Consider the following 102,389-nt stretch of genomic DNA (forward strand, 5'->3'; position numbering starts at 1 on the left):
CGGGGCGCGACTGACCGCACCGCCCGCGACTGACCGCACCGCCCGCGTCCGGCCTCGTCGCCCGGGAGGCCCGGCCGGCCCGCTGCCGGAGCCTGCTGCGCCGCCCCCGTGTCCTGCCGCCACCCGCGCCCCGTCGCTCCCCGGCCCCCCGATACCCCGGGTCCTCAGCGCTCCGGGCCGGTCGTGCCCGGCAGCAACTGCCGTACGAGGGAGAACAGGCGCTCCTCGTTGCCCCGGAGACCGGCGCCGCGCAGGGCGTCGTCCGCCTCAGCGAGGGGGGAGGCCAGCAACGGCAGGTGGAGCGGGGCCCCCGCGGGATCGTCCAGCACGGCGCGTGTGGTCTCCAGCAACCGCACATACGCCTGGGCCGCGGTGACTTCGTCGTCGTGGGACATGTCGTCGTCTCCTGTCCGAAGGGGTCGGACCGTCAAGGATTCCCCATGGGTCCGACAACGCGGGGCACGGCACGGGCGGGCCCCCACCGCGCCGCCGCGCGGATCCCCACCGCGCCGCCGCGCGGACCGGCTCACCGCGCTGCCGCGCGGACCGGCTCACCGCGCCGCCCCGCGGACCGGCCGCTTCGGAGGCTCGACCTCCAGATACCGGCGGCGGCGCGGCCCCCGGTACAGGAGAGCCGTCCAGCCCGACCGCCGCAGCACCTGAAGGCATTCCCCCAGCGCCTCCTCCTCGTCGTGCACCGCACCGCTCCCCGGCGGACCCGACCACTCGACCCGCACCGCTCCGGGGACCCCGCCCCCGGACACGCGGTACCCCGTGGCGACGCGCTCCCCCGATTCCCCCGTCGCCGACGGAGGGATCCCCGCCGACTCCAGGACGAGGGACACCGCCCTCACCGGCCGGTGCAGCTCCCACTCGGCGGGCACGCCCTCGGGGTCCGCGTGGTCCGGACGGGTCAGCCGCCGGATCTGCAACAGCCCCTCGAAAGCGGTCCGTACCGCTCCGGCACGCTCCTGAGGGCTGCCGGCGGACGGCGGCCCGTCCCCCGTGGCGGGTTCGAACGCGGTGCCGTGAGAATCCCGCATACCCCTCTCCCCTCCCACCCGTACGGTGTCCTGCCCCCAGTGTGCGGCCCGCCACCGACAACGGGCGGGCCGCTGCGGAGAACACGCCCGATATGCTCGGCTCCCACCGACGCGCCTGGAGGAACGAGCACGTGCCCGGCAACGACCCGATATCCGTACCCACCCCCCGGCGGGCGGACCTGCGCGCCGACTGCGCGAACTGCTTCGGGCTGTGCTGCGTGGCACTCACACTGACCGCGTCCGCGGACTTCGCCCTGGACAAGGAGGCCGGCACGCCCTGCCCCAACCTGGACGAGGACTTCCGCTGCGGCATCCACACCCGGCTGAGACCGGAAGGCTTTTCCGGGTGCACGGTGTACGACTGTTTCGGCGCGGGCCAGAAGGTCTCCCGGCAGACCTACGGAGGAAGGGACTGGCGGCAGCGGCCGGAGACCGCGCAGCAGATGTTCCAGGTGTTCCCCGTGATGAGGCAGCTCCACGAACTGCTGTGGTACCTCACCGAGGCCCTGGCCCTGCGTGCCGCCGCGCCCCTGCACGCCCAACTGCGCACCGCTCTGCACACCACCGAGCGGTTCACCCGTGCCTCCGCCGGGGAACTCGCGGAACTGGACGTGGCGGGACACCGGGACCACGTCGCCGCCCTCCTGCTCCGCACCGGCGAACTCGTCCGGTCCGCCGAGCGGCCGGGCGGGAGACGGAGCCACCGGGGCGCCGACCTCATCGGAGCCCGGCTCAAGGGGGCCGATCTGCGCGCCGCCGACCTCCGCGGGGCCCTCCTCGTCGCGGCGGACCTGCGCGGGGCCGACCTGCGTACGGCCGACGTCATCGGCGCGGACTTCCGCGACGCCGATCTGAGCGGCGCCGATCTCACCGGCGCGCTGTTCCTCACACAGGCTCAGCTGAACGCGGCGAAGGGCAGCACCGCCACCCGGCTGCCGGGGACCCTGGCCAGGCCCGCCCACTGGACCGCCGGAAGGCCGGCCGGCCGGGCGTGAACGGATCGCCCCGCCGGTTCGTTGTACTGGAGGCGTACAGGCGACGCCCCCCGTACACCGGACCCTAGGAGCACCCCACATGGCACGTCCCGCCGAGAGCACCCGCACCGCCCCCGCCGGCGCGGGCGACCGCACACGACTGGTCGAACAGCTCATGGAGAGATTCCCCCACGTCCCGAGGGAAGCCGTGATCAAGGAGGACCTGCTGCGCGGGGGCATGGCCTTCGACGAATCCGCGCTCAGCGACAACGAACACGGTGACGTCAAGCCGAAGTCCTACTTCATCTTCTCCTTCGACCACGGCACCCTCCCGGAGCTGGGGGCCGCCGCCCTGCGCCGGCCGCCTGAGGAGATCGTCCTCACCGGCGGCCCCTACGGCCTGCGCCGCACCGTGGTGTCCGTGCGGGTCAACCCGGCGTCCCCGTACCGGGTGGCGGCCGGCCCCGACGGGGTGCTCGGGCTGTACCTCGACGGAACCCGGATCTCGGACGTCGGGCTGCCCCCGATGCCGGACTACTACCGGCACACCCTGGAGAACGGGAAGTCCGTGATGGAGGTGGCCCCCACCATCCAGTGGGGCTACCTGATCTACCTCACGGTCTTCCGGGTCTGCCAGTACTTCGGCGCGAAGGAGGAGTGCCAGTACTGCGACATCAACCACAACTGGCGCCAGCACAAGGCGGCGGGGCGCCCCTACACGGGGGTGAAGGACGTCGACGAGGTCCTCGAGGCCCTGGAGATCATCGACCGGCACGACACCGCGCGGACCACCACGGCCTACACCCTCACCGGCGGCGCCATCACCTCACGCGTCCAGGGACGGGACGAGGCCGACTTCTACGGGCGCTACGCCAAGGCCATCGAGGAACGCTTCCCCGGCCGCTGGATCGGCAAGGTGGTCGCCCAGGCACTTCCCAAGGACGACGTCCAGCGCTTTCACGACTACGGGGTGAAGATCTACCACCCCAACTACGAGGTGTGGGACCGCCGGCTGTTCGAGCTGTACTGCCCCGGCAAGGAGCGCTACGTGGGCCGTGACGAATGGCACCGGCGCATCCTCGACTCGGCCGGCGTCTTCGGGGCCCGCAACGTCATCCCCAACTTCGTGGCCGGCGTGGAGATGGCCGAGCCGTTCGGTTTCACCACGGTCGACGAGGCCATCGCCTCCACCACCGAGGGCCTGCGGTTCTTCATGTCGCACGGCATCACCCCGCGCTTCACCACCTGGTGCCCGGAGCCCACCACACCGCTGGGCAGGACCAACCCCGACGGCGCACCGCTCGAGTACCACATCCGGCTGCTGGAGGCGTACCGCGCCACCATGGAGGAGTACGGACTGTCCTCGCCGCCCGGATACGGCCCGGCGGGCCCGGGGCGCGCCGTGTTCTCCGTGAGCTCGTTCATGGACAGCCTCCCGCCCGAGGCGGCGACCGGAGCGTGAGCACCGGCGGCTGAGGGCCGCCGGCATGCGCGCCGGCCGGGGCGGGTACCACCACCGGGTGGGACCCGCCCCGGCCGGCACCGTCGGCCTCCGCGCCCTCCGCCCGACGCGTACGGCCCCCACGTCCTCCACCCGGCCCCGGGCCCCGCGTCAACGTACCGGTGTGTGCCATCCGCCAGTGGAGTGTCCTTTTCCAACCACGGGTGCGGAGTCCCCCGAGATATCAGGCGGTGCCGCCGCGGGAAGTCCATTCTGGTCGCCGAGTCCGTAACGGCCGTCGACCGAAGGAGTGCCGCAGTGACGACGAGGGGCCCATCGGAATCGGTGGAGACCGATACCGCCGCCTACGAGGACGAACTGCCCGTCCGCGCGAGGCAGCCGGGGAACGTGGTCATCAGGTGGCTGACCACCACGGACCACAAGACGATCGGCACGCTCTACCTGGTCACCTCGTTCGCCTTCTTCCTCCTCGGCGGTGTGCTGGCGCTCGTGATGCGCGCCGAGCTGGCCCGCCCCGGTACGCAGATCGTGTCGAACGAGCAGTTCAACCAGGCGTTCACGATGCACGGCACGATCATGCTGCTGATGTTCGCGACGCCGCTGTTCTCCGGTTTCGCGAACTGGATCATGCCGCTGCAGATCGGCGCGCCCGACGTGGCGTTCCCGCGGCTGAACATGTTCGCCTACTGGCTGTACCTCTTCGGCTCGCTGATCGCGGTGTCCGGGTTCCTCACCCCGCAGGGCGCGGCCGACTTCGGCTGGTTCGCCTACACACCGCTCACCGACGCCGAGCACTCGCCCGGGGTGGGCGGCGACCTCTGGATCATGGGTCTGGCCTTCTCCGGGTTCGGCACGATCCTCGGTTCGGTCAACTTCATCACCACGATCATCTGCATGCGCGCGCCCGGCATGACGATGTTCCGTATGCCGATCTTCACGTGGAACGTCCTGCTGACCGGTGTTCTGGTCCTGCTCGCTTTCCCGGTTCTGGCCGCCGCGCTCTTCGCGCTGGAAGTCGACCGTAAATTCGGCGCGCACATCTTCGACGCGTCCAACGGCGGCGCATTGCTCTGGCAGCACCTCTTCTGGTTCTTCGGACACCCAGAGGTGTACATCATCGCCCTGCCGTTCTTCGGAATCGTCTCGGAGATCATTCCGGTGTTCAGCCGGAAGCCGATCTTCGGATACATCGGCCTCATCAGCGCGACGATCGCCATCGCCGGCCTTTCCGTGACGGTGTGGGCGCACCACATGTATGTGACGGGCGGGGTACTCCTCCCGTTCTTCTCCTTCATGACCTTCCTGATCGCCGTACCCACCGGGGTGAAATTCTTCAACTGGATCGGGACGATGTGGAAGGGGTCGCTGTCCTTCGAGACACCGATGCTCTGGTCCATCGGATTCCTCGTCACCTTCCTGTTCGGCGGTCTGACCGGCGTGATCCTGGCCTCGCCGCCGCTGGACTTCCAGGTGTCCGACTCGTACTTCGTGGTCGCGCACTTCCACTACGTCGTCTTCGGCACCGTGGTCTTCGCGATGTTCGCCGGGTTCCACTTCTGGTGGCCGAAGTTCACCGGCAAGATGCTGGACGAGCGCCTCGGCAAGATGACCTTCTGGACGCTTTTCTTCGGCTTCCACGGCACCTTCCTCGTACAGCACTGGCTCGGCGCCGAAGGCATGCCGCGCCGCTACGCGGACTACCTGGCCGCCGACGGATTCACCGCGCTCAACACCGTGTCGACGATCTCCTCGTTCCTGCTGGGCCTGTCGATGCTGCCCTTCCTGTACAACGTCTGGAAGACGTCCAAGTACGGCAAGCAGGTCCAGGTGGACGACCCGTGGGGCTACGGCCGTTCGCTGGAATGGGCGACGTCCTGCCCGCCGCCGCGGCACAACTTCGTCAGCCTGCCGCGCATCCGCTCGGAATCCCCGGCGTTCGACCTGCACTACCCCGCCGTCCGTGCCACGGACGAGATGACGAACCGGCCCGAGGAATCCGTGGCGGTGGCGCCGGGGGACAAGCACGAGTGACCGGTGAGCCGCCCGGGACGACGGGGCAGACGAGAGGAATGCTGTGAAGCCCGATGAGGACAGCGCGCGCGGCCTGGCCCAGGTGGAGGGCTACCTGCTGTGGAACGCCGAGGTCGAGGAGGCCCGCCGCAGGGCCGGCCGGTTCACCGAGCAGCTGCCCTGGCTCACCACCGCCCAGCGCGAGGACGTCGAACGCGTCTACGTCGGGGACCGGGTGGAACTCTGCCGGGAATCCCTCACCAGGATCGCGGACCGGGCCGTCGAACTGCGCGGCGAATACACCGAACGCTACGAACGGCTCAGGGCGCGCTGCGTGGCGGTGTCGGCCCTGACCGTCGGAGCGGTGAGCGGCACCTGCACCGCCCTCACACTGATCAGCCGCTGACCGCCCGCCCCGGGCCCCGGAGAAGGCGTCCGGGCCCCGGGGCGGACGCGTCCGGTGACGTACGGCAAGGACGGCGTACCGGCACGGGACGGTGACACACCGGGCGGAAGGGGGCGGCCGGCCGGGTCAGTGGCGCAACAGACAGAAGGGATGGCCTGCCGGGTCCGCGAAAACCCGCCGGCCCTCGCCGCCCCGACCCGGAGCACCGTCCAGCAGGGTCGCACCCAGAGCGAGCACCCGCTCCTGGGCCCTGTCCAGGTCCCGGACCGTGAAGTCCGGATGCGCCTGCTGCGGGGCGCGGGGGTCCGGCCACCGGGGCGGCCGGTGGCCGTCGACCCGCTGGAACGCCCGGACGAGGCCGCTCCCGGTGTGGACGGTCGCCCAGTCCGCTCCGACGGCCCACCGCTTGTCAGGACGGTTGACCTCTCCGTCCAGCAGAGCGGCGTAGAACTCCGCCAGAAGCAGAGGATCAGGGCAGTCGAGGACCATGCACTGCAGTTCGGCGATCATGGGCGGCATGATACGGACGGGCGGGATCGCGGCCGCCCGGCGTCAGACCACGGACGCCGGTGCCGCGGCACCGGCCGCCGTCCGGGCCCGGTCGAGCTCGGACAGCCGCGCGGCGAGCAGTTCTGCGTGCGGGGCGGGCAGAGGGGCGGGGCGGTGCACCAGCTGCACGGCACAGGCGGTCGTCGTGTCCACGAGCCGCTCGACCGCGCGGGCCACCCCCTCGGAACCGGCGGTGTGACGTGCCACGGCGGGCAGTTCCGCCGCCGACAGATCGATCGCCGCCCGCGCCGCGGCCAGCGACCGGTAGGCGTCCCGCCGCAGCGCGCCCCGCGCCGCCTGGTCCCCCGGGACGTCCAGGACGTGTCCCAGATAGCGTTGCGCGGCGGCGACCGCCGTGTCGAGGGCGGCCCGTACGGTGTGCCCCCGCCGGCCGGGCAGCGGAAGATGCCCCACCAGCAGCACGGTGGCGCAGGCGAGCAGCGACTCCACGACCCGCGCCCAGGTGGCGGGCGGCTCGCCGGCCAGCCGTACCAGGCCCAGCACGAGCACGGTCACGACCGCCGTCTGCACCGCGAAATGACGTGTCGCCACCGGGAGCAGAGCACCGCAGAGCGCGATCAGCCCGACCCACCCGGCCTGTCCGGCGGGCAGCAGGCACAGTACGGCGAAGACCGCGGCGCCCGCCACCGTTCCCGCGGCCCGGCACAGCACCCGGGAGAGCAGCGGCCCCAGGTCCGGCTTGACGAGGAACACCGCGGTCGCCGGCAACCAGTACCAGTGCGCGTGGTGCAGCCACTGCGACACGAGCGTGCTCGCCACGCAGCACACCGCGACCCGCAGCCCGTACTCACGGCCCGCGGCACCCAGAGCCCGCCTCGCGGCCGGGACGTGACGCGGTGTCCGGTGCGCTTCCAGCGGCATCCCGGGCGGGCGGTCGAAGAGCGCCGCGGCCCCCAGCAGCGCCTCGTCCAGCGCGCGCAGCCCCGCACCGGTACGCGCGGGAGCGGGAAGCGCACCGCAGGCGCCGTCGGCGCGCACCGCGCGGGCCATCCGGCGAGGGCCGTCCGCCACCCGCGGCGGCGGAGGCACACCGGCCCAGGCGAGCGCGGTCGCCGCCTCGGCCAGCGGGAACGCCGCCGCGAACCGGGCGTGCAGCCGGCGTTCGGCCGAGGAACTCGCGCGACGCCGCAGCCGCGGACCGTTCAGCGCGTCCTGAGCCCGGTCCAGGGCGCCGCTCAGCGCCGTGCGCGCCGCACCGGCACCGGGCCCGCCCGTCGCCGCCAGAAGCCGGGCGACCGCCTCGTACACCGCCGCCACCGCCTCCCTCTCGCCGTCCAGGCGGTACGGCCCCGTGCCGCGGCGCCGGCCCGGGGACGGCAGCACCGACCGCAGCAGAAGCAGCCAGCCCGCACCCGCGAGGAACAGGGCCGAACGCACCGGACCCGGCTCCGGCAACGGCATCCCGGCCCCGATCACGGCGGCCACCAGGACCTGGGTGCCGCACGCCGAGGCGACCGGCCCCGTGGAGCTCACCGCCCCCGCGACCAGGCCCAGCACCCCGAACACCAGGGGGACCAGTACCAGCGAGCGGCCCGGTCCGGCCACATCCGCAAGGCAGGAACCGGACAGCATCCCCGAGGCCCCGGCCAGCGCCGGAACCCCCAGCCGGGACACCGACGAACGCCGGCTGCCCGGCCGGTCGTTGATACCGGCCAGCATCGCTCCCAGCGCGGCGGGCACCCCCGCGCCCGGCCGCTCGGCGAGCACCGCCACGAGCAGCGGCGCCGAGGCGAGCGCCCCACGCAGCACCGCGTTCCACGGGACCGGGCCGCCCTGCGCCCGGAACACATGGGCGAGCCACGGGGGAGCGGAGGGAACGACGAAGGGAGGGGGCAATGCCGGGCTCCTGTCCGCGGGGCGGTCGGTCTCGTCGCCGGCGGACGCCTTCGGCCTGTGGGCGTGGTGCCAGCGTAGGCCGCGGACGTGGAGAGGGTGCTACCCGCTCGTTTCGCGGACGTGAAGCGCCGGCGGTCCGGACGGGCGGACGAAGGGCGCTCCGGGGCCGGGCGGTGTCACAGGGCGGTGCCGAAGTTCTGCGTCCAGACCGGGCCCTCGGGCGAGTCCTCGACGCCGACACCTATTTCCTCGAAGGCGCAGTCGAGGATGTTGGCACGGTGGCCGGGACTGTTCATCCACGCCTCCATCACCGCGGCGGCCGTGCTCTGCCCTTTCGCTATGTTCTCCCCGTAGGTGCTCCAGCGGTAACCGGCCGTGGTGATACGGGCTCCGGGGTCCGTCCCGTCCGGCGACGTGTGCGAGAAGTAGTCACGCGCCGCCATGTCCGCCGAATGCCGCGAAGCGGCCTTCGCCAGCAGGCTGTTGCCGCTCACCGCTCCGCAACCCGCCTCGGCCCGCTCGGCGTTGACCAGCCGTACGACCTGGTCCGCCACCGAGGGGGACTCTGTCCTCTCCTCCGTCCGTCCGGGAGCGGGAGTGGCGGGGGGCGCCGAGGACGGCGGCCGGGGCCCCGGCGCCGACGGCGGGGCCGAGGACGTGCTCCGCGACCTGGACGCCTTCGGGGACGGCGAGGGGGAGGACGGCGAGGCCGGTGCCGGAGAGACGGACGGGGAGGGGGACGGAGGAGGCGCCGGCGCGTCCGGGGCGCCGTCCGGCGGACCGGGCAGCGTACCGGCGGCGGTCGCGGCCCCCTGGCCGGGACCGTCCGTGCAGAGGTGCACCGCGGCCCCCCCGCCGCCCAGCGTGCCGACCGCGGCCAGCGCCGCCACCACGGTGTTCCGGCGCCGCCGGCGTATCCGGTTCCGGCGCCGTTCGGCACGTCCGGCCCCCGGCGCGTGCACGGGGCCGGGCACCGGCAGGTCCCCGGTCACCCCGGCTCCGCCGCCCGCGTACGCCGCCGGCTCCGGACCGCCCGCGTGTCCCGCCGGAGTGAGGGCCGAACCGCCCGCGTACGCCGCCCGCCCGGCCCCGGAAGCACCCGCGTACGCCGTCGGTACGACCAGCGCGAGACCCGCCAGCAGCCCCTCGACGGGAACCAGTCCCGACCGGTGCCCCGAGCAGACCGTGCAGTCCCGGGCATGGCGGGCCAGCCGCTTGCGCCAGAGTGCGGAAGGCGCACCGTCCCACCCCGCGGTGAGATCCTCCAGCAGCACACAGGGCGGATCGGCCTTCAGCGCCCGCACCACCACCCGCGCGGCCTCCAGCTGGGCCTTCATCCGCTGCACCCGTACCGCGGTGTGCCGCGCGGACAGTCCGAGGGCCTCGGCCACCTCGCTCCGGGTGAGCTGCCCGGCCGCCTCCAGCCACCACAGCGCGAGCAGATCGCGGTCGTCCTCCTCCAGCCACCGCGTGGCCTGCGCCGTCTCCCGGCGCTGCCCCGTCAGACCGAGACGGATGATGGTCAGCCCGACGAAGTCCGCCGAAGGGTCGACGACCTCGTGGGCCTCCCGCAGCCCGTCGGCGGACAGGCCGGAAGGACCCCGCTCACGCCAGTGGCGGCGTATCTGGTTCATCGTGATCGCGACGGCCCAGGAACGGAAACTGCCGGGGTCGCGCAGTCCGGGCAGCCCGCGGAGCAGGTGCAGCACGCTCTCCTGCACCACGTCGTCGACGTCCGCGTGACCGTTCAGGGCTCTGCCGACGATGTTGTGGATCAGCGGCAGGCAGGAGGCGACGAGCCGTTCTCTGGCCTGTTCGTCTCCCGCCTGAGCCGCCTCGACCCACGCCGTCCCGGGTCCCTCGCCCACGCTGTGCCCACCCTTCCGGGGTCCTGTTCCGTCACTTCCCACACAGGGGAGACGCTGTGCGGCGGGGACGATAACAGGAATCGGGCGACGGCCCCGGAGACCGTGACCGGCCCCGGCCGTGCCGGAGCCCGTGGCGGGAGAACCGCCACGGGCTCCGGCACGGGAACGGCCGCGGTGGGCCGGCGCCCGCTCAAAGCTCCGGACGAGAGACGAAAGGGGAGTCCGGAGCTCTCAGGGCGCTGTGGACGCGGTGCCCTCAGCCGCGCGGGGAGCCGTCCTGCCCCTGGTCCGGGCCGAACCGCTGCTTGAGCTTGTCCTGCGCGGTGTCCACGTGCTTGCCGTACTTGCCCTGCGTCCGCTCGTCGATCTTGTCGCCGGCTCTGTCGATGCCCTTCCCGGCCTGGTCCTCGTGGCCCTTGAGCATCTTCTTGATCTTGTCCATCGCGGACATACTGCTCCTCCTCGGCTCGGCGTCCCCCTCCTGTCCAGGGTCTCCGTACACGGCCGGGTCCGCATCCGCGCCCGCCCGTTTCCGCCCGGTCCGGGACCGGGCCGGAGCCACCCGGCCCGGGAAAGAGGTGTGAAGAGCGTCTGTCCGGGCAGATACCGGGTGACCAGGAGGGGGTGGTGGCCGTGGGCCGCATCCGGATCGTCCGTCGTCCGCAACAGCCGGCGAAGCCTCGCCCGCTGGACCTGCGCACCCCGTCCGGCAGGCCCCTGCCGTACTGACCGAAGCCGCTCCCGGCCCGCGGGCGGGCAGGCGTAAGCTCGGTGGGCATGATCGGTCACTCGGCGCGTGAGGCGTCCGCACAGCGGCAGAACTGGGCCCGCAACATCACCTTCGCGGCGCGGCGGCTGCACACGCCGGCCTCGGTGGCGGAGCTCCGGACCGTCGTGGCGGCCGGAACCGCGCTGAGGGCCCTGGGCACCGGACACAGCTTCAACACGGTCGCCGACACCCACGGCGACCTGGTGTCCGTCGCCGGACTGCCCCGCAGGATCGAGGTGGACCGGGCGGCGGCCACCGCGACGGTCAGCGGCGGGCTGAGGTTCGGTGAACTGACCGGCGAACTGCACCGCAGCGGCTTCGCCCTGCACAACCTCGGCTCGCTGCCGCACATCTCGGTGGCCGGTGCCTGCGCCACGGGGACCCACGGCTCCGGGGTGACCAACCGCTCCCTGGCCGGAGCGGTCCGTGCCCTGGAGTTCGTCACCGCCGACGGCGGACTCGCCACCCTCGAGCGCGGGGACGCCGGCTTCCAGGGGGCCGTCGTCTCCCTGGGGGCGCTGGGCGTGGTGACGAGTGTGACCCTGGACCTCGTGCCCGCCTTCGAGATCCGGCAGTGGGTGTACGAAGGGCTCCCGCAGGAGCGGCTCCTCGCCGACTTCGACGGGGTGATGTCGCAGGCGTACAGCGTCAGCCTGTTCACCAGCTGGCGCGACGGCCCCCTCGACCAGGTCTGGCTCAAGCAGCGGACCGAGGGGACGGACACCGCCACGGCACCCCGCACCTGGTACGGGGCGACGCTCGCCGGGGGCCCCAGGCACCCGGTCCCGGGGATGCCCGCCCGGCACTGCACCGAGCAGGAGGGCGTCAGCGGTCCGTGGCACACCCGGCTGCCGCACTTCCGGCTCGAGTTCACCCCGAGCAACGGCGAGGAACTGCAGTCCGAGTACTTCGTCGCCCGGACCGACGCCGTGGCCGCGTACGAGGCACTGGACCGCATCCGTGACCGCATCGCCCCCCTCCTGCAGATCAGCGAGATCCGTACCGTCGCCTCGGACGATCTGTGGCTGAGCCCCGCCCAGGGCCGTGACTCCGTCGCCTTCCACTTCACCTGGGTGCCCGACACGGAGGCCGTCACCCCCGTCGTCACGGCGATCGAAGAGGCGCTGGCGCCGTTCGGAGCGCGGCCGCACTGGGGCAAGGTGTTCACCACGCCTCCCGCCGCCCTGCGCGGGCTCTACCCCCACTACGCCGACTTCGAGCGGCTGATGGCCCGTACGGACCCGGCCGGGACCTTCCGCAACGCGTTCCTGGAGCAGCACTTCCCCCGCACCGCCGCCGGTGCGCAGGACGCGGCCCGCTGAGGCGGGCGGCGGTGAGCGCGGCCACGGCCCTCCCCGGTGCGAGGGTCAGCCACGGGCGGGCGGAGGGCCCTCCGGTCCGTCCGGGAGGCCCCTCGTGTCCGGCCGCGGAGCGAGCTCCTCGACCAGCGCCGCCAGTTCCTCGCAGGCCAGTTCGGTCTCCCGGCGGATGTTGTGCTGCTCGGTGGTGACCGCTGCGAGCAGGAGCCCGGTCAGGGCGATGCAGCCGTTGAGGACGCTCAGGTTGAGCATCACCTCCAGCACACTGTGCCCGGCGAACGGTCCCACGCCGTCGGCTCCGGCGACGATCGCCATCACGGACATCAGAAGCGCGCAGGGCGCACTGCCCGCCAGCTGGAAGCGCAGGGCCGCGCAGACGAGGACGGGGAAGACCAGATAGAGCATGGACAGGGTGCCCCTGGTGGCCAGCAACGTGATCCCCGTCGCGACGACCGCCAGCGCCGACGCCTCCAGCCACCGGTCGCCCAGCCGGGGCCACCGGGCCCGGCGCATGACGAGCAGCAGCGGGGTGACCGTCAGCACCCCCATCGCGTCCCCCGCCCACCAGGCCGACCAGACCGGCCAGAAGTGGCTCCGGTCGAGGTCGCCGGTGAGCAGGAGGGTGACCGCGCCGACGGCGGAACTGATCAGCATGCCCCCCATGGCCCCCAGGAAGACCAGGGCGACGCCGTCGCGCAGCCGGTCCAGCTCCTGACGGAACCCCACCGCCCGCAGGGCGAGACAGGCGCAGACCGGGGCCAGCGTGTTGCCCAGGGCGATGGCGGCCCCGGGCGGAGCGAGGCTTCCGCTCAGGGTCGCGACGCTGAGCAGGGCACCGGCGGCGATCGCCGGCCAGGCCCTGAGCCCCAGCCACAGCAGGGCGGCCAGGGCGATGCCCGTGGGCGGCCAGAGCGGTGTGACGACCGACCCCTCCACGCTGACCGGCCTGAGCAGTCCGATCCGCCCCGCCGCGTAGTACGCACCGGTGATGCCCAGCATCCACAGCACGGACACGGCCCGGCGTCTGGTTTCCTCGCTGCGGATCACGTGTCTCATCAGACACCGCCGGCGGGAGCGGGCGGGCGTGACACGCGCTGAGGCCCCCGCGTCAGGGGGCGCCGGGCCCCGGGGGCCTGTCGTGGCACAGGACGAGGACCGCCGCGTCGTCCTCGTGGCCGGTCAGCGCCGCCGCCCGCAGCACGGTGTCGGCCAGTTCCTCGGCGGAGGCGCCGACATGCGCGCTCACCAGGCGCCGTACCTCCTCCAGCCCGTCACCGATCGGCATCGAGGGCCCTTCGATCACCCCGTCGGTGAGCAGTACCAGAGCGCCTTCGGTGTCCAGGGTCCGCCGGGTGACCGGATAGTCCTGTCCGGCGTCGATGCCCAGGGGCAGCCCGCCGGCGTCCGTGGTGACCCCGGACCGCCCGTCGGCGGTCGCCCAGACGCCGGCGACATGGCCGGCGCGCGCACTGGACAGCTCGCGGGTCGCCGGATCGAGCCGGAAGAACGAGGAGGTGGCGAAGAGACTGGAGTCCATCGAGAGGACCAGATCGTTGGTGCGGGCCATCACCTCGCCCGGATCCGCAGCCGTGCCGGCGACGGCGCGCATCGCGATCCTGACCTGCCCCATGAACGCGGCGGCCTCCACGTCATGCCCCTGGACGTCACCGATGGCCAGGCCGAGCGCCCCGTCCGGCAGCAGGAAGACGTCGTACCAGTCGCCCCCGATGTCCAGCCCGTCCCGCGCGGGCGCGTACCGGGCGGCTGTCCGGATGCCGGGGAGGGAGGGCAGCGTGGCCGGCAGCATCTTGCGCTGGAGGGCCTGGGCGAGCTCGACGCGGGCCTGATGGGGACCCACCTCCTGCCGGGCGCGGGCCGTCAGGTGCTGCAAGGTGCTGAGCAGATCCTCGGCGCTCGCCGACCGGGGTGTCCGACGCCGGTTCATGGGCCGCTCCACGATGCGTTCGTACTCGGATCCTCCGTGCGGTCCCGGGGCCCGGACGAGCGCCGCGGAACCGTCACGGGCCCGGCGGGATCAGCCCGCCCGGCCCAGGGAGGCGGTGAGGCGGCCCAGGGTCTCCTGCAGGGAGAGGACCTCCTGGACCGACAGACCGGTGGCTCGCAGGATCGTACGGGGTACCGGCAGGGCCCGCTCCCGCAGACGGACCCCTGAGTCCGTGAGGTGGACGTCGACCGACCGTTCGTCCTCACTGCTGCGTTCGCGCCGGACGAGTCCCGCCGCTTCGAGCCGCTTGAGCAGGGGGGACAGCGTCCCCGAATCCAGGTGAAGACGCTCGCCGATCGTCTTCACCGGCAAAGGGCCCTCCTCCCAGAGGACCATCATCGCGAGGTACTGCGGGTAGGTGAGACCGAGCTCCTTGAGCGCCTGCCGGTAGACGCCGCCGAAGGCCCGGGACGCGGCCTGCAACGAGAAGCAGACCTGGTGGTCCAGCCGCAGGAGCTCGGTGTCGGGCAGTTCCGCGGGGTCGGGGGAGCGGGGTGGCGGTGACGTCATGTCCACCAGCGTAATCCCTCGCCCATATTCAGTTGCACACAATTCAGTTGTGCACAACTGAAAACTGTGGGACTCTGTCGGTGGTGGCCGGGCCGGTCACCACCGGTACGAGAGAGAAGGTCACCCACATGGACGCGCTGTACACCGCTGCCGCCACCGCGAACGGCCGTGAGGGCCGGGCGGTGAGCTCGGACGGCCGGCTCGACCTGACGCTCGCCCTGCCGCCCGCCCTCGGGGGCGACGGGGAGGGGACCAACCCCGAACAGCTCTTCGCCGCCGGGTACGCGGCCTGCTTCGCCAGCGCGATGAGCGCGGTCGGCCGGGAGATGAAGCTCGACACCAAGGACGTCGCCGTGACGGCCGAGGTGTCCATCGGCAAGGACGGCGACGGCTTCGGCCTGGCGGTCGTCATGCGCGTCGAGCTGCCGGAGGCGCTCGAGGGCGGGACGGGCCGCAAGCTGGTCGAGGCGACCCACGCCTACTGCCCCTACTCCAAGGCCACCCGCGGCAACATCGACGTGGAACTCGTGATCGAGTAACCGGCACGCGTGTGTGTCGTCGGCCACTTTTCCCTGGCGTGAGGCCCGGGGCAGTGGCCGGCCGCCTTCCGGGGGCGGCCCCGCCCCCGGAAGGCGGCCGGCGGGCCCGGCCGAGGAGGCCGTACAGCAGGGGAGGCAGGAGTCGAACCTGCGGCATCCGGTTTTGGAGACCGGCGCTCTGGCCTCTGAGCTACACCCCTTCGGTGTGATCACCGTGACAGCCGGGCCGCCCGCGGGCAAGCGGTTTTCACGCATGATCCGAAAGCGTTCCGCCGGACCGCGCCACGGGACGCGACGGACACCGCGTACACTCGGCTCCCGTTTCCGCCGACCGGCGGACATGGACCGACTCGATGGGCAATCCGACGTGAGCTTCGCAGACAAAACCGACGCACCTATCTACGCGGGCCTGGTGGAGGAGCAGGGCGATGTTCCGGCCGAGGTGCGGCGAGTGGCCGAGGAGACCTTGCGGGAGGTGGACCGCGCGCTCGACTTCAGCAGCGTGCGCTCTCCCGCGGCCCTCCGGTAGGACGGCCCTACGGCACGCGGCGGCCCACGGCACGCGGTATGCGCCGGGCTGTGGCACGCGCGCCGGTCCACGGCCCACGGCATGCGCCGGGGCCCACGGTATGCGCCGGGCCGCTGACACACGGCGGGCCACCGCTCACGGCGTGCGGGCCGTGTCCTCCGGGCCGCACGGCGGGGTGCCGTCCGAAGCCCGCCCCGGCTCGCGCGCCCCTGGGCCACGGCTCGGGGCCGGCTCCGCACGTCCTGGCCGTGCAGGCCCCTCGCGCAGATGTGCGGCCCGTTCCGGGGGCCGGAGGGCGTCCCGGCGGACCACGGCCACTGCCTGCCGTGGGCGGGGCGCCCCGGGCCCTGGCGCCGGGCCGGGCACCCCGCCTCCGCGCGTGCCCCGTGCCGGCGCCGTCCCTGTCCCCGCCCCGGGACGGGTGGCGCGACACCGCAGATGAACGCCCCGCCCGTGTGAGGCCGGGTTCCGGCCCGCTCCCCGGGCCGTGGAAGGACCGGGGCCGGCGGCGCGTGCCCGGCCCCGGGTCCGGAACCCGCGCCGGCCCCCGGACCGGGCGCCCACGCCCTCCGCCCATACATCCGCCCATGCCCCGCCCTTTGGGGGCGCCCGCCTTTTTCGGCCAGATTCAAGGGAGCGGTCGTCGGCGGCCGATGGCGCGGGAACCCGGCCCGCGCGGAGGCGGCTGCCCCGCGGGAGACGGCGGGGCCCTCCCCGGCGGACCGCTTTTTTCGGCGAAGTGCCGTCCGTGAGTGGTGTGTTGGTGGTGCGTGAGAGGCGGGAGGGGCACTAGTATCCTCGCCGTCCGCGCATCGGTGCAATTGCACCTGGAATTGCACCGACGGTGTGAGCAGGAGAAATCCTCGGCGCCTCGGTGCGCGGGCTCCGGCGCCGAGTGCCGAAGACGCCACGACCAACTGCCGTAAAGGATGGACAGCATGCAGCGCATCGACAACGGTGTCCCGGCCGGTTCCCTGTCCGGGGTCGAGTGGGTCAAGAGCCACCACAGCAACCCGAGCGGGAACTGCGTGGAAATGGCCCTGCTCCCCGGCGGCGACGTCGCCGTACGCAACTCCAGGGACCCCGAGGGGCCCGCCCTGGTGTACACGCAGGCGGAGGTGCGCGCCTTCCTCGCCGGCGTGAGGGACGGGGACTTCGACCCGATGATCGGCTGAAACCGAACGGAATCGCCCTGCCGGGCAGGGCCACCCGGTGGCAGACTGGCGTCCTGACGTCAGCCATCAGGAGCCCGCCTTGCCCGGCATCGAACCGCTGCAGCCGTCGCGGAAACCGACGCTCGCCCCGGCCGCCGGGGCGAGCCCCACCGTCCTCAGGCTCATCCTGGGTGCGCAGCTCCGCAGGATGAGGGCCGAAGCGGGCATCACCCCCGATGTCGCGGCCGCCTGCATCCGCTGCTCCACGGCGAAGATCAGCCGGATGGAGACAGGGCACTCACCGTGCAAGGAACGCGACGCGGCCGACCTGCTCACGCTCTACGGAGTCACCGACCCGGCACGCACGGCCGAGTTCCTCGACCTGGTCAACAAGGCGGGGGAGCGCGGCTGGTGGCGTTCGTACGCCGACGTCCTGCCCGACTGGTTCGAACCCCTCGTGGGCCTGGAAGAGGCCGCCGCGTCCATCCGTACCTACGAGAGCCACTACATCCCCGGACTCCTGCAGACCTTCGACTACGCCTACGCGGTCGTCCGGTCGGGGCACGCGATCGAGCCGGAGGAGGTCACCCGGCGGCGCGTCGAACTCCGCCTCAAACGACAGGACCTGCTGTACCGCAGCGATCCGCCCAAGCTCTGGGTACTGCTGGACGAGGCGGTACTGATGAGGCCGACGGGCGGGCGCCAGGTGATGCGCGAGCAGCTCAGCCACCTGCTGGACATGACCGAACTGCCCCATGTGATCGTGCAGGTCGCGCCTTTCGAGGTCACGGCCCACACCTCACCGGGCAGCGGCATCACTTATCTGAGGTTCGCGATGGCCCAGCTGCCCGACGTCGCCTACCTCGAGCACCTGACCAACGCCACCTCCGTGACCAAGCGGGAGAGCACCGACGAGTACCGCTGGATCCTGGACTCCCTCAGCGCCCAGTCCCCGAGCCCCGTCGAGAGCAGGCGGCTGCTGCGCCAGGCGCTGGAACGCTACGGCTGAGGCCCGGCGCTAGCCGCCCGCACCCCCCGCTCACCGCTTGCGTCCGACGCCGCCGTACTCGATCCACTCCTGGGTCTCCTGCCGGGGCGCCAGGTCCGAGTCCGGCCGCCAGGTGGACACCTCCACCAGGCCCGGCTCCAGCACCTCCAGCCCTTCCAGGAAGACGCCCACGTCCTCGGGCCGGCGTACCCGCCCCCACTGGCCGCCGGTCGACTCCGCCATGAAGTCGGTGACGAAGTCCCGGGTGGCCGCGTCCTCGCTCACCAGCTGGCACACCACCAGGAAGCTGCCGGGCGCCAGCCGCCGGGCCACCCGGCGCACCAGCCCGGCAGGGTCGTCCTCGTCGGGGATGCAGTGCAGCACGGACACGAAGAGCGCCGCCACCGGCTCGTCGAAATCGATCAGGCGGACCACCTCGGGGTGACCGAGGATCCCGTCCGTGTCGCGCATATCGGCCTGGATGACCGCCGTACGGTCGTTCTCCTCGAGGATCGCCTTGCCGTGGGCCAGCACGATGGGGTCGTTGTCGATGTACACCACCCTCGCACCCGGGTCGACGAGTTGGGCGACCTGGTGGACGTTGTCCTGCGTGGGCAGCCCGGAACCGTGGTCGATGAACTGGCGGATCCCGTACTCGGACGCGAGACGGTGCACCACACGGCGGAGGAAATGACGGTTGTTCACCGCCAGGACCTTGGTACTCGGCACACGTTCCAGCAGATGCTCACAGGCGATCCGGTCGGCCGGATAGTTGTCCTTGCCACCCAGGTAGTAGTCGTACATGCGCGCGACGCTCGGCACGTTCACGTCGATGACGCTCGGAATGGAGGCTTCCCCGTGGCTCATCCGGCCCCTTGTCCGTTCAGAGATGTGCAACCGTGGGAGCACATGCTATGGACACCTCCGGAGGGCTGACAGCCCACCGGAGGCCGGGGCAAGGGCGCACAGCGGCGAATCGGCCAGCGGCCGCGGCACCGCGGGACCGGGTCCGGACCCGGCCGAAGGGGACCCCCGAGCCCGCAGGGGGCGCCACGGCCACCCCTTACGGCATAAGCACGCTGGTCAGGACGGCATCCCTCGTCCGGGGCCGGGCCGGCTCCGGAGCCGCATGCGCGACACCCCCGTGAACGGGGAACCGTTCAAAGGGGCCGGAAATCGCCGGAGGCAGGCAGGGATGCCCGCGCCGGTCCTGCGCGCCGGACGACCGGCGCACGAGCGCGGAGGTCTATCGTGAGCGCCATGTCCGTCCCTGAGCTGATCCGTATCGTCTCCCGCGACTCGCCCATGGCCCTGGCGCAGGTGGAGCGCGTCCGGTCCGAACTGGCGGCCCGGTACCCGGCCCTCGGCACCGAAGTGGTCCCCGTCAGGACCACCGGTGACAAGTGGATGGGCGACCTCTCACAGGTCGAAGGCAAAGGAGCCTTCACCAAGGAGGTGGACGCCGCGCTCCTCGCCGGCGAGGCGGACCTGGCGGTGCACTGCGTCAAGGACATCCCCGCCGACCGCCCGCTGCCGGCCGGGACGACGTTCGCCGCCTTCCTGGAACGTGACGACATCCGCGACGCCCTCGTCCACCCGGACGGGCTCACCCTGGACGAACTCCCCGCAGGCACCCGGATCGGTACCTCCTCCGTCCGCCGCGTCGCCCAACTCGCCGCCTCACACCCGGAACTGCGCTGCATCCCGTTCCGGGGCAACGCCAACCGGCGTCTCGCCCGGCTGGCCGGGGGCGAGGCGGACGCCCTGCTGCTGGCCGTGTCGGGCCTCAGGCGCATCGGCCGGGCCGACGCCATCAGCGACGTCCTGTCCACCGACGTGATGTGCCCGCCGATCGGCGCCGGTGTCCTCGCCCTGCAGTGCCGCGAGGACGACGAGACCACGATCGACGCCGTCGCCGCCCTCAACCACTCGGACACCTACCGGGAGATCACGGCGGAGCGCATGTTCCTCCACGTGCTCCAGGGTCACTGCAACTCCCCGATCGCCGGATACGCCACGGCCCACCGCAACGGTGACCTCTCGTTGCGCGCCTGTGTGTTCACCCCCGACGGCAAGACGGTCCTCAACGCACACGAGTGGGCGGGACCGCTGGATCCCGCGACTCTCGGCACCTCGGTGGCCGTGACCCTGCTCCGGCAGGGCGCGCGCGAACTCATCGACGGCATCGCCCACTGAGCCGGACACCGGGTCTCCCGCCGGACCGCACGGCTCCGCGGCGGTACGAGGGCCCCGCCGGGCGCCGCACCGCGCCGCCGGGACCGGACCCCGGACGTGTCCGCCCGCGCCCGGCGTCGTTGACCGGGGTATGAACCTGCGGACGACCTCCCTCGCGATCCTCGCCCTGCTGGGCACGGCGGGCTGCGTGTCCGTACCGGCGGGCCCGCCCGGGCCGGCTCCCACCGCCTCCGGGCACTCCCGGAACACACCCTCCGCGCACGCTTCCGCCCCTCCCGCCGCCCCGTCACCCCTCCACGACACCCTGGACGGGCCGGGCGGACACCGCGACGACGGGGACCGCGCGCGGCGGCGTACGGAAGAGGCGCGTACGGAAAGGGCGCCCTCGGCGGGCCGGAAGACGGGGGCCACTCCTCCCGCCGCCCCGCGGGAGCGGCGGGAGGCCCGCGGGCCCGCCCCCGCCCGCCCCGAACCGCGACGGACGGGCGCGGCCCGGGGACCGCAGCCGCGGCAGATGTACGACATGCGGGCCGTGTGCGCGACCGGGGACGGGATCGCCTCCGCCGAGGTCCTGGATCTCTGCCGCACGGCGTACGGGAGATGACGCCTCGTCACCGGATGCCCTGTCGCCGGGTGCCCTGTCGCCGGCCGGTCAGCGGGCATACGGCTCATGGGTGTCCGGTGAGGGGCGGGGGCGGCCCGGCGGAGGCCCCGGATCAGGAGAGGTCAGGAGAAGTTCTTCCGCATGACGTCCCATTCACCGGTGCACAGACCGCAGTCCGGGCCGACGAACTCGGCCTTCGCCGCCGTGTCACCCTTCAGCTGCCACTTCAGCCAGTTGACACCGACGCGACCGAACTCCCCTCCGTTCGGCTCGGCGTACGTGCCGTAGTGCCCGACGTCCAGATTGCCCATGAAGGCGGGCAGCCGGTCCCAGTCGTCCAGCGCGTTCTCGTACGCGATGTCCTTCGACCCGCCGGCGAAGTAGGCGATCGGTGCGTGGAGCCGGCGCAGCCGCGTCCACTTGTCGAACAGGCTCATCAGGCCGCTGTTCCACATCACGGTCGTGTCGATACGCGGGTCGTCGGCCACCTCCATGGTCTCCAGGCCACCGCACGACTGACCCATCGCCGCGATCTTCGTCGTGTCGATCCTGCCCCGGAACCTGCTGCCCGGAGCGCTGTTCTCCGCGACGGCCCAGTCGAGGGCGTTGGTCAGCATGTCCGACGAGGTCTGTCCCGAACCCCCCGGTACGCCGTTGGCGACGACCAGGAAGCCGTGGGAGGCGAACTCGGTGAGGATGTTCCGGAACCAGGTGCCGTCCGCCCGGCACGCCCCGTTGCCCCACGCGACGATCGGCAGCTTCCCGGAATCCGGCAGGACGTCCGGCCGGTACACGGTGTGGCCGGGCAGGCCGGGGACGGTCTCGTGACCGGCCGGGTGGGGCCCGGTTCCGCCGCCCGCCACGACGGCGGGTTCCGCGGCGGCCGTCTGGGCGGGAGCGAGGAGTACGGCGGCGAGCAAGAGCTCCGGCCGGAAAAAGCGCCCGGCTCGCGGTGTCCGGGGAGCTGAGCCCGTCGCGGCACCGGGGACACGGCGCATCAGGCCTTTCATGGTGACCTCCTGAGGTGGGGGAGCCGTCGGTCGGGCACGCTGGGGATCCGCCCCGGGGATGTCACCGGCCGCACCGGAAGACCGGCGAAAGTACCCGTACCGAGGGACTCGCGGGCAGCCCCGCACCGGCGGCCCCGCGGACGGGCGGCCGTTCCACGCCAGTGAAAACGGTCCCGGCCCGCATGGTGCGGCGCACCTGCGGTTACACGGTGTGTATGCCGAACGAACAGAGCAGCCACCGAAGCGGTCCGCCGAGCGGGAACGGCGGGGAACCAGGACCCGACCCCCAGGTGGAGCGCGACGTCCCCGACTCACCGACCCAGGTGGGCAGGCGCTCCTGGATGGCCGTCCTGAAACGCACCGCCAAGGAGTTCCAGCGGGACGAACTGACCGACCGCGCGGCCGCCCTGACCTACTACGGCGTCCTCGCGCTGTTCCCCGCCCTGCTCGTGCTGATCTCCCTGCTCGGTATCGCCGGGGAGTCGGCGACCCAGTCCGTCCTGGACAACATCAAGAAACTCGCCCCGGGTTCCGCCCGCGACGTACTCACCGGCGCGGTGACCCAGCTCCAGGGAAGCGCCGGTCTCGGCTCCGCCCTCGCGGTCGTCGGCCTGCTGGCCGCCCTGTGGTCGGCCTCCGGGTACATCGCGGCGTTCATCCGCGCCTCCAACGTCGTCTACGACATGCCCGAGGGGCGCCCGGTGTGGAAGGTACTGCCGGTGCGCGTCGGTCTGACCTTCGCCCTGATGGTCCTGGCCTGCGTCAGTGCGCTGATCGTCGTGTTCACCGGCGGACTGGCCCGCCAGATCGGGTCCGCGCTCGGAGTGGGTGACACCGCGCTGACCGTATGGTCGATCGCGAAATGGCCGGTACTGGTCGTCCTGGTGACCTTCATGCTGGCTCTGTTGTACTGGGCGGCTCCCAACGCCAAGGGCCGCGGCTTCACCTTCGTCTCGCTCGGAAGCCTGCTGGCCCTGTTCATCTGGATGGTCGCCTCGGCCGGATTCGCCCTCTACGTGGCGCACTTCGGGTCGTACAACAAGACCTACGGCACGCTGGCCGGTGTCATCATCTTCCTCGTCTGGCTGTGGATCACCAATCTCGCGATCCTGCTGGGGCTGGAGTTCGACGCGGAGACGGAGCGGGAGCGGGCCATCATCGCAGGCCATCCGCGCCGGGAGGAGCCTTACGTCGAACCGCGGGACACCAGCAAGTGGACCGACGAGGACCGGCGGGCCCTGGGCGACACGGGACCCGAGGACCCCCGGGACGGCTGACCCCACGCGGTGGCCCTGCCCGCCCTCACGCGGCGGACGGCCCGGTGCGGGGAAGCCGCCCGCGCCAGGCCCCCGCCCTCCGGGGCGGATCGGCCGTATACCAGCCCTCATCCCCGGCGTACGCGAATTTCAGACACCCCCCGGTTCCCAGCTCCATAAGGTTAGGCTAACCTTCGTCATGTGAGATCTGCTGAAGAGAGTCCCGGCAATCCGAGGCGCGGCCACACCCTGTCGGCCGCGGGCGTGACCGTCGCGTACGACGGAACGGACGTCGTGCACGACGCCGGCCTGACGCTGCGCCCCGGCCGGGTCACCGCGCTCGTCGGGCCCAACGGCAGCGGCAAATCGACCCTCCTGCGCACCCTGGCCCGACTGCAGCGGGCCAGGACGGCCACGCTCACCATCGACACCGACACCGACGGCCTGGCCCTGACCGCCCGTGAGTTCGCCGGCCGGGTGGCGCTGCTGACCCAGAGCCGCCCCACCCCCGGCGGGCTGACCGTACGGGACGTCGTGGAGTTCGGCCGCTACCCCTACCGCGGGCGCTGGGGCAGGCAGGACCCCGGCGGCCGGGCCGCCGTCGACCGCGCCCTGGCGATGACGGGTGTCGAGGACCTCGCCGACCGGGGCGCCGAGCACCTCTCCGGCGGGCAGCTCCAGCGCGTGTGGCTGGCGGGCTGCCTCGCACAGGAGACCGGCGTCCTCCTCCTCGACGAGCCGACGACCTACCTCGACCTCCGGTACCAGGTCGAACTCCTCGACCTCATCCGCGACCTGACGGACGACCACGGCATCGCCGTCGGCGTCGTCCTGCACGACCTCGACCAGGCGGCGGCCGTCGCCGACCGGATCGTCCTGCTCCACGCGGGACGTGTCATCGCCGACGGCACGCCGCAGGAGGTCCTCACCCCCGAACGCCTCACCGACACGTACGGCATCCGCATCGACGTCGATACGGACCCCCTCACCGGCCGGCTGCGCACCCGCGCCGTGGGCCGGCACCACACCCGGAGCGAAAGGCTCAGCACCACCCCATGAGACGCCTCCTTCTCGCCGCGGCGGCGACCGCCGCGGCCCTCACCCTCACGGCCTGCGGAACCACCGAACCCGCCGCCACCGACTCCGCCGCCGGTTCCGCGAAGGACGCCGGCCCGATCACCCTGACCGACGCGTCCGGCACCGAGGTGAAGCTCGACAAGCCCGCCACCAAGGTCGTCGGGACCGAGTGGAACGTCGTCGAGAGCCTGGTCTCCCTCGGCGTCGACCCCGCGGGCGTCGCCGACGTCAAGGGCTACACGACGTGGGTCAAGGCCGCCCCGCTGAAGAACGACCCCAAGGACATAGGCACCCGCGGCGAGCCGAGCATGGACACCGTCGCCTCGCTCTCGCCCGACCTGATCGTCACCACCGACGACCTGCCCGAGGCGGCCGTGAAGCAGTTGCGTGAGGTCGCCCCGGTCCTCCAGGTCACCTCCGCGGACTCCTCGGACCAGATCGGGCAGATGTTCGAGACTGTGGACCTCATCGCCGAGGCCACCGGCACCGAGGACCGGGCCGCGGAGCTCAGGAAGCAGTTCGACGCGAAGACGGCCGAAGGCAAGAAGGCCCTCGCCGACGCGGGCCTGGCCGGCGCGGACATCGCCTTCGCCGACGGCTACGTGACCTCCAACCAGGTCTCCGTCCGCCCCTACACCAGCGGTTCCCTCATCGGAGCCGTCAACGAGGAGCTGGGCCTGAAGAACGCCTGGACCCTCGAGGGCGACAAGGCGTACGGCCTCGCCGCGACCGACGTCGAGGGCCTCACCGCTCTCGGTGACGGTGTCCACTTCGCCTACATCGGCAACGACGGGGACAAGAACAGCAACCCCTTCAGCGGCGTGCTGACCGGGAACTCCGTATGGAAGTCCCTGCCGTTCGTCAAGGCCGGCGACGTCCACCGGCTGGACGACGGCATCTGGATGTTCGGCGGCCCCGCGTCGATGGAGGCGTACACCGACTCCCTCGTGGAAGCGCTGACGAAGTAACCCGATGGCCGTCACCGCAGACAGCACCACCGCCCCCCGTCCAGCGGCTCTCACGTCCCGGACGGGGGCGGCGGCGGTGACGACCGCGCTCCTGGTCCTGGTCGCCGCCCTCGCACTCCTCGACATCACCCAGGGCACCGCCTCCGTCGGGGCCGGAGAGGTGTGGAAGGCACTCACCGGCCGGGCCGACGCCGCCGACGCCTCCGTCGTCGTCGCCTCACGCCTGCCCCGCATGACCGCCGGACTCCTCGTCGGAGCCGTGCTCGGCATGGCCGGCGCCGCCCTCCAGACGGTCAGCCGCAACGTCCTCGCCTCGCCCGACACCCTCGCGGTCAACGCCGGTTCCTACCTCGCCCTCGGCGCGGTCGCCGTCACCGGCACCTCGCTCCCGATCCTGGCCTCCTCCGGCGTCGCCTTCGTGGGCGGGCTCGCCGCGGCGGCCGTCGTACTCGGACTCTCCGGGCTCGGGACCGGCACCGTCCGGCTCGTCCTCGCCGGCAGCGCGCTCGCCCTCGGACTCGGTTCCGTCACCGAGGGGATGCTCCTGCTGTTCCCCGAACAGACCGAGGGCCTCTACCGGTGGAACCAGGGCAGCATCGGCCAGAACGGCTTCGACGGCGTGGTGCAGATGGCCCCCGTCGCCCTCGCCGGCCTCGTCGGACTGCTGCTGGCCGGCCGTCGCGTCGACGCGCTCTCCCTCGGCGACGACGCCGCACGCGGACTCGGCGTCCCGGTACGCTCCACCCGCGTCACGGTCGTCGTCCTCGCGGCACTGCTCTCCGCCTCGGCCGTCACCCTCGCCGGCCCGATCGGCTTCGTCGGCCTGTGCGCCCCCGCGCTCGTACGCCCCCTCGCCCGCCGCTTCCGCGCCTTCGCCCGGAACCGCGCGCACGTACCCGTCGCCGGCCTCGCCGGAGCCGCGCTGGTCCTCGGATCCGACGTGGCCCTGAGGGCCCTGGTCAGCGCGGACTCGGCGGTCCGGGTGCCCACCGGTGTCGTCACCAGCCTCGTCGGCGCGGTGTTCCTGGTCGTGATGGCGGTCCGGGCCAAGGACACCTCCGAGGCCGCGGCACCGGACCGGCTGCGCATCCGCAGCCGGAAGGTCTTCGTCAGCACCCTGTCCGTCCTGGTCCTCGCCCTCGTCGGCGTGACGGTCGCCTCCGTCCTGCTGGGCGACAGCAAGCTGCTGCTCGGCGACGTCGCCAACTGGGCCCAGGGCACGGCCGGCCGGACCGTGACCTTCGTCCTGGACACCCGCGTCCCCCGGGTCCTCGCGGCACTCCTCGCGGGCGCCGCACTCGCCCTGGCGGGCACGCTCGTCCAGGCGGTGACCCGCAACCCGCTCGCGGAACCCGGCGTCCTCGGCGTCTCCGGAGGCGCCGCGCTCGGGGCGGTGCTCCTGGTGACCACGGTCCCGGCCGCCGGAGCCTGGGGAGTGGCGGGCGCGGCCTTCGCGGGCGCGGCCGTCACCGCCGTACTCGTCTTCGGACTCGCCGCGCGCGGAGGGTTCCCGCGAAACCGCCTGGTCCTCGTCGGCATTGGCTTCCAGGCCGGCACGACCGCCCTGATCAGCCTGCTCATCGTGCTGACCGACCCGTTCAACGCGACGAAGGCGCTCACCTGGCTGTCCGGCTCGACCTACGGCCGCACCATGCCCGATGTGCTCCCCCTCCTGGCCGTCCTCGTGGCCGGCTGCGCCGTGGCGGCCGTACGGCGCACGGAACTCGACCTGGTCGCACTCGACGAGGACACCCCGCGGCTCCTGGGCATGCGACTGGCCCCCGGACGGCTCGCCCTGCTGACGCTGAGCGTGCTGCTCAGCGCCACCGCCGTCGCCGCGGCCGGGACGATCGGCTTCGTCGGGCTCGTGGCACCCCACGCCGCCCGCGCCCTGGTGGGCCGGCGGCACGTACGTGTGGTCCCGGTCGCCGTCCTCCTGGGCGCGTTGCTCGTGTGCACCGCGGACCTGCTCGGCCGCACGGTGATCGCACCGGCCCAGCTCGGCGCCGGGCTGATGACGGCGGTGATCGGGACCCCGTACTTCCTCTACCTGCTGGTGCGCAGCCGCCGTTGACGCCCGGGGCGCACCGCCCGTACCCCGGTACGGCCCCGGACGGCAGCGCGCTCCCGCCTCCCCCGGGCAGGCGGAGCCTCCGGACGGCGGGGCCTTCCGCCCGTGCCGGGGCGGGGTGCCCGTGTCGGGACGGGAGCGCCCCGGTACGGGCACCCCGGCGCCCGAGCGCCGAACGCCGTTGCCCTCGCCGGGGCTTGCGTCCGGGGCGGGGGCCGGCCGGAGGACCCCGTACGGCGGGGGCGGGCCCCGGGCCGTGCCGCGCGCGCCATAAGGTGACCGCATGTCTGCCAGGTTGAGTTCCATCAAGACCCGCACAGCGCTCCGGTCGTCGGCGCGCGTCTCCGCCGATCTGCTGCTGGTCCTCGTGGCGGCCGCGGTGACCCTGTGGGTCCTGGGCCGCATGTGGTCGGTGGTCTGGCCCTTGATGGTCGGCCTGTTCCTCACCACTCTGACCTGGCCCCTGGCACGCTTCCTGCGCCGGCACGGCTGGGCCCCGGCGCTCGCCGCCTCGACCGTGACCGTACTGGCCCTGGCGGTCGGCGGAGGCATCGTGGCGCTGATCGCCGTTCCCGTGGCGTCACAGTCGGGTGAACTGACGGACGGTGTGGTCGAAGGCATCCAGCGACTCCGCGAATGGGCCGCGGGCCCCCCGCTGAACATCGGCGACGCCCAGATCACCGAAGCCCTCGACTCCGCGATCGCCCGCATCCAGGACAGCCTGGGCACCACGGTCTCCGCCGTGGCCACCGGCGTGGGCACGGTCGTCAACGGAGTGGTCACCGCGGTCCTGGCCGTCTTCCTGATGTTCTTCTTCCTCAAGGACGGCCCCCGGTTCCTCCCCTGGCTCCGCCGCCAACTGCCCGGCCGGCTCGCCACGGACATCCCCGTCGTCGCCGAGCGCAGCTGGGACACCCTGGGCGCGTTCGTGCGCTCGCAGGCCCTCGTCGGGCTGCTCGACGCGGTCTTCATCGGGCTCGGCCTGTGGGTCCTCGGGGTGCCGCTCGTGCTCCCGCTGGCCGTACTGACCTTCGTGTCCGCCTTCGTGCCGATCATCGGCGCCCTGTTCGCCGGGTTCGTCGCGGTGCTCATCGCACTGGTGTCGAACGGGCTGACCGACGCACTGCTCGTGCTGGCGATCATCGTCGTCGTCCAGCAGCTGGAGGGCAACGTCTTCCAGCCCATGATCCAGAGCCGCGGTCTCGGCCTGCATGCGGCGGTGATCCTGCTGGCCGTCACTCTGGGCGGCAGCCTGGCCGGCATCGTGGGGAGCCTGCTGGCCGTGCCGGTGGCCGCGCTGATCGCCGTCCTCTGGAACTACGTACGCGAACAGCTCGGCGAGCCGTCCCAGGAGCCCGGTGCCGGTGCGCAGCCGCCCGGCGGCACGGTCACCCCGGCCTGAGAGCTCCGGCCCCCCGCCCGCCGGCTGCCCGGCCGAGCCGTGGCGGACGGCAGTGACCTGCCAGGCCCCGGATCGTTGGACCGGTGAGCGGTACAGGACCGGAGGACGGGCGCCCCGATGACGACAGTTCGGCAGAAGCACACCCGCCGGGGTGCGCTGAGTGTCTGCGCCGCAGTGGTGCTCGCCGTCACCGCGGGCGGCTGCGGAAACGGCGGTGACGACGCGAAACCGTCCGCGGCCGTCCGCACGGCGCCCCCGGCCGTGGAGCCGGGGACGCCGCCCACGGCCTCGCGGTCTCCCGCGGACCCTGACCCGGACTCGGAGGCCGAGACGGAGGTGCTGAGGGTCTACTCCGCCATGTCGGCGGAGCGGATGAAGGCGTACCGGACGGCCTCGGCGCGCGGAACCGACCTCGCCGAGTACGCGGCCCCCGGTGTCCTGTCGGCCTTCTCGGCAGAGCTGGCCCGTATGCGGAAGGACCGCACGGTGATCCGCGGCGACCTCGGTCACCGGCCGCGGGTGACCCGCCTCGACACCGGCGCGCCGCTGCCCACCGCGAGGGTCGAGGACTGCGTGGACCAGTCGGAGCGGAGGGTCCTGGACACCCTGACCGGCTGGCCGATGCCGCTGCCCACGGACCAGCCGTCGCGGTACCGCGTCGAGGCGACGGTGGAACGCGGGGACAGCGGGCGATGGAAGGTGACCGGCTACGACCCGGACCTCTCACAACCGTGCTGACGTGGGCGCCCGCACCGTCCCTCGTTTCCCCGGGAAGCCGACACAACCATCCATGTCGCTCAAGGGTCACATCAAGTGGGAGCAAACAGCTCTCGGACACACAAGGGGGAAAAATGGGAAGCATGCGTAGCCTCGCGGCCGCCGGAGCGCTGACCGCGCTGGTGGTGGGGACCACGACCGCCTTCGGCGCAAGCGCCTCCGCCGCGCCCAACGTCACACCGCAGGGCGTCTGCGGCAGCTCCTACAAGACGGTGAACTCGGCGCCCATCGGCTCGCTGGGCACGGTCTACCTGACGTACAACTCCTCGAACGGCAGGAACTGCGTCGCGACCATCCGCACCAACCCGGGCACGGCCAAGGCCATGTCCGTGTACCTCTACGTCCCCGACACCGACGAGTGGGCCGGCGACTCCGGGAACTACACCTCCTACGCGGGCCCGGGATACGTCTACGGCAAGAACCACTGCGTGAGCTGGGGCGGCAGCATCGACAACGTGTACGTGTCGGTGGACAACTCCAACTGCGCCGCCTTCAAGGAGCGCCGGACCACCGAAGTCCGCTGACGCGGGCGGCTTCGCCGTGACCGTGGCGGGCGGCACTCCGCGGCCGTCCGCCACGGCACACCTCACGTCCCCGGGCCCGTGGCCTCCGGGCCAGGCCGTTCAGGGCGAGGCGGAGGGACGGGCCGGTGCCCCTGAAGAAGCGGCGGGCCCGCCCTTCGCCCCGGACACGCCCACATACCAGTCGTCGGCCTCGGTCATGCCGTCCATGCTCGGCTGGTACGCCTTGACGACATCGTCCGCATCCTTGAAATACACGGTGGCGCACAGGCGGTAGCGATGACCGTCCGGAGCCTGCACCACCGCCTCCGGCGCGATCCATACGAACTTCCCCCGCTCGTTCCACTTACGGCGGGCGAACGTCAAAGTGGGGTCCGCCGCACCGCGCGTCAGCACGTCGGACCAGCTCATGTCTGTCACGCCACCACCATAGGACTCCGTACTCCGCGTGAACCAGGGGTGGTTGACGAGGCAGGGCGCAACTGGTAACAGGGTGCACGGTCCTGGGGAACTCCCCGCAGCCCGCAGCCGGAAGGAACGGTCCGCCGGACGGGACAGGCGACCACCTCCGGAACAGGGGACGGCCCGCCGGCGGGGCGCCGGGTCAGGCTTCCCCCGCGTGGACCGCCACGAGCGCGGCCTCGACCCGGTTGCGGGCACCGGTGGTCCGCAGGATCGAGGAGATGTGCACCTTGACGGTGCCCTCCGCCAGCACGAGCCGCCCGGCGATCTCCGTGTTGGTCAGGCCCTGGCCGACAAGGCGCAGCACCTCCCGCTCGCGCGGGGTGAGGCGGTCGAACCGCGCGCGGGCGTCGTGAGCCCGGCCGGATTCGCCCACCCGGCGGCCGGTGAGGAGACGGCGGGCCACGGACGGGGAGAAGAAGGCCCCGCCACCGGCCACGGCGTGCACGCCCAGCAGCAGTTCGTGCGGGGAACCGGACTTCAGGACGAAACCGTCGGCCCCGAGCCGTAGCGCCTCGGCCACGTAGTCGTCCTCGCCGAACGTCGTGACGAACAGACAGGGGAGCGGCGGTCCGGCGCGGCGGAGTTCGCGCAGGACCTCCAGTCCGGAGAGACCCGGCATACGGATGTCGAGGACCACGGCGTCCGGACGGCACGCCCGTGCGGCGGCGAGCGCCTCATGGCCCGTGCCGGCCTCGCCGATGACGTCGATGGCGGGGTCGGTGCCCAGGATGCCGACGATCCCGGCCCGTACCAGGGGCTCGTCGTCGGCGACCAGCACACGTACCCGCGCGGGCAGGGGCTCTTTCAAGGGTTCTCCGGGGACACGTACCGGGCCGACACGACCAGGCCGGCGGTGTAGCAGATGCGGTAGGCGTCCCCGGAGGCGTCGTCGAAGGGGTCCGCGGTGACGGCGTAGTCATGGCAGTCCGTACCGGGGGCCGAGGCGGGCCGGGGCAGCACCTCGTGGGAGGGGAGCAGCCGGGCGGCCCGGGTCCGGGTGTCGCCGACGCGTATCAGGGCGAAGTCCTCGGAGGAGAGCAGCGCACGGCGGGTCTCGAAGGCGTCGAACGCCTCGACGGCGCCCAGGACGGCGACGGCCAGAACGGCGGTACCGGCGAGAATGGCACGGCCACGCCGCCGGGCGCCGGTCAGGACGGCGTCCTCGTGCCCTCCGTCGTCGGCCGGCGCCTCCCGTACGGCGGCGGCCGGGGGAGAGGCGGGGCCCTTGGGCGGGATACGGGCGCGCAGAGAGAACTCCCGGTCACCGGCCCGGGTCTCCAGCTCGCCCCCCTCGGCCCGCAGGCGGCGCGCGAGGGTGGACAGGCCCGTACCGGACAGTGTCCCGGCACGGTGACCGGTGACAGGGTTCCGCACGGTCACCTCCAGCGCCTCGCCGCAGGTGAACCCGATGCGCACAGCCTGCCCGGGGGCGTGCTTCACGGCGTTGGTCACCGCCTCCCGGAGCACACGCGTGAGGCTCTCCCGGTCGAAGGCCGACAGCTGCCCGGGAGACGGCATCCCGGTCACCTCGACCTCGACACCCGCCCGCCCGGCACGTTCCAGCAGGGCGTCCACGTCGTCGCAGTGCGGTACGCCGGGGGCGGCCCCGTCACGGAGGGAGGCGACGGAGGCGCCGAGGCGCTCGACGGCCTGCGACAGCTGACGCCGGGCGGTGGTCACCGTCTCGTGCGCGGTGGGCGGCAGCGCCGGATCGAGTTCGATCCTGCCGAGGTTCAGGGCGACCAGACTCAGCGCGTGACCCAGGTCGTCGTGCAGCGATTCCGCGAGTGCGAGCCGCTCACCGTCGCGCTCCTCCCGCAGAAGGGCGCTGCGTTCACGCCGCTTCTGGGCCAGTGCCTCGGTCGCCTGCCGTCGCACCTGGCGGCGCAGCCGCCAGGCGACCCCCGCCAGCCAGGGGATCCCCGTCCGCGCGAGGGCGAACACCATCTCGCGGACGGACTCCCGCCACTCCGGTCCTCCCGCCGCCACGAGGACCGTACTCAGCAGCACGGCCAGAAGAAGCGCCACGGCACCACGGCGTACCCCGGAGGGGCCGATCCCGACGGCGAACGCGACGACCGCGCCCAGCAGGGCCGCCCACGGCCCGGGCTCGCTCATCAGGAGCACCGAGGCGAGCGCGAGGACGGCCCCCGGTGCGACGAGGCGACGGCTCAGAGCCCGTCGGATGCGCTGGTCCATGCCGCCATTTTCGCAGGCGGCGGCGGTACGGGAGGCCGCCGGAAGTCGGAGATCTCCCGAGCGGCGCTACCACCGTGGTCATAGAGGACTCCGGACCACGGGCAGATCCGCACGGGCCCGCGCCTTTGTAGCGTCCGGTGCCATGACCATGAGAAACCCCCGGACGCCGGCCGCGCACGGCACCGTCCCTTCCCCGCGCCCCGGTGTCCTGCGTGCCACCACGGCAGTGATCGCCGTCCTCACGGCCCTGGCCCTGGCATCCTTCCCGGCGAGGGAAGCCCTCTACCTCGCGATCGCCCGGACCACCGAGGGGTCGCCCTTCGGTGAGGCGGCCGGCCTGGTCGCCGACAAGGGGCTGCTCCTCCTCGTCGCGGCCGCGGGCGGGACCGCCCTCCACACCTGGCTGCGTGACCGCCACGCGTTCCGGACCCTGGTCTGCGCCGGTGCCGGAGTCGTCGGCGCCTACCTGACCAGCGAACTGGTCAAGATCCTCGTCACCGAGCAGCGGCCGTGCCGGACCCTGTCCCTGGAGACCGTCCTCACGTGCCCCGCCCCCGGTGACTGGTCCTGGCCGTCCAACCACTCCGTCATCGCCGCGGCGTTCGCCACCGCGTGCCTCCTCGCCGTGCCCCGCACGGCATGGGCTGTCGTGCCCGTCGCCCTGATGATCGGGCTGTCGCGGGTGGCGGCGGGGGTGCACTACGTACACGACGTCGCCTCGGGCCTCGCTCTCGGCGCCCTGCTGGTGGCCCTCCTCACCCTCGTACTGAGGCCGCTCGCCGCCCGGCTGCCGTACCCCCTCGCCTCCTCAGCCGCGCCGGCCCACCGGAAAGGCTGAAGACGGGTCAGGGCCCCGGTGAAGCTCCCCGTTGACCTGGACACGTGGACACTGGGACGGATGGGTCTCGGGGGAAGTGGTTCACGCTGAGCAAGAGCAACCGCAGCAAGCGGGACACGGAGGAGTTCAAGTGTGACCCTGTCGGGTTGGCGCCGGCCTCCGACTTCCGCCTTGCGATGCACCGCGTCTGACGCCGCACGCCGATCCACCACGGATCACGGGACAGCCTTTAGCCGGCAGCGTAAGAAACGAGTGTCCGAGGTCAGGAGGAACTTCACGACGGCTGGATCAGCGACTCCGCGATCTCCCACAACCCGTCCGGAACAATCCGACTCCACGTACCGCCCCATGGCGAGCCCAGCGACCGAACTCCCCATAGGGCACGGTCTCAAGGTGTGGCGCCATCACCCGATCCGGTAAGAATTCAACAATGACGTGGTGCGTAACCCTTCATGCCTCGAAGCGTTCTACCAAGCAGACGTCATTGATGTGGTGCCGTGAAGGCCGGCCGGTGACTGTCACCCCAGCCTCACGGACTTCGAGGAGCACCGCTTGGCGGGGGTGACGGAGGGGCCCGAAGACAGGGGGAGGGCGGCGTGCGTGTCATCGGCATCAAGCTGGTCACCAACCGTCGGCGCCAGGACCAGGGGCAGCGCGCACGGCTGCCCAGTCTTTCAGGCGCCCTCTCGGTCGTCGGCGCCCTCCTGTTGCTTTCCTGTTCGGGGCGGAGCCCGGACGCAGGCTCGGGCCCTCCGCCGACATCGTCTTTGAAGGAGACCGGCGCGGCGGTCGAACAGGCCAAGGTCATGCACTGGTCAGGGTCGTGGCAATACGACGACTGGTTCCCGGAAGGGTCATCCGCCCTCGCGTCAGCGCACGTCACCGCCGACCTGCGTGCTATGGGCAGCGGTGATGTGTTCGGCACCGTGACCGCCGATGATCACAAGGCGCAGGTTGTGTCGGTCGCGGGCGCGGCAACGTTCGTCAAGGCCGATCGCGTGATGCTGCAGATGATGGGCGTCGAAGATCCCGAAGCGCATGCCGGCCGTTGGACCGAGATCCGTCGGCCGGCTGGTACCCGCCAGGTGCTCGGGCTGGATTTGGACTGGTTGGCCCCTTCTCCGCTCGCCTCGTCCCTAGCGTCCGCAGCTGAGGCCACCGGTGGGGCCGAGGGGGGCACCTCGCCGGTCCCCTCCTCCGCTGCGGAGCGATTCCCGCGGCCGGCCGGGGTACCCGCCGATGCCGCACCTGTCGCTGTGCTCGGGAGCGGGGGCACCCGGGCCGGCACCTACTGGGTCACGGCGTCCGCACCGCACCGGCTGCTCGGCTACTCCGGCTTCGACGTCCTGCACGACGGCGACGGCGAGCCCCACGAGTCCATGTTCGACCCTGTGGCGAAGCTGTCGGTGCGCACGGAGAACGCGGCCACGGCGCGCGGCACCTACGAGGCTATGCGCACGGCCGTCCGCTCCCTGCCGTCCGTCGTACCGATCAGCACCGAACCCGACCCGGAAGAGCTCTCGGAGACCGTCGACGAAGAGTGCGGGGCGCTGTGCCACACCGTCACCGTGACCGTCAGCCTGACGAATCGTATGCCGTACGAGTCCGTCACCGCCCGGTACGCACTCGCACTCAAGGCCCTCCTGCACAAGGACGAGGACGGTTACCGCTTGGGCAACCCCCGCTCCGTGGACATCGGTTCCTGCACCGTGCGGCTGCCCACCGCCAAGCCCGGTACCACCGTACGGGCTGTCTGCACGATGGGCGGCCCCGTGCTGCGGAAGGCGGTCCAGACGGCCAGTGACCAGCACGGATTCGTGCAGATGACCCTGCAGACCGAGGCGACCCGGCAGGTCGACGGCATCACCGGCCCCAGCCACGCGAAGGACCTCCTGCAGAAGCTCGACCTTCACGCCGGCCAGATCACCCGCACCGGCTGACCCGGCCGCACCAAGCAGTTCAGGGCGAACGAGAGCCGCGTGCCGGCTCCCGTTCGTCGATGCCGCCGGGAGAACCACCCATGAGCGGCGCCGTTCGAGGGAGGAATCATGGAATCCGCCGCACAGGAAGACGCGCCGGCCGCCGGCGCCGGAGGCCGGACAGCGGCGCATCGCACAGCACCCTGCGAGCCCGAACTCGGCCCCCGGCCCTATGCGCGTCTCATGACGGCCGTAGGGACGATCGGGGCCGCCGCCGCAGGCGTCGCCACCGTGCTCGGCCTGTCCGGCGTACCGGCGTTGCCGTTTCCCGTAGATGTGCCGATCCCGCCGGGGACGACGGATCTGCCGAACGGTCTGCCGAGCACGCTGCCCACCGGCTTCCCCACCCTCGCTCCCGAGGCACCGCCGGGGAACAGCCTGCCGACCTCCGTGCCGAGCTTTCCCCCCACGTTTCCCACCGTGCCCGATCTCCCCCGGACCGGCGGTGCGTCATGAGTGTGCCGTACGAAACCGTACCCCCGGTACCGGCCGAGCCTCCCGGCTACGCGTCCCGGCCCTGGCCTGCCGGCGTGATCACCGTGGTGCTCGTGCTGACTGGGATGTACCTGGTCGCCCAGGTGTTCGCCTGGGCAGCACCCGAGCCCGTCTCGCGCTCCGCCTTCGTGAAGCACTTCCTGCTGCCGGAGCCGGTGTCATTCCGGGTGACGCGGATCCTGCTCCCCGTCGGATGGGGCGTGGCAGCCCTCCTCGGCCTCGTGCTGCTGCGCACCCGCCGCAACGGCCCACGGGAAGCACAGCACGCAGCCGGCCCGCTGAAGGCGGGCGGTGCGCCGGGGGTGCCGAGCGCGCAGACCGTCCAGGCCTGCCTGTTGGGCATTCTCGGCGCACTGCTCGCGCCCTTCACGATCATGCCGCTGTCCGTCATGGCCGGCAATCTGCCGCAGATGCTGCTCTGCCTGCTCCCCACGCCGGCGGCGCTGCTCCTCGTCCACCGGGTCCAGCTCTACCGGCGGATGCCCGGATGGCTGCTGGTGTCCGGTTTCGGCTGGGGTGCGCTGATCGGCGGGGGTTTCGGTCTCGTCATGATCACGTGGATGCAGCGGTCCGTGCCGGGGTACTTCATGTCCGGCTCCTGGGAACGCCCCCTGGACGGAGCCCGCGAGCTCTACACCCTGTTTCCCCTGCACACAGCGGTCGTGACGGAGGTCGGCAAGGCCGCCGGCGTCGCCGTTCTCTTCCTGCTCTTCCGCCGCCACATCGACGGAATCGTCTCCGGGCTGGTCCTCGGCGCGGCCGTCGCACTGGGATACAACTTCACGGAAACCGCCTACTACCTGGACCTCGTCAACCCGGATCACCATTTCACCCAGCTCTGGGACCGGCAGGTGGTCGGCCTGTTCACCACGCACGTGGCGTTCACCGCCCTCGCGGGCGCCGGGATCGGCGCGGCACGCTGGCTGCCGTCGCGCCGGGACCGTCTGTTGACGTCCGGGGGCGGGCTGCTGGCGGCGGTGGGGGGCCACTTCGAGACAGATGTCGTGCTGATGCGTCTCGACGGGCACAGGGCCGACCGGTTCGCCGACGAGGCCCTCGGACTGCTGGTCGGCATCCCGGCGATGACGGTCATCGCTACGGGGGTGTTCGTCACGCTGTGTGTGCTGATCCTCCGCCGCGGTCTCAGGGCGCAGGCGGCCGGCCTGACCGACGCGCTGATCACCGAAGTCGCATCCGGCCGCGGCGCGGTCACTGAACCGGAGATCGGCCTGCTGCTCTCGCCGCGCCGGCGCCTTCTGCTGGAGTTGCGCGTGTGGCGCCGCGACGGCATGGCGGGGCGGCGCCACCTCGCGCGGCTCCAGCAGGCCCAGCTCGACCTTGCGACACAGCGCTGGCACCGCCGTCGTGCGGGCGCCGACTCCTTCATCCCGGAGGAGGAGCTCCTCCGGGGACGGGTCCTGGAGTTGAAGGGCACGTCAGGTTCCTCGCGTCCCCCCGCGCTACCCGAGCGGAAGGCTCTGTCATGACCGGCTCTCCTGCCGTGCGGCTGTTCACTCTGACCACCGCCACCACAGCGCTCGTCCTCGGCGCCACCTCACCTGCCTCGGCACAGTGCGCGGCCCCCACCTACCACGGCGGTATTCCCCTGTGGATCGGAGAGTGCCCCGAGACAGTGGCCGGTGGTGCGTCCGCTGTCGTATGGGCCGTGGTCATCGCGGTCGCAGTGCTCTGGATCGCCCGCGCGCTGAGCCGACCGGAGTCCCCCGAAGCCGGAGATCTCGAACTGATCGACCAGGTGTTCAGCCACGGGCAGCCGATCAAGTCCGAGGACGATCGGTGAACAGGCCCGCACCTCGCGCCGTGCTGCACGTCCTTACCGCCTTGCTCTCGGCGTTCGCGTGGGGCTTCGCCGCCCCCGGTCCGGCAGCCTCCACCGCAGCGATGGGACCGAAGCCTTCCGGCCCGCACGAAACGGAATTGGAACACCTGCACGACAACCCTGTCGGGCGGATGGCATACGTCGCGAGAAAGGCAATCCACATCGCCAGCCCGAACGAAGTGGGAAGGGTGCTGGCCATGGGATTCGTGGACATCACGGGCTTGGACGGCGTACGCACGCAGGGACATGAGGTCGTCGACGTCGCGGACATCACCGAGAACGCCCCCGAACTCCACCGGCAGCTTCGCCTCGACGAGCGGCCGCACATCGAACAAGTCATGATCATCAAGAAGGCCAACGACCGGTCCGTCTTCCGCGGGAAGAAGCTCGTCATGAGCCGTCTGCACGCCGAGGAACTGATCCTGGCCCTCATGGCCTACTACGGCGTGCCGGATCGCGAGCGTCTCTTCACTGTCTACAGCGACTTCTCGCCCTGCGAAGCCAGATGTGATCGCAAGCTGCCGGCCACGACCGACCGGATCTTCAGCGCGCGGCACGGAGTGGGGGACTACCACGGCAAGATGACGCGGCTGCTCACCGAGGCGAGTCAGGTACTGCCGAAGGACCCGGCTTTCCGCGAAGAGCTCGCGGCCGAGAAGGAACGGAAGGACGCGCTCAAGGAAGGCAACACCAAGCACAGGTACGAGACGGCGGCGAAGGCCAACAAGGTTATGAGAAGCGGCCGAGGAGGCCACTGCGGCCGGCACGACCACCGCGCCGGGCTGGTCCTCGTCCCCCAGGCGGGCGCCATGGGACCGGAGTGCGCCGAAAGCACCGCCACTGACACCGCCGACACCGGCCTCGGCAAGGCTTTGGCGGAGCCGCCGTCCGAGACGACCGGCGGCATCGACTTCTCCTCCCTGCAACTGCAGTACCTGGCGGACCCCGGTGACGGCAGTGGACTGCAGCATGCCTTCCGTGCCGCCGTGAACGTTTCCGGCAGAGACCTCCGCCCGTCCAGTGGCCTGGCGGCCGCCACCCAGACCTCCGACGCCTTCTTCGTCTGGCTGTCCCTGCACCCCCACAGCTTCTGGGTCAACCTCCACCCCGACGAACCCGACCGCATCGTCGACGACCAGCTCGGCCGCACAGATGCCGGACGCGTCCTGCTGGAGGCCGATCTGCAGATGAAGAAGACCGTGGGCAAGCTCATCCATCCGCACACCCCGCTCGGCAAGCGCTACTGGGACGGCATCCGGGGCGACTGCGTATCGTCCCGCAACTGGATCCTGCCCGCGCCCGCGACGGTCTACCAGGACGACGACAAGCTGTACATCCTCGACGCGCCCCTCGACGTGAAGACGGAGACGGACGACGGGGCGGCCGCCGGCGCCCCCTCCTGCCTGCGTCAGGACCAGGCGACCGAGGAACACAACGAACACCTGGAACGAACTCTGCTCCTGCCAAGGCTCAGGAAGGCCATCAACACCGCTCCCGAGTACGCCGCCCTACGCCGCGTCTACCTCGCCCGGGTGGCCGCCGAGTGGTACCGCGACCTGAGCCTCAGGAAGGACACCGCCTACGGCGAGCTCGTGAACTCGGGCGACATCACCGAATGGCGCATCACGGACGGCTGGAAGCCACGGGACACCTTCGACGCGCACGTCGACTCCTACATGAAGGGCGAGTTCAAGGTCACCGACCGGACAACTAGCGGCGGCACAACCTATGTAAGGAGGTACGTCTACGGCGGAGTGGACTTCACCAGCGTGCCCCTCCGCGAACTCTCGGAGGAAAGGTTCGGGACCGAGTTCGCCACGCTCCCCGCGAGCGTGGACCGGTCCCTCCGCGCCCCGTCCGTCACCGGCCGCGGCGACGCGGTCTGGCTCGGCGCTCCCACCCCCCGTCAGGCGGTTGCCGGCCTTGGACCGGCGGAGAAGCCCGTCTCGGCAGGTACCTGGGCGATCCGTCTGTTGCCGGCACTGCTTGTTCCCTTCGCCCTTCTCCTGTGGCGTCGCCGACGGCGCTTGAACACCCGCTCGGCCAGCCCTCTGCGCCGCGCGGCGACGGGCGGAGGACCGCGAAGACGCTCGTAAGCGCCGATCCGGAGGCTGTCCCGGCCGAGCCCGCCACCGCGCTTCCTCGGCGCGGTCCGAAGGGAGCTGTACCGTTAAGTGCCGGGTCAGGTCACGGGCAGGGCCGGCACGGCCCTACCCGACGTCTCGCCCACCGCAGCACCTCTGACCGTGGCTCGGTTCACCAAAGGCCAGTGCCGGCCCTGTCCGGACCGCCCCCGGTGCGCCAGCTCCCGTAACCGGCTTTCCCCCGCGAGAACTCCGTGACCTGCAGGTCCGCGTCCGCGCGGAGCAGCAGACACCCGAGCGGAAGGCCTGCTACGCGGTCCGTTCCGGAGTGGGGGGCACCATCGATGAGTCCGCCCACGGACACGGCATCCGCCGCTGCCGCTACCGAGAACAGGACAAGAGCCCCCTGCAACACGTACTTACAGCCATCGCCGTGAACATCGAACGGCTCAGCAGCCGGTCAGCGGCCGAGGAAGCATCGCCACCGAGACCGCCGACCGCTTTCACGACCTTCCTGGACCATAACGGCCTGCCCCGGTCGAATTCCTGGCGAACCCTCGGAACCTGAGCCCGGCCCACCAAGATCCCCGACAGGATCAAGTCAGTTGAAGACGTCCAGGAGGTCCGGCCAGGAGCCCGCGTCACCGGCGGAGCGGGGCCGCATCGGAAGCGGATCCGGGTAGGCCGCCGCTGCGGCCCTCGCGCGGACGACGTCGGGCCCGCCGCACGCCTCGACCGCGAAGGCGCCGAAGACCTCGGCGAAGGCGGCCGGGTCGCGGAACTCCACGCCGAACGCCCGGCCGTCCCGCAGCGGCACCCACACCACCCGGTCGAACCGCCTCCATTCCGGCACCGGCTGGTCGTCGGCGGTCGACCGGCCCTCCAGCCACAGCCGTGCCACATGCAGCAGGTTCACCTGCTCCATCGGCAGCCGCTTGCGCCGTACCCGTAGTCCACGCGCCGTCAGCTCGACACGCTGGTCCTTCTTCGGGTACCAGACGACGCCGATCCCGAACGGCACCCACAGCAGGACCCCGATCATCGGCCAGACCAGAGCGTCGCCCCACGACCGGAGCAGCCCGCCGTCCAACAGGTACAGGGCCCCGAAGACCAGAACCCACTTCGCCGTCATCCGCCAGAACCCCGTGCCCTGCCGGTACAGGACCCGCCGCTTCTCCGTCATCGCCATGCCCGCACGTTATCCGCCGCTCCACAGCCCACCGCGGGCACCCTCCGCCACCGCGGGGCGGACGGTGTCACCGGCCGCCTCCGTCCGCAGTCCAGACACCCGTACTCCCGGCAGGGCCACGATTCCAGCCCCGCGGAAGCCGTAGGCGCCGCCGCACACCCCGCACGCCTTCGCCACCGTCCCGGGGAGCACGGCGGACGTGCTGTTCGCCTCCACCCGGGCTCACCCGGGAACGGCGCACTTCGACCACCTGTGGCTCCTGAAGGCTGTCCCGTAATCCGTGGTGGAGCAGCGTGCGGCGTCAGACGGTGGGGGTCCCTCCCGCGCCGTTCAGGCTGTGGGGGAGCATCGCAAGGCGGAGGGGCGTTCGCGTACGTATGGGGGTACCCCCGGGCGAAGCCACTGGGGGAGTATGCGGACGTTCCGACAACGCCGCGAGGTGCCGTGGCTGTCGTCGCACGCCCGCCAGGGATTACGGGGCAGCCTTTGGGACGGGTGATGCGCGGTGAAGCCGGCCAGGGCGGCGTCGTGGTGATCAAATCGTTGCCGCACCGCATACAACCGCGTACAGCCTTCCGTTGTCCTCCAGTCAGCCGCGAGGACGAACCTCTGGCCGGTGCTCCTACGCGCTCGGTCCAGGCTGTACGGGAAAGGACGGGCCCGAAGATGGGGAAGACGGTGTGGAGAGCGGTGACGGCCGGTGGAGTGGCCGTCGCGTTCGCGGGGGCGGCGGCGGTGCCGGCCGGCGCGGCGGAGGGAGGGGTCTCCTTCACCGGGGTCGCGGTGAACGGCGGGAAGCCGATCGTGATCGGGGTCAAGGAGGAGGTCGAGGTGCATGCGGTCTTCCGGATGACGACCAAACTCAAATACGACTCCGGTCCGACGGTGTTCCCCTACCGGGGCAGGCCCGACGGCGGAGACACCCTGCACAGCTCCGTCATCGGCAGCGACTGCGAGATCGTGAACAAGGCGAAAGGGATCTGCGACTTCGAGGAATGGCTGTACATAGACCCGCGGCACCTCGACTTCGGGAACGAGGACGCCGGGACCTGGAGGACCGCCGCCCGTGTCTTCCTCGCCGGTGACGCCCACGACACCGACGACGAGAACCTCCCGTTGCAGGTCAAGCGGGCCACACGCGTCACCGTCAACGCCTCGCCGGAGCCGGTCGCGAGAGGGAAGACGATCACCGTGTCCGGGCGGGTCACACGGGCGAACTGGGACACCCACACGTACCAGGGGTACGCGGGCCGCACGGTGAGCCTGCAGTTCAAAGCGGCGGGCACCTCCTCGTACAGGACGGTCGGGAAAGCGACGTCGAACAGTACGGGCGCGCTCAAGGCCACGGTGAAAGCAACCGGGCCGGGGACATGGCGGTGGACGTACTACGGGAACTCCACCTCCGGAGCGAGGTCGTCGACCGGGGACTACGTCGCCGTGCGGTAGGCGACGCGCGCACCGGCTCACCGCCCAGGGGCCGGGACCCGTGCCCACGCGAGCCCGCCCCCTGAACCGGCCGGCCCGCCACCGCTCCCGGCCCGCTTCCCGGGAGCGATGTGCACGGCACCTGGCGCGGAACCCCGGGCGCACTGTTCCGCCGGGCCGGCCACCGCGCACCCGGGCACAGCCGGTGCGCGGTGGCCGGCCGGGGCGGGCCCCCCGGGTACGGGCGCCGAGGTCCTCCACAGGCCGAGCCGGAGTCATGCCGGGACGAAGTCCGGCCACCAGGGTGGGACGTTGCCCGGGCACAACGGGCTGGGGTAGGAGTCCGGCATGCCGAGCCATGTGACAAGGAACCAGGTGAACCACAGGGTGAAGACGAGCCCCGCGGCCAGGGCCGTCCCGCGATGACGTCTTCCGAGGGTGCTGTGCAGGACCACCCACGAAACCGCAGTGGTGACCCATACAAGAGGTGAAAGAAACAGCAGAGCCGTGCTGTTGGCCGCTGCGCCGACGCCGATGTCACACGCGGCCCATGCCCTCCCGATCGCGGTAACGGCCGCCACCGTGGTCAGCCCGCCGATGAGAAAGCCGGAACCGGCCCCTTTGATCCCACGGCGCGGAGGGGCCGGTGGTTCTGCTCCCACGATCTGTCCCCCGTCTCGCCGTAGACACGGAGAGTACCAACGAGGGCGAACAGCTTCGGAGATCCTCAGAGCCGGCCCCCGGGCCATCGGCGACGGGATCCCGCTCTTTCTCCCGTAACGAGTCGGTGCGTGACAGCGGGTGAGGCGTCGTTGCCGGCAGGTGGCATGACCCGGTTGCGGCGGTCATGGTCAATCGGCGGTCCTGGCGCATCGGCTGTCCACCGGAATCTCGCGGCATCGTCTGGCGTGCTTGACCGGGGAGCAGGCCGCGCCGTGGCGGGCCGGTGGCGAAGGCCGCCGCCATGCCGCACGAGGCGGGGCCAGGAAGCGGGGTGCGGGTGCCGGCGCCCGTCACCAGCTGGTGTCCGTCGACCGGTCGGTGGCCACGCTGATCCATTTGCGCCATGATCTGCCGCACTCGGTCCCGGGCCCGTTGTCCGGTGTCGACCGCTCCACCGTCACCCCGCGCGCTCGGGGAGACACGTCGCCTCCTGGCCGAGCGGGGGTGCGCGGTCCCCGACCGCCCCGGCCTGCGTCTGCGGACGCTGCCGGACGTGTTCGCCTGTGCCCGGGCCGAAGGCGTCGAGCCGCGGCTGGACGCCGCCGGGATCCAGGTCCGCAGACCACCGGCCAACCGCGGCGGTCGCCGTGCGTTCGTGCCGGGCAAGAAGAAGCGGAACACCATGAAGGCCACCGCGGTTGCCGGTCGGCGGGGCCGCACGTCATGGAACGATGCCCTGCGACCTGGACGTATGCACGATGCCGCAGCCACCCGCGACACCTGAGAACAGGCCACGACCAGGTGAAACACGTCTTACCCGCTATCAGGCACCAACTCGTGAGAGCCCGGACGCCATGAACAGCATTCGTCAGCTCACGCGTACGCATCTCCACCACCTCGGGGAGTACAGCGCCTGGACCGGCGACCCGGTCGCTGCTGCGGTGAACGCGTCCTGAAGGCGGCGCAGGCGTCCGGCGGTGGCATCGAGTGCTTCCCCGTCCGTGCGGGATTCCCACAGGACCCGCAGCACCGACGGGCCCGGGCCCTGACGGACCTCGCCGCCGGACCGTACACCGCCGTCGTGGAGGGCCTGAACGGGCTGCGCCCAGACGCACGTCGAAGGCCAGGGAGACAAAGCCGCGACGGGCTGCGCGGCCTCCGAGGCGCGTCCGCGTCACGCCCTCGGCGACGAAAGCAGCCGGGCGGGCTCCGGCCGTGGCGGCGGAAGCCGGAGCGTCACTTTTGGACAATCGCGCAACGCAGAGACACGTCCGGCAGCAACCCGCCCGATCCGAGCGGGACGGGGGCTGCTGCCCAATGCCCCAGGGACCCGCGGGCCGGGAGAGCGCAGGCATCGCGCACCACTTCCGTACGGGCCGTCCGGTCTGCCGGAGGGCACAGAGACCGCAGGTACGGGGTGCCGGCGGGCTCCGCCCCGGAAGATCCCGGGATCCGGCGTGCTGGGGTGCGGCATGGTCCGCCAGGGGCGCGGCGGCCGGCCTCCCGGGCTTCTTCGGCCGCGGCGCAGAGGCGCGTGAGCCCGGCGCTCATCCGCCTCGGAACACACAGTCACTGATCAGGTGCATGGCCGCCGTGGCCGAATCATCGCCCTGGTGCGGAAAGAGCCGCCTGGTGTCGGATGGACGCAGGACACCAAACGGCTCACCACGGAGGCGTATCGTGCTCAATCCCGGACAGCCGCCCTTGGCACCACCGGTCGCCCGGCCGGCCTGCTGCGGGCTTGCACCGTACGGCGGCTCGGGCCGCGTCGAGAACATACCGGCCCCGTGACGGCGTCGGCCGAACGCCCGCTGCCTCGCGTCCTGGGGCCTGAGGAATTCGCCGCCCTCGGCCCGGCCCAGCGCGAGGAGGCGGTGCGCGGCACCCCGGGCAGCGCGGGGTGGCCGGAGACCGCGCGCATCGCCTTCATGCTGGGCCGCCCACGCACCTGCGTGCCCGGCAATCTGGCGTTTGCACTCGGCTGGGCTGCTGCGGGAGGTACGGTCTCCCCGGCCTTCTTCCTTGGCATGATCATGGCATTCATCTACGGGCTGATGGCCAACCTCTACAACGCCTACACGGATCTGGCGGAGGACAGCCGGAATCTTCCCGGGCGGGTCTGGCTGGTACTGCGGGTCGGACACCGCCGGACCCTGTGGACCGGCCACGCGATATCCGGCCTGCTGATCGTCCTGACCATCCCCTACGGTGGCGTCTCACTGCTCCCGCTGATGCTGTTACTGCTGGTCGGGGCGCACCAGTACTCATTCCGTCCGCTACGGCTGAAGAACGGGCCCGTGGTAGGACTGCTGGCCTTCAGCCTCGCGGTCTTCGGCCCGTTCCTGCTCGGCGCCGCCGGAGGGCCTCAGGCGCCGGAGGGCACCACCTGGGCGCTGTTCGGCTTCCTGGTGGTGTGGTTCGCGGCCAAGGGCATGGTGAAGAACCTCCCGGACTTCGACGGAGACCGTGAGGCCGGGCTGCGTACGTCGGCGACGGTCTTCGCGACCCGCCCGGCCGCCGCGCGGGCAGCCACGGTGATGACGCTGATCGGGTACCTCTCGCCCGCGGTGTTCGTGGCCGCCGGACTGCTTCCCTCCCGCATCCTGTGGGCGCTCCTGTGGACGGTGGCGGCGCTGGTGCAGTGCCGAGCGATGGCCAGGGCCTTGCAGACCGCCCGGGCCAACGCCGTGCTCAAGGTCGACATGCTGCTGTCGACGGCCTTTCTCGCCTCGGTGCTGGTGCTCCACTCACCCGGGTGGGTCTCGGTCACGGGGGTGGCCCTGGGGGCCGCCCTGCTCTTCGGCAGTGACCTTCTGGCGCTGGACTCCCGGCGCCGGAGCGACGTCACGACTGCGACCTCTCCCTGACACAGCCGCCCGCCGCGGTGCCGCCCGAACTCACCCCCGGCCACCTGACCCCGCCCTCACCGGGCGGCCCCGAGGACCAGAAGGACACGACGCATGCCCGCCATTCCCAGCCCTCGGACTCCCGCACAGCTCTTCCGTGCCGGCCGGGCCTTCCAGCATTCGCTGCCGGAAGGCCTGGAGCACCTCCGGGACACCTACGGTCCGGTCAGTGCCTTCGGTATCGGCCCCACCCGCACCCACTTCCTCTTCGGACCGGACGCCAACGCCCTGGTCATGAAGAACGAGGACAACTTCCGCTTCAGCGGCGCCTACGACATGCTGCGGCCCATCGCCGGGAACACCGCCCTGGTCACCACCGACGGCGAACCGCACGCCCGCCGCAAGCGCAAAGCGAGGCCCTCGTTCCACCGCGGCGGGGCGGAAGAGAGCACCCGGCTGATCCTGGCGTCCATCGACGCGACAATCGACAGCTGGCGCCCCGGACAGCACGTGGACGTCCACGGCGCTCTGCGCTCAGCGATCCGCAGCGCGATGCTGCGCCAGTTCTGCGGCGAACGGTTGGCGGCCCGGGAGGATTACCTGGCCACCGAGCTGGAGCGGATCCACGAGCTGATGGACCGTCCGCTGCCGCAACAGCTGATCGCCTGGAAGCTGCCCAGCACCGCGCGCAGAAGGGCACTGGACGCGATCGCGGCCGTGGAGCGGCTCATCTACGAGGAGATCCGGCGCAGGCGGCGAGAGCGCGACCCCGGCGGGCGGGGCGCCGAGGGGCGGATGCCCGCTGGGGATCCGGGCGTCCAGGGACAGCCGCCCGCCGACGGTCCAGGTGATCTGATCTCAGTGATGCTCTCCGCGGACGGCCCCACGATGTCGGACCAGGAAGTACGCGACATGGTGGTCAGCGCGCTGATCGCCGGTTACGACCCGGTCGGCTCGGGCCTCGGCTGGGCCGTCTACAACTCCCTGAACACACCGGGCGTCTGGCAGCGGCTTCGCGAGGAGGCGTCGGCGGCGCCCGCGCCTGACGCGACCTCGGCGGCCGAAGTGCGCGAGTTGCGCTACACGCAGTGGGTGGTCCAGGAGAGCCTCCGCACGCACCCGCCCGTGGTGATGAGCCCTCGCCGGTGCGTCCGGAGCTTCCGCTTCCAGGGCCATCTGATCCCCGGGGGCAGCCTGGTGGCGGTGAGCGAGTACATCACGCACCGCTCGCTCGCGGTCTGGCGGGAGCCGGACCGCTTCCTGCCGGAACGCTGGGACACCTCCCGGGAGGGGCACCGCGCTCCCACCCCGTTCGAGTATCTGCCCTACGGATACGGAGGGCGCCGGTGCATCGGCGCGAACATCGCCTCGGTGGTCCTGCCCGCCGCGCTGTCGCGGCTCGCCCGGCGCACCACGCTCGAACTGCGGACGCGCCGTCCGCAGTTCGGCGGCATCCCGGCGCTGATTCCCCGTGACGGCCTGTTCGTCGAGGTGGGCGCGGCACCACGGGAGGAAAAGGCCGGCAGCGTCCTCACGAAGGATCCGCGGTGACGGCACCGAGCACGGGCCGCCCCGAGGCGGTCGCCGTGCCCGACGGCACGCGGGCGTCCCACGCCTGGCGGATGCGGGAAATGATCTACGGTCACGTGCGCTCACGGGCCGTCTGCGCCGCCGCCGAACTGGGTCTCGCGGACGCGATCGGCGACAGATCGCCGACCGCGGCGGAACTGGCCACAACCACGGGGGCCGACCCGGCGCTGCTCTCCCGTCTCCTGCGCGCGCTGGTCTCCTTCGGCGTGCTGCGCCGGGGACCGGGCGACGGAGCCGAGAGCTACGGCCTCACGCCGCTCGGCGAGACCCTGCGGTCCGACGCTCCGGCCTCGGCCCTGCCGACCGCCCTCCTGGTCGCCACGACGATGGCGCCCGCCTGGGAGCGGCTCACTGAAGTGGTCCGCAGCGGACGACCTGCCTTCGCGGATGTCTTCGGCACGGATTTCTTCTCGCACCTGGACGGCGACCCCTGGCTGCGGGGCATCTTCGACCGGTCCCAGGAAACCGGGCTCGCGTTGGAACTGCGGGGCCTTCTCCAGGGGGTGGACTTCTCCGGCCCACTGTCCGTCGTCGACGTCGGCGGCGGGGACGGCGCGCTGCTGACCGGCCTGCTGCAAGACCGCCCCGCAGTGCGCGGGGTGCTGGTCGACCTCCCAGCTGCGCTGCCCGCGGCGGCCCGCAGGGTGGCTGATGCCGGACTCGCCGACCGGTGCGAGCTGGTCGAAGGCGACTTCCTCGACAGCCTGCCCGCCGGCGGCGACCTCTACCTGCTGCGCCACATCCTGCATGACTGGGACGACACGTCCTGCCGCCTCGTCCTGCAAAACTGCCGGCGCGCCATGAGGCCTGGCGCCCGGGTGGTCGTCGTCGACCATCTGGCCGACGCGGAGGACGGGCACGGCACGGTCCCGGGACCCAGCGGCCAGTGGGGGGCGCTGATGGACCTCTACATGATGTCCCTGTTCACAGGGGGCCGGGAGAGGACCCAGGAGGAGATAGCCGGCTTGTTCCGCGAGGCGGGGCTGGCCCTCGTGCGAACCACCCTGCTGCCCGGCGGCACCGGGGTGCTGGAGGCGCGCGGCGACGACTTCACGGAGCGGGCGCGGGACGGCTTCTGGGGCGAGAAGGACGGTGACCGCTGATGCCGTCCGGCCACGGGGCCGCCACGACGAGCGCCTGCCCCCACATCGCCATGGGCGAAGCCCCCGCCACGGCGGAGACGGGCAACGTGGGCACCGGGTCCACGCGGGCCACGGCGGCTGCCCGGGCCACGGACCTCGCGGGCGGCGCCGACGGCGAAGCCCGCTCGGGCGCCACGCCGGCCGACGACGCCGCCCGGACGGAAGCCGTGGTGCGCGGATGGCTTGAGTCCTACATCGCCCAGCCGCACGAGGAACTGGGGCGAAACGGCCCGGTCTGTCCTTTCGTCGCGCCCGCACTGAAAGCCGGAACCCTGATCCTGCGCTCACGCCTGGGCATGGCGCACACTGACGCGCACGGGGTACGGGCCGTGGTGAGGGACATGGTGCACGACTTCCGTTCCCAGCGCTGGCCGCAGGCGAATCCGACGATGCGCACCCTCCTGCTGGTCCTGCCCGACCTGCCCCCGGCCGGTTGGCCCCTGCTCGATGCCGCCCAGGCGGAGTGCAAGAGGGAACTGGCACGTGCGGGACTGATGCTCGGCCAGTTCCATCCCGCCTGCCCCGAGCCCGCGGCACGCAATCCCCGCTTCCCGGTGTCGAGAAGCCCGGTCCCTGTGCTGGCCCTGCGGAACATGGCGGTCCACGATGTGCTCTTCCTCCACCAGGACAGCGCCTTCTTCGCCGAGTACCGCAGGCTCTTCGGCTCCCGCCATGAACGCGGCGTGGTGGCCGACCCGCTGCTGCGCAGCACCTATCGGAACGCGCTCGCGCGCCACGCGCCGAGCCCGTCCAGCACGGAATCCCGCCCGACGAACGGAGAGACGGCATGAGGCAGTTCGACCAGCGGTTTGAGGAGTACATGCGCGGCCACACCAGCGAGGCGAGCCGCTGGATGCACGTGGCGGGGATGGCCGCGGCGGTGGGCGCCGCGACCATGGCCGGGCGCCGCCGCCGTCCCGCCTTGCTGTGGGCCGTACCCGGCGCCTTCTTCAGCTTCGCCTGGAGTGGCCACTTCATCTTCGAGCGGAACCTTCCGGTCGGCTTCACCGATCCTGGGGCCGCGTTCTCCGGCGACCTGAAGATGATCTTCATGATGGCGACCGGACGCAACACCGAACTGAAGGAGCTGGTGGAACACCTTCAGCGCCAGGACGAAGCCCGCGCGGACGAACCGTCCACGTCGGCCCAGGACACCCCGGGCCTACGCGAAGCCGCCTGACGGGACGTCCCCCGTCCCCGGCCCGGCGCCCACCGCCTGAGCCGGGGACGCTTCCATGCCTTTCGTCAGCTGATCGTTCCAGAATGGCAGCTGCGCTGGTGGCGGCCTCATGCCAGGGGGTCTCCGGCAAGCAGTTCCGCGAGCTGCTGAGCGGCCTCATCCGGTGGCAGATCGGCCGGCCAGGGCAGTTGCTCAGTGTCGTCCCGGAGTAGGTTCTCATCACGATCCAGGGGGACGAGCCGCCAGCCCCGACCGTGGCGCCAGAACACGATCACCCCGTGGGGCCACGCAGGAAGGCTGTCGGTCCACCAGAAGGCCGTCCCAGCAGCTTCCTCATGGCACTCGTCGGGGCCGTGACCGACTGCAGTACAGGCTGCGGTGAAAGCGGCATCGGCCGTACGCCGATCCTGCCAAAACGAAACCACCGGGCGATCGTACCGAGGCTTCAGCAGTCCGGGGTTCTGTGTCTGACGATCTTGACCGGCAGTCTGTGCGGTGCATGCTGATCTTGTTCCGGATGCCCTGTGGGAGCGCGCCGCGCCGCTGCTACCGCCCGCTCCCGAGCGTCGTCGTCGCTACCCGGAAGGCTGCGTGTTCCGGATCGGGCGGCGCTCGCAGGTGCTCTGTACGTGCTGCGGACCGGTGTTGCTCGGTGTGACGTGCCGGCAGAGACCGTGGGCTGCTCCGGAGTGACGGCAGGGCGCAGACTGCGGGACTGGACCGAGGCCGGTGTGTGGCCTCGACTGCATGCAGTTCTGCTGGCCGAGCTCCGGCGAGCGGACCTCCTGGACGTGGACGACCGCGCCGTTGACGGCTCACACGTCCGAGCCCCGAAACCTGATCGTCGACCGCCACGGTGCCCCGTCGGCCGTCACGCTCACGGGCGCCAACCGCCACGACGTCACCCGGCTCCTACCCCTGCTGGACGCCGTCCCGCCCATCCGGGACCGGCCGACCAGGCCGCGGAACAGGCGGCGCTTGTGCGGGAGCCGGGTGCGCGGAGGCGCCCGGAGAGCCGCACAGGCGACGTCCTCGGACAGTTCCTCTTCGGTCACGGAGGCCATGCCGTGTTCATGTACGGCTACGGCGGCATCGGCCCACGCGACGCCGTGCGGCGGTCCGGGGCGATCCCGGCCGCGGACTCCACCGGAGGCCGGTCGGCGCCGGGAAGAGCACGGACCACGGCCGTGCCCGCCGGTGCGCAGGACCGCGCATCGCGTCCCTCCACCGGGCACGGGTCGGACATCCTTGAGAACACTTCACGCACCCAGTGCCCACGCCGCCGGTACCGGCGGCCCTCCGAGGAAGAACTGCGGATGACTGAGAACCCGTCTGTGCCCGGACCGCGCCGGGACATGGCGATCCACAACGGCTGGTGGCCTTCGGGCTGGGAACACGTGCTGCCCCGCCAGGGCTTCCCGCTGACGATGCTGATCGGCACCGCGAGCCAGTCCGGCTTCACCGGCTCCCTGGACGACCTCCTGCAGGAGATCTTCGACGGCGACTGGCACATGATCGGCGGTGATCTCGACGGTGAGCTCACGTTCTCGTGGCCCGACGGTGAATGGGACTACGAGGACGCGCCGGAGGGCCGTGAAGCATCCGAGGCGAAACGCTGGAAGAGCTTCGGCGCCATGCTCACGGCCGCCGGCTTCCCGGTGCCGGCGACCGTGAGGGACCTGTCCGAGCTCTATCTGGCCTGGGGACTGGCGTACCGCGAGGAGACGCCGGACGGCACCCGGTGGACGATGCCCGCCGTACTGCCGCTGCCCGATGACCTGCTGCCCCTGGACGCCGAACTCACCCGACGGCTCGACCGGGCCCGCCGGACGACGTACACCGGCCCGCTCGTCAACGCGCTCATCACGCACCTGGTAGACGATCTGGGTGAACCGCAGGAGGTGCTCACTTCCCTCGACCGCCTGGCGGTCGCCACCGGCCGCGACGCCGACGAGATCCGTCTCGCCCTCGCGGACCTCGTGGAGTCCGGTGACGCCCGGGTGCGGCGCGGACAGGAGCCGGCCGACCCGGAAAGACTGGAGGCACACCAACGCTTCCGCCTGGCCGTGGAATGGGAGCACTTCGACGGGCCCCGGACGCACCTGAGCGTCAGGACCGACGGCGTATGACCGGGACCGCGCCGGGCGCGGTGGGAACGCGGGACACGCGGCTGATCGTGGTCCGCGGCAACAGCGCTTCGGGGAAGTCGTCCGTCGCGGCCGGCCTGCGCGAGAGGTTCGGCCGCAACCTCGCGATCGTCGGCCAGGACAACCTGCGCCGGACCGTGCTGCGCGAACACGACCGGCCCGGGGCGGCGAACATCGGCCTGATCGGCCTCACCGCCCGCTACGCCCTGGACAACGGCTTCCACGTCGTCGTGGAGGGCATCCTGTACGCCGACCGCTACGGAACGATGCTCCAGGACCTGGTGCGCGCCCACCGCGGCGTCTCGCTCTGCTACTACCTGGACGTGCCCTACGCGGAGACGGTGCTGAGGCACAGGACGAAGCCCGATGCCGAGTACCTCGGACAGGTCACCGCCGACCACCTGAGCGACTGGTACCGGGAGAAGGACCTGCTGCCCGATGCCCTGGAGACCGTCATCGACGCCGCCGCCACCCTGGACGGCACCGTCCGGAGGATCCTGCGCGAGAGCGGCCTGGACCGGGTGCTCCCGACCGACCGCTGACGACACCCGCCGGCCGGGCCGGCGTGACACCCGTCGCCGGGATCCCGCCGGGGGAGCGGGGACCCGGCGGGGCTCCCGGGTTTCGCGGGCCGCCGGGCCGGGCCCACGCATGCTTCACGCCGGAGAGATCCCGCGAGGCCGGCCCGGCCACGGCGACCGGAGGCGGCCACGGTCTCGAAGGACTTCTCTCGGCGGAGCGGTCACCAACCGCCTCCGGAACGCATGCACGAGCGCCGCCGACGCACGTGGACGAAGCCGCCCACGGGACAGCGGTCACAGCTTCATGAGCCTGGGCCGCCCGCCCTTCAGAAGAGCGCCCCTGCCGCCCACGGCTCGGGAGGACGCGAACCTGTCCGTCCGGAAGCCGGGCGAAGAACGGGATCCTCCCCGGTCCTGGAGCCCTCCTCCCCGAGGGGAGGGCGTGCCCCGGCCCGGACGCGAGGACCGGCCGGGCCGGCGGCGGGCCACAAGGAGAGCACGGCAAGGAGAGCACGGTGGCGGCGACCGCGTGGATGGGACCCGGTGCCCTCACCGGGCCGGCCACGAGAGGCCGGCCACGGTTCGGTCTCACCGGTCGAACACCGACCAGCAGATGTCGTTGCGCAGCCGCTGGTCATCGAGCACGAGCTCGCGGACCGCCTCCGGGAGCCGATCGCGCTGCCACCGGCACTCCAGCCGTCCCGCGGTCCCGCCCTCACCCGCCGGCGCCGCTGCGCGTGCGGCCTTGATCGCGTAGGCGGCCGCACCGAGCTCGTGCGCGGCGACGTGGGCGACGGCCCCGGCCTGGCCGGCGGCGTACGCGGCGTACCGCGGCGCCCCACGCAGGTCCCTGGCCGCCCCCATCGCATGACCGCCCGCCGCACGGGCCCGCATCATCCCGACCTCGCCGCGCGCCCAGGCCCGGGCGTGCTCGACCGCCTGACGGGGCCGCGGATCCTCGGGCCGGGCCGACTCGAAGAGGCCCAGGACATGCTCCGCACAGGCGGCAGCCCACAGAGCGAGGAGGCGGTGATCCGTATCGGTGAGAGTCCCGCCACGGCGGACCGTCACGAAGCGGGGATCGCGGACCTTCGGGAGGATCACGGCGTGCGCTCCTTCCCGCGCGTCTCAGGGCCGCTCGCCGCGGTGGGCGCCGGCGGCCGGTCAGCCCCCCGGCGCAGGGAACGGTCCAGAGCGCTCATCAGCCGGGCGACGCGGCTGCCGCCGTCCGCCGCGGGCGGGTAGCGGCACAACACGTCGACGAGTACCGGTGTCGCACGCTGCCGCGACCGCTCCAGCAGAGCGGCCCCGACCGCGGGATCACCACCCGCCTCCATCTCCCCGATACGCGCGGCGCTCGCGCAGGCCCGCAGGATGTGGCCGACCTGACCGGCCTGGGCGAGGGGATGCGTGTACGCGGCCGAGGCGGCGTCACCGGCGGATCGCGCGGCCAGTCGCGCGGCTTCCGAAGGCGCGGCCCGGGCGGCCCGATGGGCGTCGAGGGAAGCGACGCGCTGCAGTTTCGTCCTGGCGGCACCGTTGACGAACACCCAGGCCGCGTCGATCGCCGCACGGGGGCGGGGATCACCGGGAACAGCCTGTTCGAAGACCGGCAGGACGTCCTCCGCGTGGCGGACCACGTAACGCGCAACGACGCGCAGTTCATCCATCGTCAGATCGAAGTCACCGGACACGGTGTGCGGGCTCTGCACCATGACCATGAATCGTATCCTTGAACACCTGGTGGAGACTCTGCGACGAACACTCCGCCCATCCGCGCCAGAACCCTCAACCGGAGGTCATATGCGGCCCGTGGACCTGGCCCGCCGTCACGGCCTCTCCACGCAGGCGGTCCGCAACTACGAGGACGCCGGCATCATCCCGCCGGCCCGCCGCAGCCGGACGGGATACCGGGACTACACCGCCACCCATGCCGCCGGCCTCGCGGCCTACCTGGCGCTCGTCCCAGCCTTCGGCCACTCGACGGGCCGGCGCATCATGCGTGCCGTCACCGGCGGCCGGCTCGACGAAGCACTGGAGCACATCGACGACGGACACGCCCTCCTGGCTCGCGACCGCAACACGCTGCGGACCGTGGAAGCGGCACTCCCGCACCTCGAAACCTCCGCCCCGGACACAGCGGCCGGCACCCGGACGCCGTACAGCATCGGTGAACTCGCCCGCCACCTCGCCCTCAGCCCGGCCACCCTGCGCGCGTGGGAACGCGCTGGAGTCCTCACCCCACGACGTGACCCGCTCGGGCACCGCCGGTACCTCGCGCAGGACGTACGCGACGCCGAACTGGCACACCTGCTGCGCCGGGGAGGCCGGCCCCTGGGCACCATCGCCACCGTTCTCGGAGAACTCCGCGACGCGGGCAGCCTCGACGCGCTGGCCGGGACCCTGGAAGGGTGGCGGCGCCACCTCGTGTCCCGTGGAACGGCCCAGCTGTACGCCGCCGGTCTGCTCTCCGCCTACCTCGACTCCATGGACGAACCGGCGAGAACGGCGCGCTCGGCGTCCAGCGCCACGAGGGCCGGGTGAGCGGTGCGAGCAGGCCTCCGGTGACAGGTCCGCCGGCGCGGTGCCCGAGGGCGGCGACGCCCGCCCCGGACACCGGCGGCCACTCGTACGCACCGCGGAAGGGCACGCAGGCCCGGACAGTCATGTCCTCGCCGCCGGGGCGGCGGTCCCGGCCGGCGCACCCGTACCGGACGTCCGGAGGCCACGGCCCGGCCGGCGGAGGACCAGCCGGGCGGAGGGCAGGTCGAGTACGTCGCCGGGAGGCAGCCGGCCGTCGGAGGTACGGGCGGGGCAGACGGTCATGGGCGGGTAGCCGCGGTCGCGCACATGCCGGTCCCAGGCCCGTACGCACGAGGCGAGCCGTTCGGCCAGGGCCGGGCCGTCCGGCCCGTAGGCGTGCACGTGGAACTCCCAGAGGCGGTCGGCCGGATCCGGCGCGTCGTGGACCCTGAGGTGGGTCAGGTAGGCGAGTGACCCGCCGGCTGCGATCGCGGCCGCGTCCCGCCCCGCCACCAGCGCCGAGTCCTTCGACCCGGTCAGGCGGCAGAACCCCTGCTGGGTGGTCGCGGTGTAGAGCCGCAAGGTCCCGAACGAGTACAGGCCGGGAACGACGACACCCGTGGCCAGCTCGTACCGCGGTCCGCGCAGGGCCTCCTCGAGCCGGGGACATCACCCGTCACACCGCTCTCCCACCGCAGGGTGACCGCGCCGCCGGCCAGGGGGTCGGCCGGCACGGCGCGCGCCGCGGCGCCCTGGTCCCGGACGAAACCGCAGTACGTCCAGTGCTCCGCGACCAGGGTGCCGTCGTGCTGCCTGACCAGGGCGACCGAGAGGGTGTGACCCCTCAGCCGCAGCGGCACGACCAAGCGCCCGCCCGGGGCCAGTTGGTCCCGCCAGGCCGGAGCGAGGTCCGACGCGGTGTAGGTGATGACCACACCGTCGAACCCGCCCGCCGGGACGTGGGCCGGCGCACCGGGACCGCCGTCACCGAGGACGGCGGTGACCCGGCCGCTCCCGGCCTCCGCGCACAGCCGCCTCGTACGGTGCACCACATGGGGATCGATGTCCACGGTCACCACCCGGCCACGCTCCCCGACGACATGAGCGATCAGCTCCGCGTTGTACCCGCCCGCCCCGACCTCCAGCATGCTCATGCCCGGCTCCAGCCGGAGCCGCTCGGCCATGTCGGCCTGCAGCCAGGCCGCCGAGATTGAACTGATGCCCTCCCCGGCGGCGTCCCGCACGGTGACCACGGCGAGGTCCTCGTGGTGGGCCGTCTCCAGCGGGACCTCGGGGACGAAGCGGTGCCGGGGCACTTCACGCAGCGCGGCCCGGACCCGCGGGGAGGGGGCCCAGCCGCCCCGGACGACGGACTCCGCCATCCGCGTGCGCAGCCGTACGGTCTGGCCGGGCTCGCCTGCCACCGGAGGCACGGCGGCGGCGCACGGGTAGGAGTGGACAGGCACCAGCCCGGGCAGCACTCCCGGCCATACCGCGTGCAACGTCTGGGCGGTGGGCGCGAAGAAGCCCCCCAGGGTGGCCAGGGTGTGCGGATCGTGCCATTCCCAGCGGGAGGAACCGGTGCGGCTCGGGCAGACCGAGCAAACCCTCCCAGGCGGTGATCCGGACCACGACGGTGATGCGGCGTACGTCCGCGCGGTCGTCGTGAAGGACCGCCAGGACGTGGGCGTCCTCCTCACGCGCGGCCAGCCCCGTCTCCTTCGCCGGCTCCCGCACGGCAGCGGCCTGCGCGGACTCACCGGTCTCGATCCGGCCGCCCGGCACCTCCCACATGTTCCGGACGGAACGGCCCAGCAGCACCCTGCCGGACGGATCGGTGACCACCGCTGCGGCGCCGGCCACCGCCTGGGGCCCGGGCCGGCCCTTCTCCAGAGAGGCGAACGAACCACCGGGCTTCCGCAGCACCAGCACCGCCATACCCGCCGCGTCGAAACGGACGGCCTCCTCGAAGCCCTCCGTCAGGAGGACGAGCTCGTCCTCGTCCAGGGCGATGTGCCGCCGCTCCTCGGGGGTGCGCTCCACGACAGGGGTGATGACGATGAGCGTGCCGTTCTCGCGCAGCCGTGCGCCCAGACCGCGCAGGACACGACAGCGGTCCCGGACGAAGGCGACCGCCATGCGCAGGGTCACCACGTCGTAGCCGTCCTCGTGCAGGTCCGCCGGGTCGTCCTCTTCGACGTCCAGACACAGCCAGCGCACCCCCTCCACCGTGGAGCGCTCCGCACGGGCCCGGGCCAGGGCACCCTCGGCGAAGTCGGTGGCGTCGACGGTGTATCCGAGCGTGGCCAGGAAGGCGGCCAGTTCACCGGTTCCACAGCAGGCGTCCAGCGCCCGGCCGCCCGCAGGCGGCGGAGCGTGCTCGGCGATCAGCCTCTTCTCGTCGTCCCCGAGCTGTCGGAAATCGCGGCCCTCGGAGAAGTGCGCGGACCAGTCGGCCCGGGTGTATCCCACAGTTCGCTCCCGGTGTGTGGAAGGGCAGGCGGTGCGCGACGACGCGGTCACGGCAGGCCGGCGGACCCGTCCAGGACGGCCGGCCGACGGGGCTGCGGTGTCCGGCGCCGGCCGTCGCGGGTCCGGTGCCGGTACTCGGCGCCGAGCAGGCGCCGTCGGACCGGTGCGACCCCCGGACCGCTGGTCGGCCACCGCCGGGGCGCTGCTCCCGGGGTGGCCCGAGGGCGCGGGGAGGGCCACGTCAGGGGGTCCTTCGCGCGGCCGGGATATCCCAGCCGAGTTCGGTGTACGCGGTTCCGGCGCGGATACCGTCGATCGCCGCACGGGCGTAGGCGACCATCGGTTCCGGCAGGCCGTCCAGCGGCCACCACGCCCATGCAGTGCACTTGCCGGGCTCCCGCACCTCCGGTTCGCCGGTCCACCGGGACGCGGCGAAGAACAACTGGACACGGGGTTCGGCCCCTTCCCGGTCGTCCAGCAGGTGCACGGTGTGGACGAGTTCGAGGTCGGCCGGGCCGATCACGAGCCCCGCCTCCTCGTACGCTTCACGGACCAGGCACGCACGGGCGCTCTCCTGCTCGACATGGCCAGCGAGGACATGCCAGATGTCACCGGCGAACGCCGCGTCCGGGTGCCGCAGACCGAGCAGGGTGGAGCCGTTCCGTTCGAGGAAGAGGTGTGCGCCGACCACGTTCTTCACCGCCCCCGCACCGCCGTGGCCGGTGGCCGGCCGTGGCCCGGCCACCGGCTGGAGGGGATGGGCGGCGTGATGGGACTTGATCGCTTCGTGGGCCCACGGGCACATGGAGAGCTGGTCCATGGTGGTGAGGTCGAACCAGGCGAACATGATTCCCTCGGACACCGGGAGGGAACGGGCGTCGCCGTCCCAACGGGCTGTGTAGAGGTGGATGTTCCCCTCGGTGACGTACGGGCCGTGGGCCGTCGTGGTGGTGTACGGGGTCACTTCGGGCAGGACGAGGCCGGTCTCTTCGAGGATCTCGCGGGCGATCGTCCCGTCCGGACTCTCGCCCTCCTCGGGGCCCCCTCCGACCAGCGACCACGTTCCCGCGTCGCAGATCGGCTTGTGCGCGTCGCGCAGATGCAGGAGGTACTGGCCGCGGTTGTTGACGATGATCACAGCGGTGCAGGCTGCGCCGGTGGCGTGTGCGGTGGACATGGGGCTCACCTTCGGCTGGTCGGAGCGGGTCGGTGACAGAGCGGGGCGGCGTGCGGCAGGCCGGACAGGAGGGGCGTGTTCACGCGGTGGCCGGTCCCCCCGCCGGCGTTTCCACCGTCTCCGGGCCCGGCTGCCCGGGAAGGGAGGGGGAACGGAACTGGCGCGCCTGCAGTTCGTAGGCGTCACGGAACGCGCCGGTCCCCGTGGCCGGATCCATGAGCTGGGCGAAGGTCCCGTGCTCGGCCACCTCACCCCGGTCCAGGACGTAGATGTAGTCGGCCTCGCGCACGCTGTGCAGACGATGGGTGATCAGGACGGTGGTCCGCCCGGCGCCGGCCAGACGGTGGATCCGGTCGAAGACCTGCTGCTCGGCGGCCGGGTCGAGAGCGCTGGTCGGCTCGTCGACGATCAGTACCTGGCCGTCCCGGTGCCGGGCGCGGCTCAGCCCCACCTTCTGCCACTGCCCGCCGGAGAGATCCTGCCCGCCCTGGTACCCGCGCGCGAGCAGTGTGTCCAGCCCCCGGGGCAGACCCTTGACGATGTCGTCGGTGCCCGCGTAGGCGGCAGCCGGTGCGATCGCCTCGTCGTCCATCGGCGCGGCGGGACGGCCGATGCCGATGTTCACCCGGGCGGTGAAGGGCCACCGGTAGAAGTCCTGGGCGACCATCGCGACACGGTCGAAGACTTGCGCGCGGTCTGCTTCGGCGGTGCTCACTTCACCCCACAGGACCTGCCCGCTGTCCGGGAGCCGTAGCCCGGACAGCAGTTTGACCAGAGTCGATTTCCCCGACCCGTTGGGGCCGACCAGGGCCACGGTGCGGCCGCGCGGGATGACCAGGTCCACCTCGTGCAGTGAAGGGGCGTCGGCACCGGGGTAGGTGAAGGTGACCTTCTCGAAGCGGATCTCCTCCACCCGCTCGGCAAGGGCCTGTCCGGTGGCCGGGATGGCGCGCCGTGCCGCCTCCTCGCACAGCTTCTCCAGGTCGGCGACGAACAGGGCTTCGCTCTGGACGTCGGTGACACGTACCACGAGGTCGGTGATACCCGCCGAGCCGGTGCGGATCGCCAGCACGGCGGTGCCGGCGACCGCGAGTTCCGTCTGCCCGTGCCACAGCAGCAGCCCCAGCGCCCCGTAGGTCGCCAGCGCCGCCAGGCCGGCGGCCGTGTCGGCGCCCAGCGTGATGCGCATGCCGGCCTTCGCCAGCCGGGTCTGCTCGCGTTCACTGGTCTCGGCCATGCCCCGGAAGTGCTTCAGCAGGAACGGTCCCACGCCGTGGACGCGGACCTCCCCGGCCGCCTGCTGGTCGATCAGCAGACGGCTGATCATCTGGGCGGCGCGCACATGCTGGACGAACCGGTGCCAGCTCACATAACGGTGCCGGGCCATCGCCAGGGCGCTCCACGCCCGGGGCGCCGCCATCGCGGCCAGCAGCGGCAGCAGCGTCCAGTGCAGGACGACCAGCACCCCGCCCGCGGCGATCAGCGAGATCGCCGCGGTGACCACCGCGGCGCAGGACACCACCATCCGCCGTGCCGAGTCCGCGCCGTACTGCGCGGAGTCCATCAGCCGGTGGAAGGCGTCGTCCTCGACCGCCTCCAACTCCACGCGTGCGACCAGGGCCAGGTACCGCTCGGTCGCCACCCTCTGCGTCTTCGGTTCCAGGATCCCGGTGGCCGCGGCCGACACCGAGGCCAGCACCGACCCGATCACCGCGAGCAGCCCCACCGCGGCCATCGACGGCAAGGCCGAGCGCAACCGCTCCTCGACGGCCCCCGGCGCCAGCAGTTCGGCCAGCAGCGCGTTGACCGTCACCAGGGCGGCCGCCTGCGCGAGACCACGTCCGGCCTCGCTGACGGCCACGGCGTACAGTGCGCGCCGGTCGGCCCGGTGCGCGAGGCGGATCGCGACACGCACCTGCCGGGGGAGGGAGAGGGCCATCGTCTTCGGACCGAGCTTCAGCCAGGAGTCATGATGCCGGTTCCAGCCCTGGTCGTAAGCGAGTTCGCCGCCGAACAGCAGCGTTTCGGAAGACGAGGGGCCCGTCTCGGACGATGTGCCGTCCTCGGGGGAGCCGGTCACGACCGCCACCGCCCATCCGGTCGCGCCGGGCTGCCCGTGGCGGCGGCCGGGCGAGGGCCGGCCGCGTCGCAGCACGGCTCCTCGGGCCGGGGGAGCAGGGCCGGCACGTCGTGCTCAGGTACGGGCGCAGGATGCATGGTGTCCTCCGGTGAACGGGCGGCAGGCGAGTCGCCAGGCTCAACGAGGGCCCTATGCTTTTCGAACACACGTATTTCGGACGGAGTCGAACTCAGGCGCCGGGCGGCAGCGCACGGATGCCGGATACACCGACCCCCGCCGCGCAAGGGCACTCAACCGTCCGGGAGTTGGCCGAATCGCAGCGATCCGCAGCCCGTGACCGCGTGCCCTCGCCGCCTGCGGTGCTTCGTGCCGCAGCCCTGAGGACGGGCCGCTCGGTGGAGTCCACCGCCGAGCCCGGCCGGGCCGCGGCACGGGCGGGCTGCGTACGGCTCGCGCCCGGCGTCCTTCAGCGGTTGACGGCGATGGCGGCGAACTGCGGTGCCTCGCTGCTGTAGGGGCTCCGGTGAGGTCGCCGAGGATCTCGACGTCTGCGAAACCGGCGTCGACCAGGTCACCGGTCAGTTCGTCCGGGGTGAAGTAGCGCACCCAGTTGAAGTAGGTTCTGGTCCTGTCGGTCTCGAAGATCTCGAACTTGTCCAGCGACACACGCTCGCTCTCGTAGCGGTAGGTGTTGTGGAAGCCGAAGTAGGGCCGGTCGGACCAGAACCCGTCCATGAGGGACGGCGCGTAGGCCGCCTGTTCGCGTACGCCGGCCATCGCGGCCGCCGAGTCGACGTCGAAGGCGAAGGAGCCGCCGCTGTCGAGATGGGCGCGGACCGTGCGCAGGAGTGCCCGCCGGCCGTCCGGGGTCAGCGCGCAGTAGTCGCGCATCACCATGATGACCAGGTCGTACCGTGCCTCGTCCCGGTAGGAGAGGTAGTCCTGCTCCAGGTAGCGGACGGACAGACCGTCCGCGCGGGCGAGCGACTCCGCGTGATCGAGCGAGCGGGAGGACAGGTCCAGCCCGGTCACGTCCGCCCCGGTGCGGGCGAGGCGCGTGGTGTACAGGCCCGGACCGCAGCCGAAATCGGCGACGCGCAGGCCCGGACGGACGTGGAAGCGGCTGATGATCCAGGCGGCGATCTTCTCGAGATGCTCTGCCCGGTAGGAGGAGAGGTCGACGTGCGGGTCCAGGTGCGCGGCGAGCATGCGCGCGGAGATGTGGGGATCGGTCCACAGGTCCGGGGTCGTGACCTGCGAGTAGACGGGGGGACGGGTGTTGAGGACTGACAGTTCTTCGAACATGGCTGTGCTTTCGTCGTTTCCGGTGGCATGGGTGCCGGCATCCCGGGCGCACAGGTGCGACGGCGCCCGTACCGGGACGGGAGCCGTTCGCCGGACGGTGCCCGCCAGCGACGTCCGCTCCCAAGGACGAGGAGAGCGCACCTGCCCGGCGACGGACACGCCGGTCCGCAGGCCGCCGGCACCGGGCATCGCGAAGGGGCCGTCGAGCGGCTGAGGCATGAGGGACCGCGGGCTTACCGGCGCATGACGAGAAGGGTAGGAACAACCCCGCCGCGGCGCAAACGACATTCCGGTTGCCGCGGCGCGTGCGCTCCCGGGGGCGGTTCCGGTGCCGGTGCGGCCGGCCCTGTTCATCTCGGCAGGTGTGGACTGGGCGGGCCGGTGTGGGTCACGGTGAGGCGGTGCAGCGCGCGGGTGCAGGCGATGTACAGCAGCGAACGGTCGGCGGCGGAGCTGTACTCCTGCGCCGACGCCCGGGCGACGATCACTTCGTCGAACTCGAGGCCCTTGGCGAGCGTCACGGGAATGACCGTGATGTCGTGCCCGAGCACGCCGCGTGAGTCGGCTGTCGCCAGGAGGATTTCCTCCAGCTTCTTCGACAGCTGTCGCCGCAGGAGCTGTGCTTGCGAGCGTGACCTGGTGATGACCGCGAGGCGGCCGCGTCCGGCGGCGCGGAACCGTCCGAGTTCCTCGGCCATCCACCCGGTCTCCGACTCGCTGGTGTCGAAGCCGAGCACCTGGGGCTCGTGGCCGTGGCGGTCGATCGTCGCGACCCGGTGTCCCCGGATCTTCGAGGCGAACTCCATGATCTCGGTCGTCGAACGGTAGCTGCGGTTCAGCTCCATCACCCGCGCGTCGTCGAACAGCCCCGCAAGGTCGTCCACGGTGTAGTTCTCGGTGTTCCCCAGCGCTTGGCCGACGTCGCCGAGAACGGTCATGTCGCATCGGAAGAGCTGCCGTAGCACCGCGTACTGGGTCGGTGAGTAGTCCTGCATCTCGTCGATCATGAGGTGCTGGATCCGCTCGTCGGCGTCGAGTCCGTCGAACCGGGCCGCCACGAAGAGGAAGGGGTAGACGTCCGCCCACTCCAGGGTCCCCGCCGCCGGCGTCCGGAACGCCGCCGGGGCGTCTTCGCGCCGGAACAGTTCGCGGTAGAGCGCCCGCGCGCTTCTGGCGGTCAGCATGGCGGTGAGCGCCTTCGCCACCTCGCCGGGCCGCGGGTAGGTGGTGGCGAAGGCCCGGTCCTGGCGGTCCCGCCTGCAGATGAACTCGGCCATCTCGCGAAGGCGCGTCCGCACCGGCAGCGAGGCCATGCGCCCGTAGAGCCCGCGCAGCTCCTCGGCCTCGACCCTGCACCCCTTGACGTGCAGGTCGCGGGGTTCGAAACAGAGCGGGACAGCCTCGTCCACGGCCCGCTCCAGCCACCGGTGGAACGACCACGTCGACTTGCCCGATGCGCGCTCCCGTGCCGCGTCGTCGCCGGGCTCGACCGGGTCGACCGGTTCGGTGAAGTCCAGACGGTGTCGCAGGAGCTGGGCACGGGCGAGACCGGCGAGGCCGAGTGAGGCGATCTGTTCCTCGCCCAGCTCGGGCAGCACGTCCGAGACGTACTCGGCGAAGAGGCCGTTGGGCGAGACGATGGCCATGTTCTCGGCCCGGAGCCGTCCACGCCGGCGGTACAGCAGATAGGCGATGCGGTGCAGTGCGATCGAGGTCTTCCCGGACCCGGCGACGCCCTGGATGACGAGGGTACGGTCCGATTCGTTACGGATGATCTCGTTCTGCTCACGCTGGATGGTGGCGATGATGGAACGCATATGGGCGTCGGTCGTCCGCCCGATCTCCTCCAGCAGGATCTCGTCACGGACCGCGTCCGCCGTGTCGACGGCGAACCGCAGCAGTCCGTCCTCGATCTTGATCTGGCGCTTGCGCTCGATCTGCCCGCCGATCCTCCCGGCGGGCGCCTCGTAGCTCGCCCGGCCGAGCTCGGCCTCGTAGTACACCCCGCCCAGCGGGGACCGCCAGTCCACCACCGCCGTGCCCTCGGCGTCCTGGAGCGCGTTACGCCCGATGTAGTGGGCCTCCCGGGCGCTGGTCGCGTCCGGGGTGAAGTCGAGCCGGGCGAAGTAGGGGGATTCCCGCATGGCCTTCAGCCGCTCGCGCAGGCGCGTGGCGTGAGCGCCCTCGGCGTCGATGTCCCGCAGGAGGAGTTCGTTCCGGTACATCTCGGCGGGGTCGAGCTCGCCTCGGTTCTCGGCCATGTATGCCTTGACACCGCGGTAGTTGCTGTCGTGGGTCTCGATGGTTCCGGTCACCGACTCGATCTTGCGTTCCAGGCGGCGCAGGGTGGCGGCGAGGTGGCCGGCTTCCGCCTGATGGGCGTCCGACGACTCGGGGGTCACAGAGATGCTCCTGACGGTTCGAACTCGAGAAGTTGTGTGGGGTAGCCGAATTCCACGCGTAGGGGCGCGGGCCGGAAACCGAGACGGAGCAGGGCCCGGCGGTGGCCGAGGTCGGCGCTGTCGCCGTCCCGGAAGGTGGTGATGGACAGCCGCGGACGGTCCTGGGCCGCGCGCAGCAGCGAGGACAGCACCGACGACGCGCGGACCAGCGGATGCACGGCGAGGTACTCGATATGACCGGTCGCCGAGTCGACGGTCATCGCTGCCGCGCCCTGTCCCTCGCGGTGGGCGAAGAACACCTGGCGGGTGTCGGCCTGCCGGCCGAGCGCCCCGGTGTGCTGCTCGACGTCGAGCGCGGGCAGCATGTCGACCGCCGCGAGCGACAGCGGAAGGAGGAGGCCGGCATCCGCCCGGTCGGTGACGTCCAAGCCGCTCCCGGCGCGGCTCAGCTGCCACTCGGATTCGTCGAACCGGTAGGGCAGGAGCAGCGGGAAGAACCGCTGCGCGCGTCGCCAGGCCGCCGGAGGTGTGCCGTAGTGCGCGGAGAAGACGTTGGTGAACGACTGCTGACCGCTGAATCCGTGGCGCATGGCGATGTCGATGATCGGCTCGGATGTGGCGACCAGCGCTCGCGCGGCCTCTGTGAGCCGCCTGCGGCGTATGTAGGCGTGGAGGGTCAGGCCGAACGTACGGCGAAAGGAACGATGGAAGTGATAGGGCGAGTAGCCCGCGCGTGCGGCGACACGGTCGAGGTGAAGATCGGTGTGCAGGGAACGTTCGATGAAATCGACCGTGGCGGCGTGCTCGGCCGACCGCATGCTCTCCTCCGGTGGTTTTGCCCTGATATCGGCTGTAACGCAGGTTTGTGCGCCCTCCAGGCTAACCGGCGGCCGTCCTTCCGGTTTGCTCGTTCTTGCGCGGAAAGGGCTGCTCGGGTCAGGGGGTGTCGGGGGCGGCTCCTCGCAGGAAGAGGTCGACGACGTCCTGGGCCAGGCGGTCGGCTGTGGCCGGGGTGCTGTCGTCTTGTGGGGGGCGGACGGTGGCGGCGAGTTCCATGAAGGCGGTGGCGAGGAATCCGGGGTCGGCTTCCCGTAGTTCGCCGGTGGCCACGGCCTGGGTCATGAGGTCGGTGACGGGCTGGATGAGGCCGCGGACGTAGGCGTGGGAGACCTCGGCGCGCCGGTCGTCGTCGAGGGCGAGGAGTTTGTCGCGCAGGGTGCCGGGGGTGGCGAGGGCTCCCTGGAGGAGGGCTGCGGCTTCCTCGGTGTAGTGGTGGGCCACTTCCATGAACAGGGCGGGCTTTCCGCCGGGGAAGTGGTGGTAGAGGCTGGCCTTCTTCACGTCGACGGCTCTGGCGATGTCGTCGAGGGAGACGCCGGGGTAGCCGTGGTCGGCGAGGCGGCGGGCGAACTCGTCGCGGGCACGGGCGCGGGTGTCGGTCTGGCGGGGCATGGTGGTCAGACTCCTGTACGGGTGCGGCGGGTCAGGGCGAGGTGGGCCGCGGCGGCGCCCGCCGCCAGGACGGCGAGAGCGACGAGGACGCCCGGCAGCGGGCAGCTGCCCTGGCGGTGAGGGGTCCGGCGCGGCGTGTGCGGGCCCGCCGGACGGTGAGCGGCCGGAGCCGTCCTTGCGGGCGCAGCGGTTCGAGGGTGGACATGAGGGGGTCGAGGGCGGCGCCCTGGGAGGCGGCCCCGGTGCGGTGGCGGACCGGTCCGGAGCCGCGGGTGGTGTCGGGCCCCGGCGGCCTGGGCGGGACCCCGGGAGGGGTGGAGCGTCGTGGTGAGCGTCCGGGCGGCGGTGTTCTTGCCCGAACCATGGGGGCCGGGCGGTCCGTAGCCCTCTCCCGGGTTCGCTGCCGGGCCGGGCCTGTCCGCGGCCGTGCGATCGGGGAGGCCCCGGCCCGGCCCCGTGGCGAGGATGGCTGGAGTGGTGGCGTTGCCCATGCCTAAAACCTACCTATTGATAGGTAGGTTTGCAAGTGCGCTCCTTGGTGCGCCCGCTGTGATGTGCCGGCTTCGTCCCGTCGGGAGCGTGTCAGGCGTGTTGAGCGGGAGAGCGCTGTTCTTGCCGTTCACGGGTTCGCGGCTGTGGCGTGCTACGGACACGGCGATGGCGCTTGGCGGCCTCGCGACTGCCATGGGGTGGCACGCCCCCGGCTGACTCGCTGCCACGAAGACGGCGTGTCGTACGAGAGGCCGGGGGCGCGGACACGTACTCGGCGGCCCCATGGCCCCATGGCCCCATGGCCCCATGGCCCCATGGGGCCACGGGTGCGCTTGTGAGACCGTCCGAGGCCGCCTTGTTCCGGTTCGCCGCCCGGGCCGCCGGCCTCCGCGGCCCCATCGGGACCGAAGCGGTTCGACACCTCGGCGAAGCCCCCGACCGTGCGTGGCCCACGGATTACCCAGCGCTTTCCGGGGCGGCGCTGACGAGAACCGCTGTCAGAGCTTCCCGCGCAAAGGCGCTGCCCGCTCACGCGGTGATTCGGTACCGGCCGGCACCAAGGGGCCGGCGCGTCTCCTCGGGGACGCTGATGCTGAGCACCGTGCGGGCGGCGGCTCGCACTCCGGGAGGCGTCACGGGTATGGACATGAGCCGGGCGATGACGACTCTGGAATCACCCGGCGCGTCCGAGGCCGTAGAAAACCGAGGGGAGGAGGTGGAGGCGGCCGGAGCCGGCGAGCCGAACGAAAGGGCCGGGGCGAAGACGGGGGCGGCCACGGTGACCGCCGTACGGATGTCTTCACGAGGAGCCCGCCGCGTGCGGGTCCGGACAGGACGGCCTGACAGCAGATCGGTTCAGGTGTCCGGTCGTCATGAGCTCTTCTTCCTCCGGGAAGCGCGACGGGCGAGAGGAGGCCGGGTGCCGATGCCTGCGCGAGGAGCCCCGCAGGCCCTCCCCGCCCGGCCGTGGGCGGCAGTCCGGGGCGCGGCTCGTCCGGCAGGGCGGCTTTGCCGATGAGTTCACCGTCCGCGAACGGTCTGCCCAGCGACACGACCGTTCTCGACAGGAGTGCCATGTCCACCATTCAGCCAGTGATCCTGACCACCGACCAGGACGTCCTGCTGGACTTCTACACGAAGCTGTTCGGCGCCGAGGAGATCTTCCGGGTACCGAAGGAAGGGCCCGCCTTCTACCGAGGCTTGCGCATCGGCGACACCGACCTCGGGCTGGTCGCCAAGACGGACCTGGGGGCCGGGGCGGCGCCACGGATCCTGCTCAGCATCGGTGTCGACGACATCGACGAGACGCTCGGCCGTGTGGAGGCTCTGGGCGGCTCGGTCCGCAGCGGCCCCGACGACATGCCGTGGGGACAGCGCGTCGCCCACATCCAGGACCCTGACGGCAACCCGGTGAACCTGACCCAGCCGATCCCGGCCCAGTGACCCTGTTCCAGGTGCTTGTGCTGGTCGTGGGCTGCCCGCGGCAGAGATCATTTGCCGGTGGTGGCCTCATGCGCGGCCGGCTGCGGAAACAGCCCGACGGCCGGTTCACCACCAGGCTGTGACCACGGAAGCCACCCCCCGTGGGCAATGCTGAACGGGCGTAACCTCGGTGCTCCCGGCGGCTGTTGGAAATGCGGGACCGCAACCGAAGAACGCTCCGAGGACGCCTGTCCGCTTGTCCACCAGTCTTGTCCATCAGCGCCGTCTGCTGCCGTCCACGCGCACCGTCGACCACCGCGCCGATCTGCTGTGGCGCCATCTCAAGGCGATCCGGTCCCGGCGGCGGGTCCTGCCGGCCGGGCTCGGGCCCCCGGATACGACGTGGACACCGGCCGCCCGGACGTCGTCTCCGGCACTCCGGAGGGCGCCCGCTCCAGCCGCCGCGGTGGAACGTGCGGCGGCCAGTTCGTGCGGCGGCGCGGCCGGGTGGTTCGCCGTGCGGCGACGGTCGTTGAGGCGCACCTGGCCGGGGGAGGGCCGTGCAGCATCGGGGGATCCGCCTCAGGGGGGCGTGGTCGCCGCCGGGCGGGGGAAAGGCGTCGTCCGGGCCCGGCAGGCCGCTGGCTCCGGCCGCGGACGGCGAGATCGGCGAGGTCCCCGAAATTCTCTGGGGTACGTCCGCAGGCCCCGGGCTGCCGGGACCTCATGCGGCGTGTCCGGTCGGGTGATCTCTGACCCGTACCGGTCGATCTGGGCGGAACATGCAGGCAGAGGTGTCGGCGTGGAGGATGTGGGTAGCCGCCCCGGCCAGTCGATGCGAAGGGTGACCAAGTCATGGTGAAACGTGTGATGAGCGCCGCCGTCCTGCTCCGGCACGGAGGCATGGAAGCACTGGAGCTGCGGGATGACTGGCCGCTGCCCGAGCCCGGGCCGGGACAGGTCCTGGTCCGGGTGGCCGCGGCGGCGGTCAACAACACGGACGTGTGGACGCGCGAAGGAGCGTACGGGCTGCCCGGGCGCCCGGAGGCGAAGGCCGGGTGGCGGGGTCCGCTGGAGTTCCCGCTGGTGCAGGGAGGCGACATCGCGGGCAGCGTCAGCGAAGTCGGCGCAGGCGTGCCGGCGGAGTGGGCGGGACGCCGGGTGCTGGTCGATCCGGCCTTCTACGCCGACGACGGCGAGGACGCCCCGCCCGTCGGTCTGCTGGGCAGCGAGAGGGACGGCGGCTTCGCCGAGTACGTCGTGGTGGACGCCGGCCGCCTGCACGACATGGAGGCATCCCCGCTCTCCGATCAGGAGCTCGCAGCCCTTCCGGTCGCCTACGGCACGGCGATGGGAATGCTGGAGCGTGCGGAGATCCGCCGGGGCGAGACGGTGCTGGTCACCGGGGCTTCAGGCGGGGTGGGCCTGGCCCTGGTGCAGCTCGCCGCTGCCCGGGGCGCGCGGGTGGTGGCGCTGACCAGCGGCTCCAAGACCGCCGCACTGGAGGAGGCCGGCGCCTCTGCGACGCTGCCCAGAGACGCGGACCGGGCCGGTCTGGAACGCCGGCTGGCCGCAGCGGCTCCCGGCGGCCTGGACGCCGTCGCGGACGTGGCGGGAGGACCGTGGCTGGAGCGGCTCCTGCCTGCTCTGCGGGAGAACGGGCGCTGGGTCGTCGCCGGCGCCGTCGCGGGCCCGGTCGTCACTTTCGACCTGCGGCGCCTCTACCTGCACAACCTCCGCCTCATCGGCTCCTCCATGCACACCCGTGCCCACTTCACGGCCCTGGCCGGTCTGGCCCGCGCTGGGGGTGTGCGGCCGCGCATCGCGGCCGGTTTCCCCCTGGACGACATCCACGCCGCCCAGAAGACGTTCCAAGACGGTACGCATGTAGGCAAGATCACGATCATTCCGTGACAGGACGGCCCTCCGGCCTTCTTCGTGGTTCGTGGTACCGGCCTCCTGGGGGTCCGTCCGTCCCGCTTCCGAGCGAGAACGGGTTCTGAGAACGAAACCCGGGACCGACAGGATCCGGCTGTCGGATTCCGCAGTCCTCTGCGCTGATGTCCGCAGTCCTCCGCACGCCCGCTGCGGGCCGTAGCGAGCCGACTTCCTCGTCAGGCGTGACGGTGCCTCTCCGGGGCAACGGCGAGCGCATGCCTGTGCGACAGTGCGATCCGGCGCCGAGTGGGGTCGACTTCGAGGATCTTGACGGTGAGTGCTTCGCCGACCTGGACGACGTCTTCGGGCCTTTCCACGTGCTCGTCGGCCAGTTCGGTGTTGTGGACCAGTCCCTCGAAACCGTCCTCGGAGTCCTCGATGCGGACGAAGGCGCCGAACGGTACGAGCTTCGTGACGGGGCCGGTGACGATCTGGCCGACCTGCTGCGCGAGATCCAGCATCGGATCCGGCTGCAGTGCCTTCAGCGACAGCGGCACACACTCCGCGACCATGTCGACGTCGAGGATCTCGGCGGTGATCTCCTGGCCGACAGTGACGATGTCCGTGGGGGAGTTGATGTGCCGCCAGGACAGTTCAGGAATGTTGATCATCGCGGTGAAGCCGCCGATGTCCACGAACGTGACACCGAAGCCGGCGATCTCGGTCACCGTTCCGGTGACGACCTGGCCTCGGTGCAGAGTCCTGAGGACGGCCCAGTGGCGGTCGCTCGGGGTCGGTTCGGTCCTCCAGCGGGCTCGCAGGACGCCGTCGCTGTCGGGCAGGACGGCGGTGAACAGAGGCCGGCGTCCGTCGGTGCACACGGACAGAGCGGCTGCGGCGCGGGCGCCGGTGATCTTCGCTGCGATCCCCGTGAACCGGGTCTCGTCGGTGGTGGTCCGCGTGATCCGCCCGTCTGCGTCCTCCCGAACGGGCTCGATCAGGCCCTCTTGGGGGAGACCCGCGAGGACGGCGGCCACGCCGGTGGCCAGGTCCGGCCAGACGGCCAGCCGAGCGCGGGGGGTCAGCCGGGCGCGGACCTCGTCGAGGGTGCCGTCGTCGAGCCGGTGCCAGCGGGTGGCGTTACCGGCGTAGGTCTCCTCCAGGAGCGCTGCCTGGCGCATGGCCACGCACCAGCGCAGCCGGGCCCAGAAGACGTCGTCCGCAGGGCGCTGTCCGCGCGGCTCGTCGTAGTCGGCGTCATAGGGGGAAGCGTCCAGACGTTCCGGGAACAGGCCGAGTGCGCGGGTGCGGGCCAGAGCTTCCTCGCAGGGCCCGCTGCTGCCGATGTAGACGTACCGGTCCCATCCGACGTGGACGGTGAACCTGCCTTCCACTTCGAGGCGGCACCAGGCGCCGTTGTCACGGAGCATCGCCCGGACCAGTTCCAGGCCGAGGGCGAGCGAGACCTGCGCGCCGTCGTGGAAGCCTGCGGGACCGGACGGGAAGAGTCCGGCCGGTCCGTCCCCTTCGACGGCCGGCTCCGCGCCGAAGTCGGCAAGGCCGGGTGTGATCTGCGGCTCCCGGACGGCCAAGCGGTCGATGCCGGCGTGTTCTGCGAACGCGGCCACGGCCTGCAGACAGGCCGATTCGGCAGGTCCGTGGTCGCCGGCCGCTCCGGCGGTGCCGACGTGGCTGCCGTGTTCATCACGGTCGGCGGGATCGTACTCGGTGATCCGGTAGACGAAAGGGAGCACGTCACCGCCCGCCGGATGCCGTCGGTGCCACGGAGGTCCGGTGGCGTTCCAGGACGCTGTGGACCGCGGCCCTGCCGACGGAGGAGAGTCCGGTGAGGCCGGCGATGGCGCGCTCGCCGCTACGGTGCCCCTTGACCGGGTGAGTCTGCTGACGAATCGTCAATTCGACCTGCTTGCCGCGCGGTTTCCCCTCGGCCTTCGCCACGGGCGTGCCCTCACGGGTCCGCATCCGCAGGAGGCCGGCCTCGAACCCGGCGAACGTACCCAGGATGTGGAAGAACATCTTGTCCATCGGGTCCCCCGGGCCGTGGAGCGCGCCGTCGGGCGAGAGCTTGACGCCGCGGGCGGTGAGCGAGTCGCCGATACCGCGGGCGTCGGGGGCCGAGCGGGCGAGCCGTTCCGGTGCCGGGACGACCAGGGGGTCGCAGGCGTGTGCGGCGGCGGTTGCCCGGGCCGGGCCGGGCCGGCCGCGGTTGGTACCGGTGAGCCCGTGGTCGGGATGGACGCGCTCGCCGGCGATGCCGAGGCCGGGCAGGATGCCGCGCCGGGCGGTGAGGTCTTGTTCGTCGAGCGAACATCTGGCGTAGTCGATGGACCCGTTCACGGACCCGAATGTACGGATAACCCCCTCGCACCGTACAGATCACCGGGCCCCCTGAAGGAGACGCCGTCAGCGCAGGCCGATCACCCGGACCGGGCGAGACCACCTCTGCCCGGTGGAGGTCTCCCTTGCGGACACGCCGTCGGGCGCGCCGCTCCTCCCCCACGGAAGTGGAACAGCCGGCCGGTAGCGCAGGCCGGTGCCGTGCCGGTCGCAGCTGCGGCGCAGGGCCTCGCTCTCGGACTCCGCGGCATCGCCGGCGTACAGCCCGCCCGGTTCCCCGCTCATCGGCCGCACCGCCTCCACGCCCAGCCGCTCCGGCCACGGCCGCTCGTCCGTCGCCGTGTGCGCCAGGCGCAGCCCGGCCGAGGCCGCCGACGGTGCCTCCGGTGTCACGGCCAGGCCGGCCGCGCACCGGCCGGCCGCATCGACCGCGACCGTCGGACACGGCCGGCCGTCAGCCGGTGTCGTTCGTCGGCCACGAGCACCTCCACCGGGGTGTGACCGACCTGGACCCGCTCCAACAGCCCGGTGACAGCGGGCGGCACACCCCCGGCCGACCGGAGGGGACGAACCACCTCCCTTCCCTCCCGCGCCGCGACCGGCGGGACCGGGACCGGCTGCACTCGACCCGGCGCCGCACCGCCCCCCTCGACAGGGCTTTCAGGCCACGAGCCCGGTCCTGCCGCGCGATCTCCTCACGGACTGCCGCCGCCGAGCGGCGCCGCCGCGCGGAGTACCGGGTGCGCAGCACCTTCCGGACGCCCGTCCCGACGCCGCCGGGCAGACACCCCCCGCTACGGCCGTCGTTGGAGCGGCCCGGCAGCAGGTCCGGCACGCGCTTGCCACCAGGTGATCCGGTTGTCCGATCAGCGGTTCAGGCGACTGAAGACGCGCCATCGCCTTCGGATGGATCAATCACCGCATAACACCCATGACTTCTGCTTACGTGTGCTTCCTCCCATACACCTCAAAAGGGGAAAGCATGCGTGTGTTCATGAAGGGCCCGGCCGTACCGGGCCGCCGTATCGGGGGGCGCCGGGCCGTCGGCCGTGCCCTGGCGGGTGCGGTCGCCCTCGCCGCGTCGCTGGGGGCCGCCCCCGCGACCGTACCGCCGCCGACGCCCGGCAGTTCCGTCGTCACGGTGAAGACGGGCGGCGACCGTACCGGCGACTCCACCGTCGGCCCGCTCGCCGGGGTGCAACTGGCTCTGTACGCCTCGCAGGACGCCACCACGCCCATCGACGCGGCGTGGGCCCGGTGCACCTCGGACGCCGACGGGGACTGCAACTTCGTCGTGCCGGACACGGACGACGGCGGTGCCAACGAAGGCGCCCGCTACTACGTCGGCCAGCCCGAGGACGGAGTGCCTCCCGGCTGGTACACCAACACCTTCCTGCGGACCGGGGCGGGAAGCGGATCGGGTTCGGTGCGGTCCCCGTACCGGTTCCTGACGCCGGCGCTGGAGGACGGTCAGGTCTACTCCTCCACCAGCGACTTCATGTTCAGCACCGACTACGCGGCCAGCCCGTACGTCGCCTCCGGCGGTATCTGGCAGCAGTCCCGGAACAATCCGGACCTGCCCGAGACCTGCGGCCTGGACGTCGCCCTCGTCCTGGACCTCTCGGCGTCCGTCGGGAGCGCGCTGCCCGCCCTGAAGGCCGCGGCCGACGGATTCACCGACGCGCTGGCACAGACCCCCTCCCGGATGGCGCTCTTCTCCTTCGACCGGGGATCGCCCAGCACGGGGACCACCAACTACCCCGAACTGATGCCGCTCTCCACACAGGCCGGCGCCGACGCCTTCAAGGACCTGTACGCCGACTGGACCCTGGGCTCAGGCACCAACTGGGACCAGGGGCTGTACGCGGTGGCCAAGGCCGAACCGCACTACGACGCGGTCGTCGTCCTCACCGACGGCAACCCGACCTACTGGGACAACCCCCGCCAGGGCGACGGCTCGCACACCCACTTCGCCGACGTCGAGGGCGGGATCTTCGCCGCCAACGCGGTCAAGGCCGAGGGCTCCCGGGTGGTGGCGGTAGGCGTCGGCCGGGGCGTCGAAGGCGTCTCGGGGCTGAACCTCCGGGCCATCTCCGGGCCGGAGGCCTTCGACGGGACCAACCCGCTCACCGCCGACTACTACCAGACCGCGGACTTCGCCGGGGCCGGTGAGGCCCTGACCGAACTCGCGCTCAGCAACTGCGCGGGGACGCTGTCCGTCGTCAAGCAGATCGTGCCCGAGGGCAACACCGGCGAGGACATCACCGGGGCCGTGCCGGCGGGCGAGGGCTGGGAGTTCACCGCGACCACCACGACCCCCGGCATCGGCGGTCTGCCCGACACCCAGGTGACCACCGCCGACGGCACCGGCGCGGTCTCCTTCGAGCCCGTCTACCCGGCCGGCACCGACACCGCCGCCATCGACGTGACCGAAGACCAGCGGCCGGGCTACGACCTGGTCACCCAGGGCGGCCTCAACGCGGTCTGCACCGACCTCGACACCGGCGAGCCGGTCCAGGTCACCAATACCGGAACGGCCGCGAACCCGTCCTTCACCGTCGACGTCCCCCGGCTCTCCGCCATCAGCTGCGCCATGTACAACCGGCCGCAGGAGGACGAGGAAGCCGGGATCACCGTCGAGAAGGAATGGCGCATCGACGGGGAGACGTACGCCCACGACGACCGCCCGGACGGCTTCGACGCGGATCTCACCCTGACCGGCCCCGGCGCCGACGGCGCCACCCCGCAGGAGTGGGGTGAGGAGCGTGACGGCTACAACCTCGGGGACACCGCGACGATCGCCGAGACGACCACCGTCCCCGACGCGTGCACCCTGGAGAGCAGCCGGCTCGTCTCGGCCAACGGCAGCGCGGCAGACGAGGCACTGCCCTACGAGGCGCAGCTCACCCGGGCGGAGAACACGTTCACCGTACGGAACACCGTGAGCTGCCAGGACGAGGACGAGTCCCGGCTGACCCTGGTCAAGCGCGTCGTCAACAAGCACGGCGGAACCGCGGAACCCGGGGACTGGACCCTGACCGCTGACGGGCCCGAGAACCTCTCCGGCACGAGCGGCAGTGAGGACGTCACGGACGTGCCGGTGCCCTCCGGCACGTACACCCTCGGTGAGTCCGACGGCCCCGCGGGCTACCGCTCGGCCGGCTGGGAGTGCACCGACTCCGAGGGCGAGGCCGTGCCGGTCGTCGACGACCGGGTGACCCTTGCCGCCGGTGACGAGGTCACCTGCACTCTCACCAACAAGGATCACGGCGGCTCCCCCTCGCCCTCCCCGCACCCCACGGACGGCTACGGCTACGGTCACGGGGACGACGGTTACGGTCACGGGGACGACGGCTACGGGTACGGGGACGACGGCTACGGCTACGGACGGTCCGACGGCAGCTGATCGGCCGTCCACCGCACGGACACCGCCACAGGTCCCGCGGTGAAGCCCTCGCCGGAGCCTGGCCACCGACGACACCTGGCCCCCGGAGTTCCCTCCGGGGGCCAGGCGCGGTCCGCGGTTCCCCTCCGGCAGAATCGTATGTATGGACCAAGGAAACACGGCGGCCGATTCGCCGGTACGGACTGAGCCCCTTGTCGTCGTCGCGGCGGTGGTCGTTCAGGACGGACGGCTCCTGGTGGTGAGCAAGAAGGCGGCGCCCGGGATCTTCTACCTTCCCGGCGGGAAGCCCGACGCGGGCGAGGACGCCCTGGGGACGCTGACGCGGGAGTTCGAGGAGGAGCTCGGTGTCCGGCCGTTGGAGCCGAGGCTCCTGGCCGATGTCGAGTCCATCGCGGCTCTGGAAGGTGTCCCCATGAGAATGACCGTCTTCGAGGCACTACTCAGTGGGACACCGAGCCCCGCAGCCGAACTCGCGCACATGCGGTGGGTGTCCGGTGACGAGGAGGGCCTCCACCTCGCCCCCGCTGTGCGGGACCACGTGCTCCCGCTCCTGAGGCGGAAGGGCGTGCTGGCGTGACCGCCGCGCGGTCGCCCTGGCCGCTTCCGTTCCCGCCCTGAAAGGCTGGTACGGCCCCTGGGGCGGGGGAGAGGCTGCAAAGGACACGGCTGGTGGTGGTGCGGGGTGCCACGTTCGCGGTGGCTCCTGCTGAGGCTCATGCCCCCGGTGTCCACGGCCCTGGGAGTCGACAAGGCCGCCGCGCGGCTCACCGAAGGAATCCTGCTGCAAGCCGGCCCCGCCCGCGGCGCCCGTCCCCCGGAGTCGTGCTGTGCGCGGCTCGCGAGCACGCGATCCGTACCGCCGACGGCCTTGCCGTAGCCGCAGGACCATGCCGGCGGCCTGACCGGTCCCGGACACGAGCGGCGGGGCGCAGGAGGGCGCGGGTCACGCATGTCCATTTTCGGTGGAAGCCGCCCCGGAACGGGAAGCGGTGTCCGTACCGTGCGCCGGCCCGGTGCCGGCGAGCCGAGGTTCGCATGGCGTGGCGTACATGGTCAGGCCCTTGGGCGTCGGTGTGAGTTCCAGGCTCACGCCGATCTTGCGGCCCGGCTGTGCCGGGCGCAGCGTGCGCGAGCAGGCCAGGGTCGCCAGGGCGACGGGCAGCATGGCATCGGCCGCGGCCGCGGCGGGGCAGTAGCGGGGACCCAGACCGTAGGCGAGCAGCGCGGCGTGCGCCGGTGGAGGCTCGGCACCGGGGAGCCAGCGCCGCGGGTCGAACACGTCCGGGTCGGTGTAGCGGTTCCTGTCGCGGCGCAGGGCCCCCAGAGGCAGGGTGACCACGGCTCCGGCCGGGATCCGTACATTGCCCTGGCAGGTCTGGTGGCGGGTGCGGCGGACCAGGAACGGGATCCCATGGAGGCGGGTGACTTCCTGAACGAAGGCGGTCGCGAGCGGGAGCTGGTGTGCTTGGAGGCGGCTCGTGTCGGGCGCGGCGTCGGCTTCGTCCTGGAGCGCCTGCTGGTAGTGCGGGTGGCGGCCCAGTTCGTAGCAGGCCCAGGCGAGGGTGGAAGCGCTGGTCTCCATGCCGGCGATCAGCAGAGCGCGAATGTCGCGCTGCACCACATGGGGGTCCCCGGGAGCGGCGGCTTCGAGCAGGGACACCAGGTCATGACCGTCCGGGTCGGGCCGGTGGTGCGTTCGTACCTGCCGGACGGCCTTGTCCAGTTCGGCGAGCGCGCGGCGGCAAGCGCGGCGCCGGGGCACGGGCACCCAGGGCCAGGGGGCGAGGGCGTAGCGCCAGAAGATGCCGCCGGACAGGGTGGAGCGGGCAGCCGCGATCCTGGACAGGGTGTCGGGAGGGAGCTCGCTGTTGAGGACACAGCTGACGAGGAGGCCGCAGGCCAGTCGGCTCATCTCCACCCGCATGTCGAGCGGCCGGTCCGCGGGCAGGTCAGCCAGAAGCTGACGGGTACGGGCCTGGACGCTGGGCCCGAGAGAGGTGAGCCGGGACGCGGCGAACGCGGGCCTCATCACGGCGCGCCGCTCCCGGTGGGCGGCCCCCTCGAGGCCGACCACCCCGTCCTCGGTGAAGTCGCGCAGGCTCGTGTCCGGACCCCAGAACCGGAAGGTGTCCTCGTCACTGCCGACCTTGCGCAGCAGCGCCAGGTCGTTGACCTGGTAGGCGATCGCCGGACCGGTCCTGGTCCGGACGACCGGGCCCGCCTGGTCGAGGTTGGCCGGGTCCAGCCAGAATCGCAGGGCGCGGGAGTGGGCGAGCATGCCCGGGCCGGGCGGTGCGGGCGGTTGCCCGGGGCAGGCTGTCCTGTTCACATTCATCAGCTTCGCTGTCCTGTCCACGTTCGTCGGCCTCCGCGGCTCCGGCCGCCGTTACGGGTGGGCAACGATCAACTGCGGGGGTAGTTACGGGTGGAGCGGCCCTGCCCGTCAAGGACACGGCTGTCAGGCTGCGTCGGGAAGAAAGGCGGAGCGCGTACGGCGGGACGGACGACGGATTCAGACGGCGTTTCTCGGCGGCGCGAATTCCGGGGAGCCGCTCGTTCCGCTGTGGAGGCCGTCGAGCCGGACGACTTGCGCAGCCTCCACGAGAACGGCTCCTTCCGGCGCGGGCTCCTCCTCGGGGGCGGCGGCCTGCTGACGACGAAGCTCTACACCGGCCGGGTGTGTTCCCTGCCGGGTTCGGCGTGCGGAAGCCGGCGGGTCCCTGGGGCGCACGGTCTGCGGGACGCCGGTCGCCGATGACGGACTTGGCGCTCCTCGCGGCTCAGATCTTTGCGTGTCAGATCTTTTCTTTGCGTGATGGAGGATGCGGCGTGTCCTGTTACTGGTCTTGCCGGCGCGACGACCGTTACGGCGGCAGTCGTGCGCGGCGGGGCGCCGAGAGCCGGTAGCCGCGCCGCTCCGCCGGCGGTCATGCCAGGGCGAGGAAGAGTTTCTCCAGTTCCTCCTGTGACATGGGCGGGGCGTCAGGGCCCCCCGCGAGGCACTGCCGCATTCCACTGGCGACGATCTTGAATCCGGCCCGGTCCAAGGCGCGGGAGACGGCGGCCAGCTGTGTCACGACATCCTTGCAGTCGCGTCCTGCCTCGATCATCGTGATCACCGCGGCCAGCTGTCCCTGCGCCCGCCGCAGGCGGTTCAGGACGGGCTGCATCGATTCTTCGTCCATTTGCACGTCATCCTCCTTCGGCCTCGACAACAATACCCCTCGGGGTATTAATCCCGACTTCGGTCCGGCCGGCGGCGTGGGCCGCACGGGGTCCGTGTCGCGGTGCCGGGACGGCCGCCCCTGCGCGGAACGGTTGGCGGCCCGCAGGCGCCGGCCGTACGGGATTCACCCGCAAGGCGCGCGTCGGCGGCCTCTTGCCGCAGGGCGCGCCGCCGGTCCTCGAAGTGGCCGAGAGCGGTCGTCCGGCGTGTCCACCGGTGGCCACCCGTCACTGCTCTGATACCCCCCAGGGTATTTGACAAGGCGGGCGGGGCTTCGTACGGTCGAAGATGTAATACCCCATGGGGTATCTGTCGCGATCGGGGGCCGAGGCCGCCGCCGAACGGGCCGAGCCGGGTCCCGCGAGTCGCACCCCGCCCCGCACGCCCACTCTCGCGTGGGGCCGCCCTTCGGCTTGCCGAATACCCCAGGGGGTATCCACCTGTGTTTGTTCTGGAGGTTTCCGTGTTCTTCTCGCAGTACTACCTCGAGTGCCTCTCCCAGGCGTCGTACATGATCGCCGACGAGGCCACCGGCCGGGCCGTGGTCGTGGACCCGCGCCGGGACGTGTCGGAGTATCTGGACGATGCCCGGGCCCGCGGCTTCACCGTGGTCGGTGTGATCAACACGCACTTCCATGCGGACTTCGTCGCCGGTCACCTGGAGATGGCCTCCCGCACCGGCGCGTGGATCGGCTACGGGCGGCGGGCCGAGACCGAGTACGAGATCCGCAGGCTGGCCGAGGGCGACACCATCAGCCTGGGCGAGGTGACGCTGGAGATCATGGAGACCCCGGGGCACACCCCCGAGTCGATCAGCGTGCTGGTCTACGAGCACGCCGAGGACACGGTCCCGTACGGGGTGCTGACAGGTGACGCGCTGTTCATCGGCGATGTCGGCCGCCCCGACCTGCTGGCCTCGGCCGGAGTGGGCGCCGAGGAGCTGGGCGCGATGCTGCACGACAGCGTGCAGCGCAAGCTGATGGGCCTGCCCGATGAGGTGCGCCTGTTCCCCGCGCACGGCGCCGGCTCCTCCTGCGGCAAGAACCTGTCCACCGAGCGGCAGTCGACGATCGGCGAGCAGCGCGCGACGAACTACGCGTGCGCGCCGATGAGCGAGAAGGACTTCGTCGCGATCGTCACCGCCGGGCAGTCGGTGGCTCCCGGGTACTTCGCCTACGACGCGGACCTCAACCGCCGGGAGCGCGCGCTGTTCGACCCGGAGAGCGCGCCGCGGGCGCTGGAGGCGCGGGAGTTCCTGGCCCGCCGTGCCGCGGGAGCCGTGGTCGTCGACGCGCGTGACCCGCAGGAGTTCGCCGCCGGTCATGTGCGCGGAGCGGTCAACGTCCCGGCCGACGGCCGGTTCGCCGAGCAGGCTGGCACCGTCCTGCCGCTCGGCTCGGAGCTGCTGGTCGTGGCGCCCGAGGATCGCGAGGAGGAGATCGTCACCCGGCTTGCCCGGATCGGCTTCGACCGCGCGGCCGGATACCTGGCCGCGCCCGACGAGGCGATGGCCGCCATGGCTGAGGAGATCGCCCCGGCCCGCCGCCTGACCGCCGCACAGCTGCGCGCCGTACTGGAAGGGGAGAACCCGCCGGTCGTCGTCGACGTCCGCAACTGCGGTGAGCGCGGCGAGAACGGGTTCATCGAGGGTGCCCTGCACATCTCCCTCGGAGAACTGCCCGGCCGACTGGACGAGATCCCCCGTGACAGGCCGCTGGTCCTGCACTGTGCCGGGGGCCACCGCTCCTCCATCGCCGCTAGCCTGCTGCGTCACCACGGCTTCACCGATGTCTCCGACGTACTGGGCGGCTACACCGCCTGGGCCCTGCTGAACGCGCCCGTGTCCGCCTGAGGCGACACCGCCCGCTTCCTCCGGACGTCGGCACCCCGCGGCACCTCCATGTGCCCCGGCGCCCGTGCGCGGGTGTGCCGGCTCTCCGCTTCCCCTCCCTTTTCCTTCTCCTCTTTCGTCTTCTTTCCACGGAGTAGTTCTCATGACCGCTGACGCTTCCCGCACCTCCGTCTTCACGCCGGCCGCCCTTCAGCACCTGATCACGACAGGCGACGGCCCCCGCCTGCTCGATGTGCGTACGCCCGGCGAGTTCCAGACCGGTCACATCCCTGGCGCCTGCAACGTGCCCCTGGACACCCTGCGCGAGCACCGCATGGAGCTGGGGAAGCACCTCGACGAGAACGTGGTGCTGGTCTGCCGCTCCGGAGCCCGCGCCACGCAGGCGGAGAAAGCCCTCGCCGAGGTCGGCCTGCCCGGCCTGCGGGTCCTCGACGGCGGCATGGCGGCCTGGGAATCCTCCGGCGCCCCGGTCGACCGCGGCCCGCAGCGCTGGGAACTGGAACGCCAGGTCCGCCTCATCGCCGGCTCGGTCGTCCTCGTCAGCGGCGTCGTGGGCTTCTTCGTCCCCGGTGTGCACCTGATCGGCACCGCGATCGGCGCCGGACTGACCTTCGCTGCCCTCAGCAACACCTGCGCCATGGGCATGATGCTCTCCAAGCTGCCCTACAACCGCGGCCCGCGCACCGACATCCGCACCCTCGTCGCCTCCCTGCAGGACCGGGCCTGAAGCCACCGATCGAGGACCCCGCGAGGGCCCGCCACTGGGGACCGCCGCGGTGGCTCGTTGCCGGGGACCGGCTGCGGGGGCTCGTTGCCGGTGATCGCCGTGAAGCCCTTCTCCGGCCCCGTCGGCGTCCCGCCCGGCCGGGGCCCGGCCCCGGCGAGGCGGCGCCGGAGAACGCCCGGAAACTGGACCGGCCTCCGTCAGGGAGAGAGCCGCCGCACACACCATCACGCCGGAAATACCCCCCTGGGTATATTTTGTTCAACTTGATACCCAGGGGGGTATCACAAGGAAAGGAGCAGCTCCATGTTCTTCATCGACACCATCGAGCTCGCAGGGCTCGGCAACCGTCACTACCTGGCCGGCGGCACCGACGCGGCTGTGGCCGTGGACCCGCCGCGGGACTTCGACCAGGTTCTGGCTGCGGCGGCCCGACGCGGAGTGCGCATCACCCACGTCGTGGAGACGCACATTCACAACGACTACGTGACCGGCGGCCTTGAGCTCGCCCGGGTCACGGGCGCGTCCTACCTGGTGCCGGCCGGCGCGCACGTGTCCTTCGCCCGGGTACCGGTCTCAGACGGCGACACCGTGACCGTCGAGGCCGGCCTCGTACTGCGGGCCGTCGCCACCCCGGGGCACACCCCGCACCACACCGCGTACGTGCTGGAAGAGCGGGGCACCGCCGTTGCCGCGTTCACCGGCGGTTCGCTGCTGATCGGCACCGTGGGCCGCCCGGACCTGGTGGAACCCCGGCTGACCGAGCAGCTGGCCCGCGCGCAGCACGCTTCCGTACACCGTCTGGCAGCCGAGCTGCCGGACGCCACAGCCGTACTGCCGACGCACGGCTTCGGCAGCTTCTGTTCCTCCGCACAGGCCGAGGGCGACCACACCACCATCGGCCGGGAGAAAACCGCGAACACGGCGCTCACCACCGAGGCCGACTCCTTTGTCGCCGAGATCCTGGCCGGTCTCGAGGACGTTCCCGCCTACTACGCGCACATGGGCCCGGCCAACGCCGCCGGCCCCGCCCCGGTGGACCTGACACCCGCGGCCGTTGCGGACGCCGGTGAGATCGCCGACCGGCTGGCTGCCGGTGAATGGGTCGTGGACCTGCGCAACCGGGTCGCTTTCGCCGAGGGGCACGTCGCCGGGAGTTTCAACTTCGAGGCGGACGGCAAGATCGCCACCTACCTGGCCTGGATGGTCCCGTGGGGCAAGCCGGTGACTCTGCTCGCCGAAACTCCCGAGCAGCTGGCCGCCGCCCAGCGTGAGCTGGTCCGGGTCGGTATCGACCGCCCCGCAGCCGCCGCCGTCGGCACGGTGCGGGAGTGGACCGACGAGGGCGCCCCCCTGGCGTCCTTCCCGCGTTCCACCTTCGCCGGCCTGGCCGGGCAGGGAACGGAGAACGTCGTCATCCTGGACGTGCGCCGCGACTCCGAGCGTGCCGCCGGACACATCGAGGGCTCGGTGCACATCCCGGTCCACCAACTGCACCAGCGGCTCGGAGAGGTCCCGGCAGGGACCGTGTGGGTGCACTGCGCGGGCGGCATGCGCGCCGCGATCGCGGCCTCACTCCTCGACGCCGCCGGCCGTGACGTGGTCGCCGTCGACGACGGCTTCGACTCCGCCACCGCGGCCGGGCTGCCCGTCATCACCGGCTGAGCGGACAGCCCGCCCACGACTCACGCGGCCCCGGCCAACCGGCCGCCCCGATACCCGCACCAGCTTCCTGCACGCCTGCATACGAGAGGTCCTGTGATGTCCCTGTTCTCCCGAGACAAGAAACGTGTCACCGCGGAGGAGGCCCACCGGCGCACCCGGGGCGCCGACGCCCCGGCCGTCCTGCTGGACGTACGCGAACGGGGCGAATGGGACGCCGGGCGGGCGCCCGGCGCGCTGCACGCACCGCTGTCCGCCCTGGCCGCGGGTGAAGCCCTGCCACAGGCCGCCCAGGGACGGCCGCTGGTGGTGATATGCCGCAGCGGGAACCGCTCGCAGCGGGCCGTCGAACTGCTCCGTGCCCGCGGCGTGGACGCGGTGGACGTCAAGGGCGGCATGCAGCAGTGGGCCCGCGCCGGCCACCCGGTCGTCGGCGCGGGCGGCAGCGAGGGCTCGGTGGCATGACCGCTTTGATCCTCGCGCTGGTTGCTGGTGCTGTTGTCGGTCTGGCGCTCGGTGGTCTCGGCGGTGGCGGGAGTGTCCTGGCCGTGCCCGCTCTGACCTACCTGATCGGTATGCCTCCGGCAGCCGCGATCACCGCTAGCCTGATCATCGTCACCCTGACGTCCGTCACCGCGCTCACCGGGCATGCCCGGGACGGCAACGTGGCCTGGCGGACCGGACTGCTCTTCGCGGCGGCGGGCATCGTCCCCGCCATGCTCGCCGGCACGGTCGCCGGTCATCTGCCCCAGGCCGGGCTCACCATCGCCTTCGCCGGTGTCGCGGGAGTGGCCGCACTGCGGATGCTGCGCCCCGCACCGGCCCCGGCTGCGGGCGAAGTGCGCCCCGTCAGGGCCGGCGCGGCCGGAGCCGGCCTCGGTGCCGTGACCGGACTGCTGGGCGTGGGCGGCGGCTTCCTCGCCGTACCTGCCCTGGCACGCGTGCTGAACCTCCCCATGCGCCGGGCCATCGGCACCAGTCTGTTGGTCATCACCATCAACTCGATCGCCGCGCTCGGTGCCCGGGCCGGTGCCGGGGTACAGCTGGACTGGTCGGTCATCGCGCCTTTCACCGCAGCTGCGATCCTCGGCGCCTGGGACGGCAAACGCTACGCACAGCGGCTCAGCGGTAACACGCTGCGGCGCCTCTTCGCCTATGCCCTGCTCGTGGTCGCGGCCTTCATGCTCGCCGACGCGTTCATCTGAACTTTCCGCTGTTTCCTTCCCGTCCGCCGGGTGGCGGGGTGTCCGACGACGAGGGCGGCACCTTGTGACGGTGCTCCCCGCACCGGGCCCGGCCTCCGGGCCGTTCCCGGGCTGTCCCTTCCGGGTCGGCCCCGGGCTGTCCCGGCCGCGGGCTCGGTCCCGTCGCCCTCGCCGTCGGTTCCATCCATGCCGCGTGGCTGGAACCGGCCCGTGACCGCTGCCTCGCCAGCGGCTACATCCTGGCCGGACTCGGCCTCCACGTCGTCTTCGCCGAGTCGAAGCTGGCCGAGTTCCTGCGAGGGGTGGGGCACTACCCGCGCTGGGGGGTCGTGCACTGAGCTTCTTCGAGATGGCTACCGATCGGGTGATGGCCTGCGCAGCGCAACGAACGAGCCCCCGAGCTGTTGATCGAGATGTCTCACGTCTCAACAACACTGCTCGGGGGCCCCGTTGATCATCTATCGTGCCTCACACGACCTGCCGCATGCGCTCGTGGAGTGGGTGACCACGCTCGTCGTCACCCTCACAAGTGACGACGTGTACTGGACTTCCCAGGCGGGAGGTGCCGCGTTCATCAGATGCACTGCCGGGTGAACATCGCCCACTCGACGTGCCGCTCAGCCAGATCTTGTGTCATGTGCCCGATCATCCATGGCGCCACTGACAGAGACCTCAGCGCCCCTCCCGCGGCGTGCGCAACCGCTCATCCCGTCGCTGTGGACCTCCAAGCAGCGGTGACGCATCCTTCCTCCCAGTGCCACCAGCCCTCCGCTGCACCGCGTTCCAGGAGCTTGCGGATACGCGGCAGGTCCGCCTCCGGAGGGACATGCAGCGCCACCATCCGGTACCGCTCGATACCCTCGCCCGTCGTGCCGAGCTTGTGGAAGATCTCCAGAATGCTCTGCCGGGCAGCGGCCGAGCCCCCGTCCTTCAACACGATCAGCCGGATCGTGCAGTTCTCCGAGGACCGGACCGTCTCTCCAGCCCAGCAGACGCCTTCATCGTCGATCTCCACCCGGACGATGTCGTCGTTGGCGACGCCACGGACGAACCACGGGGTGTTGTCCAGGCGCACGGTTCCGTCGCCGAGGTCCACGGCCCACAGGCTCTCGACGCTCGCCGGCGGCCAGCCGTCCTCGTCTGTGTTCATCCGGAAGTGGACCTTCACATGGTCGTCACTGATGTTCGTCACCGCGCCATCATCCACGTCACATCCATGGGTCCGGAAGGGAGTGCGGACGGAGGATGTCACCGGATCTGGATGGTGGCGCAGGCGAACGTCGTGTCCTGGAGCAGTTTCGGAGTGATGGCGACGCCGGTCAGGTGCTCTGCCAGAGCGAACGCTGCTGGCGAGGAGAGATCCGTTTCTGGAGACTCCTCCTCGAAATGGAACCCGATCCGCTCCATGACGTCGAGGAGTTCATCGGGTGCAGTGCCCCATCGGTCCTCCGGGAACATGGGGTCGAAGCAGAGGCGCAGGACCTGATCCTCCGCCCAGAGGAACGTGCCGACGGCGTTGACGTTGACGAAGTGCGATATCCAGCTCGTCCCAACGGAGGCCGGCAGGACTCGATCTTCGGTGACTCCGAGGTAGCCGTTGGGCTCGATCAGGAGTGTCCAGGTGCCCACAGTGGTCATGGCGACCAGCCGGCGGTCGCCCTCTTCCAGGTCGTACTGGGCGAAAGCAGCTTCGACGACTGCAGCTATGCCTTGCAGAGGCACTTCCGATCGTCCTTCGAGCCGGGACATCAGCTCATCAGGCGACAGGCCCCGCACCAGGGTGAAGCAGTAAGCCTCGGCGATATCTGGAAAGTTGTTCTCGAACCACGCGTAGTCCGCCCCGGTCTTCGTCATACCGCCCATCCTTGCTCCTGGCACTGACAGTGGAAGGACGCCGTGGCCGTCAACGCGAATCGGAAGTCACATCCACCAACTCGGGAAGCGATCTCGTCCCGGGACTCTGCGGCTGCTGATGCTCCTATCGGCTGTCAAGCGGCGGTGGGCCAGTCGCGGTAGGTGTTGGCGAGGTCGTCGTCTCGACGGATTCCGCGTTCGAGGGTGGAGATCGTGGCGAGCCAGACGCCGAAGTGGCGGGCCGCTGCGGTGAGGGTGATGTTCTTCGACTGCCGCAGGGGCCGCAGGCCGACGATGCCTGGGATGGTGACGGTAGTGGTCAGGCAGCGGAACATCTCCCGGGTGATGGCTCGTTTCAGCAGCCGGATGATCTCCTTCTTGGTTCGGCCGGCGGCAGTCTGCCGTGCCACGTAGTCGCGGGTGCGGGGATCGCTGGACATGCGGACCAGGGCGATGCGGTGGAGGGCGGCGTTGGCCGCCCGGTCGCCGCCTCGCGAGAGGCGGTGCCGGTTCGTGGGGCAGCTGGAGGCGGGGACGGGGGCGGCTTTGCAGAGGGCGGCGAAGGACGCCTCGGTCCGCAGGCGTTCGGGATTGCCTCCGGCCGTGACCAGCAGCTGGGAGGCGGTGTCGGGGCCAACGCCGTAAGCGGCCCGCAGTCCGGGGTTGTCGGCCGTGACCTCGCCGTCGAGGGCCCGGGTCAGGGCCTGATGCTCGGCCGTGACTTCCTTGACGCGCCGGGCGAGGCTCTTCATCGCGGTGTGGACCGCGGTGTGGGCCGCGTCTTTGGCCGGTCGCAGCCGGGCCAGGGCGTCGGTCCGGTCGGCACTCTTGAGCTGCCCGAATTTGGCACGGATGCTCTCGGGCGCGGTGACGAGGATGTGGGTGATCTGGTTGAGGGCGGCGGTGCGGGCCTTGACGGCGGAGCGGGCGGCGCGGGTGAAGCCGGCCCCGTAGGAGGCGGTGCCTTCCACCGGTTTGAGCCCTGCGCCCGGACCAGCCGGCGGTACTTGTCGTGGTCATAGCCGCGGTCGCCGAGCAGGACGTCGGGCCTTCGACGGGGTCGTCCCACGAGTCCCGGGACCGACGGGATCTTGGCGAGCAGGGGCATCAGCTGGGTAACATCATTGCGGTTTCCGCCAGTCAGGGACACCGCGAGCGGGATGCCCTGTCCGTCGACGAGGATGTGCTTGCTACCCGGCCGTGCGCGATCGACCGGGCCGGGACCGCTTCTGGGCCGCGCCGAGCGGCCCGGACGCGGGAAGAGTCGATCAACGCCCGCGACCGGTCGAGCTGTTTCGCCGCCCGCAACCGGGCCAGCAGCACGACGTGCAGTCCGTCCCAGACGCCGGCCTCGTTCCAGGCAGCGAGCCGACGCCGGCACGTCATGCCTGAACCGAAGCCCAGTTCCTGCGGCAGGTACTCCCACCGGGTCCCGGTATGCGGCACGAACAGGATCCCGCGCAACACCCGACGGTCAGGAACTCTTGGCCGACCGGGCACCATTTTCGACGCCGGCACAGGCAACAACGGCTCGACCAGCGACCACAGTTCATCCGAGACGATCCACGGACGCGACTCTCTCTTCCCCACGAACAGCCCAACGAGCATCCAAGCCGACAGTCACATCATCTGATTCTTCTGTTAGGACCTGTAACTCCGTTTAATGTCGCCGGTGTTGCAGGCAGGCTCCAAGGGGAGAGCTCATGGTTGGTTGGTGGCGAAAGAAGTCCGCGCTGGAGAAGGACGCGCCGGTGATGGGTGCGCCTGAGTTCTTGTCGGGGTCGGCGCGCGGGACGCTGCCTGCGCACATGGACGGGCCTGGCGGCCGGCGGGCGGTGGCGCTCGTCGTGCACGACGACGGGGTGGTGCTGACCGTTGGCGATGTGCGCCGCACCTACGTGTGGTCGGAGGTCGCCCATGTGTGGCACGCCAACGACATGGACGGTGAAGCGGACGACGGTTTGGTGATCACGGAGTGGCGGCACGAATTGCTGCTGGAGTTCACCGACGGCACGGTCGTGAACTCACTGCTGGCCGACTCGCCCGTCGTCACGCCGGAGTCCGCATTCCGCACCGGCCGGTTGTCGTCCTCGCCGCCCTCTGTCATCGCGCCGCTGATGCAACGCGTCATTGCCCCGGTGACCGAACTGCATCTCGCCAGGGCGAAGGCGACACTCGCAGGCGGCGGTCAGGTGGAGTTCGGCCCACTTACCGCCATGGCGGACGGGCTGCACCATGGCGACAAGAAGATCCCTTGGCACACCATCACCTCATGCCGCTACGGCTTCGTTATCTTCCACGAGGACGAGGACGAGCTGGGCGCGATGCTCCGCATGGAATACGCGGTCGATGGCGGCGCGCACGGATTCCCGTTCGCCTGGCTGCGGATCCCGGCGCTCGACGTCCCGGACCTGGATGTCCTGGTGCGGCTCGTCGACGAGAACCGCTCCTGAGCAGCGACCGGGCACCGACGCGTACGGCCAGGAGCTGGCCCGCATCAGCCAGAACGAGAGCGAGGCCATGGCGGCGCGCGGTTCACGGTCTTCCAGGACCTGGCCGCCGTCGGCATCGGACACGACCAGGCAGACGACGTCGCGTCGAAGCTGGAGGCCGGGGTGGCGGCCGGCGCTCCCCGCCTGGGCCCCCGGGAGCAGCGCCCCGCACTGGTCCGAGCTCTGCTTCCGTCCCGGTCTCTGTGGGCCGGTCCGACGTGTTGCGCGAGCTCGTCCGGGCCCGCGCGCAGCTCCGCGAGACAGCGGCGGCGCTGGTCCGCGTGGCTGCCCGTCACACCACTGTCCCCGAACCGGTTCCCGACCGTGTCGATGACGTCGTCGGGGACCAGAGCGCTGCGCGACGTCCGGCTGTGGTCCTTCCCCGGGTTCGAGAGCGCCATCACCGCGTGCCTGGCCTCGGCCTCGCTGACCGGCCCGCCGTGCAGGAGCTGACCGCCGTATGGTGGCCCTGCGCGCCCTGGCCCTTGATGACGTCCCCGTCTTCACCCGCGTCTGCAGCGGGGTATCCGTCCGGTACACCACCGGCACGTCCCTCACCTTCGAACAGGCCCACGAGAAGGTCCGCGTGGCCTTCGCCCGAGCCGTTCGAAGCCCCAGCGCGCAGTGGAGCCGGGACGGCTTCCATGAGGACGGCCTGATCTGCCTGCGCCGACGCACCCGGCCTTGGGCGCCTTCGGCTACCTCCTCCAGGACGGCAGCTGGGGCAACGGCTACGCCACCCGGGCCGCTCGGGGCCGAGGCCGCCGAAAGGGGGGCGGCGGGGGCACGGCGTGGCTGCCGGCCGCGCATCCGCACTGCCCGGCCGACCACCCTTTTCTGCCCTCCGGTTCCTGGCCTCGTGATCGTTCACCGCGTATGCAGGAAGGGTCGCCCCTTCTCCCTAGGTAAGGCTCCCCTTTTGCGCACCCAAGACAACGACCGGACCACACGGGACGAGTCCGCCCGCACCGCGCCCCGCGCCCCCGCGGTGGAGGGCGGGGCGCCGCCCGTCGACCTCATGGCTTTGCAGGCCGGTGCCGGGAACGCGGCCGTGGTCCAGATGCTGAGCAGGGCCGGCCACCCCGGGGCCCGCGAGCAGCACCGGCACTCCGCCGGCTGCAGCCACCCGCAGGCCGGGCAGGCGGCGCCCGCGGTGCAGCGCTCCGCCGTCCACGCGGTGCTGCGCGGGCCCGGCCGTCCCCTGGACGACACCACCCGCGCCGACATGGAGGCTCGGCTCGGCGCCGACTTTTCCGACGTCCGCATCCACGCCGACAGCGCGGCCAGGGCCTCGGCGGCTGAAGTCGGCGCCCGCGCCTACACCAGCGGGAACCACGTCGTGATCGGGGCGGGCGGCGGGGACGAGCACACCTTGGCACACGAGCTCACCCACGTCATCCAGCAGCGCTCCGGCCCGGTCGCGGGCACCGACAACGGGTCCGGCCTGAGGGTTTCCGACCCCGCCGACCGCTTCGAGCGCGAGGCGGAGGCCAACGCGACCCGGGTGATGCGCACCCGGCCTCGCGCGGGCGCACCGGTCCAGCGGGCCGAGGGGCGTGATGCGCCGCGGACCGCGTCGGCGGGGCGGGCCCCGGCCGTGCAGCGGGCGGCCGAGCTCGCCGACCTCGCCGGGGGCGGGAACGCCGGCGCCTTCGGGCAGGCAGGCGCCGAGCCCCAGGGGGCGGGCACCGTCGGGATCGTGCCCGCCATGCTCAGCCAGACCCTCAACCTCATGAACATCGCCGAGCAGTACGAGAGAGGCTTCGAGGGAGGCACCGCACCGGCGGACCGCTTTGCCCTGGTCATCGGTGTGAACATCCGGATCCGCGACCCGCGGGACGCTGTGAACGCGCAGACCCTGTTCACCCAGAAGGCCAACGCCTTCCGCACCGCCTGGGGCAACGACCGGTTCCGGGTCGCGGTCATCGGATTCACCTGGGCCAACCACGCGAACAACGCCCAGGAGACCAGCCAGCGCACCATCCCCTACGGTGAGATCCGGGACAGGATCATGCGCTCCTCCGAGACGACCGCCATGATTGCCGGGTTGCGGGCGGCCGGGCGGGCGCACGTCTACCTTCACACCAGCGACGCCGACACGGCCTCGTTCGAAACCGAGGCGGGACCGCTGTTCTCCGCGGCCGCCGGGCGCCTGGACACCGGGGAGCTGGACGTGTTCAGCGGCGGCTACACCTCCCCCGCGGACCGAAGGACCGCTGACAACGACGTCCTGATCTGGCACGCCAGCCAGGTGGACCTCGCCGTCCGCAGGGCCATGGCCCAGGTGAATCCCGACTTGGTCTACTATCCCGAACCCAACACCTTCGTGAAGGTGCACGAGCACTACGACGAGCTGGAAGACGGCGTCACCTTCGGCAGCGGGGCCGAGGAAGGCCAGCACCTGATGGACTCGCTGCGCAGGAACCGGTACGACGGGGTGGCGGGAGACTTCGACCCGCGGTACGCGATCGCCACCGACATGGACCGCGTCGGCCAGAACGTCGGGGGGCACCCCAGGGGCACCCCGGTCACCGATGCCACCGTCAAGCAGTTGTTCGCGCTCGCCCAGACCCACGCCAGGCCGCAGGAGTGGACCAAGCGCGTCGAGAAGGCGTACGGCATCACTGATCCCGCCGTGCTCAACGAGCTGGCAAGGGTCGTCTTCAGCGACGTGACCATGCAGATGCTGTCCCAGTTCCCCGACCCCCTGCCCGCGGACCCCGTCCGCGTCGCTCTCCGACCCGATAAAAAACTGCTCAAGGGGATCGACGAAGGAGTCATCAACACCGTGAAGGCCAGCAGGGACACTCTGGTCCGGGCCCTCGTCAACGCCGTACGGGCACTGCAGGCACGCAACGAGCAGCCGCCTGGGTGACGTCGCCCCGTCGCAAGTTCAGGAAGATCGCCCGGAATGGTACGAGGAAATGCACCAGCGGCAGCGCAGAGCGCCTTGCTCCCGCCGCGTCCGGGCCGGGCACAACGTCGCCCGCCTGAAGGGCCGGCGGGCACCGGCCCGTCACCTCGGCCGCCGCGAGCACATGAGGGACACGGTTCAGGCCGTTGCGAGTCTGCTGCCGCACCGGCGGGCCGTCGATCCGAGGCCCCGACGACAGCGGTGGGCGCCGGCCTCGCTGCGGAGTTCTGGGAGTTCGTCGGCGATCGCTCCACGACACCGGGGGTTTCTGTGTGCCGTCGTAGTGCCTGGCTGATGGTTTTCGGGAGGTGTCTGCTGGTCGAATGTGTCGGGTCCGGTCGTCCATGTTGTTGCCGGGATGGGTATTTCGTGGGTGGTGTGGTGGTGAAGGGGTGGTGCTGTTCAGGTGCGAGTGGTTCAGGGGCTTGCCGGGGGTGTGTCGTTCTGGGCGTGGTGGAGCGCGGAGCTGAGGGGGCTGTGCCGGTGGTGGACGTGGCGGCCGTGTCGGGTGCGGTCGAGGAGGCGGGCCGCGGCGAGGGCGGAGAGGTGCTGGCTGACGGCGGCGGGGGTGACGTTCAGGCGGTGGGCGAGTTCTGTGGTGGTGGCCGGTTCGGCGAGCAGGGCCAGCAACCGGGCGCGGGGGCGGCCGAGCAGGCATTCCAGGGCATGGGGTGTGGTGGGTTCGTGCCGCTCGGTCAGGAGGGCTGTGCCGCGGGTGGTGTAGACGATGTGGGGCGGGGCGTCGCGGCCGAGCATGGTGGAGACGCCGTCGACGAAGCAGCTGGGGGTCAGGAGCAGCCGGCGGCCGTCGATGGGGATGTCGTCGGTGGTACTGGCCCAGGGGCCTCGCCGGTGGATGCTGAGGATGCCGTTCTGCCAGGTGAGCCGCTCACTGATGCCCGTGAACAGCAGGCCGGCTCCGTGCTCGGCCAGGATCCGGGCCCGGTGTGCGAGATCGGTTTCGAGGAGTGAGCGGAGGCGGGGCCAGAGGGGCAGCAGGCAGACGTTCCAGTACGACTCCAGCGCGTCGGCGATGTCGGCCAGGAGCCCGGCCGGATCGTGCAGGCCGGCAGCGAGCCGGGGCGGGACCGGCTCGCCGAGCGGGGCGAAGGTCTGCTCCAGGCCGGGGCCGAGCAGCGCGGGGTCGGTGGCCCGCAGGGCGGCGAGTTCCGCTCTGATGTCGGGCGCGGGCACGGCGGGGCGCGGGGTGAGGAGATCGGGGACCCAGTAGCGCCGCCGGGCCACGAGAGCGGTCAGCAGCTCATGGTCGAGCTGTTCGAAGGCCGGTCGGGTATTGGCGAAGGCGTTTTTCATATGGGGCATGCGGGGGGAGTGAGGTCCCCATATGCGCAGGCTGAGGACGGTCTCCTGCAGAGGGGAGTACGCGAAGGAGGTGGCGGCGAGGTCGGCCAGGCCGAGGCGGAAACGAATCATTAAGCCCCAGTCTTAGAAGTCATCTCATTTGGCGAGTCGGCGGTAGCAGATGAGGGTGCAGGTGATGCTGGTGAAGGCGAGGAAGTGGTCGGCCTTGTGTTCGTAGCGTCGGTGGAGTCGGCGGAAGCCGGCGAGCCAGGCCATGGTGCGTTCCACGGTCCAGCGGTGGCGGCCCAGCCGTTGGGAGGGCTCGACTCCCTTGCGTGCGATGCGGTGGGTGATGCCGCGTTCGCGTAGCCATCGCCGCAGGTGGGCGTAGTCGTATCCTTTGTCGGCGTGGAGTTTGGCGGGCTTGCGCCGTCGCCGGCCGCGGCGTGAGCGGATCGGTGGGATGCCCTTCACGAGGGGTATCAGGGCTTGGCTGTCGTGCAGGTTGGCCCCGGAGATGCCGACGGATATGGGCAGACCGGTCCGTTCGGTGATCAGGTGGATCTTCGAGCCGTACTTGCCCCGGTCGACAGGATTCGGACCTGTCAGGTCCCTCTTTTCAGGGCTCGCATGTTCACCGAGTCGATCGCGCACCTTGACCAGTCAAGCTCGCCGCGGGCACCGAGTTCGTCGAGGACCAGGCGGTGGAGCCTGGCCCACACCCTGGCCTTCGACCACTCCGAGAACCGCCGGTGGGCGGTCGCTCCGGACGGGCCGAACGACGCCGAAGGCAGCTGCTGCCAGGTACAACCTGACGTGGCCACGAAGACGATCGCCGCCAGCACTTCCCGGTCGCCGTACCGACGCCGACCACCACCCTGCGGCCGCGACGGCGCCTCCGGCACCACCCGCTGGAACAACGCCCACAACTCGTCCGGCACCAGCCGCTCAACGATCCCCACCATGGCTCACAGACTACCGAGTCGCCCAAATGAGATGACTTCTTAATCCATTCCGGCTTGTGCGCGTGCGGGCTTGGCTGACGGCCATGAGTACCGCGCCATCATCTTCTTCCTCTACGTCTCTTCCGGTTTCGCCGTCCCCGGCCCGGCTCCGGGCCGGGGCGGAGAGGTCCAGGCCGGCGGCTGACCCCGTCGTGCGGTCCCTGGGTCTGCTGATCGTCGTGAACGCGACAGGCAACGGCCTGTTCCTTGCTGTCAGCATGCTCTGGTTCACCCGCGGGCTCGGCTACTCCACGGGCCGGATCGGCCTCGCGCTCACCCTCGCCGGGCTGTGCGGCGTTTTCGCCGCCTACCCCGCGGGCCGGGCCGCCGACCGGTACGGTGCCAAGGAGGTCCTCGCCGTCCTTCATGTCCTCCAGGCCGCCGCGATGGCCGCCTTCGCCTTCGCCGGCACCTATCCGGCGTTCGTCCTGCTGGCGTGCGCGGTCACCGCCGGAAGCAGGGCCAACGCCGCCGTGCGCAGCACTCTCTACGCGCACAGCCTGCCGGCCGCCACCCGCACCCCCGCCCTCGGTCTGCTGCGCGCCGTCAACAACGCCGGCATCGGCGCGGGTGCCGCCCTCGGCGCCGGAGTCGCGGCTTTCGGCCACCACGGCGCCTACCAGGGCCGCGATCCTCGCCAACGCCCTCACGTTCCTGCTGGCGCTGTTCCCCCTGCGCTCGGTCCGCGCCACGCACCCGGTCGCGGAGAAGCCCGTCACCGACCGGCCCGGCGGCTCCCGCCGGCCGAACCGCTCCGCTTCCCCCGGCCGCGGTCCGGGTGCACTGGGAGACCGCCCCTACCTCGCCGTCACGGCGCTCAACGCGATCGTCAACATGCTCTACGTCGTCCTGGAGGTCGCTCTGCCGCTATGGCTCACCGGTTACACGAACGCCCCCCGCCCCCTGGTCGGCGTCCTCCTCGTCCTCAACACCGTCCTCGTCGTCACCCTGCAGGTCCGGGCCGGCCGCGGCGCCACCGAACTCCCCGCCGCGGCACGGGCTTTCCGCCTCGGCGGCCTGCTCACCGCCCTCGCCTGCGTCACGGCCGCCGCAGCCGCGCACCGCGCCCCGGCCGCCGCCAGCGTGATCCTCCTGGCGGCCGTCCTGCTCCTGACCCTGGGCGAGGTCACCTCCCAGGCCGGCAGCTGGACACTCGGCTACGCCCTGGCACCCGATCATGCCCAGGGCGCCTACCAGGGCGTCTTCCAGACCGGCATCTCCCTCACCCAGGCTCTGGGCCCCCTCGCGGTCACCACCCTCGTCCTGCCGCACGGCACCACGGGCTGGCTCGCGCTCGGTGCGGTGTTCGGCGGCGCGGCACTCGCCCTGCCGCCGACGGCACGCCGAGCCGAGCGGCGCCGTCCCGTGCCGGACCCCTGACCTCGCACGGCGGCCGCTTCGCCGCATCCGCCACGCGGCCGGACCGGTGCGCCTTCTGCGAGATCCGGCCAATCGGTTCCTTTGCGTCATCATCCGGTGACCTGGAGGTACGGACTGCGGGATGCGGATACACAGAGGGGTCGAAACGAGACCGAGGGTGGTCCGGGGGCGGAAGAGTGTGCTGACGATCAACACGGGAGCACTGCTCGCCGTCATCGTCTGCTGCGGCTGCGGCTGCGGCTGCGCCGGTGCGCCGAGGCCCGGAGCCGGAACGACGAGAAGCTGACCGTGATCACCGTGCTCGCTCCCGGCACCGTATCGCTCCGTCCCCGCCGGGCGTGGGCCTCGGCGGCCTCTGGGGCCGACTCGCCTTCGGCATCACCCATTCCTCCCGCTGGAAACGGAGCGCGCCTGATGGCCGACCGCCGCCCACCGCCCCGCCGCCGGCCTGCGGCACGTCGTCCCGTACGCCGCAGCACGCCTCGGCGCCGGCGTCGTTCGCGCCGGCGGCAGCGCCAGGACACTCAGCTGCTCCTGCTCGGCTCCGGTGCCGTCGCAGGCCTCGCCCTGGTCTGGGCGGTGGTCTCCTGGCTGCTGGTCAACTGGTGGGTGCTGGTCGTACTCGGGGCCCTCGCCGCCGTCGGCACGGCGGTGCGGGTCCACCGGTACCGCCGGCAGCAGGCATGGACCGGGTACGGCAGCAGGCACTTCGCTACGGACTGCCGCAGCTGGACGCCCTGCACCACCGCGACTTCGAGTACGCGATCCGCGACCTGATGCTCCGTGACGGGTGCGCCGACGCCCGGCAGATCGGCGGGGCCGGCGACAACGGCGCCGACGTCCTGGCCACCGACCCCCTGGGCCGCACCTGGGTCATCCAGGCCAAGCACCGCAAGGACGGGGACCGCGGCTCAGCCGTCGGCACCCCCGACCTCCAACGGGTCAACGGCACCGCCCGCCAGCTGTACGGCGCCGACATCGTCCTGGTCGTCACCAACGGCCGTTTCTCCACCCGCTGCGCACCCCTGGCCCAGCAACTGCGCATGCACCTGGCCGACCGGCGCATCCTCGCGGCCTGGGCGAGCGGCGGACGTCCGCTGTGGGAACTCCTCCCGCGGATCCCCGCTCCCCGCAACGGCCGGTGACCGGGCGAGGTGCGGCCGGACCTTCACCTGGCAGCCGTGCGTTCACCCCGGCGGGTGTCAGGTGGCCGGCCGCCGTCGGCGTCCTGCCCTTCACGGAGCCGCGGTCCGTGCGAGGCCGGCGCCCGGCCGTCCGGTACGTACGGCGTCAGGTGGACCAGGGCACTGCCCCCGTGCGGCCGGAGGCGGGGCGGGCGCAGCGGAAGACGGTACCGCTTGTGGGCGGCCTTCTTCCGGGCGACGGCATGGGGCTGCCTCCGGGGAGCGGAAGCAGCCCCCGGGCCGGCTCGGGCCGCCTGCAGGAGCCGGCTCGGGCCGCCTCCGGCGGTTCCTTGCGACAGGGACCGAGCGGTCCTACGGGGCCGAGGCCTGCGGTGCACACGGTCGTCGTGCCGGTTCCGGTCAGATCGCCGTGGGAGATCCAGGTGCTCCCGGGCGGTGTCGTCCAGACCATGTGGCGGAGGCGGTCACCGGTCCTGACGTGGCGGCAGAGGTTTTGGGCCGCGTACACGCCCGGGCCGCCGGAGCCGACGGTGTCCGTGCGTCCGTCGCCGGTGATGCCGGCGAGGACGTCGCGTGCCGGGTCCGGCCCGCCAGCTGTGCTGGGTGCGACGGGTGTGTCGACGGTGTGTCTTCGCATGCGGAGCCGGGGTGCGGGGCGCCCTGGTGGGCGATCGCACGCTTCCGGCGGGCGGTGGCAGCGGGCAGGGTGGTATCAGCGGCGGTCGCGGACCGCGCCCGGCCGTCGCCGGTCCGCCGCCGCGACCCCAGGTGCGCGACGGCCTCCTGCGCCCGGGCGGCAGCGCCCGGGCGTCCGTCGTGCAGCGGCCCGGCCCGGCCCCTCGGTGGCGGCGAGGAACACCACTGCGGACATCAGAAGAGCCGTGCCGGTGAGGACGGCCGCGTTGAGCTGCTCGCCGAGGACCAGGACGCCGATGGCGGCCGCGGTGACCGGTTCCACCAGGGCGACGACGGAGGCTGTGGTCGCCCGCACAGCGCCGAGGCCGGCGAAGAACAACGTGTACGCCAACGCCGTCGGCACGGCCCCGAGGTAGAGAACCAGGCCCAGCGTCCACGCCGGTCGCCCCATGTCGGGCAGCAGGCCCTCCAGCAGAGCCGTCGGCAGAAGACAGACCGTGCCGACCGCGAAGCCGGTGACCGTGGACTCGAACACCCCATCGGCGTTATCCCGGCCGGAGAGGCGGCCCAGCAACGTCACGCCTGCGTAGCCGGCGGCGGAGAGCAGCGCGTAGCCGATGCCCGGCGCGGGAGCCGGTCCGGTGCTCCCGTCCGCACCGCCCGTCAGCAGCACCAGGCCGGCGACGCCGCTCGCCACCGCGGCAATTCCGGCGGCGCCGGCGCGCTCGCCCAGCGTGAGCCGGGCTCCGGCAGTCACCAGTAGCGGACCCGCGCCCAGGGTCACCACCGTGGCCACGGTCAGCCCGGCCTGCTGCACGGAGGCGAAGTAGGCCGTCTGGTACACCGCCAGCCGAGGCCCGTGATCAGGGCGCGCCGCGGGTTCGCCGCGAACGCCGCGCGCAGCGACAACGCTGTTCCCGGCCGCCGGGCCCGTCTGACAGGTGAGCTGCCAGGAGCAGCCCGAGTCCCGCCAGGAACCGCCAGAACGAGACCGAGACGGGGCCGATGCCGCCGACGTCGTACAGTACGGCGGCCACGGCACCGCCCGTGCCCCAGGCCGTGGCCGCGATCGCGACATGGAGAGCACCCCGCCGGACGGGCAGGGCGGAAGAGGACTGCAACGGAGGTCTCCTCGGTCGGTTGCCATACGATGTGTTCGTGGGCAACCCGTGCGGCCGTCCCGTGAAGCCGGGACGGCTCAGCACGACTGCCCGCCTCAGGCGGTGGGCGGCGGAGGCGTCAGGAACGGCTGCAGGTGATCACCGTCCGACGCGGTGCCGCGTACGGCGTCCGGGACCGTGCCGGGCCCCGGCCCGGCGAGCCGGGCGACGAAGCCGTCGACCATGGCGGTCTGCACGTCCCGGGAAACCGTCCGGGATCGAAGAGGGCCTGGACGACGAGCCCGTGGACGAAGGCGACCGCGGCGGCGGCCAGTTGGCCGGTGTCGGCGTGCGGGGGATCTGCCCGAGGCTGCGCGCCGTCTCGAGATGAGGACGAAAACCGGCGCGCAACCTCGTGTACCTGTCGCCCTGCTGGGCGGCCAGAGCCTCGTCGGCGAGGGACAGGTCCCAGGAGCTGACCCAGATGCGGTTACGGGCGGTGCCGGCCGGCGTGAGCGGCAGGATGTCGAGCAGCATGGCCCGCACGGTGGGCAGGCCGTCGGCGGGAGGAGTCCGGCGCGGGCGTCCCGCCGTGTCCTGTTCCAGCAGGTCCAGCGCGTGCGTGACAAGAGCCCGCTTGCTCGGGAAGTAGTGCGTCAGCATGCCGGTCGAGACACCCATGGCGGCGGCCACGGCGCGCAGTGTCAGACCGCCGAACCCCTTGGCGGCAAGGACGCGCCACACCGCCTCGGACATGTCCTTGCGGCGAGCCTCGTGATCTCCGGGTGCGGGCGGCGGCATGGCGCTACCTACATACCAAACGCTTGTTACGCACCCTTTCGGCCACGTGCCCGCCGGCAGTCTCCCTGCCGGCGCTCCGGCCGGCCCGACCTGGAAGGCGGAACGCCCATGCTCACCGCCCCGCTCGACGACCACGCGCAACTGCGCCCCTGGAGCCCTGGCAGGCGCCGGAGTTCCTGGCGCACATCGACCGGGCCCGCCCCCTGGTCGACCCATGGATCCCCTGGGCCTCGCTCACCACCGACCTGGCCACGGCCACGGCCACCCTCCAGCGCTACGCCGACCTCTCGTCCGCCGACAACGGCCGGATATACGGGATCTGGCTGGACGGGGTGCTCGTCGGCGGCGTCATGTTCACCCGCTTCGACACCTCCTCGGGGTGTGCGAGCTCGGCTGCTGGCTGGAGGAGGCCGGGCAGGGCCACGGGCTCGTGACCCGGGCGTGCAGGGCGCTGATCGACTGGGCCTTCACCGAGCGCGGGATGAACAGGGTCGAGTGGTGGGCCTCCGCCGGCAACACCCGCAGCACCGCGTCCGCGCGCCGTCTCGGCATGACCCGGGACGGCGTGCTCCGGCAGCGCTACCCGTACCGCGGGCTGCGCCACGACAGCGAGGTGTGGTCCGTCCTGGCCCAGGAGTGGCCGCCGGCAGGGGACCGGTCCGCACCCTCGTCCGGCGACCGGGCGGAGATCGACCGCCTGGCGGACCTGTTCATGGGCTCCTTCACCAACACCGGGGGGAGGCACCCTGATCTGCAGGTGATCCGCGAACTGTTCGTCCCGGAGGGGACGATCGTCTCGAACACCGGAAACGATCCGGTGATCATGGATCTGGACGCTTTCATCGAGCCGCGTCAGAGAATGCTCACCGACGGGACCCTGACGGAGTTCTCCGAGTGGGAGGTCTCCGCGCGGACGGAGATCTTCGGATCCGTCGCTCACCGGTTCAGCGAGTACCGCAAGTCGGGCACCCGGGACGGAGTGCGCTTCGAGGGCCACGGCCACAAAACCACCCAGTTCCTACGGACCCGAGCCGGCTGGAGGATGTCCTCCATGGCCTGGGACGACGCACCGCACCGTCTCCCGGGATGACGCGCACCCGCCGGGTCCGCGGCAATGGTCCACCGAAGCCGACGCGACCGCGCGGATCACCGAACGGCTCCGGCTGCGCCGTGCCGTGGTCGTGCCGGCCACGAGGGCGAGGCCCAGGAGTCCGGTACGCAGCCGGCGGTGGACACGCTCGGCGCGGCGATCCTTTTGGAGGGCGGCTCGCCGGCAGGGCGGTACGCATACGGCCAGCCGGTCATCCGCTGCGTATGCAGGAGTTGCAACCCGTTGCCCCGCGGCCTCGACGCCATCGTGCTGCCGGTCCCCAACCGCACCGCCGCACGGCTCGTCAACGTCCTGCGCCCGCTCATGGCGCAGGACGTAGGGCGTGTGGTCCGTACCGGGGTCCTCGTGCCGCACGCCGTGGACAGCGATGATGACCGCCGAGCGACCAGTCCCTCCTCGTCCGGCGTGTCACCGCCGCCTTCCGGGCGCACGCCCCCGCAGAGCCCGTCGCCCCGCCGCGCCGGGCAGGGCCGTGACGCCTGCCGTCCCCCTCACCCCGCCGCCTCCACCGGCCCACGCCGGAGTGGGCGGCTTTGCTCGGTGAGGCGGAGACGAGGATCCCCGGTGGGGTCTCGCTGCCGCATCCGCTGCTGCGGCCGATGTTCGCGTCGGGGGTGAACCGCAGGTGGACCAGCTCGGCGCGAGGTGTGCCGCACGGGGCGCAGGTGCCCTCGCGGACGCCGTGCAGTACCTCGGCGTGGGGCCTTGGCCATGTGCCTCCTTGGCCGCCCGGGCGGCGGCGGGCTCGCCGGTCCGTCGGTCAGTCCGATAACTCTTCAACTTGTTGCGAAGTCCCCCCAGCCGCTGATAACTTTCCAACAAGTTAAAAAGTCGAATGGTGGGAGGGCGGACAGCGTGCTGCAGATCCAGCTGGGTGCCGAGCGGCCGGCTGACGCGGACGACCGCCTGGGGCGCGCCACGGTCGGATGGCATCCAGGGATGCCTGAGGACGAGGCATGGCAGGCGGGGCGCGGTGTGTGGAAGTTCAACGCCGACCGGGCTCTGTCCAGGACGAGGTGCAGATCATCAACACCGACGGCATCGTGCTCGCCGTCGCGAGGATTACCGGGATCTCCAAGCACGGCGACCGCTATGCCCTCGAGGGCGACCTGCTGCGCGGTGACCCGCGCGTGGGCCGGCCCACCCCGAGCCCACACCTGTCCCGCAACCCTGTTACCTACATCTGAAAAGCCGCGGTGTGATGAGCGACTTCGACGCGATCGACTCGCTGCTCGCCTCAGTGGGCCCCGAGGCAAAACTTCCGCAGGCTCAGGTGCGCCGTAGCCTGCGCGAACAGGCTGGTCTGTCGAAGGCGCAGGTGGCCCGCGCGCTCGGAATCAGTGCCTCCACACTGAGTGCGTGGGAGGCGGGCCGGGACCCGTCAGGTGAGACCCGGGCCAAATACGGCTACTTCCTCGACGGGCCTGGCCGCCAAGCTCGGTACGCCCGCGCACGCGAAGACGCCACCCCCGCCAAAGTCCCCGTCCGGCGGCACGGACAACGCCGAGCCCGACGAGGGTGTGTGATCCAACTGGCCGACAGCGAACCGTGTGTGCTGTGCGGTCACCCGGCGGCCCAGCGGATGGCTGGGTTCGCCCAGCACCTGGACGCCGCGAATGCCACGCCGCCGCACCCGCGGCCGACGGCTCGGTGGAACCTGCCCCGCGCCGGCCGGAGCCTTCCGCCCCCGCGCCCCAGCGGCCCGCTGCCGACCGCCACCGCTCTACAGCCCGGCGCGCTGTGCAGCTCCCCAGCGAGTCAGCCGACCTGATCGGCCGATCGGTACGGGCCGCGCTCGAAGCACACGGCGGCGACGCGGAAGCGGCGACAGCGGCGCTGGTGAAGAAGGCGATCCCGGACGCGATGGCCCTGCTCGACGAGACACGCAAGGGCGGCAGGTACGACGTGATCGCCCATCCGTGGATGCCGGACATCCTCAAGAAGCAGTCCGCGCGCGGCCCCGACCAGGTGTGGGAAGCCGGCCGAAGTGGACGCGGACCGAACTGCCGCCCGGCGAGCACAAGGTGACCGCCCTCGACATCAACGGCGCCTACCTGTCCGCCCTCAAGACACACCTCCCACTGGGCCAGCTGGAGCACTCCACAGGATCCGACCACGACCACCGCCGGGCCGGCGTCACCTGATCACCCCGGCGCGCTGGGACCACGACGACGTGCTGCCGAACCCGATCGGACAGCGCGACGAGCCGGGCCCCCTGTGGATCACCGAGCCCACACTGCGCCTCCTGCTGCGCCTGTCAGGCCCGAAGTACGGGCTGTGCGAGCCGCCCGAGATCCACGAGTCGTTCACCTCCGGAGCCACCGAGGGACTGCTGGAGAAGTTCCGCATCGCACTCAAGGACGCCCGCGACACCGCGATCGCCACGGACGACGAGGTGACGCTGGAGTATGTGAAGGCGATGTACTCCAAGTTCGTCTCCACGATGGGAGCCTCGAACTACAACCGGGAACTCTACCGCCCGGACTGGTGCATCTGATCCGCTCCCAGGCGTTCGCCCAACCTGTGGATGAAGCCCTCAAGGCCCAC

Annotated in this window: 89 protein-coding genes, 1 tRNA gene and 7 pseudogenes; 55 read left to right on the forward strand and 42 right to left on the reverse strand. The window is 71.8% G+C overall.

Going from position 1 to position 102,389, the window contains the following annotated elements; genetic code table 11:
- Positions 1 to 164: 164 nt before the first annotated feature.
- Together CP967_RS33305 and CP967_RS33310 are read right to left on the reverse strand one after the other, a co-directional pair.
- Complete coding sequence (locus CP967_RS33305) at positions 165 to 395, reverse strand: hypothetical protein (protein WP_150491539.1); 231 nt, start codon at positions 393 to 395, stop codon at positions 165 to 167.
- Positions 396 to 551: 156 nt separating this feature from the next.
- Positions 552 to 1,043: a hypothetical protein gene (locus CP967_RS33310; RefSeq protein WP_150491540.1), complete on the reverse strand. Its 492-nt coding sequence runs from the start codon at positions 1,041 to 1,043 to the stop codon at positions 552 to 554.
- A gap of 131 nt (positions 1,044 to 1,174) precedes the next feature.
- Here CP967_RS33310 and CP967_RS33315 point away from each other — a divergent pair, with 131 nt between their 5' ends.
- From CP967_RS33315 to CP967_RS33330, 4 genes are all read left to right on the forward strand, one after another.
- Positions 1,175 to 2,038, forward strand: a complete 864-nt coding sequence (locus tag CP967_RS33315) for a pentapeptide repeat-containing protein (protein WP_229888450.1) — start codon at positions 1,175 to 1,177, stop codon at positions 2,036 to 2,038.
- A gap of 79 nt (positions 2,039 to 2,117) precedes the next feature.
- Entirely contained in the window at positions 2,118 to 3,479 is a 1,362-nt protein-coding gene (locus CP967_RS33320) for a radical SAM protein (protein WP_150491542.1), read from the forward strand.
- Between the two features lie 297 nt (positions 3,480 to 3,776).
- A complete protein-coding gene (gene ctaD / locus CP967_RS33325) occupies positions 3,777 to 5,510 on the forward strand; it encodes an aa3-type cytochrome oxidase subunit I (RefSeq protein WP_150491543.1) in 1,734 nt (577 codons plus the stop codon).
- Between the two features lie 43 nt (positions 5,511 to 5,553).
- Positions 5,554 to 5,895 (forward strand): hypothetical protein, encoded by a 342-nt coding sequence (locus CP967_RS33330; protein ID WP_150491544.1) that lies wholly within the window; start codon positions 5,554 to 5,556, stop codon positions 5,893 to 5,895.
- 126 nt (positions 5,896 to 6,021) lie between these two features.
- On the opposite strand, the gene CP967_RS33335 is transcribed toward CP967_RS33330, so the two are convergent.
- From CP967_RS33335 to CP967_RS33350, 4 genes are all read right to left on the reverse strand, one after another.
- Positions 6,022 to 6,405, reverse strand: a complete 384-nt coding sequence (locus tag CP967_RS33335) for a VOC family protein (protein WP_150491545.1) — start codon at positions 6,403 to 6,405, stop codon at positions 6,022 to 6,024.
- 42 nt (positions 6,406 to 6,447) lie between these two features.
- Entirely contained in the window at positions 6,448 to 8,214 is a 1,767-nt protein-coding gene (locus CP967_RS33340) for an FUSC family protein (protein WP_150492166.1), read from the reverse strand.
- A gap of 263 nt (positions 8,215 to 8,477) precedes the next feature.
- The gene (locus CP967_RS33345) at positions 8,478 to 10,169 is read right to left on the reverse strand and encodes a sigma-70 family RNA polymerase sigma factor (RefSeq protein WP_150491546.1); all 1,692 of its coding nucleotides are present in this window, start codon (positions 10,167 to 10,169) and stop codon (positions 8,478 to 8,480) included.
- Between the two features lie 256 nt (positions 10,170 to 10,425).
- Positions 10,426 to 10,620, reverse strand: a complete 195-nt coding sequence (locus CP967_RS33350; protein ID WP_150491547.1) for an antitoxin — start codon at positions 10,618 to 10,620, stop codon at positions 10,426 to 10,428.
- Between the two features lie 326 nt (positions 10,621 to 10,946).
- On the opposite strand from CP967_RS33350, the gene CP967_RS33355 reads away from it, so the two are divergent.
- A complete protein-coding gene (locus tag CP967_RS33355) occupies positions 10,947 to 12,260 on the forward strand; it encodes a D-arabinono-1,4-lactone oxidase (protein WP_150491548.1) in 1,314 nt (437 codons plus the stop codon).
- Positions 12,261 to 12,305: 45 nt separating this feature from the next.
- Here the strand turns inward: CP967_RS33355 and CP967_RS33360 are convergent, their stop codons facing one another.
- The 3 genes from CP967_RS33360 to CP967_RS33370 all read right to left on the reverse strand — a co-directional run bounded on the left by CP967_RS33360 (position 12,306) and on the right by CP967_RS33370 (position 14,772).
- Complete coding sequence (locus tag CP967_RS33360; protein WP_167535532.1) at positions 12,306 to 13,304, reverse strand: MASE1 domain-containing protein; 999 nt, start codon at positions 13,302 to 13,304, stop codon at positions 12,306 to 12,308.
- Positions 13,305 to 13,365: 61 nt separating this feature from the next.
- Positions 13,366 to 14,202: a PP2C family protein-serine/threonine phosphatase gene (locus CP967_RS33365; RefSeq protein WP_150491550.1), complete on the reverse strand. Its 837-nt coding sequence runs from the start codon at positions 14,200 to 14,202 to the stop codon at positions 13,366 to 13,368.
- Between the two features lie 90 nt (positions 14,203 to 14,292).
- Positions 14,293 to 14,772: a MarR family winged helix-turn-helix transcriptional regulator gene (locus tag CP967_RS33370; protein WP_150491551.1), complete on the reverse strand. Its 480-nt coding sequence runs from the start codon at positions 14,770 to 14,772 to the stop codon at positions 14,293 to 14,295.
- 128 nt (positions 14,773 to 14,900) lie between these two features.
- Between CP967_RS33370 and CP967_RS33375 the strand changes: the two genes are divergently transcribed.
- Positions 14,901 to 15,311 (forward strand): organic hydroperoxide resistance protein, encoded by a 411-nt coding sequence (locus tag CP967_RS33375; RefSeq protein ID WP_150492167.1) that lies wholly within the window; start codon positions 14,901 to 14,903, stop codon positions 15,309 to 15,311.
- A gap of 127 nt (positions 15,312 to 15,438) precedes the next feature.
- On the opposite strand, the gene CP967_RS33380 is transcribed toward CP967_RS33375, so the two are convergent.
- A tRNA-Trp gene (locus CP967_RS33380) sits at positions 15,439 to 15,511 on the reverse strand.
- Positions 15,512 to 15,678: 167 nt separating this feature from the next.
- Between CP967_RS33380 and CP967_RS34240 the strand changes: the two genes are divergently transcribed.
- The 3 genes from CP967_RS34240 (at position 15,679) to CP967_RS33390 (ending at position 18,003) form a co-directional block, all read left to right on the forward strand.
- Positions 15,679 to 15,840 carry a hypothetical protein gene (locus CP967_RS34240; protein ID WP_167535484.1) on the forward strand — a complete coding sequence of 54 codons (162 nt, stop codon included), beginning with the start codon at positions 15,679 to 15,681 and terminating at the stop codon, positions 15,838 to 15,840.
- Between the two features lie 938 nt (positions 15,841 to 16,778).
- Entirely contained in the window at positions 16,779 to 17,015 is a 237-nt protein-coding gene (locus CP967_RS33385) for a DUF397 domain-containing protein (RefSeq protein WP_150491552.1), read from the forward strand.
- A 79-nt stretch (positions 17,016 to 17,094) separates the two neighbouring features.
- Entirely contained in the window at positions 17,095 to 18,003 is a 909-nt protein-coding gene (locus CP967_RS33390) for a helix-turn-helix domain-containing protein (RefSeq protein ID WP_150491553.1), read from the forward strand.
- A 30-nt stretch (positions 18,004 to 18,033) separates the two neighbouring features.
- Here the strand turns inward: CP967_RS33390 and CP967_RS33395 are convergent, their stop codons facing one another.
- A complete protein-coding gene (locus CP967_RS33395) occupies positions 18,034 to 18,849 on the reverse strand; it encodes an SAM-dependent methyltransferase (RefSeq protein WP_150491554.1) in 816 nt (271 codons plus the stop codon).
- A gap of 393 nt (positions 18,850 to 19,242) precedes the next feature.
- Between CP967_RS33395 and hemC the strand changes: the two genes are divergently transcribed.
- Together hemC and CP967_RS33405 are read left to right on the forward strand one after the other, a co-directional pair.
- Positions 19,243 to 20,178: a hydroxymethylbilane synthase gene (gene hemC, locus CP967_RS33400; RefSeq protein WP_150491555.1), complete on the forward strand. Its 936-nt coding sequence runs from the start codon at positions 19,243 to 19,245 to the stop codon at positions 20,176 to 20,178.
- A 130-nt stretch (positions 20,179 to 20,308) separates the two neighbouring features.
- Positions 20,309 to 20,782 (forward strand): hypothetical protein, encoded by a 474-nt coding sequence (locus CP967_RS33405; protein ID WP_150491556.1) that lies wholly within the window; start codon positions 20,309 to 20,311, stop codon positions 20,780 to 20,782.
- 122 nt (positions 20,783 to 20,904) lie between these two features.
- Here CP967_RS33405 and CP967_RS33410 read toward each other — a convergent pair whose 3' ends face one another.
- Positions 20,905 to 21,702 carry a poly(ethylene terephthalate) hydrolase family protein gene (locus CP967_RS33410; protein ID WP_208838888.1) on the reverse strand — a complete coding sequence of 266 codons (798 nt, stop codon included), beginning with the start codon at positions 21,700 to 21,702 and terminating at the stop codon, positions 20,905 to 20,907.
- Positions 21,703 to 22,007: 305 nt separating this feature from the next.
- On the opposite strand from CP967_RS33410, the gene CP967_RS33415 reads away from it, so the two are divergent.
- The 7 genes from CP967_RS33415 to CP967_RS33445 all read left to right on the forward strand — a co-directional run bounded on the left by CP967_RS33415 (position 22,008) and on the right by CP967_RS33445 (position 29,867).
- The gene (locus CP967_RS33415) at positions 22,008 to 23,069 is read left to right on the forward strand and encodes a YihY/virulence factor BrkB family protein (RefSeq protein ID WP_150491558.1); all 1,062 of its coding nucleotides are present in this window, start codon (positions 22,008 to 22,010) and stop codon (positions 23,067 to 23,069) included.
- A 180-nt stretch (positions 23,070 to 23,249) separates the two neighbouring features.
- On the forward strand, positions 23,250 to 24,107 hold the full coding sequence (locus CP967_RS33420; protein WP_150491559.1) for an ABC transporter ATP-binding protein: 858 nt from the start codon (positions 23,250 to 23,252) through the stop codon (positions 24,105 to 24,107).
- Complete coding sequence (locus CP967_RS33425; protein ID WP_150491560.1) at positions 24,104 to 25,093, forward strand: ABC transporter substrate-binding protein; 990 nt, start codon at positions 24,104 to 24,106, stop codon at positions 25,091 to 25,093. Before CP967_RS33420 ends, CP967_RS33425 begins: the two co-directional genes overlap by 4 nt.
- Positions 25,094 to 25,097: 4 nt before the next feature.
- Complete coding sequence (locus tag CP967_RS33430) at positions 25,098 to 27,167, forward strand: iron ABC transporter permease (protein WP_150491561.1); 2,070 nt, start codon at positions 25,098 to 25,100, stop codon at positions 27,165 to 27,167.
- A 280-nt stretch (positions 27,168 to 27,447) separates the two neighbouring features.
- Positions 27,448 to 28,566, forward strand: a complete 1,119-nt coding sequence (locus CP967_RS33435; RefSeq protein ID WP_150491562.1) for an AI-2E family transporter — start codon at positions 27,448 to 27,450, stop codon at positions 28,564 to 28,566.
- Positions 28,567 to 28,683: 117 nt separating this feature from the next.
- The gene (locus CP967_RS33440) at positions 28,684 to 29,304 is read left to right on the forward strand and encodes a hypothetical protein (RefSeq protein ID WP_150491563.1); all 621 of its coding nucleotides are present in this window, start codon (positions 28,684 to 28,686) and stop codon (positions 29,302 to 29,304) included.
- 113 nt (positions 29,305 to 29,417) lie between these two features.
- Positions 29,418 to 29,867 (forward strand): spore-associated protein, encoded by a 450-nt coding sequence (locus CP967_RS33445; protein ID WP_150491564.1) that lies wholly within the window; start codon positions 29,418 to 29,420, stop codon positions 29,865 to 29,867.
- A gap of 99 nt (positions 29,868 to 29,966) precedes the next feature.
- Here CP967_RS33445 and CP967_RS33450 read toward each other — a convergent pair whose 3' ends face one another.
- The 3 genes from CP967_RS33450 to CP967_RS33460 all read right to left on the reverse strand — a co-directional run bounded on the left by CP967_RS33450 (position 29,967) and on the right by CP967_RS33460 (position 32,528).
- Entirely contained in the window at positions 29,967 to 30,275 is a 309-nt protein-coding gene (locus CP967_RS33450; RefSeq protein WP_150492168.1) for a Thoeris anti-defense Tad2 family protein, read from the reverse strand.
- Between the two features lie 193 nt (positions 30,276 to 30,468).
- Entirely contained in the window at positions 30,469 to 31,137 is a 669-nt protein-coding gene (locus CP967_RS33455) for a response regulator (RefSeq protein WP_150491565.1), read from the reverse strand.
- Positions 31,134 to 32,528 carry a sensor histidine kinase gene (locus tag CP967_RS33460; RefSeq protein WP_150491566.1) on the reverse strand — a complete coding sequence of 465 codons (1,395 nt, stop codon included), beginning with the start codon at positions 32,526 to 32,528 and terminating at the stop codon, positions 31,134 to 31,136. Before CP967_RS33460 ends, CP967_RS33455 begins: the two co-directional genes overlap by 4 nt.
- 142 nt (positions 32,529 to 32,670) lie before the next feature.
- Here CP967_RS33460 and CP967_RS33465 point away from each other — a divergent pair, with 142 nt between their 5' ends.
- Positions 32,671 to 33,366, forward strand: a complete 696-nt coding sequence (locus tag CP967_RS33465; protein ID WP_208838889.1) for a phosphatase PAP2 family protein — start codon at positions 32,671 to 32,673, stop codon at positions 33,364 to 33,366.
- A gap of 869 nt (positions 33,367 to 34,235) precedes the next feature.
- Here the strand turns inward: CP967_RS33465 and CP967_RS34245 are convergent.
- Positions 34,236 to 34,406 carry a hypothetical protein gene (locus CP967_RS34245; RefSeq protein WP_167535486.1) on the reverse strand — a complete coding sequence of 57 codons (171 nt, stop codon included), beginning with the start codon at positions 34,404 to 34,406 and terminating at the stop codon, positions 34,236 to 34,238.
- Between the two features lie 216 nt (positions 34,407 to 34,622).
- On the opposite strand from CP967_RS34245, the gene CP967_RS33470 reads away from it, so the two are divergent.
- The 5 genes from CP967_RS33470 to CP967_RS33490 all read left to right on the forward strand — a co-directional run bounded on the left by CP967_RS33470 (position 34,623) and on the right by CP967_RS33490 (position 40,332).
- Positions 34,623 to 35,306, forward strand: coding sequence for a hypothetical protein (locus CP967_RS33470; RefSeq protein ID WP_150491567.1), 684 nt, complete (start codon positions 34,623 to 34,625; stop codon positions 35,304 to 35,306).
- Between the two features lie 587 nt (positions 35,307 to 35,893).
- The gene (locus tag CP967_RS33475; protein ID WP_167535487.1) at positions 35,894 to 37,327 is read left to right on the forward strand and encodes a PrsW family glutamic-type intramembrane protease; all 1,434 of its coding nucleotides are present in this window, start codon (positions 35,894 to 35,896) and stop codon (positions 37,325 to 37,327) included.
- On the forward strand, positions 37,324 to 37,641 hold the full coding sequence (locus tag CP967_RS33480; protein ID WP_150491569.1) for a hypothetical protein: 318 nt from the start codon (positions 37,324 to 37,326) through the stop codon (positions 37,639 to 37,641). Before CP967_RS33475 ends, CP967_RS33480 begins: the two co-directional genes overlap by 4 nt.
- Positions 37,642 to 37,877: 236 nt before the next feature.
- On the forward strand, positions 37,878 to 39,776 hold the full coding sequence (locus tag CP967_RS33485) for a hypothetical protein (protein ID WP_150491570.1): 1,899 nt from the start codon (positions 37,878 to 37,880) through the stop codon (positions 39,774 to 39,776).
- A 247-nt stretch (positions 39,777 to 40,023) separates the two neighbouring features.
- Positions 40,024 to 40,332: a transposase gene (locus CP967_RS33490; protein WP_150492170.1), complete on the forward strand. Its 309-nt coding sequence runs from the start codon at positions 40,024 to 40,026 to the stop codon at positions 40,330 to 40,332.
- 33 nt (positions 40,333 to 40,365) lie between these two features.
- Here the strand turns inward: CP967_RS33490 and CP967_RS33495 are convergent, their stop codons facing one another.
- Positions 40,366 to 40,953, reverse strand: coding sequence for a hypothetical protein (locus CP967_RS33495; RefSeq protein WP_150491571.1), 588 nt, complete (start codon positions 40,951 to 40,953; stop codon positions 40,366 to 40,368).
- A gap of 666 nt (positions 40,954 to 41,619) precedes the next feature.
- Here CP967_RS33495 and CP967_RS33505 point away from each other — a divergent pair.
- The 11 genes and pseudogenes from CP967_RS33505 to CP967_RS33560 all read left to right on the forward strand — a co-directional run bounded on the left by CP967_RS33505 (position 41,620) and on the right by CP967_RS33560 (position 52,488).
- On the forward strand, positions 41,620 to 42,399 hold the full coding sequence (locus CP967_RS33505) for a hypothetical protein (protein WP_150491572.1): 780 nt from the start codon (positions 41,620 to 41,622) through the stop codon (positions 42,397 to 42,399).
- A gap of 843 nt (positions 42,400 to 43,242) precedes the next feature.
- Positions 43,243 to 43,819 (forward strand): annotated as a pseudogene (locus tag CP967_RS35320) (transposase family protein); the annotation flags it as partial.
- A 1,009-nt stretch (positions 43,820 to 44,828) separates the two neighbouring features.
- Positions 44,829 to 45,908 (forward strand): UbiA family prenyltransferase, encoded by a 1,080-nt coding sequence (locus tag CP967_RS33525; RefSeq protein ID WP_150491575.1) that lies wholly within the window; start codon positions 44,829 to 44,831, stop codon positions 45,906 to 45,908.
- Positions 45,909 to 46,001: 93 nt separating this feature from the next.
- Positions 46,002 to 47,438, forward strand: a complete 1,437-nt coding sequence (locus tag CP967_RS33530; protein ID WP_150491576.1) for a cytochrome P450 — start codon at positions 46,002 to 46,004, stop codon at positions 47,436 to 47,438.
- Complete coding sequence (locus CP967_RS33535) at positions 47,435 to 48,580, forward strand: methyltransferase (protein WP_150491577.1); 1,146 nt, start codon at positions 47,435 to 47,437, stop codon at positions 48,578 to 48,580. The genes CP967_RS33530 and CP967_RS33535 overlap by 4 nt, the downstream gene beginning before the upstream one ends.
- The gene (locus CP967_RS33540) at positions 48,580 to 49,410 is read left to right on the forward strand and encodes a DUF6875 domain-containing protein (RefSeq protein WP_150491578.1); all 831 of its coding nucleotides are present in this window, start codon (positions 48,580 to 48,582) and stop codon (positions 49,408 to 49,410) included. The genes CP967_RS33535 and CP967_RS33540 overlap by 1 nt, the downstream gene beginning before the upstream one ends.
- Complete coding sequence (locus CP967_RS33545; RefSeq protein ID WP_150491579.1) at positions 49,407 to 49,799, forward strand: DUF962 domain-containing protein; 393 nt, start codon at positions 49,407 to 49,409, stop codon at positions 49,797 to 49,799. The genes CP967_RS33540 and CP967_RS33545 overlap by 4 nt, the downstream gene beginning before the upstream one ends.
- A gap of 83 nt (positions 49,800 to 49,882) precedes the next feature.
- Entirely contained in the window at positions 49,883 to 50,011 is a 129-nt protein-coding gene (locus CP967_RS35170) for a hypothetical protein (RefSeq protein WP_268253056.1), read from the forward strand.
- A 283-nt stretch (positions 50,012 to 50,294) separates the two neighbouring features.
- A pseudogene (locus tag CP967_RS33550) lies at positions 50,295 to 50,777 on the forward strand (transposase); the annotation flags it as partial.
- A gap of 338 nt (positions 50,778 to 51,115) precedes the next feature.
- Entirely contained in the window at positions 51,116 to 51,928 is an 813-nt protein-coding gene (locus CP967_RS33555) for a DUF6042 family protein (RefSeq protein ID WP_150491580.1), read from the forward strand.
- On the forward strand, positions 51,925 to 52,488 hold the full coding sequence (locus CP967_RS33560; RefSeq protein WP_150491581.1) for a P-loop NTPase family protein: 564 nt from the start codon (positions 51,925 to 51,927) through the stop codon (positions 52,486 to 52,488). The genes CP967_RS33555 and CP967_RS33560 overlap by 4 nt, the downstream gene beginning before the upstream one ends.
- Before the next feature lie 567 nt (positions 52,489 to 53,055).
- Here the strand turns inward: CP967_RS33560 and CP967_RS33565 are convergent.
- Positions 53,056 to 53,571, reverse strand: coding sequence for a putative immunity protein (locus tag CP967_RS33565; protein WP_150491582.1), 516 nt, complete (start codon positions 53,569 to 53,571; stop codon positions 53,056 to 53,058).
- The gene (locus tag CP967_RS33570) at positions 53,568 to 54,188 is read right to left on the reverse strand and encodes a putative immunity protein (protein ID WP_229888594.1); all 621 of its coding nucleotides are present in this window, start codon (positions 54,186 to 54,188) and stop codon (positions 53,568 to 53,570) included. Before CP967_RS33570 ends, CP967_RS33565 begins: the two co-directional genes overlap by 4 nt.
- 82 nt (positions 54,189 to 54,270) lie before the next feature.
- Between CP967_RS33570 and CP967_RS33575 the strand changes: the two genes are divergently transcribed.
- Complete coding sequence (locus CP967_RS33575) at positions 54,271 to 55,011, forward strand: MerR family transcriptional regulator (RefSeq protein WP_150491583.1); 741 nt, start codon at positions 54,271 to 54,273, stop codon at positions 55,009 to 55,011.
- A 120-nt stretch (positions 55,012 to 55,131) separates the two neighbouring features.
- Here CP967_RS33575 and CP967_RS34995 read toward each other — a convergent pair whose 3' ends face one another.
- The 9 genes from CP967_RS34995 to CP967_RS33615 form a co-directional block, all read right to left on the reverse strand.
- Entirely contained in the window at positions 55,132 to 55,572 is a 441-nt protein-coding gene (locus CP967_RS34995) for a class I SAM-dependent methyltransferase (protein WP_150491584.1), read from the reverse strand.
- Entirely contained in the window at positions 55,527 to 56,414 is an 888-nt protein-coding gene (locus CP967_RS35000; protein ID WP_244338988.1) for a class I SAM-dependent methyltransferase, read from the reverse strand. The genes CP967_RS34995 and CP967_RS35000 overlap by 46 nt, the downstream gene beginning before the upstream one ends.
- A complete protein-coding gene (locus CP967_RS35005) occupies positions 56,308 to 57,462 on the reverse strand; it encodes a bifunctional class I SAM-dependent methyltransferase/NUDIX hydrolase (protein ID WP_229888596.1) in 1,155 nt (384 codons plus the stop codon). Before CP967_RS35005 ends, CP967_RS35000 begins: the two co-directional genes overlap by 107 nt.
- Before the next feature lie 241 nt (positions 57,463 to 57,703).
- A complete protein-coding gene (locus CP967_RS33590) occupies positions 57,704 to 58,639 on the reverse strand; it encodes an NUDIX hydrolase (protein ID WP_150491585.1) in 936 nt (311 codons plus the stop codon).
- 79 nt (positions 58,640 to 58,718) lie between these two features.
- Positions 58,719 to 60,578: an ATP-binding cassette domain-containing protein gene (locus CP967_RS33595; protein ID WP_373300443.1), complete on the reverse strand. Its 1,860-nt coding sequence runs from the start codon at positions 60,576 to 60,578 to the stop codon at positions 58,719 to 58,721.
- A gap of 330 nt (positions 60,579 to 60,908) precedes the next feature.
- Complete coding sequence (locus tag CP967_RS33600) at positions 60,909 to 62,024, reverse strand: SAM-dependent methyltransferase (protein ID WP_150491586.1); 1,116 nt, start codon at positions 62,022 to 62,024, stop codon at positions 60,909 to 60,911.
- Positions 62,025 to 62,374: 350 nt separating this feature from the next.
- Complete coding sequence (locus tag CP967_RS33605) at positions 62,375 to 64,426, reverse strand: HelD family protein (RefSeq protein WP_150491587.1); 2,052 nt, start codon at positions 64,424 to 64,426, stop codon at positions 62,375 to 62,377.
- The gene (locus tag CP967_RS33610) at positions 64,423 to 65,244 is read right to left on the reverse strand and encodes a helix-turn-helix domain-containing protein (protein ID WP_150491588.1); all 822 of its coding nucleotides are present in this window, start codon (positions 65,242 to 65,244) and stop codon (positions 64,423 to 64,425) included. Before CP967_RS33610 ends, CP967_RS33605 begins: the two co-directional genes overlap by 4 nt.
- A 118-nt stretch (positions 65,245 to 65,362) precedes the next feature.
- A complete protein-coding gene (locus CP967_RS33615) occupies positions 65,363 to 65,878 on the reverse strand; it encodes a TetR/AcrR family transcriptional regulator (RefSeq protein WP_150491589.1) in 516 nt (171 codons plus the stop codon).
- Positions 65,879 to 67,444: 1,566 nt separating this feature from the next.
- Between CP967_RS33615 and CP967_RS33625 the strand changes: the two genes are divergently transcribed.
- Both CP967_RS33625 and CP967_RS33630 read left to right on the forward strand, forming a co-directional pair.
- Positions 67,445 to 67,813, forward strand: coding sequence for a VOC family protein (locus CP967_RS33625; protein ID WP_150491590.1), 369 nt, complete (start codon positions 67,445 to 67,447; stop codon positions 67,811 to 67,813).
- 834 nt (positions 67,814 to 68,647) lie between these two features.
- The gene (locus CP967_RS33630; RefSeq protein WP_229888597.1) at positions 68,648 to 69,706 is read left to right on the forward strand and encodes a zinc-binding dehydrogenase; all 1,059 of its coding nucleotides are present in this window, start codon (positions 68,648 to 68,650) and stop codon (positions 69,704 to 69,706) included.
- 200 nt (positions 69,707 to 69,906) lie between these two features.
- Here CP967_RS33630 and CP967_RS33635 read toward each other — a convergent pair whose 3' ends face one another.
- From CP967_RS33635 to CP967_RS33645, 3 genes are all read right to left on the reverse strand, one after another.
- A complete protein-coding gene (locus CP967_RS33635) occupies positions 69,907 to 71,424 on the reverse strand; it encodes a S1 RNA-binding domain-containing protein (RefSeq protein ID WP_150491591.1) in 1,518 nt (505 codons plus the stop codon).
- A gap of 1 nt (position 71,425) precedes the next feature.
- Positions 71,426 to 72,028: a recombinase family protein gene (locus CP967_RS33640; RefSeq protein WP_150491592.1), complete on the reverse strand. Its 603-nt coding sequence runs from the start codon at positions 72,026 to 72,028 to the stop codon at positions 71,426 to 71,428.
- Positions 72,029 to 72,094: 66 nt separating this feature from the next.
- Positions 72,095 to 72,421 (reverse strand): hypothetical protein, encoded by a 327-nt coding sequence (locus CP967_RS33645; protein ID WP_150491593.1) that lies wholly within the window; start codon positions 72,419 to 72,421, stop codon positions 72,095 to 72,097.
- A 589-nt stretch (positions 72,422 to 73,010) separates the two neighbouring features.
- Between CP967_RS33645 and CP967_RS33650 the strand changes: the two genes are divergently transcribed.
- Together CP967_RS33650 and CP967_RS33655 are read left to right on the forward strand one after the other, a co-directional pair.
- Positions 73,011 to 75,434, forward strand: coding sequence for a VWA domain-containing protein (locus CP967_RS33650; protein ID WP_150491594.1), 2,424 nt, complete (start codon positions 73,011 to 73,013; stop codon positions 75,432 to 75,434).
- A 142-nt stretch (positions 75,435 to 75,576) separates the two neighbouring features.
- On the forward strand, positions 75,577 to 76,011 hold the full coding sequence (locus tag CP967_RS33655; protein WP_150491595.1) for an NUDIX hydrolase: 435 nt from the start codon (positions 75,577 to 75,579) through the stop codon (positions 76,009 to 76,011).
- Positions 76,012 to 76,377: 366 nt separating this feature from the next.
- Here CP967_RS33655 and CP967_RS33660 read toward each other — a convergent pair whose 3' ends face one another.
- A complete protein-coding gene (locus tag CP967_RS33660; protein ID WP_150492174.1) occupies positions 76,378 to 77,769 on the reverse strand; it encodes a cytochrome P450 in 1,392 nt (463 codons plus the stop codon).
- Between the two features lie 592 nt (positions 77,770 to 78,361).
- On the reverse strand, positions 78,362 to 78,619 hold the full coding sequence (locus CP967_RS33665; protein WP_373300441.1) for a metal-sensitive transcriptional regulator: 258 nt from the start codon (positions 78,617 to 78,619) through the stop codon (positions 78,362 to 78,364).
- Between the two features lie 504 nt (positions 78,620 to 79,123).
- Here CP967_RS33665 and CP967_RS33670 point away from each other — a divergent pair.
- From CP967_RS33670 to CP967_RS33690, 5 genes are all read left to right on the forward strand, one after another.
- Positions 79,124 to 80,512, forward strand: a complete 1,389-nt coding sequence (locus CP967_RS33670) for an MBL fold metallo-hydrolase (RefSeq protein WP_150491597.1) — start codon at positions 79,124 to 79,126, stop codon at positions 80,510 to 80,512.
- A 142-nt stretch (positions 80,513 to 80,654) separates the two neighbouring features.
- Positions 80,655 to 81,239 carry a rhodanese-like domain-containing protein gene (locus tag CP967_RS33675; protein WP_150491598.1) on the forward strand — a complete coding sequence of 195 codons (585 nt, stop codon included), beginning with the start codon at positions 80,655 to 80,657 and terminating at the stop codon, positions 81,237 to 81,239.
- 303 nt (positions 81,240 to 81,542) lie between these two features.
- A complete protein-coding gene (locus tag CP967_RS33680) occupies positions 81,543 to 82,901 on the forward strand; it encodes an MBL fold metallo-hydrolase (RefSeq protein WP_150491599.1) in 1,359 nt (452 codons plus the stop codon).
- Positions 82,902 to 82,997: 96 nt separating this feature from the next.
- On the forward strand, positions 82,998 to 83,363 hold the full coding sequence (locus tag CP967_RS33685; protein ID WP_190175370.1) for a rhodanese-like domain-containing protein: 366 nt from the start codon (positions 82,998 to 83,000) through the stop codon (positions 83,361 to 83,363).
- Positions 83,360 to 84,103 carry a sulfite exporter TauE/SafE family protein gene (locus CP967_RS33690; protein ID WP_150491601.1) on the forward strand — a complete coding sequence of 248 codons (744 nt, stop codon included), beginning with the start codon at positions 83,360 to 83,362 and terminating at the stop codon, positions 84,101 to 84,103. Before CP967_RS33685 ends, CP967_RS33690 begins: the two co-directional genes overlap by 4 nt.
- A 703-nt stretch (positions 84,104 to 84,806) precedes the next feature.
- On the opposite strand, the gene CP967_RS33695 is transcribed toward CP967_RS33690, so the two are convergent.
- From CP967_RS33695 to CP967_RS33715, 4 genes and pseudogenes are all read right to left on the reverse strand, one after another.
- Entirely contained in the window at positions 84,807 to 85,295 is a 489-nt protein-coding gene (locus tag CP967_RS33695) for a DUF4265 domain-containing protein (protein ID WP_190175371.1), read from the reverse strand.
- 56 nt (positions 85,296 to 85,351) lie between these two features.
- Entirely contained in the window at positions 85,352 to 85,957 is a 606-nt protein-coding gene (locus tag CP967_RS33700) for a DUF6461 domain-containing protein (RefSeq protein ID WP_150491602.1), read from the reverse strand.
- A 134-nt stretch (positions 85,958 to 86,091) separates the two neighbouring features.
- Positions 86,092 to 86,928 carry a transposase gene (locus tag CP967_RS33705; RefSeq protein ID WP_150491603.1) on the reverse strand — a complete coding sequence of 279 codons (837 nt, stop codon included), beginning with the start codon at positions 86,926 to 86,928 and terminating at the stop codon, positions 86,092 to 86,094.
- Positions 86,929 to 86,936: 8 nt separating this feature from the next.
- Positions 86,937 to 87,565 (reverse strand): annotated as a pseudogene (locus CP967_RS33715) (IS5 family transposase); the annotation flags it as partial.
- A gap of 95 nt (positions 87,566 to 87,660) precedes the next feature.
- On the opposite strand from CP967_RS33715, the gene CP967_RS33720 reads away from it, so the two are divergent.
- From CP967_RS33720 to CP967_RS35010, 3 genes are all read left to right on the forward strand, one after another.
- Positions 87,661 to 88,410, forward strand: coding sequence for a hypothetical protein (locus CP967_RS33720; RefSeq protein WP_150491605.1), 750 nt, complete (start codon positions 87,661 to 87,663; stop codon positions 88,408 to 88,410).
- A gap of 363 nt (positions 88,411 to 88,773) precedes the next feature.
- Complete coding sequence (locus CP967_RS35175) at positions 88,774 to 88,902, forward strand: hypothetical protein (protein ID WP_268253058.1); 129 nt, start codon at positions 88,774 to 88,776, stop codon at positions 88,900 to 88,902.
- 466 nt (positions 88,903 to 89,368) lie between these two features.
- The gene (locus CP967_RS35010) at positions 89,369 to 91,324 is read left to right on the forward strand and encodes an eCIS core domain-containing protein (RefSeq protein WP_373300442.1); all 1,956 of its coding nucleotides are present in this window, start codon (positions 89,369 to 89,371) and stop codon (positions 91,322 to 91,324) included.
- 456 nt (positions 91,325 to 91,780) lie between these two features.
- Here the strand turns inward: CP967_RS35010 and CP967_RS35015 are convergent, their stop codons facing one another.
- Both CP967_RS35015 and CP967_RS33740 read right to left on the reverse strand, forming a co-directional pair.
- Positions 91,781 to 92,797 carry a winged helix-turn-helix domain-containing protein gene (locus CP967_RS35015; protein WP_150491607.1) on the reverse strand — a complete coding sequence of 339 codons (1,017 nt, stop codon included), beginning with the start codon at positions 92,795 to 92,797 and terminating at the stop codon, positions 91,781 to 91,783.
- Between the two features lie 24 nt (positions 92,798 to 92,821).
- Positions 92,822 to 93,630, reverse strand: a protein-coding gene (locus CP967_RS33740) for an IS5 family transposase (RefSeq protein ID WP_150485942.1) whose coding sequence is annotated in 2 segments (ribosomal slippage) — positions 92,822 to 93,276 and positions 93,276 to 93,630 — 810 coding nt in all. Because the reading frame shifts where the segments join, the coding sequence is not laid out codon by codon here.
- 257 nt (positions 93,631 to 93,887) lie between these two features.
- On the opposite strand from CP967_RS33740, the pseudogene CP967_RS35525 reads away from it, so the two are divergent.
- The 3 genes and pseudogenes from CP967_RS35525 to CP967_RS33760 form a co-directional block, all read left to right on the forward strand.
- Positions 93,888 to 94,211 (forward strand): annotated as a pseudogene (locus CP967_RS35525) (MFS transporter); the annotation flags it as partial.
- Positions 94,212 to 94,239: 28 nt separating this feature from the next.
- Positions 94,240 to 95,049 carry an MFS transporter gene (locus tag CP967_RS35020; protein WP_150491608.1) on the forward strand — a complete coding sequence of 270 codons (810 nt, stop codon included), beginning with the start codon at positions 94,240 to 94,242 and terminating at the stop codon, positions 95,047 to 95,049.
- Positions 95,050 to 95,463: 414 nt separating this feature from the next.
- A pseudogene (locus tag CP967_RS33760) lies at positions 95,464 to 96,194 on the forward strand (restriction endonuclease).
- Positions 96,195 to 96,906: 712 nt separating this feature from the next.
- Here the strand turns inward: CP967_RS33760 and CP967_RS33770 are convergent.
- The 3 genes and pseudogenes from CP967_RS33770 to CP967_RS33775 form a co-directional block, all read right to left on the reverse strand.
- Positions 96,907 to 97,674 (reverse strand): DMT family transporter, encoded by a 768-nt coding sequence (locus CP967_RS33770; RefSeq protein ID WP_244338990.1) that lies wholly within the window; start codon positions 97,672 to 97,674, stop codon positions 96,907 to 96,909.
- 19 nt (positions 97,675 to 97,693) lie between these two features.
- Complete coding sequence (locus CP967_RS35025; RefSeq protein WP_244338991.1) at positions 97,694 to 97,951, reverse strand: hypothetical protein; 258 nt, start codon at positions 97,949 to 97,951, stop codon at positions 97,694 to 97,696.
- Positions 97,952 to 98,046: 95 nt separating this feature from the next.
- Positions 98,047 to 98,731: pseudogene (locus CP967_RS33775) on the reverse strand (TetR/AcrR family transcriptional regulator).
- 23 nt (positions 98,732 to 98,754) lie between these two features.
- Between CP967_RS33775 and CP967_RS35030 the strand changes: the two are divergent.
- From CP967_RS35030 to CP967_RS33790, 4 genes and pseudogenes are all read left to right on the forward strand, one after another.
- A complete protein-coding gene (locus tag CP967_RS35030; RefSeq protein ID WP_244338992.1) occupies positions 98,755 to 99,165 on the forward strand; it encodes a hypothetical protein in 411 nt (136 codons plus the stop codon).
- Positions 99,111 to 99,821 (forward strand): GNAT family N-acetyltransferase, encoded by a 711-nt coding sequence (locus CP967_RS33780; protein ID WP_244338994.1) that lies wholly within the window; start codon positions 99,111 to 99,113, stop codon positions 99,819 to 99,821. The genes CP967_RS35030 and CP967_RS33780 overlap by 55 nt, the downstream gene beginning before the upstream one ends.
- A gap of 1,037 nt (positions 99,822 to 100,858) precedes the next feature.
- A complete protein-coding gene (locus tag CP967_RS35035) occupies positions 100,859 to 101,029 on the forward strand; it encodes a hypothetical protein (RefSeq protein ID WP_244338996.1) in 171 nt (56 codons plus the stop codon).
- A gap of 14 nt (positions 101,030 to 101,043) precedes the next feature.
- Positions 101,044 to 102,389 (forward strand): annotated as a pseudogene (locus CP967_RS33790) (helix-turn-helix domain-containing protein); the annotation flags it as partial.

Source organism: Streptomyces nitrosporeus (assembly GCF_008704555.1).
In the GTDB taxonomy this organism is placed as follows: domain Bacteria; phylum Actinomycetota; class Actinomycetes; order Streptomycetales; family Streptomycetaceae; genus Streptomyces; species Streptomyces nitrosporeus.

Bases quoted from the DNA above. Each gene is read 5' to 3' on its own strand.
- CP967_RS33305 (WP_150491539.1), bottom strand. From the start codon at position 395: ATGTCCCACGACGACGAAGTCACCGCGGCCCAGGCGTATGTGCGGTTG.
- CP967_RS33310 (WP_150491540.1), bottom strand. From the start codon at position 1,043: ATGCGGGATTCTCACGGCACCGCGTTCGAACCCGCCACGGGGGACGGG.
- CP967_RS33320 (WP_150491542.1), top strand. From the start codon at position 2,118: ATGGCACGTCCCGCCGAGAGCACCCGCACCGCCCCCGCCGGCGCGGGC.
- CP967_RS33335 (WP_150491545.1), bottom strand. From the start codon at position 6,405: ATGATCGCCGAACTGCAGTGCATGGTCCTCGACTGCCCTGATCCTCTG.
- CP967_RS33350 (WP_150491547.1), bottom strand. From the start codon at position 10,620: ATGTCCGCGATGGACAAGATCAAGAAGATGCTCAAGGGCCACGAGGAC.
- CP967_RS33355 (WP_150491548.1), top strand. From the start codon at position 10,947: ATGATCGGTCACTCGGCGCGTGAGGCGTCCGCACAGCGGCAGAACTGG.
- CP967_RS33365 (WP_150491550.1), bottom strand. From the start codon at position 14,202: ATGAACCGGCGTCGGACACCCCGGTCGGCGAGCGCCGAGGATCTGCTC.
- CP967_RS33370 (WP_150491551.1), bottom strand. From the start codon at position 14,772: ATGACGTCACCGCCACCCCGCTCCCCCGACCCCGCGGAACTGCCCGAC.
- CP967_RS33375 (WP_150492167.1), top strand. From the start codon at position 14,901: ATGGACGCGCTGTACACCGCTGCCGCCACCGCGAACGGCCGTGAGGGC.
- CP967_RS33385 (WP_150491552.1), top strand. From the start codon at position 16,779: ATGCAGCGCATCGACAACGGTGTCCCGGCCGGTTCCCTGTCCGGGGTC.
- CP967_RS33395 (WP_150491554.1), bottom strand. From the start codon at position 18,849: ATGAGCCACGGGGAAGCCTCCATTCCGAGCGTCATCGACGTGAACGTG.
- hemC (WP_150491555.1), top strand. From the start codon at position 19,243: ATGTCCGTCCCTGAGCTGATCCGTATCGTCTCCCGCGACTCGCCCATG.
- CP967_RS33405 (WP_150491556.1), top strand. From the start codon at position 20,309: ATGAACCTGCGGACGACCTCCCTCGCGATCCTCGCCCTGCTGGGCACG.
- CP967_RS33415 (WP_150491558.1), top strand. From the start codon at position 22,008: ATGCCGAACGAACAGAGCAGCCACCGAAGCGGTCCGCCGAGCGGGAAC.
- CP967_RS33425 (WP_150491560.1), top strand. From the start codon at position 24,104: ATGAGACGCCTCCTTCTCGCCGCGGCGGCGACCGCCGCGGCCCTCACC.
- CP967_RS33430 (WP_150491561.1), top strand. From the start codon at position 25,098: ATGGCCGTCACCGCAGACAGCACCACCGCCCCCCGTCCAGCGGCTCTC.
- CP967_RS33435 (WP_150491562.1), top strand. From the start codon at position 27,448: ATGTCTGCCAGGTTGAGTTCCATCAAGACCCGCACAGCGCTCCGGTCG.
- CP967_RS33440 (WP_150491563.1), top strand. From the start codon at position 28,684: ATGACGACAGTTCGGCAGAAGCACACCCGCCGGGGTGCGCTGAGTGTC.
- CP967_RS33445 (WP_150491564.1), top strand. From the start codon at position 29,418: ATGGGAAGCATGCGTAGCCTCGCGGCCGCCGGAGCGCTGACCGCGCTG.
- CP967_RS33450 (WP_150492168.1), bottom strand. From the start codon at position 30,275: ATGAGCTGGTCCGACGTGCTGACGCGCGGTGCGGCGGACCCCACTTTG.
- CP967_RS33460 (WP_150491566.1), bottom strand. From the start codon at position 32,528: ATGGACCAGCGCATCCGACGGGCTCTGAGCCGTCGCCTCGTCGCACCG.
- CP967_RS33465 (WP_208838889.1), top strand. From the start codon at position 32,671: ATGACCATGAGAAACCCCCGGACGCCGGCCGCGCACGGCACCGTCCCT.
- CP967_RS34245 (WP_167535486.1), bottom strand. From the start codon at position 34,406: ATGCGCTTCGGGATCTTCGACGCCCATCATCTGCAGCATCACGCGATC.
- CP967_RS33480 (WP_150491569.1), top strand. From the start codon at position 37,324: ATGACCGGCTCTCCTGCCGTGCGGCTGTTCACTCTGACCACCGCCACC.
- CP967_RS33485 (WP_150491570.1), top strand. From the start codon at position 37,878: ATGGGATTCGTGGACATCACGGGCTTGGACGGCGTACGCACGCAGGGA.
- CP967_RS33495 (WP_150491571.1), bottom strand. From the start codon at position 40,953: ATGGCGATGACGGAGAAGCGGCGGGTCCTGTACCGGCAGGGCACGGGG.
- CP967_RS33505 (WP_150491572.1), top strand. From the start codon at position 41,620: ATGGGGAAGACGGTGTGGAGAGCGGTGACGGCCGGTGGAGTGGCCGTC.
- CP967_RS33530 (WP_150491576.1), top strand. From the start codon at position 46,002: ATGCCCGCCATTCCCAGCCCTCGGACTCCCGCACAGCTCTTCCGTGCC.
- CP967_RS33540 (WP_150491578.1), top strand. From the start codon at position 48,580: ATGCCGTCCGGCCACGGGGCCGCCACGACGAGCGCCTGCCCCCACATC.
- CP967_RS33545 (WP_150491579.1), top strand. From the start codon at position 49,407: ATGAGGCAGTTCGACCAGCGGTTTGAGGAGTACATGCGCGGCCACACC.
- CP967_RS35170 (WP_268253056.1), top strand. From the start codon at position 49,883: ATGGCAGCTGCGCTGGTGGCGGCCTCATGCCAGGGGGTCTCCGGCAAG.
- CP967_RS33555 (WP_150491580.1), top strand. From the start codon at position 51,116: ATGACTGAGAACCCGTCTGTGCCCGGACCGCGCCGGGACATGGCGATC.
- CP967_RS33560 (WP_150491581.1), top strand. From the start codon at position 51,925: ATGACCGGGACCGCGCCGGGCGCGGTGGGAACGCGGGACACGCGGCTG.
- CP967_RS33570 (WP_229888594.1), bottom strand. From the start codon at position 54,188: ATGGTCATGGTGCAGAGCCCGCACACCGTGTCCGGTGACTTCGATCTG.
- CP967_RS33575 (WP_150491583.1), top strand. From the start codon at position 54,271: ATGCGGCCCGTGGACCTGGCCCGCCGTCACGGCCTCTCCACGCAGGCG.
- CP967_RS33590 (WP_150491585.1), bottom strand. From the start codon at position 58,639: ATGTCCACCGCACACGCCACCGGCGCAGCCTGCACCGCTGTGATCATC.
- CP967_RS33595 (WP_373300443.1), bottom strand. From the start codon at position 60,578: ATGGCCCTCTCCCTCCCCCGGCAGGTGCGTGTCGCGATCCGCCTCGCG.
- CP967_RS33600 (WP_150491586.1), bottom strand. From the start codon at position 62,024: ATGTTCGAAGAACTGTCAGTCCTCAACACCCGTCCCCCCGTCTACTCG.
- CP967_RS33610 (WP_150491588.1), bottom strand. From the start codon at position 65,244: ATGCGGTCGGCCGAGCACGCCGCCACGGTCGATTTCATCGAACGTTCC.
- CP967_RS33615 (WP_150491589.1), bottom strand. From the start codon at position 65,878: ATGCCCCGCCAGACCGACACCCGCGCCCGTGCCCGCGACGAGTTCGCC.
- CP967_RS33625 (WP_150491590.1), top strand. From the start codon at position 67,445: ATGTCCACCATTCAGCCAGTGATCCTGACCACCGACCAGGACGTCCTG.
- CP967_RS33630 (WP_229888597.1), top strand. From the start codon at position 68,648: ATGGTGAAACGTGTGATGAGCGCCGCCGTCCTGCTCCGGCACGGAGGC.
- CP967_RS33650 (WP_150491594.1), top strand. From the start codon at position 73,011: ATGCGTGTGTTCATGAAGGGCCCGGCCGTACCGGGCCGCCGTATCGGG.
- CP967_RS33655 (WP_150491595.1), top strand. From the start codon at position 75,577: ATGGACCAAGGAAACACGGCGGCCGATTCGCCGGTACGGACTGAGCCC.
- CP967_RS33660 (WP_150492174.1), bottom strand. From the start codon at position 77,769: ATGAATGTGAACAGGACAGCCTGCCCCGGGCAACCGCCCGCACCGCCC.
- CP967_RS33665 (WP_373300441.1), bottom strand. From the start codon at position 78,619: ATGGACGAAGAATCGATGCAGCCCGTCCTGAACCGCCTGCGGCGGGCG.
- CP967_RS33675 (WP_150491598.1), top strand. From the start codon at position 80,655: ATGACCGCTGACGCTTCCCGCACCTCCGTCTTCACGCCGGCCGCCCTT.
- CP967_RS33680 (WP_150491599.1), top strand. From the start codon at position 81,543: ATGTTCTTCATCGACACCATCGAGCTCGCAGGGCTCGGCAACCGTCAC.
- CP967_RS33685 (WP_190175370.1), top strand. From the start codon at position 82,998: ATGTCCCTGTTCTCCCGAGACAAGAAACGTGTCACCGCGGAGGAGGCC.
- CP967_RS33690 (WP_150491601.1), top strand. From the start codon at position 83,360: ATGACCGCTTTGATCCTCGCGCTGGTTGCTGGTGCTGTTGTCGGTCTG.
- CP967_RS33700 (WP_150491602.1), bottom strand. From the start codon at position 85,957: ATGACGAAGACCGGGGCGGACTACGCGTGGTTCGAGAACAACTTTCCA.
- CP967_RS33720 (WP_150491605.1), top strand. From the start codon at position 87,661: ATGGTTGGTTGGTGGCGAAAGAAGTCCGCGCTGGAGAAGGACGCGCCG.
- CP967_RS35015 (WP_150491607.1), bottom strand. From the start codon at position 92,797: ATGATTCGTTTCCGCCTCGGCCTGGCCGACCTCGCCGCCACCTCCTTC.